The 115,343-nt window shown below is 53.1% G+C and carries 95 protein-coding genes and 5 pseudogenes (2 of these 100 only partly in view); 11 read left to right on the top strand and 89 right to left on the bottom strand.

The features are described from left to right. On the bottom strand, positions 1-22 hold the start of the coding sequence (locus P6M73_RS07715; RefSeq protein WP_277855528.1) for an IS1634 family transposase. Its footprint begins 593 nt before the window's first position; 22 of the gene's 615 nt are visible here — the first part of the coding sequence; its start codon is at positions 20-22; its stop codon lies beyond the left edge, outside the window. A 38-nt stretch (positions 23-60) separates the two neighbouring features. Here P6M73_RS07715 and P6M73_RS07710 point away from each other — a divergent pair, with 38 nt between their 5' ends. Both P6M73_RS07710 and P6M73_RS07705 read left to right on the top strand, forming a co-directional pair. After that, on the top strand, positions 61-627 hold the full coding sequence (locus P6M73_RS07710; protein ID WP_277855527.1) for a transposase: 567 nt from the start codon (positions 61-63) through the stop codon (positions 625-627). A 130-nt stretch (positions 628-757) separates the two neighbouring features. Beyond that, on the top strand, positions 758-1,492 hold the full coding sequence (locus tag P6M73_RS07705; RefSeq protein ID WP_277855526.1) for a transposase: 735 nt from the start codon (positions 758-760) through the stop codon (positions 1,490-1,492). A 24-nt stretch (positions 1,493-1,516) separates the two neighbouring features. On the opposite strand, the gene P6M73_RS07700 is transcribed toward P6M73_RS07705, so the two are convergent. Further along, positions 1,517-2,050, bottom strand: a complete 534-nt coding sequence (locus P6M73_RS07700) for a hypothetical protein (RefSeq protein ID WP_277855525.1) — start codon at positions 2,048-2,050, stop codon at positions 1,517-1,519. Beyond that, positions 2,034-2,513 (bottom strand): amidase domain-containing protein, encoded by a 480-nt coding sequence (locus P6M73_RS16975; RefSeq protein WP_489666498.1) that lies wholly within the window; start codon positions 2,511-2,513, stop codon positions 2,034-2,036. The genes P6M73_RS07700 and P6M73_RS16975 overlap by 17 nt, the downstream gene beginning before the upstream one ends. A gap of 133 nt (positions 2,514-2,646) precedes the next feature. On the opposite strand from P6M73_RS16975, the gene P6M73_RS07695 reads away from it, so the two are divergent. Further along, positions 2,647-3,186, top strand: a complete 540-nt coding sequence (locus P6M73_RS07695; protein ID WP_277854429.1) for a transposase — start codon at positions 2,647-2,649, stop codon at positions 3,184-3,186. A gap of 491 nt (positions 3,187-3,677) precedes the next feature. Further along, a complete protein-coding gene (locus P6M73_RS16970; protein WP_489666497.1) occupies positions 3,678-4,145 on the top strand; it encodes a transposase in 468 nt (155 codons plus the stop codon). A gap of 14 nt (positions 4,146-4,159) precedes the next feature. Here the strand turns inward: P6M73_RS16970 and P6M73_RS07685 are convergent, their stop codons facing one another. From P6M73_RS07685 to P6M73_RS07660, 6 genes are all read right to left on the bottom strand, one after another. Further along, on the bottom strand, positions 4,160-4,876 hold the full coding sequence (locus P6M73_RS07685) for a hypothetical protein (RefSeq protein WP_277855524.1): 717 nt from the start codon (positions 4,874-4,876) through the stop codon (positions 4,160-4,162). 450 nt (positions 4,877-5,326) lie between these two features. Further along, entirely contained in the window at positions 5,327-6,103 is a 777-nt protein-coding gene (locus P6M73_RS07680; protein ID WP_277855523.1) for a lysophospholipid acyltransferase family protein, read from the bottom strand. A gap of 137 nt (positions 6,104-6,240) precedes the next feature. Further along, complete coding sequence (locus tag P6M73_RS07675; RefSeq protein WP_277855522.1) at positions 6,241-6,495, bottom strand: GlsB/YeaQ/YmgE family stress response membrane protein; 255 nt, start codon at positions 6,493-6,495, stop codon at positions 6,241-6,243. A 510-nt stretch (positions 6,496-7,005) separates the two neighbouring features. Further along, on the bottom strand, positions 7,006-7,596 hold the full coding sequence (gene pgsA / locus P6M73_RS07670) for a CDP-diacylglycerol--glycerol-3-phosphate 3-phosphatidyltransferase (RefSeq protein WP_277855521.1): 591 nt from the start codon (positions 7,594-7,596) through the stop codon (positions 7,006-7,008). Beyond that, the gene (gene rimO / locus P6M73_RS07665; RefSeq protein WP_277855520.1) at positions 7,580-9,013 is read right to left on the bottom strand and encodes a 30S ribosomal protein S12 methylthiotransferase RimO; all 1,434 of its coding nucleotides are present in this window, start codon (positions 9,011-9,013) and stop codon (positions 7,580-7,582) included. The genes pgsA and rimO overlap by 17 nt, the downstream gene beginning before the upstream one ends. A gap of 44 nt (positions 9,014-9,057) precedes the next feature. Further along, entirely contained in the window at positions 9,058-11,844 is a 2,787-nt protein-coding gene (locus P6M73_RS07660; protein ID WP_277855519.1) for an FtsK/SpoIIIE family DNA translocase, read from the bottom strand. Between the two features lie 497 nt (positions 11,845-12,341). Between P6M73_RS07660 and P6M73_RS07655 the strand changes: the two genes are divergently transcribed. After that, positions 12,342-13,877: an FAD-dependent oxidoreductase gene (locus P6M73_RS07655; protein ID WP_277855518.1), complete on the top strand. Its 1,536-nt coding sequence runs from the start codon at positions 12,342-12,344 to the stop codon at positions 13,875-13,877. Between the two features lie 280 nt (positions 13,878-14,157). Here P6M73_RS07655 and P6M73_RS07650 read toward each other — a convergent pair whose 3' ends face one another. The 4 genes from P6M73_RS07650 to P6M73_RS07635 form a co-directional block, all read right to left on the bottom strand. After that, positions 14,158-15,372, bottom strand: a complete 1,215-nt coding sequence (locus tag P6M73_RS07650; protein ID WP_277855517.1) for an ABC transporter permease — start codon at positions 15,370-15,372, stop codon at positions 14,158-14,160. Then, on the bottom strand, positions 15,359-16,051 hold the full coding sequence (locus tag P6M73_RS07645) for an ABC transporter ATP-binding protein (protein ID WP_277855516.1): 693 nt from the start codon (positions 16,049-16,051) through the stop codon (positions 15,359-15,361). The genes P6M73_RS07650 and P6M73_RS07645 overlap by 14 nt, the downstream gene beginning before the upstream one ends. Further along, a complete protein-coding gene (locus tag P6M73_RS07640; protein ID WP_277855515.1) occupies positions 16,048-17,307 on the bottom strand; it encodes an efflux RND transporter periplasmic adaptor subunit in 1,260 nt (419 codons plus the stop codon). Before P6M73_RS07640 ends, P6M73_RS07645 begins: the two co-directional genes overlap by 4 nt. A gap of 285 nt (positions 17,308-17,592) precedes the next feature. After that, a complete protein-coding gene (locus P6M73_RS07635) occupies positions 17,593-19,743 on the bottom strand; it encodes a polyribonucleotide nucleotidyltransferase (RefSeq protein WP_277855514.1) in 2,151 nt (716 codons plus the stop codon). Between the two features lie 607 nt (positions 19,744-20,350). On the opposite strand from P6M73_RS07635, the gene P6M73_RS07630 reads away from it, so the two are divergent. The 3 genes from P6M73_RS07630 (at position 20,351) to P6M73_RS07620 (ending at position 23,978) form a co-directional block, all read left to right on the top strand. Beyond that, on the top strand, positions 20,351-21,625 hold the full coding sequence (locus tag P6M73_RS07630) for an FxLYD domain-containing protein (RefSeq protein WP_277855513.1): 1,275 nt from the start codon (positions 20,351-20,353) through the stop codon (positions 21,623-21,625). Between the two features lie 60 nt (positions 21,626-21,685). Beyond that, a complete protein-coding gene (locus P6M73_RS07625) occupies positions 21,686-22,282 on the top strand; it encodes a zinc ribbon domain-containing protein (protein ID WP_277855512.1) in 597 nt (198 codons plus the stop codon). 352 nt (positions 22,283-22,634) lie between these two features. Beyond that, complete coding sequence (locus tag P6M73_RS07620; RefSeq protein ID WP_277855511.1) at positions 22,635-23,978, top strand: polysaccharide deacetylase family protein; 1,344 nt, start codon at positions 22,635-22,637, stop codon at positions 23,976-23,978. Positions 23,979-24,221: 243 nt separating this feature from the next. Here the strand turns inward: P6M73_RS07620 and thiW are convergent, their stop codons facing one another. From thiW to rimP, 13 genes and pseudogenes are all read right to left on the bottom strand, one after another. Beyond that, entirely contained in the window at positions 24,222-24,743 is a 522-nt protein-coding gene (gene thiW, locus P6M73_RS07615; protein ID WP_277855510.1) for an energy coupling factor transporter S component ThiW, read from the bottom strand. Between the two features lie 322 nt (positions 24,744-25,065). Further along, on the bottom strand, positions 25,066-25,704 hold the full coding sequence (gene thiE, locus P6M73_RS07610) for a thiamine phosphate synthase (RefSeq protein WP_277855509.1): 639 nt from the start codon (positions 25,702-25,704) through the stop codon (positions 25,066-25,068). Continuing rightward, positions 25,691-26,512, bottom strand: coding sequence for a hydroxyethylthiazole kinase (gene thiM / locus P6M73_RS07605; protein WP_277855508.1), 822 nt, complete (start codon positions 26,510-26,512; stop codon positions 25,691-25,693). Before thiM ends, thiE begins: the two co-directional genes overlap by 14 nt. Positions 26,513-27,357: 845 nt before the next feature. Next, complete coding sequence (gene rpsO, locus P6M73_RS07600; RefSeq protein ID WP_277855507.1) at positions 27,358-27,624, bottom strand: 30S ribosomal protein S15; 267 nt, start codon at positions 27,622-27,624, stop codon at positions 27,358-27,360. Positions 27,625-27,917: 293 nt separating this feature from the next. Beyond that, entirely contained in the window at positions 27,918-28,859 is a 942-nt protein-coding gene (locus P6M73_RS07595; protein ID WP_277855506.1) for a bifunctional riboflavin kinase/FAD synthetase, read from the bottom strand. A gap of 9 nt (positions 28,860-28,868) precedes the next feature. Beyond that, positions 28,869-29,750 (bottom strand): tRNA pseudouridine(55) synthase TruB, encoded by an 882-nt coding sequence (truB, locus tag P6M73_RS07590; RefSeq protein WP_277855505.1) that lies wholly within the window; start codon positions 29,748-29,750, stop codon positions 28,869-28,871. Further along, a complete protein-coding gene (locus tag P6M73_RS07585; protein ID WP_277855504.1) occupies positions 29,750-30,706 on the bottom strand; it encodes a DHH family phosphoesterase in 957 nt (318 codons plus the stop codon). The genes truB and P6M73_RS07585 overlap by 1 nt, the downstream gene beginning before the upstream one ends. 157 nt (positions 30,707-30,863) lie before the next feature. Continuing rightward, positions 30,864-31,202, bottom strand: a pseudogene (gene rbfA / locus P6M73_RS07580) (30S ribosome-binding factor RbfA); the annotation flags it as partial. A 1-nt stretch (position 31,203) separates the two neighbouring features. Continuing rightward, positions 31,204-33,369 (bottom strand): translation initiation factor IF-2, encoded by a 2,166-nt coding sequence (gene infB, locus P6M73_RS07575; RefSeq protein WP_277855503.1) that lies wholly within the window; start codon positions 33,367-33,369, stop codon positions 31,204-31,206. Positions 33,370-33,384: 15 nt separating this feature from the next. Further along, positions 33,385-33,687, bottom strand: a complete 303-nt coding sequence (locus tag P6M73_RS07570) for a L7Ae/L30e/S12e/Gadd45 family ribosomal protein (protein ID WP_277855502.1) — start codon at positions 33,685-33,687, stop codon at positions 33,385-33,387. Further along, on the bottom strand, positions 33,680-33,946 hold the full coding sequence (rnpM, locus tag P6M73_RS07565) for an RNase P modulator RnpM (RefSeq protein WP_277855501.1): 267 nt from the start codon (positions 33,944-33,946) through the stop codon (positions 33,680-33,682). Before rnpM ends, P6M73_RS07570 begins: the two co-directional genes overlap by 8 nt. Before the next feature lie 32 nt (positions 33,947-33,978). Continuing rightward, positions 33,979-35,127 (bottom strand): transcription termination factor NusA, encoded by a 1,149-nt coding sequence (gene nusA, locus P6M73_RS07560; protein WP_277855500.1) that lies wholly within the window; start codon positions 35,125-35,127, stop codon positions 33,979-33,981. A 20-nt stretch (positions 35,128-35,147) separates the two neighbouring features. Then, entirely contained in the window at positions 35,148-35,609 is a 462-nt protein-coding gene (gene rimP, locus P6M73_RS07555) for a ribosome maturation factor RimP (protein ID WP_277855499.1), read from the bottom strand. 294 nt (positions 35,610-35,903) lie between these two features. On the opposite strand from rimP, the pseudogene P6M73_RS16965 reads away from it, so the two are divergent. Continuing rightward, positions 35,904-37,201, top strand: a pseudogene (locus tag P6M73_RS16965) (transposase). 343 nt (positions 37,202-37,544) lie between these two features. Here the strand turns inward: P6M73_RS16965 and P6M73_RS07540 are convergent. The 46 genes and pseudogenes from P6M73_RS07540 to P6M73_RS07315 form a co-directional block, all read right to left on the bottom strand. Beyond that, positions 37,545-41,795: a PolC-type DNA polymerase III gene (locus P6M73_RS07540; protein WP_277855496.1), complete on the bottom strand. Its 4,251-nt coding sequence runs from the start codon at positions 41,793-41,795 to the stop codon at positions 37,545-37,547. Between the two features lie 13 nt (positions 41,796-41,808). Further along, positions 41,809-42,861 carry a flavodoxin-dependent (E)-4-hydroxy-3-methylbut-2-enyl-diphosphate synthase gene (ispG, locus tag P6M73_RS07535; protein ID WP_277855495.1) on the bottom strand — a complete coding sequence of 351 codons (1,053 nt, stop codon included), beginning with the start codon at positions 42,859-42,861 and terminating at the stop codon, positions 41,809-41,811. A 32-nt stretch (positions 42,862-42,893) separates the two neighbouring features. Further along, positions 42,894-43,910 carry an RIP metalloprotease RseP gene (gene rseP, locus P6M73_RS07530; protein WP_277855494.1) on the bottom strand — a complete coding sequence of 339 codons (1,017 nt, stop codon included), beginning with the start codon at positions 43,908-43,910 and terminating at the stop codon, positions 42,894-42,896. 121 nt (positions 43,911-44,031) lie between these two features. Further along, on the bottom strand, positions 44,032-45,270 hold the full coding sequence (gene dxr, locus P6M73_RS07525) for a 1-deoxy-D-xylulose-5-phosphate reductoisomerase (RefSeq protein ID WP_277855493.1): 1,239 nt from the start codon (positions 45,268-45,270) through the stop codon (positions 44,032-44,034). Between the two features lie 295 nt (positions 45,271-45,565). Beyond that, the gene (locus P6M73_RS07520) at positions 45,566-49,264 is read right to left on the bottom strand and encodes an AAA domain-containing protein (protein ID WP_277855492.1); all 3,699 of its coding nucleotides are present in this window, start codon (positions 49,262-49,264) and stop codon (positions 45,566-45,568) included. 297 nt (positions 49,265-49,561) lie between these two features. Then, positions 49,562-50,401 carry a phosphatidate cytidylyltransferase gene (locus tag P6M73_RS07515; RefSeq protein WP_277855491.1) on the bottom strand — a complete coding sequence of 280 codons (840 nt, stop codon included), beginning with the start codon at positions 50,399-50,401 and terminating at the stop codon, positions 49,562-49,564. Continuing rightward, positions 50,391-51,143, bottom strand: a complete 753-nt coding sequence (gene uppS, locus P6M73_RS07510) for an undecaprenyl pyrophosphate synthase (RefSeq protein ID WP_277855490.1) — start codon at positions 51,141-51,143, stop codon at positions 50,391-50,393. The genes P6M73_RS07515 and uppS overlap by 11 nt, the downstream gene beginning before the upstream one ends. A gap of 9 nt (positions 51,144-51,152) precedes the next feature. After that, positions 51,153-51,707 (bottom strand): ribosome recycling factor, encoded by a 555-nt coding sequence (gene frr / locus P6M73_RS07505; RefSeq protein ID WP_277855489.1) that lies wholly within the window; start codon positions 51,705-51,707, stop codon positions 51,153-51,155. 16 nt (positions 51,708-51,723) lie between these two features. After that, positions 51,724-52,404: a UMP kinase gene (gene pyrH / locus P6M73_RS07500; protein ID WP_277855744.1), complete on the bottom strand. Its 681-nt coding sequence runs from the start codon at positions 52,402-52,404 to the stop codon at positions 51,724-51,726. Positions 52,405-52,704: 300 nt separating this feature from the next. Then, on the bottom strand, positions 52,705-53,616 hold the full coding sequence (gene tsf, locus P6M73_RS07495) for a translation elongation factor Ts (RefSeq protein WP_277855488.1): 912 nt from the start codon (positions 53,614-53,616) through the stop codon (positions 52,705-52,707). Between the two features lie 476 nt (positions 53,617-54,092). Continuing rightward, positions 54,093-54,851 carry a 30S ribosomal protein S2 gene (gene rpsB / locus P6M73_RS07490; RefSeq protein ID WP_277855487.1) on the bottom strand — a complete coding sequence of 253 codons (759 nt, stop codon included), beginning with the start codon at positions 54,849-54,851 and terminating at the stop codon, positions 54,093-54,095. A gap of 214 nt (positions 54,852-55,065) precedes the next feature. After that, positions 55,066-55,485 carry a hypothetical protein gene (locus P6M73_RS07485; protein WP_277855486.1) on the bottom strand — a complete coding sequence of 140 codons (420 nt, stop codon included), beginning with the start codon at positions 55,483-55,485 and terminating at the stop codon, positions 55,066-55,068. Positions 55,486-55,898: 413 nt separating this feature from the next. Then, positions 55,899-56,069, bottom strand: a pseudogene (locus P6M73_RS07480) (CC/Se motif family (seleno)protein); the annotation flags it as partial. A 168-nt stretch (positions 56,070-56,237) separates the two neighbouring features. Then, positions 56,238-57,617: an L-cystine transporter gene (locus P6M73_RS07475; RefSeq protein WP_277855484.1), complete on the bottom strand. Its 1,380-nt coding sequence runs from the start codon at positions 57,615-57,617 to the stop codon at positions 56,238-56,240. 151 nt (positions 57,618-57,768) lie between these two features. Beyond that, positions 57,769-58,542 carry a GTP-sensing pleiotropic transcriptional regulator CodY gene (gene codY / locus P6M73_RS07470; protein ID WP_277855483.1) on the bottom strand — a complete coding sequence of 258 codons (774 nt, stop codon included), beginning with the start codon at positions 58,540-58,542 and terminating at the stop codon, positions 57,769-57,771. Between the two features lie 156 nt (positions 58,543-58,698). Further along, positions 58,699-60,792, bottom strand: coding sequence for a type I DNA topoisomerase (topA, locus tag P6M73_RS07465; protein WP_277855482.1), 2,094 nt, complete (start codon positions 60,790-60,792; stop codon positions 58,699-58,701). A 173-nt stretch (positions 60,793-60,965) separates the two neighbouring features. Beyond that, positions 60,966-61,847: a DNA-processing protein DprA gene (dprA, locus tag P6M73_RS07460; protein WP_277855481.1), complete on the bottom strand. Its 882-nt coding sequence runs from the start codon at positions 61,845-61,847 to the stop codon at positions 60,966-60,968. Positions 61,848-62,099: 252 nt separating this feature from the next. After that, a complete protein-coding gene (gene rnhB / locus P6M73_RS07455; protein ID WP_347276330.1) occupies positions 62,100-62,903 on the bottom strand; it encodes a ribonuclease HII in 804 nt (267 codons plus the stop codon). A gap of 31 nt (positions 62,904-62,934) precedes the next feature. Beyond that, the gene (ylqF, locus tag P6M73_RS07450; RefSeq protein ID WP_277855479.1) at positions 62,935-63,822 is read right to left on the bottom strand and encodes a ribosome biogenesis GTPase YlqF; all 888 of its coding nucleotides are present in this window, start codon (positions 63,820-63,822) and stop codon (positions 62,935-62,937) included. A 163-nt stretch (positions 63,823-63,985) separates the two neighbouring features. After that, entirely contained in the window at positions 63,986-65,275 is a 1,290-nt protein-coding gene (locus P6M73_RS07445; RefSeq protein WP_347276320.1) for an ISLre2 family transposase, read from the bottom strand. 274 nt (positions 65,276-65,549) lie between these two features. Then, positions 65,550-65,897: a 50S ribosomal protein L19 gene (gene rplS, locus P6M73_RS07440; RefSeq protein WP_277855477.1), complete on the bottom strand. Its 348-nt coding sequence runs from the start codon at positions 65,895-65,897 to the stop codon at positions 65,550-65,552. A 439-nt stretch (positions 65,898-66,336) separates the two neighbouring features. Further along, complete coding sequence (gene ilvA, locus P6M73_RS07435) at positions 66,337-67,548, bottom strand: threonine ammonia-lyase (RefSeq protein WP_277855476.1); 1,212 nt, start codon at positions 67,546-67,548, stop codon at positions 66,337-66,339. Continuing rightward, positions 67,545-69,212: a biosynthetic-type acetolactate synthase large subunit gene (ilvB, locus tag P6M73_RS07430; protein WP_277855475.1), complete on the bottom strand. Its 1,668-nt coding sequence runs from the start codon at positions 69,210-69,212 to the stop codon at positions 67,545-67,547. The genes ilvA and ilvB overlap by 4 nt, the downstream gene beginning before the upstream one ends. A gap of 23 nt (positions 69,213-69,235) precedes the next feature. Further along, positions 69,236-70,897 (bottom strand): dihydroxy-acid dehydratase, encoded by a 1,662-nt coding sequence (gene ilvD / locus P6M73_RS07425; protein ID WP_277855474.1) that lies wholly within the window; start codon positions 70,895-70,897, stop codon positions 69,236-69,238. Next, positions 70,890-71,897 carry a ketol-acid reductoisomerase gene (ilvC, locus tag P6M73_RS07420; RefSeq protein ID WP_277855473.1) on the bottom strand — a complete coding sequence of 336 codons (1,008 nt, stop codon included), beginning with the start codon at positions 71,895-71,897 and terminating at the stop codon, positions 70,890-70,892. Before ilvC ends, ilvD begins: the two co-directional genes overlap by 8 nt. Positions 71,898-72,150: 253 nt before the next feature. Beyond that, positions 72,151-72,390, bottom strand: a complete 240-nt coding sequence (locus P6M73_RS07415) for an ACT domain-containing protein (protein WP_277855472.1) — start codon at positions 72,388-72,390, stop codon at positions 72,151-72,153. Between the two features lie 541 nt (positions 72,391-72,931). Then, positions 72,932-74,182, bottom strand: a complete 1,251-nt coding sequence (locus P6M73_RS07410) for a KamA family radical SAM protein (protein ID WP_277855471.1) — start codon at positions 74,180-74,182, stop codon at positions 72,932-72,934. A 365-nt stretch (positions 74,183-74,547) separates the two neighbouring features. After that, the gene (locus tag P6M73_RS07405) at positions 74,548-74,793 is read right to left on the bottom strand and encodes a hypothetical protein (RefSeq protein WP_277855470.1); all 246 of its coding nucleotides are present in this window, start codon (positions 74,791-74,793) and stop codon (positions 74,548-74,550) included. A gap of 387 nt (positions 74,794-75,180) precedes the next feature. Continuing rightward, positions 75,181-75,882, bottom strand: a pseudogene (gene trmD / locus P6M73_RS07400) (tRNA (guanosine(37)-N1)-methyltransferase TrmD); the annotation flags it as partial. Beyond that, positions 75,872-76,381, bottom strand: coding sequence for a ribosome maturation factor RimM (rimM, locus tag P6M73_RS07395; protein WP_277855469.1), 510 nt, complete (start codon positions 76,379-76,381; stop codon positions 75,872-75,874). The pseudogene trmD and the gene rimM, both read right to left, overlap by 11 nt. Before the next feature lie 109 nt (positions 76,382-76,490). Next, a complete protein-coding gene (locus P6M73_RS07390) occupies positions 76,491-76,718 on the bottom strand; it encodes a KH domain-containing protein (RefSeq protein ID WP_277855468.1) in 228 nt (75 codons plus the stop codon). Between the two features lie 158 nt (positions 76,719-76,876). Then, positions 76,877-77,131: pseudogene (gene rpsP, locus P6M73_RS07385) on the bottom strand (30S ribosomal protein S16); the annotation flags it as partial. Positions 77,132-77,165: 34 nt separating this feature from the next. Then, the gene (gene ffh / locus P6M73_RS07380; RefSeq protein ID WP_277855467.1) at positions 77,166-78,518 is read right to left on the bottom strand and encodes a signal recognition particle protein; all 1,353 of its coding nucleotides are present in this window, start codon (positions 78,516-78,518) and stop codon (positions 77,166-77,168) included. 21 nt (positions 78,519-78,539) lie between these two features. Beyond that, entirely contained in the window at positions 78,540-78,857 is a 318-nt protein-coding gene (locus tag P6M73_RS07375; protein ID WP_277855466.1) for a putative DNA-binding protein, read from the bottom strand. A gap of 98 nt (positions 78,858-78,955) precedes the next feature. Continuing rightward, entirely contained in the window at positions 78,956-79,951 is a 996-nt protein-coding gene (locus P6M73_RS07370; RefSeq protein ID WP_277855465.1) for a PD-(D/E)XK nuclease family protein, read from the bottom strand. A 439-nt stretch (positions 79,952-80,390) separates the two neighbouring features. Then, positions 80,391-82,988: a tetratricopeptide repeat protein gene (locus P6M73_RS07365; protein WP_277855464.1), complete on the bottom strand. Its 2,598-nt coding sequence runs from the start codon at positions 82,986-82,988 to the stop codon at positions 80,391-80,393. Positions 82,989-83,008: 20 nt separating this feature from the next. Next, positions 83,009-83,356 (bottom strand): hypothetical protein, encoded by a 348-nt coding sequence (locus tag P6M73_RS07360; RefSeq protein WP_277855463.1) that lies wholly within the window; start codon positions 83,354-83,356, stop codon positions 83,009-83,011. Positions 83,357-83,861: 505 nt separating this feature from the next. Then, a complete protein-coding gene (locus P6M73_RS07355; protein ID WP_277855462.1) occupies positions 83,862-84,671 on the bottom strand; it encodes a carbon-nitrogen hydrolase family protein in 810 nt (269 codons plus the stop codon). A gap of 251 nt (positions 84,672-84,922) precedes the next feature. After that, complete coding sequence (ftsY, locus tag P6M73_RS07350) at positions 84,923-85,876, bottom strand: signal recognition particle-docking protein FtsY (RefSeq protein WP_489666496.1); 954 nt, start codon at positions 85,874-85,876, stop codon at positions 84,923-84,925. Further along, the gene (gene smc / locus P6M73_RS07345; RefSeq protein WP_277855460.1) at positions 85,873-89,439 is read right to left on the bottom strand and encodes a chromosome segregation protein SMC; all 3,567 of its coding nucleotides are present in this window, start codon (positions 89,437-89,439) and stop codon (positions 85,873-85,875) included. Before smc ends, ftsY begins: the two co-directional genes overlap by 4 nt. Then, positions 89,430-90,464 carry an elongator complex protein 3 gene (locus P6M73_RS07340; RefSeq protein WP_277855459.1) on the bottom strand — a complete coding sequence of 345 codons (1,035 nt, stop codon included), beginning with the start codon at positions 90,462-90,464 and terminating at the stop codon, positions 89,430-89,432. The genes smc and P6M73_RS07340 overlap by 10 nt, the downstream gene beginning before the upstream one ends. Then, the gene (rnc, locus tag P6M73_RS07335; RefSeq protein WP_277855458.1) at positions 90,461-91,147 is read right to left on the bottom strand and encodes a ribonuclease III; all 687 of its coding nucleotides are present in this window, start codon (positions 91,145-91,147) and stop codon (positions 90,461-90,463) included. Before rnc ends, P6M73_RS07340 begins: the two co-directional genes overlap by 4 nt. Before the next feature lie 139 nt (positions 91,148-91,286). Then, entirely contained in the window at positions 91,287-91,520 is a 234-nt protein-coding gene (gene acpP / locus P6M73_RS07330; protein WP_277855457.1) for an acyl carrier protein, read from the bottom strand. A gap of 90 nt (positions 91,521-91,610) precedes the next feature. Further along, positions 91,611-92,615, bottom strand: a complete 1,005-nt coding sequence (gene plsX / locus P6M73_RS07325) for a phosphate acyltransferase PlsX (RefSeq protein WP_277855456.1) — start codon at positions 92,613-92,615, stop codon at positions 91,611-91,613. A 122-nt stretch (positions 92,616-92,737) separates the two neighbouring features. Further along, positions 92,738-92,926, bottom strand: coding sequence for a 50S ribosomal protein L32 (rpmF, locus tag P6M73_RS07320; protein WP_277855455.1), 189 nt, complete (start codon positions 92,924-92,926; stop codon positions 92,738-92,740). A 3-nt stretch (positions 92,927-92,929) separates the two neighbouring features. Continuing rightward, complete coding sequence (locus tag P6M73_RS07315; protein WP_277855454.1) at positions 92,930-93,433, bottom strand: YceD family protein; 504 nt, start codon at positions 93,431-93,433, stop codon at positions 92,930-92,932. Between the two features lie 500 nt (positions 93,434-93,933). Between P6M73_RS07315 and P6M73_RS07310 the strand changes: the two genes are divergently transcribed. Continuing rightward, complete coding sequence (locus P6M73_RS07310) at positions 93,934-94,191, top strand: hypothetical protein (protein WP_277855453.1); 258 nt, start codon at positions 93,934-93,936, stop codon at positions 94,189-94,191. Positions 94,192-94,549: 358 nt separating this feature from the next. Here P6M73_RS07310 and P6M73_RS07305 read toward each other — a convergent pair whose 3' ends face one another. The 9 genes from P6M73_RS07305 to pta all read right to left on the bottom strand — a co-directional run bounded on the left by P6M73_RS07305 (position 94,550) and on the right by pta (position 106,369). Then, the gene (locus P6M73_RS07305) at positions 94,550-95,347 is read right to left on the bottom strand and encodes a hypothetical protein (protein ID WP_277855452.1); all 798 of its coding nucleotides are present in this window, start codon (positions 95,345-95,347) and stop codon (positions 94,550-94,552) included. Further along, on the bottom strand, positions 95,344-96,033 hold the full coding sequence (locus P6M73_RS07300; protein ID WP_277855451.1) for an ABC transporter ATP-binding protein: 690 nt from the start codon (positions 96,031-96,033) through the stop codon (positions 95,344-95,346). Before P6M73_RS07300 ends, P6M73_RS07305 begins: the two co-directional genes overlap by 4 nt. Further along, positions 96,026-96,400, bottom strand: coding sequence for a GntR family transcriptional regulator (locus P6M73_RS07295; protein WP_277855450.1), 375 nt, complete (start codon positions 96,398-96,400; stop codon positions 96,026-96,028). The genes P6M73_RS07300 and P6M73_RS07295 overlap by 8 nt, the downstream gene beginning before the upstream one ends. 361 nt (positions 96,401-96,761) lie before the next feature. Next, complete coding sequence (locus P6M73_RS07290; RefSeq protein WP_277855449.1) at positions 96,762-98,039, bottom strand: Wadjet anti-phage system protein JetD domain-containing protein; 1,278 nt, start codon at positions 98,037-98,039, stop codon at positions 96,762-96,764. Then, positions 98,023-101,418 carry an ATP-binding protein gene (locus P6M73_RS07285; RefSeq protein WP_277855448.1) on the bottom strand — a complete coding sequence of 1,132 codons (3,396 nt, stop codon included), beginning with the start codon at positions 101,416-101,418 and terminating at the stop codon, positions 98,023-98,025. Before P6M73_RS07285 ends, P6M73_RS07290 begins: the two co-directional genes overlap by 17 nt. Then, positions 101,415-102,077 carry a DUF4194 domain-containing protein gene (locus P6M73_RS07280; protein WP_277855447.1) on the bottom strand — a complete coding sequence of 221 codons (663 nt, stop codon included), beginning with the start codon at positions 102,075-102,077 and terminating at the stop codon, positions 101,415-101,417. Before P6M73_RS07280 ends, P6M73_RS07285 begins: the two co-directional genes overlap by 4 nt. Then, positions 102,064-103,674 (bottom strand): Wadjet anti-phage system protein JetA family protein, encoded by a 1,611-nt coding sequence (locus P6M73_RS07275; RefSeq protein WP_277855446.1) that lies wholly within the window; start codon positions 103,672-103,674, stop codon positions 102,064-102,066. The genes P6M73_RS07280 and P6M73_RS07275 overlap by 14 nt, the downstream gene beginning before the upstream one ends. Before the next feature lie 341 nt (positions 103,675-104,015). Then, positions 104,016-105,221, bottom strand: a complete 1,206-nt coding sequence (locus P6M73_RS07270; protein WP_277855445.1) for an acetate/propionate family kinase — start codon at positions 105,219-105,221, stop codon at positions 104,016-104,018. A 152-nt stretch (positions 105,222-105,373) separates the two neighbouring features. After that, entirely contained in the window at positions 105,374-106,369 is a 996-nt protein-coding gene (gene pta, locus P6M73_RS07265; RefSeq protein ID WP_277855444.1) for a phosphate acetyltransferase, read from the bottom strand. A gap of 148 nt (positions 106,370-106,517) precedes the next feature. Between pta and P6M73_RS07260 the strand changes: the two genes are divergently transcribed. Then, positions 106,518-107,720 carry a tRNA(Met) cytidine acetate ligase gene (locus P6M73_RS07260; RefSeq protein ID WP_277855443.1) on the top strand — a complete coding sequence of 401 codons (1,203 nt, stop codon included), beginning with the start codon at positions 106,518-106,520 and terminating at the stop codon, positions 107,718-107,720. A gap of 121 nt (positions 107,721-107,841) precedes the next feature. Here the strand turns inward: P6M73_RS07260 and P6M73_RS07255 are convergent, their stop codons facing one another. The 8 genes from P6M73_RS07255 to P6M73_RS07220 all read right to left on the bottom strand — a co-directional run. After that, on the bottom strand, positions 107,842-108,507 hold the full coding sequence (locus P6M73_RS07255) for a YczE/YyaS/YitT family protein (RefSeq protein ID WP_277855442.1): 666 nt from the start codon (positions 108,505-108,507) through the stop codon (positions 107,842-107,844). 103 nt (positions 108,508-108,610) lie between these two features. Beyond that, positions 108,611-109,171, bottom strand: a complete 561-nt coding sequence (locus P6M73_RS07250; RefSeq protein ID WP_277855441.1) for an ATPase — start codon at positions 109,169-109,171, stop codon at positions 108,611-108,613. Positions 109,172-109,289: 118 nt separating this feature from the next. After that, complete coding sequence (coaD, locus tag P6M73_RS07245; RefSeq protein ID WP_277855440.1) at positions 109,290-109,772, bottom strand: pantetheine-phosphate adenylyltransferase; 483 nt, start codon at positions 109,770-109,772, stop codon at positions 109,290-109,292. Then, positions 109,772-110,365: a 16S rRNA (guanine(966)-N(2))-methyltransferase RsmD gene (gene rsmD / locus P6M73_RS07240; RefSeq protein ID WP_277855439.1), complete on the bottom strand. Its 594-nt coding sequence runs from the start codon at positions 110,363-110,365 to the stop codon at positions 109,772-109,774. The genes coaD and rsmD overlap by 1 nt, the downstream gene beginning before the upstream one ends. A 270-nt stretch (positions 110,366-110,635) precedes the next feature. Continuing rightward, a complete protein-coding gene (recG, locus tag P6M73_RS07235) occupies positions 110,636-112,720 on the bottom strand; it encodes an ATP-dependent DNA helicase RecG (RefSeq protein WP_277855743.1) in 2,085 nt (694 codons plus the stop codon). A gap of 137 nt (positions 112,721-112,857) precedes the next feature. Beyond that, positions 112,858-114,522 carry a DAK2 domain-containing protein gene (locus tag P6M73_RS07230; RefSeq protein ID WP_277855438.1) on the bottom strand — a complete coding sequence of 555 codons (1,665 nt, stop codon included), beginning with the start codon at positions 114,520-114,522 and terminating at the stop codon, positions 112,858-112,860. Between the two features lie 8 nt (positions 114,523-114,530). Continuing rightward, the gene (locus P6M73_RS07225; RefSeq protein ID WP_277855437.1) at positions 114,531-114,878 is read right to left on the bottom strand and encodes an Asp23/Gls24 family envelope stress response protein; all 348 of its coding nucleotides are present in this window, start codon (positions 114,876-114,878) and stop codon (positions 114,531-114,533) included. Between the two features lie 296 nt (positions 114,879-115,174). Further along, positions 115,175-115,343, bottom strand: the end of a protein-coding gene (locus tag P6M73_RS07220) for a YitT family protein (RefSeq protein WP_277855436.1). It continues 710 nt past the right edge of the window; only the last 169 of its 879 coding nucleotides appear in the window; its start codon lies beyond the right edge, outside the window — the gene reads right to left on this strand; the stop codon is at positions 115,175-115,177.

Genomic DNA, 115,343 nt, shown 5'->3' with positions numbered 1-115,343 from the left:
TCCGTCGGATCCCTTTGACCACTCCGCCTGCGGGGCTTGGTCTCGGAGTAAGCCCAATCCATGGTGAATGACTGCAATCGATGGGTGAAATTATCCCATCAAATGCCCTGGGATCTCATCGAAGAAATCTATGCCACTAAGTTCAATGGGCCTCGTGGCAACCGGGCATACTCATCCAGACTGGCCTTTGGCGCTCTTTTTCTCAAACAAGCCTTGAATGTCTCTGATGCGGATTTGATTGAGCTGGTTCGTGAAAATCCCTATCTTCAGTTTTTCCTTGGATTCGAAGAATTCTCAAGTGAATTGCCCTTTGATACCAGCTTGATGTCTTACTTCAGGCAACGCTTTACAGCCGCAGAAATTTGCCAAATCAATGAAGCCATTATTGCTCAGAATCCCTTAAAGAAACCATCGTCCAATGATGATAGTGATGATAATTCGAGCAGCGGCCATTCGGGGGAAAGCGATCCCCAAGGCTCTGAGTTAAGCACTTCTTCGGTCAATGACTTGGTACAGACAAGCAGCGGTACGTTGATCCTGGATGCTACCTGTGTTCCACAAGACATCCACTTCCCGACGGATATCCGCCTCCTGTATGAGGCGGTCTGTCAGCCATGCGTCATCTAGAAATAACACGAGGAAAACCCATTACCAAAACTCAGAAGTCATTGTTGAATCGTGCCAGACAGGCTTATTTGAGCATCTCCAAATCGAAAAAAATACTCCAGCCCAGTTCCGAGAAAAACAGGGTATTCTCTTGAAATTGCTGAAACGCTGCCTGGGATACTTTGACTCACCAGCCATGAACAAACCCATCAGCCCAAAGACGATCGATGCACTCAAGACACTGTCTTTGATTCATGATCAGCAGTTTGAGATGTGGAAGTTAAAAATTAACCGGATCGAACGTCGAATTGTCAGTGTGTCCCAGCCCTGGGTAAGGCCTATCAAGCAGGGCAAGTCATCCGTCAACACCGAGTTTGGTTCGAAAATTGCCCTCTCAACGGTAGAGGGGTATGTGCGAATGGAGTACTTTTCGTTTGAAAACTTCAATGAAGCCCTGACCTTGCAAGAGAGTGCTGAGCGTTACAAAGAAAGAACAGGATCATATGCTGAAAGGATCCTGGCAGATAAGATATATCGAAACAAAGCCAACCTGGCATTCTGCAAAAGCAAGAATATTCGAATGAACGGTCCGGCACTTGGCAGACCCCCAAAGGATCCTCAGGTGCGCCAGCAGCAGCGAGCAGCAGAGGTCCAGGAGGTTGGCGATCGCAATATGGTGGAAGCCAAAATCGGAGAAAGCAAACGGAAGTATGGTCTAGACAGAATTATGGAGAGAACACAGCAAGCCACTGAGGTGATGATCTGTGTTAGTTTTGTTGTGATGAATTCCTTCCGCAACCTGAGGAAGCAGCTTGCTTCTTTTTTTGACAAAAACCAAGTCTTCAATTTCTACATATCTTTCGAGGTTTATGCAATTGCTTCCTGAAAAGTAGCAATTATTCATAACCCTCTACTTAACTGGAATAAAAATTATTATTCCCTGGAATGTAAAGGGCATCATAGCAATAGTGCCATCCACGTTTATGATGGCTTTGTCTTTAGGTGAAGAAGAGCTTTCATTATAGTGTATAATCGGTAATTTCAGCACTTTCCATTCGTCGTTTTGCTTTATCAGATAGATTCCCTGACCATCATAATTTATATTGGAGGCTAGAGGAACCTTGGCTTTATTGTAGTCTTCTTTCGAAATATAGATGATCCCAGGTGAAATTTTGTCCCCTTTATTATAAACCTTAAATTGAACCAGGCCGGACTTTTGTCCATCTTTCATTTCTAGATCGGTTCTAAAGAGTTTTTTTGCGCCTTCTTCGAGGCTTAAATTATCAAAGCCATCCGGAAGGGCTAGTTCATCTGCATAGCTTAACGATTCTGGATCAAATTCAGGCTCTTTACTACAAGCACCGGCTATTGATAGAGTAAACAATAGTATTATCGTTAAAAAATTAATTCGTGCATTTCGAGTCATATTAATAGGTACCTTCAACCACTAGTACTCGTTTATTATCATAGTTGGAGTCTTCCACCTTAAAATTAAAGTTATATTGAGTTGGTGATGTGCGTCCTATTACCAAAGTTCCATATCGATAGGGGGAAGCCGGATTATAAACATAAAAACCCATTATAATTGTACTGTGCCCCCAGGCACTAGTATTACCAAATTGAACTATATCTCCCAATGAAAAAGGATATTCATACCTTTCATCAAAGATTTTATATTGTACTGAGGAAGCAACTGGACCTTTGGAATGGGTTGTAGTTAGAAATGAAAATAAATAGTTGACCGACGGCCAAGAATAGCTTCTGCTATTCAGCGAAGCATACCACCATCCTGTTGATGGATTTCCATTATTAAAAAGATTAGCCCCACCTGCTAATAATGCATGTAATACAAAGTTTGTGCAATCATAACTTCCTGAAATTTTACTAAAATCATAATATGGTACAATAGATGAACTACTTAGAGACTGCTGAATGGGTCCGGAACATAGTGTTCAAGCCACTTTTAACTGGTTTCTGGTATAATAAAGTTATAAGTTTTCATTAAATTTCAGCATTTTTGCTCGTATTCAGGAGATTTTTATGGGTTTTAAGAAGAGAAATCGTCAAATTTCGGTGTTTGAATACCCAAGTGGTTTCCATGGGGTCAGCATTGATCCCTCCAATCGATGGGTGAAATTATCCCATCAAATGCCCTGGGATCTCATCGAAGAAATCTATGCCACTAAGTTCAATGGGCCTCGTGGCAACCGGGCATACTCATCCAGACTGGCCTTTGGCGCTCTTTTTCTCAAACAAGCCTTGAATGTCTCTGATGCGGATTTGATTGAGCTGGTTCGTGAAAATCCATATCTTCAGTTTTTCCTTGGATTCGAAGAATTCTCAAGTGAATTGCCCTTTGATACCAGCTTGATGTCTTACTTCAGGCAACGCTTTACAGCTGCAGAAATTTGCCAAATCAATGAAGCTATTATTGCTCAGAATCCCTTAAAGAAACCATCGTCCAATGATGATAGTGATGATGATTCGAGCGGCGGCCATTCGGGGAAAGCGATCCCAAAGACTCTGAGTCGAGCACTTCTTCGGTCAATGACTTGGTACAGACAAACAGCGGTACGTTGATCCTGGATGCTACCTGTGTTCCACAAGACATCCACTTCCCGACGGATATCCGCCTCCTGTATGAGGCGGTCTGTTCAGCCATGCGTCATCTAGAAATAACACGAGGAAAACCCATTACCAAAACTCAGAAGTCATTGTTGAATCATGCCAGACAGGCTTATTTGAGCATCTCCAAATCGAAAAAAAATACTCCAGCCCAGTTCCGAGAAAAACAGGGTATTCTCTTGAGATTGCTGAAACGCTGCCTGGGATACTTTGACTCACCAGCCATGAACAAACCCATCAGCCCAAAGACGATGGATGCACTCAAGACACTGTCTTTGATTCATGATCAGCAGTTTGAGATGTGGAAGTTAAAAATTAACCGGATCGAACGTCGAATTGTCAGTGTGTCCCAGCCCTGGGTAAGGCCTATCAAGCGGGGCAAGGCATCCGTCAACACCGAGTTTGGTTCGAAAATTGCCCTCTCAACGGTGGATGGGTATGTGCGAATGGAGTATTTTTCGTTTGAAAACTTCAATGAAGCCCTGACCTTGCAAGAGAGTGCTGAGCGTTACAAAGAAAGAACAGGATCATATCCTGAAAGGATCCTGGCAGATAAGATATATCGAAACAAAGCCAACCTGGCATTCTGCAAAAGCAAGAATATCCGAATGAACGGTCCGGCACTTGGCAGACCCCCAAAGGATCCTCAGGTGCGCCAGCAGCAGCGAGCAGCAGAGGTCCAGGAGGCTGGCGATCGCAATATGGTGGAAGCCAAAATCGGAGAAAGCAAACGGAAGTATGGTCTAGACAGAATTATGGAGAGAACACAGCAAGCCACTGAGGTGATGATCTGTGTTAGTTTTGTTGTGATGAATTCCTTCCGCAACCTGAGGAAGCATCTTGCTTCTTTTTTTGACAAAAACCAAGTCTTCAATTTCTACATATCTTTCGAGGTTTATGCAATTGCTTCCTGAAAAGTAGCAATTATTCATAACCCTCTACTTAGGGGGGAATACTTGTTATAATTAGCTTTCGCCCAAGTTAGACTTTTGGAGGAACTTATGGGATCCAACGAAGTGCTGCCTTCAATCCCATATACATCTTTTTCAACCACTTGAGCCGCTTCAATGGATTTGAGAAGTCTTTCTTTATACTCCTTTGCTCGAAAATTGATCGAATCCACGTCTAATGAATCGAGTCTTTGACTTTTTGATAAGTTTATCTTTTCCGAAGTACCCCTTAACTCTTTTTCTATAGGATCATTTGGAAATAGTACATCGACGATTATATTTTTACTGCCAATCACCACAACTTCATCGGAAACTACGGTAGGACTATCAATACCTTCATAAGTGAAATCACGTCTAACTCCATAAGTAAGATAATCAAGAGAATCGCGATTCTCCTTATTTATCAAAGTAGCGGTAATTTTATAATCAAATTTGATGATATGAGCTGCTTTTTTAACAGAGCTTTCAATGTCAATACGATTGTTTATATAATTTTCGATGTTAACGTTCTCATACTTGGGAGAAATATAATTGGCATCGACATTATCTCTGGTTAAGAAATAAGTTTTAAGAAAATTAACGGATGTATTTTCAAAGTCATTCTGAACTTCAGCAGAAACCTGGGTTGGATTTATAAAAGTTGAAATAAAAATTAGGACCATTAGAAATACACTTATGTGGTTTAGTTTTTTCATAGCAAACTCCTTTTATTTATATTTTCAATAAATTTTTTTTAAGGTATTTAACTTCAAGATGTACAATGATATCTCCATCTGGTCGTAAAGCATCTTAAATTAACCCCTTATTACCCCTCCTTCATTTTATTTATTATCTGTTCAATATCACTATTAATTTTTATTTTCTACCGTTTGTTAAATGCTGTTATTTGGGATGTACTAAAAGCAATCTAAAAAATAAATTGAAGGTGTAGAAGCAGCCAAAACCGGCACCAGCTTAAGTTTCAAGTACAACTCCGGCGACCTGAGTACCAAGAAAAGTGTCAATGGGGTTTCGACCAAATACATCTAGCTGAGCGGAAAATTAGCCTTTAAGACCACCGGAATCACTTATGCAATCATTAAATTGTATCAATCTCTGAAAGATTATTTCGGTCTCATTTACTTTACTATCTCAGAAATTCCCTCTTAGACGATTTCCTGGCGATAGTCCTGGTACTTTTGAAAATCCTTTGTGGTCTCCAGCTCTTTCAGCCGCTCCTGTTCATTCTTGATCATCGTTTCAACCCGTACCGGCACTTGAGCCATTTCTTCCTTGGTAAGGCCCTTGGTCTCCACGACCGGAAGAAAAGACATCCAGACTCGGGGCCGTTTCGGCCGCGATAAGTCGAACAGCTGATGCGATCCTTCGATCACTACCGGAACAATGATCGCCTCTGGCTTTGTCGCCAGCTTGAACGCGCCCGGCTTGAACGGCAGCATATCCCCGCCGGAACTGGTCGTGCCTTCCGGATAGATCACCATGGTGTAACCCTGACGGACATTTTCAATGCCTTCCAGAATGGCTTCCATGGCCCGCCTGGGTGTGGACCGGTCAATGAAGGTGCAGTTGGCCATCTTCATCCAGTCCCGCAAAAAAGGATAACGCAGCAGCTCTTTCTTGGCAACAAACCCCAGCGGCTTATCAATCAGACCTAGCATCATGGCAAAGTCAAACTCGCTTTGATGGTTTCCAATGAATACGCAAGGCGTCGGCTCCGGTGGAATGTTCTCCTTCCCCAGGACATAGAAGTCAGCGCCGATGAGCTTCAGCTTGGGCTGAACCCAGCGGTGGGCTACTTTTGAAGCATAAAGAAACGAAGCCCGGGGATTGGTTTTCCGAAGATCCCTGGCGGTTTTCAGCTTCGGAGTCAAACCAATCAGAGAAAACGCCAGTTCAGCAAAGAACAGGATCGTACGCAGCAAAGGATCCACCTCCATGCGGCACCTGTGGCCGGTGCCCGTTTGACTAAATTATACCACGACACACAAAGCGCGAAGCTTGAAACCCAAGGTTTCAAGCTTCGCGCTGTTGGATTGAGTACCTATGATTGCGGGCGGCTTCAGCGTCGCTTAGTTCCGCGATTGACCAGCCATAGCACAATAATCGCACCTATAACACCAAGAACAATACTTCCCAGATTGAAGCCGTCTACCGTGCCCACTCCGAGAAAATCACCGATAAAGCCGCCGACAGCGGAACCTACAATACCGATGATGACACTCTGGAACGTTGACATGCTGCGGCTGGTCTTCGTGATCTTTCCTGCGATCCACCCAACCAAGGCTCCAAAGATGATCCAATAAATCCAGGTCATTTCTTCTTCCTCCCAATGAAAAATTTTCTGTCTATCAAAAGTCTATCAGCTTTCATTTTCATTGGCCCGAAATCCAAGACATTTAAATATTATTTTATAAAATATTCATCAAAGACATGAAACTTCTTTATCATGGAACATTATACCGGGACCACCCCTTTTCAAATGCTCCCGGCATGATGCATCATTTTCTCATTTGATCACCTGTCTGGATGGTGGCGGACGCCTTGGTACAAAAATGACCCAACTCTCAGGTGATGGCTGGATCATCTGCATGCTGGGTCATTCCCGTAACGGGTCATTCGCATAAAGGGTCATTCGGGTAACGAGACATTCGGGTAACGAGTCATTCGGGTAACGAGTCATTCGCTTGCTGGATATTGGAATACTTGGTTCATTGGTTTGATGGACTCTTTTTTGGCGGTGGATTATTTGCACCATGGATTATCTCATTCTTGGATCATCCGTCTCTTGGATCTTCCGTCTCATGAGTCACCAGGTGCAGCTGTATTACTTGCTGGGATCGATGCTGGACCAGCCCTTCATAAAGTAGTCAACCCCGGAGTAGATGGTCATGAAAGCGGCGGCATACATCACCACATCAGGCAGTAGCCACAGGATCTGAGCATTGGCTTCCAGCCAGTTTTTGACTGGTAAAAACCAGGCGTCGGTGTGGATGATGAGCTTGAGGAGCATCATGATCACCGCAACCATCTGCAGGGTCGTCTTGAGCTTGCCCAGGTTGGAGGCTGAGATGACGTTGCCCTCATTGGCGGCGATGGTGCGCAGGCCGGAGACGGCGAACTCGCGGGCGATGATGACAATGGCGATCCAGGCCGGAACCAGTTCCCGGGCTACCAGCATAATGATGGCAGATGTAACCAGGAGCTTGTCGGCAAAGGGATCCATGAAAATGCCGAAGTTGGTGATGAGATTGTGCTTGCGGGCAATGCGGCCGTCCAGGTGATCGGTAATAGATGCCACTGTGAAGACGATGAGGGACAGCATGGCCCAGTGCGGGATGAATTCAAAGGACATGAACAGGATGAACACGGGGATCAGCACGATCCGGAACAGTGTCAGCTTATTTGCCAGATTCATGATCAATCTCTCCTATCAAATCATACTCCAGGGCATCGGTAATGCGGACATTCACAAAGGTTCCGGCGATCAGTTCCTTGTCGGAGCGAATCAGCACTTCTCCGTCAATTTCAGGGGCCATTTCAAAGCAGCGCCCGGTAAAGCCGTCTTCGTTCCGGCCTTCAACCAGAACCTCATAGGTCCGGCCGATCTTCGCCTGATTCTTGGCCAGGGATACTTGCTGCTGAACCAGCATCAGCTCGCCCCGCCGCTTTTTCTTGACAGAATCCTTCAGCTGGCCCTTCATGTGCCAGGCCGGGGTGCCCTCTTCCTTGGAATAGGGGAACACACCGACTTTTTCCAGCTGCATCTGAGCCAGCCACGCTTTCATCTCCTCGAACTCCTCTTCGGTTTCCCCGGGGAATCCGGTAATCAGGGAAGTCCGGATCACCGCATCGCTCATCAGCTCACGGATGCGCCCGATGATGCCTTCAATGGCCGCCCGGCTGGTCCGCCGGCCCATGCGCCGCAGGACGGTATCAGAAATCTGCTGAATCGGCATATCGAAATAGTTCAGGATCCGGGGGGATCCGGCGATGGTCTGGAGCAGCTCCTCATAGATGCCTTCCGGATACATGTACATCAGGCGAATCCAGTGAATTCCCTCCACCCGGTCCATGGCCTGAAGCAGTTCATGGAGTGTCTGGCGGCCTTCGGTATCCCGTCCGTACATCGTGATGTCCTGAGCGATGACGATAATCTCCCGGACCCCCGCCTTCGCCAGTGTCTCCACTTCCCGGAGGATGTCCTCCCGGCTGCGCGAGCGGTAAGAGCCGCGGATCTTGGGAATGATGCAGTAGGTGCAGTTGTTGTCGCAGCCTTCGCCGATCCGGACATACGCCGTCGAGCCGAAATTGGTGGTCAGCAGACGCCGGCCGTCATTGACGCCCACGTCCGACCAGGCTGTGTCAATAATGCGCTGCCGGTCCACAATGAATCGTTCCACGTATTCATCGAGTTTGCCGTAGCTGTTGACACCCAGGATGACGTCCAGTTCCGGCATTTCGCCCAGAAGCTCCTCGCCGTAGCGCTGCGTCAGACAGCCTGTGGCCATCAGCAGCTTGCAGCTGCCTTCGGTTTTGAACCGCGCCATTTCCAGAATGGTATTGATGGATTCTTCCTTGGCCGCGTCGATGAAGCCGCAGGTATTGACAATGATGATGTCGGCTTCCATGGGTTCCTCGGTCATCTGATATTTCTGCCCCAGCGAACCCAGCATAATTTCAGAGTCCACCCGGTTCTTGTCGCAGCCCAGGCTGACCAGTGCCAGCTTGTAGCCCTGGCCGGGCGTAAATTCTTTCTCGTTTTTCTGACTGATTGAAAAGTCTGTTCGGATCATAGGATGGCTGATGCCCCGCTTTCTTTGAATAATTTTCACTTAGGTTGTCTTATGTTACACACCGCTGCCTGGCAGCAGTTCATTTACAGCATGTCGTCCGAAGTCCAAAGCACCCGGCGGGGCTTGGCTCCGTCCGGGCCGGAGATAACGCCGCGCTGCTCCAGATCATCCATGATCCGGGCGGCCCGGTTGTAGCCGATCCGCATGCGCCGCTGCAGGAACGATGTCGATGCCTGATTGTATTCCATGACGATACGCACGGCTTCCTCGAACAGATCATCCGATTCCTCATCCGCTCCATTTGTGCCGGAACCGCCCTTTTCAATGTGCTCGATAATCGATTCATCATAGCGGACTTCCGACTCCACGACCTTGATATGGGCCACGATGGCCTCCACTTCTTCTTCACTGATAAAGGCTCCCTGCACCCGCTTGGGTTTATGGGCGCCCATGGGCGAGTAGAGCATGTCGCCCTTGCCCAGAAGCTTTTCCGCGCCGCCCTGATCCAGGATCGTCTTGGAGTCCACATAGGAGGATACCGCAAAGGAAATGCGCGACGGAATGTTGGCCTTGATCACGCCGGTGATGACATCCACCGACGGCCGCTGCGTCGCGATGACCAGGTGCATGCCCGCTGCCCGGGCCATCTGCGCCAGTCGGGCGATGTAGCTTTCCACTTCGCCGGCGGCAACCATCATCAGGTCCGCCAGCTCATCGACAATAATGACGATGTAGGGCAGCTTCTCCTCGATTTTGCCCTTGGCCTTCAGATCATTATACCCTTCAATGTTGCGGACGGAATGTGTATTGAACAGGTCATAGCGCCGGGTCATTTCATTGACCGCCCAGTTCAGGGCGCCGGCCGCTTTTTTTGGATCCGTCACCACCGGGATCAAAAGATGCGGGATGCCGTTGTACACGGACAGCTCCACCATCTTGGGATCCACCATGATCAGGCGGACCTCCTCCGGGGTGTATTTATACAGCAGCGAAACAATCAGCGCATTGATGCAGACCGATTTGCCCGAGCCGGTGGCTCCGGCGATGAGCACATGGGGGAATTTGGCAATGTCTCCGATGATGATGTCCCCGGAAATATCCTTGCCCAGCCCCATGGCCAGTTTCTGCGTACTGCGGGTGAACTTTTCAGAATCGATGACCTCCCGCAGGAACACCGGCACAGTTTCCTTGTTCGGAATCTCAATGCCTACTGCCGCCTTGCCCGGGATCGGTGCTTCGATGCGCACGCCCGTAGCAGCCAGCCCCAGCGCGATGTCGTCCGACAGATTGGTCACTTTGCTGACCTTGATGCCGGCCTTAAGCTGCATTTCATAGCGCGTGACCGACGGCCCCTTGCTGACATCAATCACCCGGGCGTCCACGCCGAACGTCGCCAGAGTATCCTGCAGCTTGCGGGCATTTTCCAGGATTTCATGATGATCTTCTTCGTCCATCATGCCCCGCATGTTCTCCTTCAGCAGCGCGACGCCCGGATACTTGTAGACCGGTCGGGCCGCGCTCTTAGGTTCTTCCATGGCAATCTGCCGGCCCTTGTCGGACTTTGGCTTGTCCGTCGCCGACAGCTTTTTTCTGCGGTAATCGGAGAATTCCTGTTCCGTCAGAGGATCCGCCTGCGGTTCAGTCCCTGCACCATCTTCTGCTGCTGGGTCAGCATCAGCGTTGGCTGATGTTCCCGGTTTGGCACTCGCCTCAAATCCATCGCCAGCCGAATCCGAAGAGGCTGTCGGGCCGTTGCCGAACACCCGCTCGAAGGCTTCCTCCGATTCACCACCAATCGGCGTTCCCTTGGGATCGGTTGAGTCCGGCCGCGGATTCTTCTCATCGCGGACCTTATTCCAGCTCTCCAGGTACGGCACCGTAATCGGATTCTGGACAGCGGCCGCGCCGGCAGGGGGTGTCCCCGCTGCAACGGTGGTTTTTTTGCTGGGAGAAGCCGCTCTAGGCTGCACTTCGATGTTGAACCGGCTTCTGGACACTTTGGTGCCCTCCAGCCGATGGGCTGACCGGGGCTGTCCGTTCAGGAACGCCGGCAGGGACAGCTTGCCCTGAACTTCTTCCGCTGCCGGCCGTTCGACCGGCCCAGACTGCGGTTTTGCCTGAATCTGATTTTTAAAGCGCCGGGCGGAGGGAATGGATTCCTCCGGACGTACCGACCGGACCCCTTCCGCCGGTTTGACTTCCAGCGCCTTCAGTTCGTTGTTCTTCTCCCGGAAGCTTGAAATCTTCGTGGAAACCTGAGAGGAAACTTCGTGCCCTTTCCGAAGCGAGTCGTACAGGGTGGTGTTGAAGATCAGGACGCCGCCCAGAATGATTCCCAGTACGGAAAAAATGTAGGCTCCTACTTCCCCGAACAGCTTGACCAGAGGATAGCCCAGCAAATAGCCGAATACTCCGCCGTGGGTCTTGCCGCGCAGCCCTGAGATTTCCTGCAGAGCGTCGCTCAGGCTGTGGGAATCCAGCAGATACATATGCCCCACTGACAGAGCAATCAGAAGCGACAGCACAGCCAGGATGATCCCCAGGGTGCGCCGGTTCATCAAAAATTCTCGTTTTCGTAAAATAAAGGCAAATCCGAGGGCCAGAAACAGCACCGGAAATAAATACCCTAAACTGCCAAATGTGGCAATGGCCAGATCCTTCAGGAACTCCCCCACCCGTCCGGTCTGATCCGTAAAGATCCCCGCGGTGAGCAACAGGCCAAAACCGATCAGGATCACGCCTGTAATTTCATTGCCATACCCTTCAAAAAACCGGCTGGTTGGCTGACTGGCCTTTGTGGCGCGCCTGGTCACGGTTCGCTTCTTAGCCGGCCGCTTTACCGCCGGACGCTTTCGTTCCTTTTCCGCCATGGGCTGCCACCTCCTTCTTTCTTTTGATATCCATATATTACCAATATACATTTTAACACAACCAGTCGTTGAATAGTTGCACCCCGTTGCGCCATGTGCGCTCGCCCGCAATTTTTCTTTGATTAATCAATGGCTCAAGGGCTGAAAGCTCCCCTAAAAAATGATTGTATACGATTTCCGGAGCGTTATAATTTAATTATAAGTATGCGACTATAGTTAATTTATGCACATTCTATCCCCGTGGCCTGAACACTTTTTTCAGACGAGCCAGGCAGATCCGTTCTCACTCTGAAAACTTGTCTGAATGTTTATTCACCTTTGTCCGGGTCGCTCATTGGCCATCCTGTATCGTTTCTTCTGCCGTACTGACTGCCTTGGACCCATTGCCGGCACTGACCGTTCATAACCCTCACTCCGGCCCATCTGGAACTCCCTTCGACCCAACAGCTGTACTTGATGAATTCAATCTGTAAACTAGTGAAAGGGGAGAAATATCAATGAGACCACCAAGAAGAATCTCTTCACTGCTGATTAGTCTGCTGCTGATCAGCGGCCTGCTGGCCGGATGCACACCGACCACACCGACCACTACTGCCGGATCAACCCAGGCATCCACCACCACTCCCGCTACTCAGCCTCCGGCCACCACAGCGCCTGCCACGCAGCCGCTGGCCACGCAGCCGCCCGCTACCTCTGCACAAATCAAGACCTTTGACGTCGTAGTAGTTGGAGCCGGAGCAGCCGGACTGGCTGCCGCCATTGAAGCCAAAGCCGCCGGTGCCTCCGTAGCTCTGCTGGAGAAGCAGAGTATGACAGGCGGCAGCACGATCCTGTCCGGTGGCATCGTCTACGGCACAGGCTCCAAGATTCATCAGAAAGCCGGCGTCAAAGACTCCGTCGATGATCTGGTGGACTATTGGAGTGAACGCGCCCAGGGTAAGAACGACAAGGAATTCCTGCAGTTTGTTGCCGAAAATTCCGGCGGTACCATCGACTGGCTGGTCGATCAGGGGATCCAGCTGGGAGAGCCCTATCCCACCGGCACCAGTCCCGTTGCCCGCGCAGTATCCACCCCCAATCGCGGAGCCGGCATTATCCAGCCACTGGAAGCCAAAGCAAAATCCAGCGGCGTGGAATTCTTCCTGGAAACTCCGGCGACGGATCTGATTCAGACGGATGGAAAAATTACCGGAGTCAAGGCAAAAACCAAGACGGGCCAGGAATTGCAGTTTAACGCCAAGGCCGTGGTGCTCACCACCGGCGGATTCGATCACAATCCAGCCCTGATCAAAGAATACGCCAGCCGGGCCGAAGGGGACTTCAGCTTTGCCAGTGCCGGCAACACCGGCGATGGCCTGACCATGGCTAAGAAAGCAGGAGCCGACGTCATCGGCAACGGCAGCGTCATCGGATTCCGTCGAGTGATTGGCGAACCGGCCTACGTGACGGAAATCTGCCTGCTGATGTGGATGCCCTATCTGTATGTGAATAAAGACGGCAAGCGCTTCGTCAACGAAACCATTGACTACCCGATTTTCTATGAAGCCCTGATCCAGCAGCCCGATCAGATCAGTTATCTGATCTTTGACGGCAATACCTATGTCGAAACGCTGGACAAGGCCGTTGAAAAAGGCTCCGCCTTCAAGGCTGACACCCTCGAAGATCTGGCGAAAGCTGCCGGCATCGATCCCGCCGGCCTGAAAACCACGGTGGAAGCCTATAACAAGATGCTGGCCTCCGGCGAAGACAAAGAATTCGGCAAGGTCGTCAAGGACATGAAACCCATCGACAAACCAGCTTTTTATGCCCTGAAAGTCGAACCGACAATTCTCGGCACCATGTCCGGCATTCGGACCAATCTGGACTGCCAGGTTCTGACAGCCGACGGCAAACCCATCCCGGGACTCTATGCCGCCGGTGAAGTCGCCAACGGCAGCTTCTATAACCTGGAATATCCCGCCAGCGGCACCTCCATCCAGATGTCCCTGACCTTCGGCCGCGTAGCCGGCATGATCGCCGCCAAGAATAAGTGATGTCCCTGATGGGATCCCTGGATGAGATCACACCAGTATCTGCCCCAGACTGAGTTCTCTCGCCTGATCGATCAATTGAATCATTGACCGACTCCTTCATAAATCAGGATACTCTGGAATGAATATCGGCAAGAATGAGTATCCACTGGATCAGTTTTCAGATGGATCATCCCATGGTCAGGCGACCGATATGCAAAGAACGCTCCATTGTTGGAATATCCAGCAACGGAGCGTTCTTATACATTGTAAAACCTGTTTCCTGACGCTGATCACTACTTGATTATCTCAGAATATCGATCAGATCCTTCTGAGCGGCCGAGTTGGCCGGCATAACCGAGAAGAAGAGGCCGATGGAACTGGAGATGATTACTGTGAGCAGGACCGAGAAGGTATCGACCACAGCAGTAAAGGGCAGGAACTGGGAGGCAATGCGCGAGATCAGAATTCCGACCAGCAGGCCCATGGCTCCCCCGATCAGGGTGATGGTCAGGCCTTCCAGGAGGAACTGGTTGCGGACGGAGGATTTGGTCGCACCCAGCGCGCGTCGGATTCCGATTTCCTTGGTTCGTTCGGATACGGAAATATACATCATGTTCATGACGCCGACTCCCGCGATGAGCAGGGAGATTCCGGCGATGGCGGAGATGAAGTAAGTAATCATGGTGAGGATGTTGCCGATGCCTTCCATCATGAGCGCCATATCGAAGACCATGTAGGTGCCTTCTGATTTCATGGAGCCGCGCACTTCCAGCGCTTCCATAACCTGATCCGCCACATCCTTGGGCACATAGCCTTCCCGGATGGTCAGCATCAGATTGTTGCCGGAGTTCTTCGGGGCATAATACTGCTCATAAGTGGTTTTTGGCATGTAGATGTCAAACCGGTTGGCATTCAGATTCACCGCAGTTCTGGGCTGTCCTTCATAGACCCCGACGATGCGGTGCAGGATCCCCTGAATCTCCACGCTGCGGCCCAGATAGGATTCCACATCCCCGAACAGATCCTGACCCGTCGCTTTGGAAATCAGCACCACCCGGGATGTGGCGTCCACATCGGCCTGGTTCAGGGTCCGGCCGGTCAGGATCGTCTCTTTTGGGGCATCTGTATTCAGCATCAGCGCGATGCTCTTGTCTTTGAGTTCATTCTTATTGGTCGTGGCATTGATCGAGGTGAAGCCTCGCTCCAGTTCTCCGATCTCGGCCTTCTCCACGCCTTCAATGGCACGGGCCATTTCCAGGTCCGCCATGTCGTAAAACGAGCGGGAGGAATTGGACAGATCCCGGGTTCTGGGCTGGAAGAGAATATTGATGACCACATCGCTGGATTCGGACTGGGTCAGGTTCTGAACAACAGAATTCTGGAAGCCCTTGCCTAAGGCGATGATGGTGATGACCGAAGCGATGCCGATGATGATGCCCAGCATGGTCAGGATGGTCCGCCGCTTGTTCTTCACCAGTGCCTTCACGGAGGATTGCAGAATCTCAATGAATCTCATGTTGGTGTTCCTCCTCGGAGACAATGCGTCCGTCAAAAATGCGAATGATGCGATTGGCGTAATGAGCCATATTGTCATCATGAGTGACCAGGATAATCGTGACCTGTTCCTTCTGATTGACATCGCGGAACAGATTCATGATTTCAGTGGAGGTATGGAAATCTAGGGCGCCGGTGGGCTCATCCGCAATGATGAACTTGGGCTGGTTGATCAGCGCCCGGGCAATGGCCACGCGCTGCTGCTGGCCGCCGGACAGCTGTTTGGGCAGCTTGTCCCATTTCTCGGCAATGCCGACTTTTTCCAGGTACTCCATGACGATGGGCCGGGCCTGACGCTTGGACAGTCCCTTGTAGAGCAGCGGCAGTTCAACGTTTTCCAGGACTGTATCCGTCTCAATCAGCGAAAAGTTCTGAAACACGAAGCCTACCATCTCGTTGCGAACCTGGGAGAGCCGATTGTCGTTGCGGATATCCAGGACCTCTCCCTCATACAGATACTCCCCGGAATATTTGGAATCGATGAAGCCCAGCAGGTTGATCAGCGTTGATTTTCCGGACCCGGAGGGTCCCATGATGGCGACGAACTCTCCGGAGCCGATCTCCAGAGAGAAATCCTTCAGCACATGAAGGGTTTCCTCGCCCATGGTGTAGTATTTATTGATATTATTCAGCTTGATCATTTTGCTTCGACCTGTATCTGCAAGCCTTCCGTCAGGTCTGCGTTGGGATCCACTACGATCACGCTGTTTTTTGCAAGGCCTTCGCTCAGAACCCAGTAGTTGCCCCGCTGCTCCAGCTTGACGGGCTTTCGGGCGACTTTGCCCTCGGTTACCACCCAGAGGAATGACTGATCCTTGTCCTTCACAATGGCACTGGTGGGGACGACGATCTCATTGAGGGCCACTTCCACTTCCACGGAGTATCCGGGCTGGATTCTGCGCTCCGGAATCACGCCGAAGGCGTAGTTGACGCTGCTGTCCACCGCCCCGCTCAGCTTCAGGTTTTCCGGGATCGGGTTGAGTTCCACAATCTTGCCCGGGATCCGCTCATCCGTAGCAATTACGTGAACAAAGACGTCCTGGTTCAGCGCCAGCCGGAAGTAGTCATATTCGGTCACCATGGCATTGATTTTCGTCTGTTCCGACAAAATGTCCACTAAGGATCCCTGAGGATTGGTCTTGTTCTCTTCATGGACCAGAACCACTCCGTCAAAGGGTGCGGTTTCGCTGTTGGTCTGGTTGGACTCGGCCCGATCCAGCATGATTTTTGCATCATCCAGTGCAGTCTCTGTCTGCTTGACCGATTTCTCCAGGGCGGTGATCTGGCCGGGCCACGAATCCTTCTTGGCGGTCAGCCGAGAAACATCCTGGGAGTATTCCTGAACTTTTTCGTTCTGCTCGTAGATCGTATCATTGAGATCTTCGATCCGATCCTTGTCCCGATCGGCCTGAGCTTCTTCCAGATCCTTCTGGGCGTTTCTCAGCCGGCTCTTGGCTTTGTCCAGATTGGCCTCCGCTTTGATCAGGCTGGATTTATCAGCAGCCTGATCATCTTTGGCCTCGGCCAGATCAGCTTTGGCTGTCTTCAGTGCGTCCTCGGCCTTGTCCACTGCCCGCTGGGCGTCTTCCAGGCTGTTCTGAGCCATTTCGTTATCATAGGAGAACAATGGATCACCGGCTTTCACCCGCTGTCCGGAGGTCACGAGGAGGTCCTTCACTTCCCCTTTGGATGGGTCGATGAACACGGAGGTGGATTCGGTTACTTCCGCTGTCCCTTTGAGCATCAGGGGTTCCCGCTCGCTCAAGGTATAAGTCCGGTAGGTAATCTTATCCCGGGCGATCGCCGCCTGCTGATTCCAGTAGAAGAATCCGGCTCCTGCCAGAACCACTGCCAGAAGGCCCAGCAGCCATTTGTGTTTCAGTTTGCCTTGTTTCATGTTCGTTGCTCCTTCAATGTCACCCGCTTCATCGGGGTTGTATTTTTTGCTCTGCATTCGAATGAGGATTGTTCCTGTGTCTAATTTACAGGATGTACCCTTAAAGGAAAATTAAAAAAAACGCCAAAACAGGCCGTTTCCCGTGGCTGCCACAGTTTTGCCTGACATTTATGTCACAAAACGGGCACCACAGGGGTGCCCGTCTGTATTGTCAGTTCTGATTCCTTTATCGTAGCCGGAACATTTTATTTCATATTGTGATCAGAATGTCCGCCCAAGTTCGAATTAGGAATGGGCAGGTGCTGCCGCATCCGTTGCTTCGCCCTGTTCTTTCTTGTCGGCATCAAGGATGGCATCCTTGCGCGAGAGGTTGATCCGGCCCTGGGAATCGATCTCAAGCACCTTGACCAGAATCTCGTCGCCTACGCTGACCACGTCCTCCACTTTTTCCACGCGTTTTTTATCCAGCTTGGAGATGTGGACCAGACCTTCCTTGTTCGGGAGGATCTCGACGAAGGCACCGAAGTTCATCAGGCGGGTAACCTTGCCCAGATAGACTTCGCCCGGCTCAACATCGCGGGTAATGCCGTCGATGATGCTGTAGGCCTTGCGTGCCATTTCAATATCGGCACCGGCGATGAAGACGGATCCGTCATCATTGATATCGATCTTAACCCCGGTGTCGGCGATGATCTTATTGATGACCTTTCCGCCGGATCCGATGACATCGCGGATCTTGTCCGGATTGATCTTCATGGTGAGGATCTTCGGAGCGTACAGAGAAACATCCTTTCTGGATTCGGCGATGGCGCCCTTCATCACATCGAGGATCTTCATCCGGGCAGCCCGGGCATTTGTGATGGCCGTCTTGATGACATATTCGGACAGACCGGCAATCTTAGTGTCAACCTGGATGGAGGTAATTCCCTTTTCGGTTCCGGCTACCTTGAAGTCCATGTCGCCGAAGAAATCTTCAACGCCCTGGATGTCGGTAACTACTTCTTCCCGGGCCAGATCATCCGTGGTGAACAGACCCATGGCAATTCCCGCGCAGGGACGCTTCAGGGGAACACCGGCATCCATCAGAGCCAGAGTGGAAGCACAAACCGCTCCCTGGGAAGTGGAACCATTGCTGGAGAGAACTTCGGAAACCAGCCGGATGGTGTACGGGAATTCTTCCTCGGACGGAATCAGCGGCTCTAAGGCGCGCTCCGCCAGGGCTCCGTGACCAATCTCGCGGCGGCCCGGTCCACGCATGGGACGGGTTTCACCGACGGAATAGCTGGGGAAATTGTAGTGGTGGATGTAGCGCTTGAATTCCTCTTCGGAAATTCCGTCAAGCTTCTGGATTTCACCGATGGATCCTAACGTTGCCACAGTCATGACCTGAGTCTGGCCTCTGGAGAACAGACCTGATCCATGGGTACGGGGCAGAATGGCAACATCGGACTTCAGCTCGCGGATCTCATCAAAGGCGCGGCCGTCAACCCGGCGATGCTCATTGATGGCCAGATCCCGGACGAGTTCTTTCTGCATCTGGTAGACTACTTCGGCAATATCGCTCTTCTTGGAGGCGAAGTCATCGCCGAATACTTCCTTGAAGTGCTCCGCGATTTTTTCCTTGGCCAGATCCATTTCAGCGTTGCGCTCGGTCTTGATGGCCTTGGAATAGACCTGACGGATCAGATCACCGGCAAACTCACGCACCTGGCGCTCGGTCTCGGCATCGATCTTGTGCATTTCAACCACTTTCTTTTCCTTGCCATACAGACGGCGGGCCTCTTCCTGCATTTCCAGGATGGGCTGACACTTGTCAAAGCCATAGGCAATCCCGCGGATCATGGTGTCTTCGTCAATTTCCTGGGCTCCGGCCTCGATCATCATGACGCGCTTGTTCGTTGCGACAACGGTCAGATCCAGCGTGGAAACCTCGCGTTCCTTGGACGTCGGGTTGCAGACAAAGTTGCCTTCAATCAGGCCGACTGAAACTGCGGCCACCGGCGTAGTGAACGGAATCGAGGAAATATAAAGGGCAGTGGAAGCGGCGTTGATCGCCAGAATTTCCGGCAGGTTGTCCGGTTCAACGGATACTACCGTGTTGACGACCTGAACGTCATTGCGCAGACCCTTAGGGAACAAGGGGCGCAGCGGACGGTCCGTCGCACGGCCGGCCAGGATGGCATTTTCCGTGGGACGACCTTCCCGCTTGATAAATCCTCCGGGAATCTTGCCGACAGCATACAGACGTTCTTCATAGTCTACCGACAGCGGGAAGAAATCAATCCCGTCGCGCGGTGATTCACTCATGTTGACATTCGTCAGAATCACCGTTTCGCCATAGCTCATGAACAGCGCGCAATCCGATAAGAATCCGATATTGCCCAGTTCAATGCCCATGGAACGGCCGGCGACTTCAGTCTTTAAAATAGGTTTCATATATTCTCCTTTTCATTCCTGCCTCGCTAAAAGCCCGCTGCATACTTAATTATAGTTCAGGCGCCACCTCTGCCCGATCGGCGGGATGCCGTCTGAATTATAATTAGATACACAACCAGCTCCTCTCGGGCATAGTTTTGATTCTTACATTATATCAAATTCACCCCCGCTTTGTCCCGAATTTTTCACCCTGCAGGCCTGAATCAGAAGATAATTTCAATCCCCAACAGACCACACTCTCTTGTTAGATTCCCATACCGCAATTCATTCAGTATATTACAGTGAACCAATTTCCCCCACATTCTCCGCTTGAGAATCCTATGGTTCCTATCCCTATGGTTCCTATCCCTATGGTTCCTATCCCTATGGTTCCTATCCCTATGGTCAAAGATTCTATCAAAGCCGGTGCACTCATCGAAATAATTAAAATAATTGGAGATAAAAAAAATTGCGCAAAATCAGTAAATAATCGAAATTTACTCTGAAGCGTCTAAACATTATAGTATAATAATAACAAATTACAGCTTGGGGAGGTATCTATGAAAGAAGTCAGGAAACGTTCGACTTCAACGCCCACATTGGCAATCTGGAGGGCCCCGTTCAGGTCGTGAACGGCCAGCCTCAGGTGAGTGTCTCATTTACTAATTTGAATTATGGTACCATCACCGGACTCAAACTCAGAGCCAGGGCTTTCAACTCATTCGCAGAGCCGATTCAGTTCGGCGGCGGCCGGGAATCCTTCCAGATTCTGCTCCAGGACCTGAACGTTCCGCCGCAGACTCCCTACGTCGGCCGCCCCATCAATCTGCCCCATCCTGATATCCGAAAACTTGTTCTGGGCGAAGAAGCCGTCAGCCTCTCTGACGGCCAGATTCTCCCTTACCAGGGACCCTTTCTTCAGGAGGCCGCCGTTCCGGTTCTCGATCCCGTCAATCCAGCAGATTTGGAACTGTTGAATTACCTCCGGATCCAGCATCCGAAAGCTCATAACCTGCCTCTTGATCTGGGCGACGACTGGCTCTGCAGCTGCTCCCAGCTCAATCCCAAAGCTATGGATCAGTGCATGGCCTGCGGGTCCACCAGGGATCGACAGATGTTTCATTACTCGGAACCTCAGCTAACGCAGGGATTGGAAAAAATGCGGCAGGATCAGGTCCGCAAAGCCAATGAACAGGCAGAAGCAGAGCGACTCGCCTCAGCAAAAGCAAAAAAACGAAACCTTCTGATCGCTGCAACAGTGGTGGCATTTCTCATGGGAGCCTACTTCTTCAATCACTTCCAGGAAATGAAGGGCAGGCAAACTTTTACCACCGTGGAAGAAATGAAAACCTACCTCGAGGGTTTCTGGAGCTATAAGACGGAGTACGGATCTGTAGTCTCCATTGAGATTACATCCGATGACAAAGCGAAATGGAGCCTCGGAGTTGGTTTGCCCATCGACTACAACGTCACCTATAAACCGAAACAAGGGGAAGTGAAGAGGGGGGCTACCGAACTTGTACTGAAAGACAATCGTCTGATCGAAGGCAAAAATGAATATACCCGAGGCAAGCTCGCCTCCTATGAGCTGACCTCCCCGACTTCCAAGGACAGTGCTTATGAAAGTGCCTATACCGCTTTGAGCATTTACGGCTTCGTGACCCACAACACTGTGTTCACGCAATACCAAGGCACGATTAAGAACAATGGCTCCAAGACGTATTCATTTGTGGAGGTCAAAGCGTCCTTCCAGTCACTCACCGGGGATGTCCTGGATACCGACTGGACTTACGCTGTGGGCAGCGAGGGACTTGCTCCGGGAGAAACCAAGACCTTCACAATGTCGGTTCCCCTCAATAAACGCATCGACAAGGCTTCCGTTTCTATTCTGGATTATAATTAACCCTCAGAACATAACCAGACGCACTTTCAGCCTAAAAAATCAAACTGAAGGAGAAATATTATGAATTGTACCAAATGCGGCAGCACCATTCCTGAACAAAGCAATTTCTGTCCCACCTGCGGTCATAAAACCACCCCAGGTCAGGCTGAACCTCACGGCACGGTCATACAGGCATCGGATTCCCCCTTGGCCGGCGACAGACCTCTGGTGGTATCAAGCTCTGAGGCTCCCGGACCGATCCAGCCGGTTCAATCATGGTCCGCTGTCCCCTTTAAAAAATATCTTCCGGTGATTGGCGTCGTACTGGCACTGGTCGTTGGCTTTCTCCTCTGGCAGAACCAGGGAAAAGCCGAACTGAAAAAACTCCTGCTTAAAGACTGGAGCCGCATCGAGACAAGCGATACGACTACCTTCCAGCTGGAACTGGACTTCTCCGAGGACGAGATCGAATATAACTTCAATTCCTCTTACGCATTTCTAAATTCCAAGATCGCAACCTACGACTATGATGTAATCGGGAAAGATACCATAAAGGTTACCAGCAGTTCGGTCGAGCGACTCATCAAAATTGAATTCAATGACGACAAAGACATGATGACCATGACACCGGCACTGACCAGCACCGATGACAGTGAAAACTGGTTCTTCCACGATTAGCCCGTATTCTGATCAAATTGATCCGGAGGGATACCGCCCAGGCGCGATCCCTCCGGATCTTATTTTTTGGCTATGTTCTGAAACCCAAACCGAAAGACTGAATCCTGCCGGAAGAATGAATTCTGCCGGAAGACTGAATCCTGCCGGAGTGAATCAGTCACTCCGTTAAAAAAACTTGTCCGGGTTCTTCGCTTCATAAAAGCCGGTGGTGGCAACATCCCTCTCCATTTCAATCCCTCTTCCGATCGAATGATTGCTCAAAAAGCCGCAACCAGACACTGGTCATCTATTTACTCCAAACTGCATCGATGCTTAAATAGAAACAGGACAGTACGTTCACAGGAGGGAAAAAATGCGCAGATTACGATCCATATTTTTACTATTTCTCATATTCTGTCTGATTTCCTCCTGCGTCGTATCTGATGCCAGTTCGAAAATCCCGGCAAGCTTTCATTCCTCAGACATCGTAAAGAATGTCCCCTATCGCTACAATCTGCGGGTGAATCCGGACAATACGGCCCGAATGCTTCGGGAAACCCGGGAAGCTAAAGGTCAGCGAATTGGCGTCGGAGACAAGGCAGTCATCGCGCTGCGCTTTGATGACTGGCAGAACACGTTCCGAGCCCAGGTCTTCCCTGAATTGAAAAAACGGGAACTTCCCGCTTCCATGGCTCTGATTTCCGAATTTCAGAATATTCACTGGGGAGCACAATGCACCTGGTCTGACATCATACACTGGAATCGAGGCGGTCTGGAAATCTGGTCCCATGGTACAGATCACCGTGACTACAAAGACTTTAACCGACTCGTCGAAAATATAGTGGGATCAAAAAAAGAAATTGAAAGCCATGACATCAAAGTCCAGGGATTTATTCTGCCCGGCGTCACCAAGTATTACAACCAGCGGCCGTACGGACTGCTGGTCCGGCCAGAGGACTACAGTGAAATTCCCGGGCGGCTGATTCAGCAGACCTATGCCCTCAGCGAAGCCTATGCCTGGGGTTCGATCCGCCAGCTGCCCAGCACTCGCTATCACGGAGCCAACCATCTGACCATCAGCGACGGTTGGGTTCAATATGATGAAATCATCCGCTCCATTGACGAAGTGATTCAGGACAAAACCGGACTGGAACTGATGATTCACTGCGGCAATCTCGGGCTTCCCGGGAATCTGAGCCTGGAAGACTTTTTGAAGGTGCTGGATTATCTTCAGGCGAAACGCTCCGACGGTATCCTGGAAATTTTAACCCCCTCCGGTCTGATGTTCGCCGATCACTCCGAGCACCGCCTGCGGCTTCTTGATTTGGATCTGACCCTGCCCTATTCGGCCAAACCGTCCTTTACCCCGGACCGGTTCCAAAATGACGGCAGTCAGCTGGCCGCTTCGCTCCGACTGTCCGGAGACGGCACCTCCCAGCTCAAGCTGGAGATGGATCGCCTGATCCGAAAAAAAGCGGATGGCGAGAGCTATGAAGCCCTGGTTCAGACCGCCGGCTCCACTGGAAAACTCACCTTGAGGATCCATGACGGCCGCGGCAACCTGCTCAGCAAAACAACCACCTCCGACCTGGAGGACAATGGCCAGAAGCGGCTGGTGTTCATCATCCCTCCCGGCTGTGACAAGATCACGCTGACCATCACCGCAGAGAGCGCACAGCCGATGGATCTGCTCTGGACCAAGGTACAGAAAATATAATTGAAAGAGAGACTTCCAATGATAGATTTCAGGCGGATTTCTCCCCTTACTTCATCATTTAGTTTTCGCCAAGAACAAAAAAGCCCTTTCCGGTATCGCAGACGATGCCCGGAAAGGGCTTTTCTGAAGCATATGAACGCGGTCAAAGACACCGCTCAGTCCTCTGTATGCGGTGACTGAATCTTTTGCCAGGCAGTCAACGAGCATTTTTAACTGTAACAGCATAATAAAACGATCCGGATCTTAATGCCGGGCTTGAAGCCCCAGCTGACGGAGCACTCCGCTTCGGTTCAGGGAGAAAATCAAAGTGCCGGCCAGGAGGGACCCGGCGACCGTGGAAATAAGAAAGGGCAGGATGTAGACCGTTATAGCCAGGTGGGCGGATGATTTGCCCATCAGCAGAACTGCTGTGGGATATGCCAGAAGTCCGCCGAGAATTCCGGTTCCCAGGATCTCCCCCAGAAGCGTCAGCGGCAGACTTTTTGTTTTCTGATAAATCAGGCCGCAGACCAGGGCTCCGCACATGCTCCCAGGAAATGCCAGAAGACTGCCCAGGCCCAGCAGATTGCGCAGAAAGCTGGAGGTGAAGGCCACGGCGAAAGCCCCCCAGGGACCCAGCAACAGCGCGCTGAGGATATTGACCATATGCTGGATGGGCGCACACTTGCTGCCAAGAACCGGGAAGGAAATGAGGCTGCCTGAAACGGCTAAGGCACTGAACAGACCAGCCAGCGCTAATTTTTGAACGGATGCGTGTTGTTTCATATTCTGACTCCTTTATGATGAACTTTTCAGAAGGCGGACCTGCGATACCGCCGCCCTTTTTTCGGGCACAGCAAACTCACTGCTGTTCGGTCGAGACTCCCTGGTCTCCTCTCACGCCGGAACACGGCTTCCCATCGCTGTCATTGCACCGCCCTGGGGCGCTCCCCCCAGCGGCTCCGGCCTTCTGAACTCATAAGCCGGCTGCCCGTCCCGGAGTTCATGCACTCAATTGTTCCAGATCTGTCTTTTAATCAGCCAGTATGCATCTCCTGTCCTGCATATTAATCCCGGCAAGAGACGACTTGCCCTCTGACTTCCCGGATCATTTCACTATCTGCTCCACCAGGGCCTTCAGCCGCTGTGTGGCCAGGCGGATATCGGGCTGAGCAAAGAGGGCGCTGATGACCGCAACGCCATGAACGCCGCAGCCAGTCAGTTCCATGATGTTGTGTTCCTGAATCCCGCCGATGGCCACGACCGGAATCTCAACCGCCCGGGTGATTCCCGTCAGCGCATCGCGGGTGATCGAATCGGCATCCTGCTTGGACTGCGTCGGAAAGACGGCGCCCACACCCAGATAAGCTGCTCCTGCTGCCTGAGCTTTCAACGCCTGCTCCACAGTTTTGACCGATACTCCAATGATCTTATCCGGTCCCAGGATTCTTCGGGCCGCTTCTGCCTCCAGATCCGACTGACCCACATGGACCCCGTCGGCATCGAGTTCAGCCGCCAGCTCCACATTGTCGTTGATGACAAAGGGCACCCGCCAGGACCGGCACAGATCCCGGATTCGTCCGGCTTCCTCGCGATAGGATGATTCCGCCAGTTCCTTCTCCCGCAGCTGGACAAAGGTCGCTCCGCCCTTGAGCGCTGCTTCCACCTGATCATAGAGTGTCGCACCATTCAGCCAGCTGCGGTCAGTTACCGCGTACAGCAGCAAGTTCGTCTTATCGAAGTTCATAATTTGCTCCTTGTTCCAGGTCTTCCCCGGTCATTTGATCCACCGCATCGATAAGCCGGCTGCGGTAGGTAGCGTTGCCTTCACCGGCCAGCAGTCGCTTGTGCCCGATTTCCCCGGCCAGGCCCATGGTGCATACCGCCGCCGCGCAGGCTTCCAGCAGATGAGCCGGATTCGCCGCCGCAAAAGCAGTCATCAGTCCGGAGAGCATGCAGCCGCTTCCGGTAATCCGGCTCATCCGCGGATGTCCGTTGCGAATGACATAACAGCGCTCTCCGTCGCTGACCAGATCAATGGCTCCGGTGATGACGGCGATGCAGCCCCACTGTTTCGCGAAATCCCCGGCAAAGTGGATCATCTCCGGCAAATTGTCTTCGGTGATGACATCCCCGGGATCCGCGTCCACTCCGCGGGTTGTCCCTGATCCCTTCGCCAGTGTCTTGATTTCCGAAATGTTCCCCCGAATGATGTCAAAACCAATGGCATCCATCAGTTTGATCGCGGTCTGAGTCCGCAGGTCACTGGCCCCAGCCCCCACCGGATCCAGCAGCGTGACATGGCCCAGTTCTTTGGCTCGCAGACCGGCCGCCAGCATGCCCTCAATGGTCCGGGCATTGAGCGTTCCCAGGTTGATGTTCAGCCCGCTGCAGAGCGCTGTGATCTGCGCTGTCTCCTGCGGTTCATCCGCCATGATCGGACTCGCGCCGCCAGCCAACAGCATATTCGCCACATCATTGACCGTGACATAGTTGGTTATGTTATGAATCAGCGGACGAACCGCCCTTACCCGTTCCAGATAGCTTCCGAACATACAATCCCCCAAGACTTCTTAAATTCTTCTCGACAATGCAAAAACGAACAATGCGGACAGGCACGCCCTCGGCCCATTCACATTGTTCGCAAATTGTTCCTACGTTGGCATTACCCACTTCAGGTATAAGGGTCGAAGATCCCATCTTCCTCTCAGCCTGTCTACAAGCTCCCCGTTGAACATTATTCATTTTCAGCTGGAACCCTCAGCACAGCTGCGTTCCAGAACCTATTATACAGGAAGTTCTGCACTCCTGGCAAAACGACAGCTACTCTGAAATGCCCCCGCTTTCCTTCGGATTCCTGATAATACAAAATGATTTTCCTGAGATTATTTCCATAGTCGAATCAACTCCCCTGGTGAATCGACAGTTTCATATTCCTGACTTCGATTTATTCCATGGCTGGATCATTCGAACAGCTTCATAATCCAAACAGCTTCATAATCCAATTACCTACATGAGCCAAACAGCTACATGATCCAATTACCTTCATGATCCAAACAACTTCATGATCCAGTTACCTTCATGATCCAGTTACCTTCATGATCCAGTTACCTTCATGAGTCAACTATCTTTTTGATTATAAAATGATACAGGAACATAAGCAAAGGAAGGCTCTCTCTCCATGCATGATACCCTTCATGTTTGATTCATCCTGGAATCGGATGGATCGGTAATGATACGTTTTGCTACACCAGGCTTCACTTCAGACATCAAAGGATCAAGTTGAAGTGGTTCTCCGTGATGAAGGAGATTCCTTCATCAACAGAAGCCGAATCCGGCCTTATCGGGTCTTTGTTCAACATTAAAAAAACTGCCGGTTAAGGCAGTTTCTTTTTTAAAATTACTTTCTGATGTTCAGTTTAGCGATGATGTCGCGGTATCTCTGGATATCTTCCTTCATCAGGTAGTTGAGCAGTCCTCTTCTCTGACCGATCATCATGAACATACCTCTTCTGGAGTGGTGGTCTTTCTTGTGTTCTCTGAGGTGTTCGGTGAGGTCGTTGATCCGTTTGGTCAGGATCGCGATCTGCACTTCCGGTGATCCGGTGTCTCCCTCATGGCGGGCATGAGTTTCAATGATTTCCTGTTTGATTGCCTTGTCTAACATAGTAATTCCTCCTGGGATGTTTAATCGCCCAAATCCGAGAGCCGGGACGGCTTTCCCTTGTCACAGAACTGGGTTCCGTTCTCTATATTAACTGATTTGCTCCATCATTGCAAGAAAAGAGCGCCTCATTTGGTAAGTTTTTTTGGTGATTTCCGATGTTTTTCGGTTGTTTTGCCGGCTGATTTTCTGATGCCGGCAAAGCAGTCCAGCTTGAGCCTGTCGCCGGTTTATGCTCTGTGACAGGTCGTTTCCCGGATGCCGGCGCTGCCGGTGTCTGGGAAGCCTTTGGATGACTATTTTTCCTGTCTCAGGTTCGCCATATTCCGGGTGGCTGCGTAGTTGTTGTCGCGGCGCAGCTGCTCTTTCAGCTCTTCGATGGATTCGTACTTGACCATCTCGCGCATCCATTCCAGGAAATACAGCTTGACCGGTTCTCCGTAGATGTCGCGGTCGAAATCCAGGATATAGGTCTCAACGGTAACCGGGTTGTCTGCGGAAATCGTCGGGTTGTCGCCCACGGAGGTAATGCCGCGGTAGAGCTTGCCGTCTACTTCAATGTTGGTGTAGTAGACGCCTTCCCGGGGCAGAACGGACTTGGAATCAATGGTCATGTTGGCCGTGGGGAAACCCAGGGCTTTGCCCTTTTTCTTGCCGCCGACAATTACGCCGCGCATCATGAAGGGTTCAACCAGGAGGCGAGCTGCCTCACCGACCTTGCCTTCCAGAATCAGGTTGCGAATCCGAGTGGAGGAAATCAGTCCCTCTTCGTCGGTTTCCGGCTCGATGACAATGAGCTCAAAGTCATACTTCTGCGCCAGTTCCCGCAGGAATTTGACATCGCCCTTGTTCATGTGGCCGTACTTGTAGTTAAAGCCGACAATCAGCCCCTGGGCATTGTACTGATCCAGGAGAAGCTTGATGAAATCTTCCGCGCTGGTCTGCATGTACTCATAGGTAAAGTCAATGAGCGCGACCATATCGATGCCGGCTGTCCGGAAAATGTGCAGCTTCTGCTCATTGTCCATGATCAGACGGGGCATCCTCTCCGGTGCCGCCACCGACAGCGGATGATTGGCAAAGGTATACACCAGGCTCTTGCATCCGTTGAGCAGCGCTTCGTCCACGACCCGGTTGATCAGGGTCATGTGGCCTTTGTGCAGCCCGTCAAAGCTGCCCAGTGCAATATAGGTTTTTTCGGTCAGCTTTTTCGTGTTGTTGTTATCTAAAATAATCATTCTACCACCCTATGCCCGCCAGCTCAGAACCAGTTCTCGGTCCTTGTATTCTGCCAGTCCGATGAGTTCGCCTTCCGTTGATTTGATCCGATACAGCCCTTCTGTCAGGCCGGCGGTTGCGCCGGGATCCTTCAGGCGGACGCCGTTGGTGAGAAGTCGCAGGTATTCCTGCGCCAGCTGGTGTTCCGGATAATGCAATAATGGTTGTTCAACCTGTATTATTCTACCAATTATTCCTTCTCTGTCAAGGGCTTCCAGTTCATCGAGGCGGTGAGCCGCTTCGATGGGGAATCCCCCGGTCAGTGTCCGGCGCAGCGCCGTCATGGTCCCGGGGACGCCCAGTGCCCTGGCCAGATCCCGAACCAGGCTCCGGACATAGGTGCCCTTGGAGGTCACCGCCCGAAAACTGATGCTGGGAAAGGAATAGTCGGTAAGTTCCAGTTCATAGATTGTAACGGGCCGCTTCTCCAGCTCCAGGGTGACCCCTTGCCGGGCCAGATCATACAGCCGGACACCGTCTTTTTTCAATGCGGAATACATGGGCGGTTCCTGCAGAATGTCTCCGGTGAGATCCGCCAGGGCGGCTACCACCTGTTCCCGGCTGATCCGGTGACCGGACAGATCCGCTTCCTCCGTGACCTGCCCGGTGCGGTCGAGAGTATCGGTGCTCTGACCCAGGACCATGGTGGCCAGATATTCCTTTTTGGTGTCCATCAGGTAAGGCGACAGCTTGGTCGCGCTGCCCAGCAGCACCGGCAGAACGCCGGTGGCCATGGGATCCAGCGTTCCGGTGTGGCCGCACTTTTTCTCGCGCAGCAGCCGGCGTACTTTGGCCACCACATCAAAGGAAGTCAGCCCTTCGGCCTTGTCAATGACTAAGATCCCGTCCATCAGTACAGATACGCCTCCAGTTCCCGGAACAGCATTTCCCGCGCCTCCGCCATGGAGGGCGTCATCAGGGTGCAGCCAGCCGCACGGGCATGGCCGCCGCCCTGAAACACCTCGGCGAAGAGACCGGCATCGACTTTCCGCTTGGTCCGGATCGAAACCCGGATCTTGCCTTCATGCTCCTTCAGGATCATGGAGACCTCCGCTTCCTTGGGCGCCAGGCCGTAATTCACAATATCGCCGGTATCTTTGTCCGGCAGGTTCAGCTCCGTGAAGTCCTTGTCCCGCAGGCACATCAGGACCACCCGGCCGTCGAAATGCGATTCCATGGTCGCCAGGGCGCGCTCAATGAGCCGGATCCGGTTCATCGGCCGCTCATCAAACACCTTGCGGGCAATTTCCTGATGGGGGATTCCCACCGCCAGGAGCTTTGCCCCCACTTCCATGGTTCGCGGCGTCGTGCATTCAAACCGGAACGAGCCGGTGTCCGTAGTGATGGCCGTGTACAAGGCGATGGCGATGTCCCGGGTGATGGTTACGTTCATCTGACCGAGCAGATCAAAAATAATCTCTCCCGTGGCCGCCGCCTTCGGATCCACATGATTGTAGTCCCCGAACTGGTCGTTGGACTTGTGGTGATCGATGATCATCATCGGCGTCCGGCCCAGAGTCTTCTGATCGAAGCTTACCCGGTCGAAATTGCCGCAGTCCAGTACCATGACCAGGTCCGTACCGGGGCGGACCAGCGCGTCGGACGCGTTGGTCTCCTCGGTCAGGGGCAGAAAGTCCAGGGAATCGAGCACGACATCCTTGGTCAGAATGTAGGCCTCCCGCCCGATCTGGCGCAGGGCCAGAACCATGGCATGGACCGATCCCAGGGCGTCTCCGTCCGGGAAGGTGTGGCAGGCCACACCGATTTTATTGCTTTGCCGGATGATTTCCGGAAATCGATTCATCATGCTAGAGATCTTCTTCCGGATCCAGATCCTCGTCCGAGTCAGCCCCGGCGGAGTTATCCTCCTCCAGGTCCTCATCGTCCGCCTCAAAGTCCTCATTGTCCGCAGCATCCGTTGCCATCGGCGCCATCGCCGGAGCGGGCGCTGCCTTTTCCGGCAGAACCTTACGCAGGATGCTGTCGATGTGCATGCCGTAGTCAATGCTGGTATCTTCAATCAGCGTCAGCTCCGGCGTATTTCTTAAGTTCATGGTAGCGGACAGCTGACGGCGCATGAAGCCCTTGGCCCGGTTTAAGGCAGCCAGGGTTTCTTTCTCCTCTTCCTTCGTCTTGCCGAAAATCGAAAGGTAGATCTTGGCGTACTTCAGGTCCGAGGTCACATGGACGCCGGTCACCGACACCATGGCGCTGATCCGGGGATCCTTGATCTCGTTCCGGATGATGTCCGCCAGTTCCTTCTTCATTTCTTCATTGATTCGATCCATACGATGTTTTGCCATGTTAGAGTTCCTTCCGCTTGACTTCCTTCATTTCAAAGGCTTCGACAATGTCCCCTTCCTTGAGGTCATTGAACCGCTCGATGGAGAGTCCGCATTCGTAGCCCTGGGCTACTTCCTTGACGTCGTCCTTGAACCGTTTCAGGGAAGCCAGCTGACCTTCGAAAATGATGACGCCGTCCCGGATCAGACGGATCTGGGCATTGCGCACCATTTTGCCTGAAGTGACATAAGCGCCGGCAATGGTTCCGATGGCTGAGATCTTGTAGATCTGACGGCATTCGGCGGTACCAAGGATTACTTCCTTGATGTCCGGCTGGAGCATGCCGATCATCGCCGCCCGCACATCGTCGATGGCGTTGTAGATGACGCGGTAGCTCTTGATTTCGACCTTTTCTTTTTCGGCCAGTGCCTGGGCATTGTTGTCCGGACGGACATTGAAGCCCATAACGATGGCATTGGAAGCAGCCGCCAGGATGATGTCGGTTTCGTTGATGGCACCGGCTCCGCCGTGAATCACGCGAACCTTGACCTCATCGGTGGACAGCTTTTCCAGGGAGCCCCGGAGCGCTTCCACGGAACCCTGCACATCCGCCTTGACGATGATGGGCAGTTCCTTGACTACGCCTTCGGAAATCTGGGAATACAGTTCCTCCAGGCTCATGCGGCCGCTGCTCTGGCTGTGGGCCCGATCCTTCTGGACTCTGGCCTGAGCCATGCCCCGCGCCGTCTTTTCATCCTTGACTTCGCTGAACCGGTCACCGGCCTGCGGAACATCGGACAGACCGAGTACTTCCACCGGAATGGACGGACCGGCGGACTTGATCTTCTTGCCCTTGTCGTCAAACATGGCACGAACCCGGCCGTAGGTATTGCCGACGAGGATGGAATCCCCGACCGACAGCGTTCCGTTCTGAACCAGCAGCGTGGCCACCGGGCCTCTGCCCTTGTCCAGCTCCGCTTCCACCACTGTTCCCTTGGCGCGACGCTTGGGGTCGGCCTTGAGTTCCATGACTTCCGCCGTCAGAACGACCATTTCCAGCAGCTTGTCGATGTTCATCCGCTTCTTGGCTGAGACTTCCACCATGATGGTGTCGCCGCCCCAGTCTTCGGAAATCATGCCGAACTCCGTCAGCTCCTGCTTGACCCGGTCCGCGTTGGACTGCGGCTTGTCCATCTTGTTGATGGCAACCACCATGGGGACACCGGCTGCCTTGCAGTGGGAAATGGATTCCCGGGTCTGCGGCATGATGCCGTCATCGCCGGCTACTACCAGGATGACGATATCGGTGATCTGTGAACCGCGGGCCCGCATCTGAGTAAAGGCTTCATGGCCCGGGGTGTCGAGGAAGGTAATCTTCTCACCCTGGACGTTGACCGTATAGGCGCCGATATGCTGCGTAATGCCGCCGGCTTCCTGATCCGTCACATGGGCGGAGCGGATGGCGTCCAGTAGTGAGGTCTTGCCGTGGTCAACATGACCCATGACCGTCACGATGGGCGGACGCTTGACCAGGTTGGCATCGTCAGACACTTCCTCATCGAGGAGTTCATTGCCCAGAACCGGCTTTTCTTCCCGGTCGATCATGACATTGTACTTCTCAGCGACCTTGGAGGCGGTTTCATAATCAACTTCCTGATTGATGGCCGCCATGACGCCGTTCATGATCATGGTCTTGATGACCTCGTTGTAGGGCTTGCCCAGCTTGTCCGCCAGTTCCTTCACCATGATGGTTTCACCCATGGTGATGATGCCGACGGCCTTGTCTTCCATCTGCTGGTCATTCTTGCGGCCGCGCTTCTTCTTCTTGGCCTGGTTGTTGACCTGCTCCGCAATTTCTTCTTCGTAGACTTCGACAATGCTCTTGGCCTTATCCGCCTCGGCTTTTGCCTGTGCTTCGGCATTGGCATCAGCCTGGGCCTGTTCCTCTTTGCTCAGGGGCTTTTCGGGAACAGCCTGGGGAACAGCTGCTTCAGCTGACTCAGCCGCTGCCTCGCCTTTCTTGGCCTCGCCGCCCATCAGTTCCTTGATCAGGGCTGCGTCTTCATCTTCTACCACGCTCATGTGGTTTTTTACTACAATGTCAAATTCCTCAGCCAGGATGGCAATCAGTTCTTTGCTGGTAATATTCAGTTCCTTGGCTAATTCATATACTCTGAGTTTGGACATTCTTTCCTCCTTGACCTACATAGCGATCCACAGCTCCTTCAGTTTTTCGGACATCTTCAGATCGGTTACCCCGATCACGGAGATTTCTCCTTTTCCTATGGCGCTGCCCAGTTCGTCCATGGTCGAAGCTTCGATCAGTTCCACGCCGAAATGCGCGGTCATGTCCTGAAACTTCTTCCTGGTTCCGTCACTGGCATCCAGGGCCAGGATCACCAGACGCACACGGCCGTGTTTCACGGCCGCTTCGGTCAGGTTGCCCCCGGCGGTCAGATTCCCTGATTTTCTGGTTAATCCCAGGAAATTCAAAAATCTATTCATGCTCGATGATCTCTCGCATGGACTGGTATATTTCTTCGCTGATATTGGTTTCCAAATTTTTATTTAATCGTTTGGTCTTGAACGCCTTCTCCAGACAAGCGATGTTCTTGTCGATGTAAGCGCCGCGGCCCGGCTTCTTTCCCACCAGGTCCAGGGAGACCTCCCCGTCTTTGTTCTTGACAACCCGAATCAGTTCTTTCTTGGGCTTCATTTCCATGCAGCCCAGACACTGTCTCATTGGTATTTTTTTCGGTTTCATGGAACCTCCTGCTTGAGCACCCATGGCCGGATCTAACTCTCTTCCGAAGGAACTGGTGCCGCTGCGCGCGGTGCGTCCCCCGGATGATACGTCGTCTCGGCATGCTGCTCAAATCCGGCCATGGCCAGCGGATCGCGGCTGGACTTGATGTCAATCTTCCAGCCCGTGAGCTTGGCTGCCAGGCGCACGTTCTGCCCTTCCTTGCCGATGGCCAGGGAGAGCTGGGAGTCATCGACAATGACCCGCGCGGTATTGTCGTTGGAGTTCACCGTCACGGATTCCACCTTGGCCGGAGACAGGGCATTGGCGATATAGCGCGCCGGATCCTTGTCCCATTCCACGATGTCGATCTTCTCGTTGCCCAGCTCGGATACAACCGTCTGGACCCGGGCGCCGCGGTTGCCGACACAGGCTCCGGTGGCGTCCACGTTGGAATCATTAGAGAATACCGCGATCTTTGTCCGGGATCCCGGTTCGCGCGATGTGCTCTTGATCTCCACGATGCCGCTGTAGATCTCGGGTACTTCCCGCTCAAACAGACGCCGCACCAGTCCCGGATGGGTCCGGGAAACGGTGATCAGAGGGCCCTTGGTATTCTGGCGCACTTCCACGATGTACAGGTCAATGCGCTGGTTGAAGTCATAGGACTCCCCGGGAATCTGCTCGCTGGGTCCCAGCACGGCCTCGATCTTGCCCAGGTCCACATAAACGTTGCCCTTATCCTTACGCTGAATGACGCCGGAAATCAGGTCGAATTCCTTCTCCGAGAATTCATTGTAGATAATGGAGCGTTCCGCTTCCTTGATGCGCTGGGTTACGATCTGCTTGGCATTCTGAGCCGCTACCCGCATGAAGTTCTCCGGTGTCACGTCTTCCTCGATGACATCGCCCACTTCGCAGGACGGCTTGATTTTGCGGGCATCCGCCACCAGGATCTGAGCGGTCTCATCGGTGATCTCATCGACCACCTGTCGCAGGTTCACAATCCGGATTTCACCGGATTCGCGATTGACGCTGCTCTTGATCTCCTGACTGGAGGTGTCGTTGTAGTTTTTGCGGTAAGCCGCCGTCAGGGCGTCTTCCAGAGCGGTGAAGAGAAGATCCTCATCTATCCCCTTCAGTCTGGATATGTCTTTCATCGCCTGGATGATTTCATCCTTGTTTTTCTTACTCTGCTTCAATTTGTTTTTTTCTATCCTCCTTATACCTCGGGTTCCAGATGGATCAGCCGGACCCCGTTCCAATCAATGCGTTCCTGCTTTCCCTCGACTTCCAGCACCAGCTGGTCCCCTTCCAGGGCAGTCAGGATTCCCAGAAAATTCTTCTTGCCTTTCTCACTGTCCGCCAGGCGGACCCGAACCCGTTCTCCCACCGCTTTCGCCGCATGCTCCAGGGTATAGAGCTGCCGGAACAGACCCGGGGAAGAGACCTCCAGAAAATAAGCGCTTTCAATGGGATCCTTCTCATCAATCAGAACGGAGACGCGCCGTGATACCTTTTCACAGTCATCCAGCGTAATCGGCTCCCCGGACGGATTCTCAATGAAGAAGCGCAGATAGTTCTCGCCCTCTTCCGTTGCGAATTCCAGATGATACAGCCAGTAGCCCAGCTCCCTGATGCTTTGTTCGGTCATTTCCTGAATCACGTTGAGCTTTTCTTCCATGACGACCTCCTTTGATCAATAAAAATTTCCTGTTTCAACAAATAGGAGCGGGTCCCTTGACCCACTCCTAAGTACCTTATTCTCAGTACGAATACTATACCACAAATCAGATGTAATATCAATGAATCCGACTGCTTCCCCCAAAGTTCACACCCGAGCCTTAATTGAAAAAGTAAATTCCATGGCTCACTGTCCGTTGTATAGAAGTTACTTGTGCAAAAGTCGAGATGGAACTTACTTATTCAAAGATTTAGGATGAAGTTGATGGTGCCTCCTCTTTTGGAGGTAAGAAAAATGGCTAAGTACACTCATCTGATTTTTGATGAACGGTTGAAGATCCAAGCCCTATTGTTAGAATCGATATCCTTCCGTCAGATTGCTCGCGAACTTCACAAGGATCCTTCCACAATCTCCAAGGAGATCAGGAATCACCTGCGCTTTGTCAAGATTGGTAGCCACGGCAAAGTGTTCAACGACTGCCTCTACGCCAAAGAATGCGCTGCTCAGCATCTATGTCAGGATAAAAATGTCGAGCGTACTGCAAATACTGCAATGTCCACAAATGTCGGATTAAATGCCCTGACTACAAGGGATACATTTGCGCCAAACTGTCAAACCCGCCTTATGTCTGCAACGGGTGTAAAACAAAGACCAAATGCACATTGGAAAAGCGCCTCTACGATGCCAAATCAGCCCAGGCCGAATACGAAACTGTCCTCTCTCAATCGCGTAAGGGTATCCAACTGACTGAACAAGAAGCACTTCGGCTGGATGCCATTATCAGTCCCCTTCTGCGAAAAGGTCAATCGTTACACCATATCTGTATCCATAACCGGGACACGATTATGCAGAATGAGCGAACCCTCTACACCTGGATGGATTTAGGCATCTTCAGCGCACGTAATATTGATATGCCACGAAAAGTTCGAATGGGGTTTCGCAAACCCTTGAAACAGGGATACCTGGTCGACCTCAAATGTCGGGAAGCTCGTACCTATGACGATTATCTGGTCTTCCTTGCGGAAAATCCGGACATCCTCATCAGTGAAATGGACTCGGTGGAAGGCACCAAAGGGGGCAAAGTATTACTGACGATCCACTTTGAAACACCCAAGTTAATGCTGGCATTTATTCGTGATGCCAATACCTCCCAGTCCGTGATCGATATCTTCGATTACTTGGAGAAAATCTGGGGCCTGGAGGCGTTTCAGCGAATGTTCCCCGTGCTGCTCTCTGACAACGGCAGTGAGTTCAGTAATCCTTACCGCATCGAAACAAATGCGCAAGGGTTGTCTCGAACCCGAGTGTTTTACTGCAAACCAAGAGCTCCTTACCAAAGGGGACCTGGAGAGAATAACCATGCGTTCTTGCGGCGAATCATCCCCAAAGGAACGTCTATGGATGGTCTGACTCAGGCTGATATTGACTTGATGATGAGTCATATCAATTCCTATAGCCGCAAGGATCTGGGGAACAAGTCGCCTTATGAAGTCTTTGCAGCACTGTATGGGGAGGAACTCCTAACAGCGTTGGGTGCAAAGAAGATACCACCAGCTGATATCACGTTGCGCCCAACACTGCTTAAGAAATAGTCTGACCGGAGGCACCATCGCTTCGGGAAATATCGACGGCGCGAGGGGTCGAATTTACTCCTGCAAAAAATCGGACAAATTTGACCCTCGGATTGCCATTGCCAAAAATGAAACGAAATGGGTACCGATCACCATAATTGTACAGCTTTGGTGAACAAAGTTCATTCTGAACTTCATTTTTAAAAGACAAGACCAGGAGAGAATCAGTTTGATTCTGAAAATCTGGAAATAACTTCTGCAAACTGGAAGTTAGTTTTTCAACTGGCCGTTCACACCCGAGGGCGGATGGTCCCTCTCCGCCAGAAATGCCGCCGCCTGGGCCGGAGTCTGTCCGGTCCGGGTTTTAGCCGAAAAATGAAATCTGGTTGGTATCTCCCAGTTCGTTCAGACAGCCCAGGCGTTCCAGGGCTTCCATGACGGTGCGGGTGGAACGGGTCCGGTTCTTGAAGTCCTCCTTGGAGAAGAACTCCCCCTTCTGAGCTTCCTCATAGATGGCCAGACCGGCGTTTTCGCCGATGCCGTTGACCGCCGAGAACGGCGGGATCAGGCGGTTGTCCGCCACGATGAATTTCGAGCCGTGGCTCTTGTAAATGTCCACCGGCGCAAAATCATAGCCGCGCAGGAACATTTCGTAGACCAGCTCCAGGGTGGCCGCCAGATTCTGATCCTTGGGCGTCGCCTCGTTGCCCATGGCGGCGATCTCATCGAGCTTCGTCTTGACGGAGGCCTGGCCCTTGAGCACGACTTCCGCGTCAAAGTCCTTGGCCCGCACCGAGAAGAACGTGGCGTAGTAATGGAGCGGATAGTAGACCTTGTACCAGGCGATTCGCACCGCCATGGTGACATAGGCCACGGCATGCCCCTTGGGGAACATGTACTTGATCTTCTTGCAGGACTCGATGTACCACTCCGGCACCTTGTACTGCCGCATCTGAGCTTCCTCTTCGGGTTTGAGGCCCTTGCCCTTGCGCACGCGTTCGGTGATGAAGAAGGCATCCTTTGAGGGCAGGCCGCACTGGATCAGGTAGAGCATAATGTTGTCGCGCAGCGAAATGCAGCCTTCCAGGTCGGTATCGCCGTTTTTGATGTAGTACTGGGCGTTGTTCAGCCAGACATCGGTACCGTGGGACAGACCTGAGACCCGGACCAGGTCGGCAAAGGACTTGGGCTTGGTGTCCATCAGCATCTGCCGGACAAAGCGGGTGCCAAACTCAGGCACGCCGATGGTGCCCACCGGAGAACCCAGCGCTTCCGGATCCACGCCCAGCGTTTCCGTGGAGCGAAACAGGCCCAGCACTTTGGGATCCGTCAGCGGCAGGCTCTTGGGGTCAATCCCCGTGATGTCCTGCAGCATGCGCAGCACCGTCGGGTCGTCATGGCCCAGGATGTCGAGCTTGAGCAGCCGGCCCGAGATCGAGTGATAGTCAAAGTGGGTGGTAATGATGTCGGTGCTGGTGTCATCGGCCGGACGCTGCACCGGACAGAAATTATGAATGTCGTTGTCAGCCGGTACGACCATGATGCCGCCGGGATGCTGGCCGGTGGAGCGCTTGATGCCCGTGCAGCCCGCGGCCAGGCGTTCCATTTCCGCTCGGGTCATGGACAGGTTCTTCTCTTCCAGGAATTTTCGGACGTAGCCCATGGCAGTCTTTTCCGCCACCGTCGTAATGGTGCCGGCCCGGAAGGTAAAGCCCTCGCCGAACAGCACTTCGCAGTATTTATGAATGGAGGCCTGGTTGTCGCCGGAGAAGTTCAGATCGATGTCCGGCTCCTTGTCTCCCTCAAAGCCGAGGAAGGTCTCAAAGGGAATGTCATGACCTTCCCGGATGTATTCGGTATGGCAGGCCGGACAGCGCTTGGCCGGCAGATCGACGCCGGAAGACACCGAACCGTCGGTAAAGAACTCCGAATGTTTGCAGTGCGGGCAGACATAGTGCGGTGGCAGACCGTTCACCTCGGTGATGTCCATCAGGGTCGCTACCAGAGACGAGCCGACCGAACCGCGCGAGCCGACCAGATAGCCGTCGCTGAGGCTCTTTTTGACCAGCTTGTGTGCGACCAGATAGAGCACGGCATAGCCGTTGCCGATGATGGATTTCAGCTCGCGGTCCACCCGCGCCTGAACGATGTCCGGCAGCGGATTGCCGTAAATGGCATACGCCTTATCCAGCGTCATGCTGCGCACATCTTCCTCGGCCCCTTCCATCTTGGGCGGGAAGGTTTCCTTGGGAATGGGCAGGATCGGCTCCACCATGGCCGCGATCCGCCGGGTATTGTCGATGACCACTTCCCGGGCCAGCGCGCCGCCCAGGTAATCAAACTCACGCAGCATCTCGTCCGTGGTCCGGAACGGCATGGGCGTCGAATTCTCCCCGGCACCGGCAAAGCCCTGGCAGTACGTCAGAACGTGGCGGAACACCGCATCCTCCGGCCGCATCATATGGACGTCGCCGGTGGCCACCACCGGCTTGCCCAGGGCTTTGCCCAGCTTGACGATCCGCCGGTTGATGTCCTTGAGCTGCTCGACATGGCAGCGGTCCTCGACCAGCAGATGGGCGTGATTGCTCACCGGCTGAATCTCCAGATAATCGTAGAAATCAGCCAGCGAGGTGATGATATCCGGCCGCCGGCCGCCCAGGATGGCCCGGTACAGCTCGGAGTTGGTACAGGCTGAGCCAAGGATCAGATTTTCACGGCTGGCAGCCAGCAGGCTCTTGGGCAGCCTGGGATTGCGCTGAAAGTGCTCCAGATGCGACTTTGAGACCAGTTCATACAGGGTCTTGAGGCCCTTCTGATTTTTGGCCAGAATGATGACATGATCCGGCATCTGCTTGGTAATATCCACCCGCGACAGATAGTCGGCGTTGAGACCGGCTGTATCCGTGATGCCGTTCTTTGTCAGGTTCTCGAAGGAACGAAGCAGAATGTTGGCGGTGGTTTCGGCATCATCGACGGCCCGGTGGTGGCTGCCCATGAAGATGTTGAGGTATTTGGCAATGGTATCGAGCCGATGGCGCTTCAGTTCCGGATAGAGATAGCGCGCCAGGGTGACGGTATCGAGCTGGGCATTGTCAAAGGGCAGTCCCAGATCCTTCGCGTTCTTGCGGATAAAGCCCATGTCAAAGTTCGCATTGTGAGCGACCAGGACGGAGCTGCCGCAGAACGCCAGAAATTCCGGCAGTACCTGATCAATGGTTTTCTGTCCCCGCGCCATGGAATCCGTGATGCCGGTCAGCTCAATGATCTTGGCCGGCAGCGGTCGCTGCGGATCGACAAAGGCGGAGAAACGCTCGACCACGCGGCCCTCGCGGACCTTGGCCGCGCCGATTTCGATGATCCGGTCGTTGACATGGGAAAAACCGGTGGTTTCAATGTCAAAGACGACGTACTCCCCATCAAAGGGCACATTGACCTGTGAGGTGCAGATCCCCGTCAGGTCATCCACCACATAGGCTTCCATACCGTACAGCACTTTGATTTTGCTGCCGGCCGCTTCCATGGCTTCGGGGAAGGCCTGCACCACGCCATGGTCTGTTATGGCGATGGCCTCATGGCCCCACTGGATGGCCTGGCGCACCAGATCACCGGCGGACACCATGCCGTCCATGGTGCTCATGGTGGTATGGGCATGCAGTTCCACCCGGCGCACCGGGGCGTCATCGATAATAACGGGCGCTTCCAGGCGCAGGCAATGCGCCACCCGCACCGTCATTTCCTTCATGTACAGATCCACTTCGGTCTTGCCTTTGATCATGACATGCATCCCGGCCTTGATCGGCGGGACTTCATCCTTGTCCTTGGCGAACAGCTTGCAGATGATACTGGAGGTCGAGTCCGTCAGATAAATCGTCAGGAGAATCTTGCCGGTACGCAGCTCCTTCTCCTCCAGCTTGAATATCTGTCCGGCCACAGTCACGCTGTACATGCCCTCCGCCACGTCGGCGATGGGAATCGGTTCATCCCGAAACAGCTTGCCGTAAAGAACGGGATCATCCCCGGCCGGTTTCGGCGGCGGAGCGGGCTTGGGCGGAGCAGGTTTTGGCACAGAGGATTCCGGCGCAAACACCGCCGGCGCGGGTCCCGGCTGCGGGATCTCTTCCAGCGCAATCTGAGCCGGAATCGCCTGGGCATCGTAGACCAGCCGGATCTGGCAGGTCATATCGTAGATTTCCCGCAGGAACTCCTCAATCAGTTCCACGGTGCCCTTGCGCTGGAGATGATTGACCAGAACCGGGTTGGAGTGGGCAAAGCTGAGCTCATTCTCACTGCGCTCGAGGCGGGCATCCCGGAAAAAATTCATGGCAATGGGATCTTTGCGGAAAATTTCCGCCAGAAATCCCCGGATCGCTTCCTCGGTATCGAGCACATCTCCGTTGCGGCGCATGACGGATATGTCCTTAATGACCTGACCGCCCAGAATCTCATCGGTGACATGGCCGATGCATTCCTCATCTTCGATGCACAGCGGTCCGTCGGCCACGCAGAAAATGCGGAGCCGACAGTGTTTTTTCAGGTATTCCACTTTCAGCACCCTCAGGTGTTCTTCCCTGAGCCGACCCTGGAGCTTATGCTCCAGTACTTTTCGAAATTCCATAACCTGCTCCCGCTTACATGTTCTCGATTTCGGCCATCAGGGCCTCCACCAGCTCTTCTTCCTTCACCCGGCGGACAATCAGTCCCTTCTTGAAGATCATGCCGACCCCTTTGCCGCCGGCAATACCGATGTCGGCATCCCGGGCCTCGCCCGGTCCGTTGACAACACAGCCCATGACGGCCACCTTAATTTCCTTATCCAAGCCTTCCAGGCGCTTTTCCACTTCATTGGCAATGCCGATGAGGTCAATTTCGGTGCGGCCGCAGGTCGGACAGGACACAAACTCGATACCTTCCTTCAGATGACCCAGGGACTTCAGGATCTCCCGCCCCACCTTGATTTCTTCCACCGGATCTCCGGTCAGTGACACCCGCAGCGTGTCGCCGATGCCCTCGGCCAGCAGCGTGCCAATGCCGACGGCGCTTTTAATGGTGCCTCGCCACAGGGTGCCGGCCTCGGTCACGCCGATGTGCAGCGGCAGGTCGGTCTTCTGCGCCAGCAGCCGGTAGGCTTCAATCGTGCGCAGGACATTGGAGGACTTGATGGAAATGATGACATCATGGAAATTGACTTCATCCAGAATGGCCGCGTGGCGCAGGGCGGATGCGACCAGAGCCTCCGGTACGGGACCGCCGTACGTCTCCAGCAGATCCTTCTCCAAAGAGCCCGAGTTGACGCCGATCCGGATCGGAATGCCCCGGTCCTGGCAGGCGCGCGCCACCAGCTCCACTTTGTCGCGGGAGCCGATGTTACCGGGATTGATGCGCAGCTTGGCAATGCCGTTTTCAATGGCGCGCAGAGCCAGGCGGTAATCGAAGTGGATGTCCGCCACCATGGGCATGTCCACGCCGGCTGTGATTTCTTTCAGCGCGTCAGCCGCCGCCAGATCCGGCACGGCCAGCCGGACGATGTCGCAGCCGGCGGTGCGCAGGGCGCGAATCTGGGCCAGCGACGCCTCCACGTTCCGGGGATCGGTGTTGCACATGGATTGAACAGCAATGGGGGCATTGCCCCCAATTGAAATATTGCCGATTTTCACTTGTCTGGTTTTATTTCGTGTAATCATAGATTTCCTCGTTTGTCTTCCGTGATCCCCTCTTAATAGGCGATGGGGAAGAATATATCCTTGAATGTAATAAACAGCATGAACAGCATGAGAATGGTGAAACCCGCCATATTCCAGCCGGTCATGAATTTTTCCGGAATTTTGCGCCGGGTGATCAGTTCAACGAACAGAATCACCAGCCAGCCGCCATCCAGTGCCGGGAACGGCAGCAGGTTGAAGATGGCCAGGTTGATGGACAAAAAGCCCAGAAAGCGCAGGAAGCTCAGGAAATTGACCTTGGCCACCTCGGATGCCATGCCCAGGATCGCCACCGGTCCGCCCATCTGATCCACGCCGACCTGGCCGGTGAAGAGCAGCTTCAGGGAAAAGTAGGTCTGACGGATCATGGCCGAAGCCTCCACCAGTCCCTGGCGGAAGGACTGACCCAGATTCGGCTGCGTTTCGACCTGCGACTGGAAGCCAATGAGATACTGGCCGGTTTCCGTCTGTTTCGGGACAATATCATATTCAGACACCACATTGTCGCGGCTGACCTTGATTTTGGTCGGAGCCCCTTCCGCGACGGCCATATAGGTAATGACATCATTGAACGTCGTCACCTTGTTGCCGTTGACTTCGACAATGGCATCGCCGGGCTGAAGGCCGATGGCGGCAGCGGGTGAATCCGGGAGAACTTTTTCTACCACGTTAGTCTGGAAGCCCAGGCTCTGGGCCAGAATGGTAAAGAACAGGAAGCCGGTGATCAGGTTCATGAGCGGTCCGGCAAAAATAATGCTCATGCGCCGCAGCGGGTGCTTGGACTGGAAGGAATCGGAGGAGCCGTCTTCTTCTCCGGTGTCTTCCCCTTTCATCTGGCACATGCCGCCAATGGGCAGCGCTTTGATGGACCAGACGGTGCCGTTTTTTCCCTTGCGGGAAATCAGGGACGGCCCCATGCCGATGGCGAACTCCTCCACGGTGACCCCGTTCAGGCGGGCGACGATAAAATGGCCGAATTCATGGACCAGGACTAAAAAACCGAAGCCCAGGATCGCGAGGATAATACTCATATAATTTGTTTCTCCTAATGTTGTAGATTCGGACGGTTCGTCAGGCGAACCGGATCCGGATGGTCTTATTCACCCTATATTATGACACATCAGGTTAAAATGAAGTGAAAAACGGACCGAATTATCGATTTCGATACATTTGGGCCAGATCACGGCGCAACATCGCATCCAGCTCCACCACGCCGTCCAGAGTCAGTTCCCCGGACCGGCCGAAGCGCTCCATGGCGAACTCAATGAGTTCGGCGATTTCCAGGAATCCGATGTCTCCGGTCAGGAAGAGTTCCACCGCCACTTCATCGGCGGTATTGACAATCAGCGGATAGTATCCGTCCAGTTTCAGCGCGCGATAGGCCAGCTCCAGGCAGCGGAAGGTCTGGCGGTCCGGCTTTTCAAAGGTCAGTCGTCCCACGGCGAACAGATCCAGCGGCGGGGTTACTGCCTCCCGCCGTTCCGGATAATTCAGGGCATACTGGATCGGCAGCCGCATATCCGGGTTGCCCAGCTGGGCTATGACGGAGTGGTCTTTGAACTCCACCCCGGAATGCAGGATACTTTCGGGGTGAACATGGACGATGATCTGCTCCGGAGCCACATCGAACAGCCAGCGGGCTTCGATGACCTCCAGCCCCTTGTTCATCAGCGTGGCGGAATCCACGGTAATTTTACGGCCCATGCTCCAGTTGGGATGCTTCAGGGCGTCTTCCACAGTCACAGCCTCCAGGTCCTGGCGGCTTTTTCCGCGGAACGGCCCGCCGGAGGCGGTCAGAATGATGCGGTTGATGTCGCTGGTCTGATAGCCCTGCAGACTCTGGAAAATGGCGGAGTGCTCCGAATCCACCGGATAGATCCGGACGCCATGGCGGCGCGCCAGATCCATAACGAGAGATCCTGCCCCCACCAGCGTCTCCTTATTGGCCAGGGCAATATCATGTCCTGTCTCAATGGCCGCCACCGTGGCCTTCAGCCCCGCCAGCCCTACCACCGACGTCAGAACGATGTCGCAGTCCTGCCGGGCCAGTTCCTCCATGCCCGGGGCGCCGACCAGCACCCTGACCCCTTCCCGGGAAAAGCCCCGGGCGGCCGTCTCATCCGTAATGCAAACCAAAGTCAGGTCAAATTCTTCAATCAGCTGGGCCAGGCTGGCCACATTCGAATGAACCGAAGCACCCACCAGTTGCAGGTGAGGACTCTGCCGGATAACATCCAGGGTCTGGCGGCCGATGGATCCCGTCGCTCCCAGCAGGATGATCCGCTTTCTGATCGAAGGTGCCGCACTCGTCCGGTTTTCGGCCAAGGCTGAATCGGTTGAGTCAGCCTTACCCCCCGCTGTATTTTGATTTTTATTAACACTAAGTTCCATTTTAATATCCTTCTTCAGCCTGATATTTCCTGAATCCGGCATAGCTCCAGATTCGGTTCAGTGGCGCAATGCTTCGCCGCCGGATGATGAAAAGGCAGTACCTTACGAATCTCAGCAGCAGCATACTTCATTATAACAAAGTTTATTGATTGAACGCACAGTTTCATCGGTTAACCGCCTAAAGAGAAGCCTGACATCGCAGTAGTCACATAGCTAGATCTCATCCTGGCTCCGAGGTTGGAAAGACAAAAAGACATCTCAACACAATGACAGCTGAAATGTCTTTCGATGATACTTAGGTCATTCCTTTTACGACGTTCATAATTTTTTGGACTTCTCGATTCGGATCCTTCCACCAGTTGGAACTCCAAATTCGATGGATCCTCCAGCCTCTGGACTCAAGATACTTCTGGCGATGATAATCCCTTTCACGAGCCGTCTTTGAGCTATGATACAGCCGCCCATCACACTCGATCCCCAACACATATTCGCCCCCTTGCTTGATCGCCAGATCGATCCGATAGCCTCCAATTCCTACTTGAGTGGCTACTTCAAGTCCCTGTGAGGTCAAGGCATCGTATACCAGATTCTCAAAGTGGCTGTCAAACGACTGGGTTTCAGCCGCCGCCTGATCGCCAAGCGATTGCAAAATCATTTTAGCACCGTTGCTGTCGCCGCTGCTTACAGCATATGCATACTCCAAATATTTTTTTAATAAACGCGGTCCATCGTTTTTAGCATCCTCTACCTGAAGTTCTTTGGGATGGAATGATGTAACGATATGAATCTTTTCTCTGGCTCGGCTGATCGCAACATTCAAGCGGTTTTCCCCGCCTTTCTGATTCAGCCAGCCAAAATTTCGGACTAGCCGGCCATTTTCATTCTTGGCATACCCAACCGAGAAGATAATGACATCGCGTTCATCGCCTTGAACACTTTCAATATTTTTAACAAATAATCCGATATCCTCTCCATTCTTTTTTCGAGACTGCTCAACCAAAACCGCAGCTGAGAATGATGGATTCACGGCACACGCTTCATCAATCAAGTCTTCTATCAAATCTCGCTGACTGCTGTTGAATGTAATTATCCCCACCGTTTCCTCTCCGGCTCTTTCTTCGAAAAATTGCTTAAGCAATTTCACGACATATAGACCTTCCGCCCGATTCGTCCGGTTGATCCACATTGCCTCTTCCATCTGATGAACCTCGATTGGCGGCTTATCTGCCACGCTGAAGTTGGGGGATACATACAGTCGCCCTTTATAAAATGCATAATTGGAAAAAGCAATCAATTCTTCATATTTCGAACGGTAATGGAAGTTCAGCATGATATCGTCATATTTGAATCTGGCCAAATCCAGCAAACTCTCTTCTTCCAGGGCAGCAGGGAGTTCCTCAGCTTCTTCGAGATCGTCCTCATCAGTGGAGATCCTTCCGCTACCCAGACTGGATGGTCGTAATTGCTTGTGATCTCCCGCAATGACTACTTTTTTTGCCCGATGAATCGCCGGTATTCCTTTTTCAACATACATTTGAGAGGCTTCATCGAAGATCACCAGATCAAATATTCCGGATTGCATCGGAATTATTTCAGAGACGGCTTCCGGCGTCATAAGCCAAATTTTCACACTGTTAAACAGTTCAAAATCAAATTTGTGAATGAATTTATTAACACTCCATTTGCGCCGGCTATCAAGAACTCGCTGTATTTCGCCCCGGCGCTTGGTAGTATTCAGCGAGTAAGCTCCCTTTGCCAGGCGATTGCTCAGAAGTCTCCGCGTGTACTCCTTCTTTTGATTGATCAACTGGCTGATCTTTCTAAATATTGACTCGAAATCAGATATTTCCTGAAAGATGTTTCGATGATTCTGTTCAAAATAGCTTATGTGTTTATAAAGCAAATGATTATACAGGACATCGTTCGCCTTGATCAGAGACCCATCAGAGTATTCCTTCGCTTTTATCAAACTGTCCAAGTAAACCCGTTCATCGGGTGTCAGCTTATCATATAATGTCTTTAATTCCTGATATGATACATAATTCGAAAAGCCTTCAATGATATCATCGATCTCTTGAATTATCAGATCACGAACTAATTTGGGTTCCATATTGAAGCAGTCAATAAAGGATTTGCCAATCAGCGAGTTTTTCGTGAGAAACTTGGAAATAAAATTCCTGTTTTGCCACTCTTGAATATCCATCTTTAGCTTTTTCAAATCCTCAAGAAATCGTCGAGCTTCGTAATCACTCAAATTTGACTTTGTCTTTTCTAACCAAGGAAAAGTTTTTTCAATGTTACGATATCGATCAAGTTGAGTTGAGAAATGCTGGTTCTGAAAATCCTCATGAAGTTTTGAAAGTGGTTGATATTTTATGCCCAGCAGATCGGGACAAATGCATTCTTCGAATTTGGTCAGCTGCTCCACTTTGCCTTGATCAGATAAATCGATTCGTTGGTTGCGCTGATATAGTTTATATGGCGCGACGCCAAAATCACCGACCGTGTACATCGCTTGAGTAATGGCTTCAAGTCTTGCAATAAGTGAGTCTATCTCAGCTGCGAGCAGTTCCATCTCATACTCATCTGGCTGCGTTGGTTTACTGGCCGAGATCAAACTGGACAGCTGGTTATAGAATCCCTCTTTATCGCCTACATCATCAATTAACAAAGCAAATTGAGATAAATGACCCAGTCGAGAATATACTACATCCAAAGCGGTCCGCTTTTCAGAAACCATCAGAACATTCTGATCACGGCTGACGAAATCTGCAATCAGGCTGCTTATGGTCTGCGATTTTCCCGTCCCCGGAGGGCCTTGAACAACTAGTTTATCCAGTTTGTCAATCGCCGCCAACACATTCTCTTGGGAACTGTCCAGATCATTGATATAGTTTATTTTTTTCTCAGAAATGACCAGTGGTCTATCTTTTATAAGTACTTCGGATTCTCCGACGTATTTATCTGAGTAGAAATCGGTATTTTGGGAGGGATTTAACAGATCCGTCAGGAGAGCGTTCATTTTTTTCTCTTCCAAAAGTTTTTCAAAATCGATTTGAATTGAATTGGAGCATACAGAAAATTTCCCAAGAATAATAACAGGCTCAACAAATAGTTCACCACAAAGATAACTGGGGAACTCCTCGGCTTTATATTCCTTAAACCCCCCGATTGTTTCGCCCCTGTTTTGGATCTTCAAATCATTTTCTTCATAAAATGACAGAACTGACTCGAGAAATGACTGTTCCAAGAACTGATCCAAGGAATCTGTAGGGAGCGGTCTGCTCAGACCGCTGAACTTTTGATTCGCCAAAATCAGGGTGTTATTATAAAGGACATCCCTGGATTCATCCAATGAAATTCTTACATTAGTCGAAGTTCTCTCTTCTGATACGGGGAATAAAACCAGCGGCGCTCTGACATCGAAGTTCTCTCCAGCCAGCCGACCAATCACAAACGGATATCCGATATAGAGATCGTTCTGCCCTTTATCCCGCATATCTTTATTCGTTTCCCGAAGAAGATGTATGATCCGTTTATGTTTCACAGTATCAATATCGATAAATTTATCATTCCCAAATATTAAGCTGATTGCCCTGGAGCCAGTTGATTCAAAAAGGTCAAATGCATATTTATTTGTCAGTTTGGGAAGGTACAGCAACCGATTTCTCCGGTTAAGACTGACCAATTTCTTCTCCAGTTCTCTTAGCGTTTCCTCAACCTGAGGCTCCATAGTGATGTTTAAATCAGCTGAACTTTCATCATAGTAGGAGATCACCTTCAAAAATTCCTCGCCATATTTTTCAATAAAAGTTGGACCCACTCCTGGGACCCCTTTAAAATCACTCAATTTCTTAGGTTTCAATTCAATGATCTGCTGTAGTGCTTCATCACTGCAAATAATTTGCCTTCGGCCTTGTTCATTTTTAGACTCAGATTTTAATCTTACCCGTAAAGCTTCTAATTCCTTAATCATCATTTTATTGGAAGCCAATGACCATCCCCCCTAAAAAACCTCATAAGGTAAACGTCAGTTAATTCTATCATTTATATAAGTCAAACTCCGCGTTAAATTATTCGCTTATAACTTTGAATAACAGTCATATATTACTATGAATAATTTCAGCATATTAGTCAAGAAGAGGTAAAGCAATTCAAGATTATTAGATGATAGTTTTAAGTTCTGCTTATCATGATGTAAACTTCCCAGGCCATTACTGATAAAAAAATAGGAGCTCCTCCGGAACGGAAGAGCTCTTTCCTGCTTTACGCCTTAGTCAGGCTTTGGATTCTAATGGCCAAAGATGATGGTCAGATACAGGAAGACCGAAACAGCTGCCAGAAGGACGGAATCGAACCGGTCCAATATGCCGCCGTGTCCCGGGATCAGCTTGGGATAATCCTTGACCCCGCAGTCCCGCTTGATGGAGGACGCGATCAGGTCGCCGATCTGGGAGAAGAAGGATCCGATGAAGCCCATCACCAGAAAATGGAGCGGATTCATCACAGGCTGGCCGGTTAGAAGAACGATCCAGCCATAGATCATGGTACCCAGTGCACCGCCTGCCAGTCCGCCCAGCGCACCCTCCACCGTCTTTTTCGGGGAGACTTCCGGAATCAGCTTCCGCTTGCCGAAGAAGCGGCCGGTGAAGTAGGCTGCCGTATCGCAAACCCAGGCGATGGTAAAGATGGCGAAGACATAGTGCCTGCCTCCGGGCATCTCGTAGATCAGCAGGATCAGCGAGAAAAAGGCAATGGTATAAATAAAGCCCATGACGGTGACGGCTGCATCCATGAAGTTGCAGTCCTTGCGGAACACCGAGATGATCAGGGCGGCCACCGTCAGAAACAGGATAATGACGGAAAGCACCTTCAGCTCGGTGCGGCCGAAAAAGAACAGGGCAAACTGGATCAGGGCAAAGCTGTAGCCGGCAACCTGAATCGGCCGGAGGCCTTTCTGCTTGACTACTTCATAGAATTCATACAGGGCGCGCAGTCCCATCAGGACAACAACAACCTTGAGCCAGATCCCTCCCACAATGAAGGCGATCAGGATCGGCAGGAGCAGCAGAGCGCCAAAATACCGGTTATCCTGCAATGGCTGGCGAACATCATCAAATTTATCCTTCACTGTTCACCCCTCCAAAGCGCCGATCGCGCTTCTGACAATCCGCGATGGCCTGACGCAGGTCAGCCGGTGTAAAATCAGGCCAGTTAATCTGTGAAAACCAGAATTCGGAATAAGCTGACTGGTAGAGCATGAAATTGGACAGCCGCAGCTCGCCGGAGGGGCGGATGATCAGATCCGGTTCCGGGATTGCCCCGGCATACAGATACCGGGAGAAAGTCGATTCGGTCAGGTCTTCCGGCTTCAGTATTCCGGCCTGGACATCAGCCATGGCTTTCTGGACGGCTTTGACGATTTCACGCTGTCCGCCGTAATTCAAAGCCAGGTACATGTGGACTCCGGTGTTAGAGCGAGTCCGCTCATAGGCGGATTCGAGCTCCTGCCGGCATTTGGCCGGCAGGGCCTCGATGTCGCCGATGGAGTCAATGATGACGTTGTTTTCATGCAGTTCCTGGAACTCACTGCGCAGATAGCGCACCAACAGATCCATGAGAAAACCGACCTCGGCCTCAGGCCGCTTCCAGTTTTCGGTGGAAAAGGCATACAGGGTCAGATATTTCACGCCCAGGCGATTGCACTCTCTGACGATGCTGCGGATCGTTTCAACGCCGGCCTTATGACCCATGGAGCGAGGCAGATTCCGGGCTTTGGCCCAACGGCCGTTCCCATCCATAATGATCCCGATGTGCGCGGGAATTCGGGATAAATCCAGTTCCTGCCCGGCATTGGCTGCTTCTGACACCATGTTTTCCTCCTAGATGGTCATTACTTCTTTTTCTTTCGTTTCAAGGGCCTTATCGACTTTGACGATGAACTGGTCTGTCAGCTTCTGCATGTCTTCTTCGCCCTTTTTGATCTCATCTTCCGGAACGTCCTCTTTCTTGAGGTTCTTGATCTTGTCATTGGCGTCACGGCGGATGGAGCGGATCGCTACCTTGCTTTCCTCGCCGTACTTCTTGACCTGCTTGACCAGATTCTTTCTGGTTTCTTCCGTCAGTTCCGGCACGACCAGCCGGATCATGGTTCCGTCATTGACCGGATTGATGCCGAGCTCGGATTTCTGGATTGCCTTTTCGATGACTTTCAGCATCGGTTTCTCCCAGGGAGTAATGCACAGCATTCTCGGCTCCGGGACCGTGATGTTTCCGACCTGATTGATCGGCATCATGGAGCCATAGTAATCCACTTCGACCCGATCCAGCATGTGAGGATTGGCACGGCCCGCTTTCAGCGTGTCCAGCTCCGCCTCCAGGTTATGCAGGGTCTTGTTCATTTTCTCTTCCGCTTTTTTGTAAATGTCCTTGATCATGAGTAGAAAATACCTCCTATGAAATAATGGTTCCGATGTTTTCGCCGGCTATGGCGCGTTTGATATTGCCTGGTTCATCCAGTGAAAATACGATGATGGGAATATTGTTGTCCTTGCACAGAGCCATGGCCGGTGAATCCATGGCCTTCAAGCCCTGTTCCAGCACTTGCTGATAGGTCAGGGTGTTGTATTTGACTGCGTCGGCATACAGATTGGGATCCTTGTCATAGACTCCATCGACTTTCTTGGCAAACAGAATCGCTTCGGCTTCAATTTCCGCCGCGCGCAGAGCCGCCGCTGTATCGGTGGAGAAATACGGATTGCCTGAACCGGCCGCGAAGATCACGACCCGGCCCTTTTCCAGATGCCGCATCGCCCGCCGGCGGATGTAGGGTTCGCAGATCTCCCGCATTTCAATGGCAGACTGAACCCGGGTCTCGACTCCGATGTCCTCCAGGGAATTCTGCAGCGCCAGGGCATTGATGCAGGTGGCCAGCATGCCCATGTAGTCCGCTGTGGTCCGATCCATGCCGCCGCCCTGACGTCCCCGCCAGATGTTGCCGGCTCCGATGACGGCGCCGACTTCCACGCCCATGTCCACCAGTTCCTTAATTTCCCGGGAAATCCGTAAAGCGACCTCAAAGTCGATGCCGTACCCATTCGTTCCGGCCAGAGCTTCTCCGGACAGTTTCAGCATGACGCGCTTATATTTGCGATTCGTATTTTCTTCCAATTGTTTGTTTCCTCCGCAATGTCATAGACTGTATTCATTTTACCACACTCTCCGTTTAGACTCGAAGCTTTTAACTGTTTTTCTCGCCGCTGAACCGGAGAGCGCCGCTGTCGCTGGTGCCGTTCCATAAAAATGGTGCAAAGACCGCTCCGGTCGTTGCACCATTTTGCTTATATCGATCAGCCCTTATGAGCTTTCTCATCATTGGTTTTCGGTTTCCTAGACTAAACCTTGTCCCTTAAGCCAGGCTAAGGGGTCGGCGCATCATTTGCCCTGGTTCATCTGGGCTGCAACTTCTGCAGCGAAGTCTTCTTCCTTCTTTTCAATGCCTTCGCCCTTTTCAAAGCGGACATAGCGAACGACTTCCATGGAACCGAGGTTCTTGGCTTCGCCTTCAACGAACTTGGAAACAGACAGATCGGGATTCTTAACAAAGGGCTGCTCCAGAAGAACGGCTTCCTTGTAGTATTTGGAAATACGGCCCATGACCATCTTTTCTACGATATTTTCCGGTTTGCCTTCGTTTCTGGCCTGAACCCGGTAGATTTCCTTTTCTTTTTCCAGGGATTCCTGGTCAACCAGGTCCTTGGACAGGAACGCCGGATTGGTGGCAGCTACGTGCATGGCAACGTCCTTGGCCACTTTCTGAACCTCTTCGTTGGCATTTTCGGATTTCAGCTGAACGAGAACACCGATTTTGCCGCCCATGTGGATGTAGCTGGCAATCGCGCCGTCCTGAGCGTCGAATTTCACGAATCTTCTCAGGTCCATGTTTTCGCCGATCTTGGCAATCAGAGCTGTGATGGCTTCGCCAACGGTGGATCCATTGTAAGCTTCCGCCTTGAATTCTTCCACAGTCTTCGCGTTGGTCGTGGAAGCGATCTTGGCGAAATCATTGGCTAATGTCTTAAATTCTTCATTCAGGGAAACGAAGTCTGTTTCGCAGTTGAACTCAATCATGCCGCCCTGTTTCATGTCTTCAGAAACATAGGTTGCAACGACTCCGTCAGCAGCGATCCGGCCGGCTTTCTTGGCAGCAGAAGCCAGTCCCTTTTCTCTCAATATTTCAATGGCGCGCTCCATGTTTCCTTCGGCCTGTGTCAGAGCCTTCTTGGAATCCATCATGCCGGCACCGGTCTTGTCTCTTAATTCTTTTACCATCTGAGCAGTAATCATTATTTTTCCTCCTGATATAGTTGGATTTGCCTTTAAGGCTGTTCACCTTTCGGATCAGCGGATCCGAAACGAATGATCATTTCATATTTAAGCCCGAACAGGGCTTCCCCTGCCGGATTATGTTAAATCTTCCAGATTTAAGTCATCTCCAAACATGAACTGTTCTCCCTTGTTGACAACAACAAAAGGAATTCCAATGCCTCCGGCATCACGCACCCGGTCGAACATATCCAGACTTTCCCGATACTTCAGGAATGCTTTCAGGTTCCCCAGATTATTCGTGATGGACGCATAGGTGAAGCGGATTCCCGCTTCTTCCAGCTTATGCTTTAAGACTTCGCAGCCGGGTCAAAGATCCGATCCGAATATTGTAATCTGTTTGTGTGCAGTCATCTTCCACTCCTTGTCAATGATGGGAATGTGAAAGTTTCAAAAGAAAAGGGCAATGGGAAACCCATCGACCCTTTCTACGTTTCCTACGCTTCGGTCTCTTCGACAGCAACTTCTTCCGCCGCAACAGCCTTTTCGACTGCAGCTGCTTCCAGCTGCTCTCCCTGTCTGCCTTCGATGACAGCGTCGCTGAGCTTGGCAGCAATCAGCTTAACCGCACGGATGGCGTCATCATTTCCAGGAATGACATAGTCGATTTCATCCGGATCACAGTTGGTGTCCACGATGGCTACGACCGGAATTCCCAGTGTGTGGGCTTCGGCAATGGCGATGCGTTCCTTTCTGGGGTCAACAACAAACATTGCGCCAACATTGTTGATGTCCAGGTTGCGGATTCCGCCGAGATTCTTTTCCAGTTTGTCCATTTCATTCAAGAGGGCTGCTACTTCCTTCTTGGGCAGAACATCCATGGTTCCGTCTTCTTCCATGACATGAAGTTCTTCCAGTCTCTTGATTCTGGATTTGATCGTCTGGAAGTTGGTGAGCATTCCACCCAACCAGCGGTTGTTGACAAAGTGCATGCCAACGCGTTCTGCTTCTTCCTGGATCGCTTCCTGAGCCTGCTTCTTGGTTCCGACAAAGAGAATGTCCTTGCCTTCAGCCGCGGTGTCACGAACGAAGTTATAAGCTTCCTCGACTTTCTTTACGGTCTTCTGGAGATCAATGATGTAGATTCCGTTCCGCTCGGTAAAGATGTAAGGAGCCATTTTGGGGTTCCATCTTCTGGTCTGATGTCCGAAGTGGACACCTGCTTCTAAGAGCTGTTTCATTGAAATAACTGACATGTTGTTTCCTCCTGGTTTTTTCCTCCATCCACCGAATCTATCAATCGAACATTTCTGCACCAGAATTCAAAATAGGCGGATGTGTGTATTTTGTACCATACGATTATATCACGGACCATCAAACTTGCCAACAGCATTTTTTTTGCGGAACATGTGATATTTCGCAGCGATATTTTGACTTTCCGGATTCTCCGGCGGCGATTTGCCCGACATGCTACATGGCGCGCTTAATTTCTCCCAGACGCCGGCGCAAAGCCCGGACATCGGCTTCCAGATCCGTCAGCTCTGCCCGGACTTCATGAATCCGGCTCTGTGTGATCAGATCTGAGAATATGTTGTCAAAAGCTATGTCAAACAGCATGTTCATGCCGTTGGGATTGACGGACAGCTCGATCGCTCCCGACACATCCCGCAGCTCTTTCTGGAGCGTGCGCAGATTATACTGCACTTCCATCAGACTCTGCTGGGCGCGGCTCAACCGTCCGTGCTTGACCAGACTCACGATGAAGCCTCCGCCCAGCAAATCAAAAATACCCCAGTTCTGAGCGCCTTTCAGATCATGCATCGCCGCCTCAATTCCGTCCAGTACCTGATCGCAGGCTGCGATTGCCTCAGTGATTTCCCCTTCGCGCATGTTCATCTCTCCTCTTAATCCGGATCAATCGACGGGAATATTTCTGCTTCATTCCCTCCAATGGATTGATTTCCCAGACTACATTTGGTTCATCATGGATGTTTCTTAAACAATACGGTTCTACCAATAAAGCAGACTTAAAATCATGTTAACAGTTTGTTAATTTAACGGCAATCTCATGGCTTAATCTTGGCAGCGATCTTTTTCTTCCGCCTGGCGAATATACTTGCTTCCGCCTGGCGGGAATCTGGCTGCTTCCGATTGGCCGGAATCTGGCTGCTTTCTCCTGGCAGTCAGCTCTTTCATCGGGATCATCTGCGATGGTCCATTCGAAGCGAAAAGACTGTCCCGATGACAGTCTTTTCAAATCTGCGTTGGTCTGATGAAACGACGGCGTACAGAATGCCGGTCTCCTAGTAGACGATTCCTTCGACAATCAGGCTTTCCTTGAACAGGAACTTGGAATGTTTGATTCGGATTCCATCGTCTCCGGCCTGTACGTCGACCCGAACATAGACATTGATGCCGCTGGTCGGGTATACGTCGTAGTCTTCAATATCTTCTCCGGGTTTTCCCATTAAAACTAATGGTTGCGGTTCCCCGGTGCCTCAGGCTGAGCAGCCTTTGACATAAACGGTCAGGTCCTCAAATCCGGCTTTCTGGATATAGCGGACCGCTTTTTCATCTAATGTGATCTTCATGATGATCCTCCTGGTTAATTATTTAAATCCCGGCTCATGCCGGTGGAATGCTTATTCTTCGACCGTCGGCTGATTGTACTGCTCCAGATTCAGTTCGTTCATGGATTTGGCGGAAATGACGCCGGCCAGCAGGGAGTCGGATACGTTCAGCGCAGTCCGTGCCATATCGATGAGGGGCTCAATCGCGATGAGCAGCCCGGCCAGCCCAACCGGAAAGCCGAGGGCCGACAGAACAACCAGCGCGGCAAAGGTCGCCCCGCCGCCGACACCGGCAATGCCGAAGGAAGCAAACGTAGTGATGACGATGAGGCGGATCAGGAACACCGGATCCAGGGGGTTGATTCCCAGGGTCGGCGCGATCATGACCGCCAGCATAGCGGGATAAATCCCGGCGCAGCCGTTCTGGCCAATGGAAGTTCCCAGGCTGCCGGCCAAATTGGCGGTGCCTTCCGGTACGCCCATGCGCTCTTTCTGAGCACTGATGGTCATGGGCAGTGTTCCGGCGGAAGAACGGGAGGTAAAGGCAAAAATCAGGGCATCCATGGATTTCTTGACAAAAGTCATTGGATTCAGCCCAAACATTGCCAGAATCAGCAGGTGAATACCGAACATGATGGCAATGGCCAGATAGGATGCCAGGATGAACTGAAGCAGGCGCAGGATGTCCGATACGTTGGAGGTGGCAGCCACCCGTGTCATCAGAGCCAGAATTCCGTAGGGGGTAAAGCGCATAACCAGATTGACCAGACGCATGGTGACATCATGGAGCGATACGACCATCGTTTCAAAGAACTGCGCGGATTCAGGCTTGAATTTTCGAATCTGAATGGCAGCGATGGCCAGGATGGTCGCAAAGAAGACGACGGACAGCGTGGCGTTGGATCCCTGACCGGTCAGGGCCGCGAAGGGATTGGTGGGAATGATTTCCATGATCTGCTGCTGGATCGGGGTCTTGGCAAAATTAGCCAGAGTCTCTTCCAGACCCGTCCCCCGGGCCGCCTCAGCCTGACCCACCTGGAGACCCTGAGCCGACAGCCCGAACGCCGCGGTGGTCAACGCTCCGACCAGGGCCGAAATAGCGACGGTGATCAGCAGAACGCCTAGAACGCGAACGGTCATCTTGCCCAGGTTTTTCGAGCGCTGGGTAACAAAGGCATACAGGATGGAAATAAAGATCAGCGGCATGACAATCATGCGCAGCAGCCGGACATAGCCGGAACCGACTACCGAGATCCAGTCCATGGCGGATTTGAGTATCGCGCTGTTGTAACCCAGCACGATCTGGAGCAGCGCTCCGAAGACCAGACCCAGAATCAGGGCAGCCACCACCCGGAAGGTGAAGGATTTGTTCTGTTTCTTGAGCATGGTAAGACCGCCGATGAGGGCGGCAAAGACAACAAGGATCACCAGCGTGATTAAAAGTTCTGTCATAATAGATACCTCCGTACGTAATAATAATTCCAGCCACTTTTTGTTATTAAAAGTAACTACTATTTATTTTATCACATTCGGAGAAGAAAAAAAACGAGTGTTGCCACTCGTTTTTTTAACATTTCATGTCGCCGTTCACGGCTGATTCATATTAGAAGCGCCGCTTCATTTCTTCCAGCAGCTTGTCATTGAGCACCGTGATGTGCGTGCCCTTCATGCCCAGGGACCGGGATTTGATGACTCCGGCGGACTCAAATTTGCGCAGTGCGTTAACGATGACCGAGCGGGTAATGCCTGCCTGATCCGCGATCTTTGACGCTACCAGCCGGCCTTCATTGCCGTCCAGTTCATTGAAGATGTGCTTGACGGCTTCGGCTTCGGAATAGGACAGCGTATTGAGCGCCAGTTCCACCACCTGACGTTCCCGGGTATCGACTTCAAGTTCCGCCTGTTTCTGCCGGTTGATCTCAATGCCCATGATGGTGGCAGAGTATTCCAGAAGAACGAGGTCCTCGTCCGTGGCCTGACGGTCAAACAGGTTGATCACCAGGGTGCCCAGACGCTCGCGGTTGCCGATGACCGGAATGATGGTGGTCATCTTGTTGCGCAGATCCAGACCCTTTTCCATATTCAGAACCAGCTCATGGGTCGAATCCAGATTAGTCAGGGTTTCATTGACCGACAGCAGCTTTTCATTATAATCCTCCGGTACCTGGAGCTCCCGCAGCAGGTTCTTGTAGGATTCCACCGGAGTGAAGGCCAACGCATGGTCGTGCCCCAGAATCTTGCCCTTGCGGGAAATCACATACACGTTGCAGTCCAGTTCCTCGGACAGGATCTTGCAGACCTCGTCAAACTGGATCTGTTCGTAGCCGCTGCGCTGCTGAATTTTATTCAATCTTCTCGTTTTCTGTAGTAATGACATCTTGTTTACACCTCGAATTACGAATTGGCTGTTTGAATTTTCATACATTTACCTTCCCAATATTAGCATAATTCGCAGTGCTTTTCCATTCCAATTCCACAAAGTTTAAATTTCACAACGTGAAATATTGTGAATTTTTGTTAATATTTAGAATGTTTATTCAGCGTCGTCTTCGGTTTTCTCAATGACCCGCGTCGCTTTGCAGGCATCATTGGAGCAGGCCAGGTAAGTCCCCTTCGCCTTGGAATAGCGCTTATGCATCATGGAGCCGCATTTCTGACAGATTTCCGTGGTCGGTTCATACCAGGACACGTAATCACACTCCGGATATCGGGAACAGCCGAAGAATTTATTGCCCTTGCGGCTCTTCTTGGCAACCACGTCGCCTTCGGAACATTTCGGGCACTTGACGTCCAGCTTTTCGACGATGGGCTGAGTATGCTTGCATTCCGGGTAGTCCGGGCAGGCCAGGAACTTGCCATAGCGTCCCCGCTTCACGACCAGGTTCTTGCCGCAGTTAGGACAAAGCTCTTCCGAGATTTCGTCCTCGATGGTCACTTTTTCCACATCCTGCTCCGCGAACTCAATGTCTTTCTTCAGCGGCTCATAGTAATCCCGTACGACCTTACGCCAGGGTTCGCTGCCTTCTTCGATGGAGTCCAGCCGTTCTTCCATGTTGGCCGTGAATTCCACGTTGACGATGTTCTTGAAGTACTCCTTCATGATCTGATTCACGATTTTGCCCAGATCCGTCGGCAGAAGATTCTTCTTTTCCCGCTCGATGTAATCCCGGGCCAGAAGCGTCGAGATGGTCGGAGCATAGGTTGACGGACGGCCGATTCCCAGTTCTTCCAGAGTCTTGACGAAGGAAGCTTCGGTGAACCGGGCGGGAGGCTGGGTGAAGTGCTGATCGGCCCGGACTCCGCCGTTTTTCAGTGTCTCCCCTTCATTCAGTTCCGGAATGGAGGTATTTTCTTCCTTGTCGTCCTTGTATTCATACAGCTTCATGAAGCCGTCGAACTTCATCTTGGAGCCGGTGGCCCGCAGGGTATACTTGCCGTTTTCGAAAATTGCCGTAATGGTGTCGAAAACTGCGGATTCCATCTGGCTGGCCAGGAAGCGCTGCCAGATCAGCTTATAGAGCTTGTACTGTTCCGGCTTCAGGGAATCCTTGATGGATTCGGGATCCAGGTGGACGTTGGATGGGCGGATGGCTTCATGGGCATCCTGGATGTTCTTCTTGCCTTTATAGATTCTGGGCTGCGCCGGGCAATACCGATCGCCGAACTCTTCCTTGATATATTTCAGGGCTTCTGCCTGGGCTTCGGGAGAAACCCGGACCGAGTCCGTTCTCATATAGGTAATCAAACCGATGGAGCCCATCTTCTTGATATCGACGCCTTCATAAAGCTGCTGCGCGACGCTCATGGTCCGTCTGGTCTGGAAATTCAGCTTTTTCGAAGCATCCTGCTGCAGCGTGGAAGTGGTAAAGGGCGGCAGCGGGTTCCGCTTCTTCTCGCTCTTGACGACTTTGCTTACATGGAACTTGCCCGCATCCAGATCAGCCTTGATGGCCAGCGCGGTGGTCTCATCCTCGATCCTGGCCTTCTTGCCGCCGATCAGGGTCAGCCGGGCGGTCACCTTGGTTTTGTCCTTGAGCAGGTCCGCGTCAATGGTCCAGTATTCTTCCGGCTTAAAGTTTTTGATTTCCTCTTCCCGATCACAGATCAGTTTTAAAGCAGCGGACTGCACGCGGCCGGCCGACAGGCCCCACTTGACGTTGCGCCACAGGATCGGGCTGATTTCATAACCCACCAGCCGGTCCAGGATACGTCTGGCCTGCTGGGCATCGATGAGGTCCAGCTTGAGCGGGCGGGCTGCTTTCAATGAATTTTTCACCGCGTCTTTGGTGATTTCATTGAACTCAATCCGGATCTTGTCATTCCCGTCCAGCTTCAGAATATTCGCCAGATGCCAGGATATGGCCTCCCCTTCGCGGTCAGGGTCAGTTGCCAGATAAACTTTGTCGGCTTTTTTCGCTTCCCGACGCAGCTTGTTGAGCAGTTCGCCCTTCCCCCGAATCGAAATATATTTCGGTTCAAAGTCCTTTTCCACATCGACGCCGAGCTGACTCTTGGGCAGATCCCGGACATGTCCCATGGAGGCTTCCACGGTGTAATGACTTCCCAGGTATTTGCCGATGGTCTTTGCTTTTGCCGGGGACTCCACAATGACCAGATATTTTGCCATGAACAGTTCTCCTCGCTTTAATAATTGCTTTGTTGCTATGAGTCCATGACTGCCGCTTCCTCCGGGACTTGGTTTTTCTTCCTCCGCTTCATCAGAAAACGGAATAAAACGACCCATCCGCCGAGTCCGTCTGGTCAGACCATGTGACAATTACAAATCTTATATGGAAAGTTTCACCTTGTCAATGAATCTTCGTTCGAACTGCTCCATCGGAGAAAAGAATCCGGCAGGTCATCGCGGACACAGGTCTCCAAATCCGCCGGATCCGTCAGGAGGCGGGCTCCGCCTCCGGCCAGGAACAGACAGCCCTGACCCATCGGATCATCCAGTTCATAGGGAACCGTAGCAATGATATGATCATAATCCATGGCGCATTCCGCTGTGATTAAAGCGCCGGAACGGCGGGCGGCACTGGTGACAGCCACCGTCCGGGAAAGCTGGGCAATGATCCGGTTGCGCTCCGGAAAAAAATATTTTTGCGGACCGGTCTGGGGCGGATACTCCGACAGCAGCAGATGATCCCGACCTATCCGATGAAACAGTTCCCGATTTTCCGCCGGATAGGCCCGGGCAATGCCGCACCCCAGTACACAGACCGTGGGCAGGCCGCAGGCTATGGCGGTGGTGTGGGCCACTGTATCGACCCCTCTGGCCCCTCCGGACACAATTGTGACCGGCAGGGTCCGGAGCGATTCCACCAGGCGAGCCGTCACCCGCCGGCCATAGGCAGTCAGGCGCCTGGAACCGACAATAGCCACGCCATAAGCTTCCAGCAGCGTCGGATCCCCCTTCATATATAATATGAAAGGCGTTGGCGCGCCAATTCCAGCCAATTCAGAAAATACCCGATGATACCGCTCATCCGTGGGCAGAAGCACCTGAATGCCCTGATTTCGACATTGCTCCATCAGCTCCTTTACCTGCCCCAGGGATGTCCCACCCGGCTCCGCCGCATACTGCCGCTCAATCCTGACCACATCCCCCTGCAGCTGCCTCCGAAGCTGCGGCTTCAACTTCGCCAGACTCAGCCACACCTGAAGCAATCGCTCTTCCATTTAAACCCCTCCTGCCCGGTCACCTGTGTGACCTACCGTGATGGTGGCGAGAAAGCAGTCAAATTATACAAAAAGTCCCGGTTTCCCGGGACTTGCTGATGGATTCGATTTTTCTGATGGCTGCACTTTTTCTGATGGCTTCGACTTTTCTGATGGAATCATATTTAATAATGAATTATCCTAGCTGATCAGATCATGTGAAGCCGATGAGCTCAACTGATCCGGATGTGTACAACCGATCCAGCCAGCCCATTATTCCAGGGACAGAGTCAGCTGCTCCGGTTCCTCTTCCAGGATTCGGGTGAGGAAGGAACGGCGATGAATCGCACAGGGTCCCTGAGCGCGAAGGGATTCGATGTGTTCCCTGGAGGCATAGCCCACATTGCCGCAGAAGCCGTAGCCGGGATACTTCTTATCCAGACTGATCATCAGCTCATCCCGGTAGACTTTCGCCAGAATCGAGGCACAGGCGATGGCCGCGGATTTGGAATCCCCCTTGATGACCTTCTCATTCCGGAGGTTGATATGGCGAATCGGATAGCCGTCGGACAGGACGATCTGGGGCTGGACACATAGCTTGCGCACCGCCTGAACAAAGATGTTGTTGTTGCAAAAGGACAGCCCCAGCTCATCGATCTCCTGGCTGGAGTGTTCAAATAAGGCCCAGGCCACTGCCTGTTCCTTGATCAGCGGTACCAGCTCCTGTCGCTGTTTCGCACTGAGTTTTTTCGAATCGTTGATGCCAAGGATCAGCTCATCCGACAGGCAGTCGCCCGGCAGGATCACTGCTGCGCCGACAATCGGCCCGGCCAGGGGGCCCCGGCCCACTTCATCGACTCCTGCCACCAGCGTGCCGTAGTGGCGGTCAAAATCATACATGGCGCGAACTCTGGCCACTTCAGCCTGGTGGCGTTCTTCGAGGCGCTGGAAGTGCTCACACAGCTCCTGCACGGATTTGCGCCGGTCACTCCGACACAGGCTCAGAACTTCTTCCCGTCGGGCTAATAACCCCTTCAGCTCGCGCTTCAGATAGGACTTCACATCCTGAGGCTTCATGGCCGTGAAATCCGGCAGCTCGAGCATGGGACTATTCTGCTGACTCATGATCCACCGGTTCTTCCACCGCGCGGCCCGGCCATTCCAGGGAGATGCGGCCCAGCTTCCCGCCCCGGAACTCGTCCAGCAGCATGACGGCAGTTCTGGTCCAGTCCACTTCCTGGCCCTTCTGAAGGTAGCCTCGTTTGCTGGCAATGGCCTCCATGGTAGCCAGACCATCTTCAGCCACTTCCACCTGGTAGCGGTCCGCCAGGCGATTGGCGTAATGGCGGCTCAGCCGCTCGATCAGCCGCAGGGCCAGTGTTTCGATATCCATAATGGTATCCTTGATGGCGCCGGTGAAGGCCAGGTTCAACGCGACCTGGTCGTCCTCAAATTTCGGCCACAGGATTCCAGGGGTATCCAGGAGTTCAATGCCCTGACCCGTCTTAATCCATTGCTTGTTCTTGGTGACGCCGGGGCGGTCTCCGACCTTGGCAATGGAGTTTTTCGCCATGCGGTTAATAAAGGAAGACTTTCCGACGTTGGGAATGCCTACTACCATTACCCGCATATAATATTGCTTCAATCCCTTATTGGCCATGCGTTCCAGTTTTTCCGCCAACAGGCCCTCCAGGGCAGGCTTGATCTTATTCAGCCCTTCTCCCGTCAGGCTGTTGACCTCGAGAATAACCGTGGTCGCATTGGACAGTTCCTGCTTCCAGAGCCGGGTTACCCGATCCTCTGCCAGATCTGCCTTGTTTAACAGGATGATCCGGGGCTTGGTCCCGACAATGCGGTCCACTTCGGGATTGGCGGATGATTTGACGATCCGGGCATCCCGGATCTCTATGACGGCATCGCACAGTTTCAGATTTTCTGTGATTTCCCGCCGGGTCCTAACCATATGCCCAGGAAACCAGTTGATCTTATCTGCCATGACAGCCACCTCCTTGTGGTTCGATTTTATGATGAGTACTTCTCTAATTATATCCGGATTGAACGGCCGCCGTGAACCCTCGCCGGAACAGCGGATAGTGTCAACTTACTTTCGGTTCAAAAATTGAATAGGCCTGCCGTGCGGATTCCAGGTAGCCCGGGTTTTACGATTTATACCACCCAAAATGAGGCGTTGCATAGCTGATTGAACCTTGTTTTACTGGGTAGACCCGGCTCTTCTTCACGATCCGTTTTTCCAGCCTCAAAAGTCGGGCTTCCTTCTTCTTTTCTTTCTCTTTGGCAGCGAAGTAGCCCATGAGATCCCCGCCATTGAGCACGAAAACTCGCATGCGCGCTATATTCTCAGCACCTACTGTGCTCCACCCCATCGGGCGTGAAGATAACCGTGAGGAAAGCACATGACTGACATGCCCTTCCGCACTGCAGCCCTGATAGCCCGACTTGGCCGCGTTCTGGATCGATTCCCAGTTGGACACAAGATAGGTTTGCATCTCGCCTAACTTCTTTTCCTGGGTCTTTTTAAGCGGCAATCCCGCCGCTGATTCGAAGAATGTGTTGATGTCCTCAAGGGAGTCCATGCTGATGGCGTCTTTGAGGTACCAGTAATATTCATCCTTTGTCCCTTTGTAGGAATCAATCGGCGTTGCCGCCTGGCGCAGGGCCTTTTCCAGGTGGAACTTATCCAGATAGAGCTTGCATCGAGGCAGAATCTGGGCACCCATCTTGATCCAGGTCGCCCCATCCCCTGATAAGGAGATTTCCTCGATCTTATCCACTTCATAAGCCGAGTTCAGGTAATCGAACACTTCGTACCACAGTTCATCCGAGTTGCCCTTGTAAAAGCCTGCAAATCGACGTACACCCATCAAGGCCTTGCGTCTCTTCCCGACACTCTGCTGCCCCTCATGGACGTAGATCAGCCGCATCTGCTGATTGGAACCGTCCTGCATAGCTACATGATCCTCATCGGCCTCAATATAGATCCGAGATACCACTTTTTTCTGAGGCAGGGGTCCCTCAGAAGACTCAATGTTCCCCAGTCGATGGACCAGATTCATTACCGTAGTGCGGCTGGTAATTCCGCTACTTGCATAGCGCTCCACCGTCCCCTGGTAAGAAATATCTTTAGCACTGGAGAGAAGACACGAGGCTAGTTCCCGGCTGATTCTCTGATGGGGCTCAAGGCCCAGAAGACGATCCACCAGACACACATGGTGATTAGTCTTTTTATCCCGAAAGTACGTCCGGTCAAAGACCACAGGTCCGGCTGTAGTAGCGATGGTTTTTGTTTGATTACGCCGTTCGATGGAGTAATCCTTTTTCCGTAACTGTGAGTTCCTCAGGCGCTCATCGAGTACCTGAACATAATCCTGGATCTGCTCACGGGCAATCCGATCCGTCAGCTCGTGAGTCTCCTGTACCACTTGATCCATGGTGAGAGTACCGCTTGCCATTCTTGAATCAAAACCTTGTCTGAGAGAGGTGAACATTGAGTTGAAATCTGTTAAGATAGGCATGAGAATAAGTCCTTTCGTGTAGTTTGTTTGTTGTTGTTACTAACATTCTAGCACTTGGGCTTATTCTCTTTCATTTTCGACCTACAGTAACTTTACACTAACGGAACAGCGAATCGTTCCTCCGTTTTGTCAGACCGTCCCGGAAAGAAAAAAAGTAAAAAGGGATCATGCAGCATGATCCCTCGATACACTAAATTCTTTCTTTGACCTTGGCAGCCTTACCCACACGGTCTCTGAGGTAGTAGAGCTTCGCTCTTCTGACCTTACCCTTGCGGATAACTTCCACTTTATCAACCGTCGGTGAATTGAAGGGGAAAGTTCTTTCCACTCCGGTTCCCATGGCGACTCTGCGAACTGTGAAGGTTTTTCTGGCTCCACCATTCTGAATCTTGATCACGGTTCCTTCGAAGATCTGAATTCTTTCTCTCTTTTCTTCCTTGATTCTAACGTGGACCTTAATGGTATCTCCCACATTGAAATCAGCCAGCGGCTCTTTCCGAAGTGTTTCGGTTTCGATCAGTCTGATCAGTTCATTCATTGTGCATTCCCTCCCTAATTTTTATTTGACGTTCATAGCCATCTTCTGCCAGCGGAGCGCCAGGTGTACTAGCACAAAATTTAGTATAGAGGATTCCCAGGGTCATTGCAAGAAATTTTTTTCCGCCTGTCAACCGGGTTTATCGCAAGATCCGCCCGATGATCAACCGCTGGATGGAGCACTCACGCTCAGGGCGTATCCAATGGTATTCAGCCGCATCCAGTAAGGCAACGGCCACTTCATCCGGCACAGCCTCTGCCTTGTCAGCAAGGAGTCCGGTCGAAGTCTCTTCTTATATTATACGCTGAAATTAACCTGCCGGCTCACCGGCTTTTTTATCCGCTTCCAACCACCGTTCTTGAGACGGTTCCTGCCAGTCTGCCCCCATTCAGCCGCTAGTGCGACTTCCTTCGGTGTTCGCTCCGGTTTTTTAGTAATCTTAATAAACCTGGCGGATCTGATAGCCGGCAGCATTCAGGTCCTGGACAATGCCGCGGATGTGTTCGTGACCGTTGGTTTCAACGGTGACCTGAAGCTGAACATGGCTGAACCGGTCAAAGTTCATGAACTGGTCGTGATCCAGCTTGATCACGTTGGCCATCTGCCGGGCCAGGATGCTGGAGATGTTCACCAGCTGTCCGGGAGTATCCGGCAGATCAACGGAGAAGCAGAAGATCCGGCCGCGCCGGGTGAGCCCCTTGTTGATCATGGCGGACACCGTTACCACATCGATGTTTCCGCCGGAGAGAACGCTGACCACCTTCAGGTTTTTCCCCTGAATCTTCTTCAGGGCAGCCAATCCCAGTGCTCCGGCGTTCTCGGCCACAATCTTGTGCTTTTCCAGAAGCATCAGAAAGGTATCCATGATGTCGTAGTCACTGACCGGGATGATCTCATCCACGACCTGGCGGCAAAATTCAAAGGTCTGGTCTCCGACTCGCTTGACTGCTACCCCGTCAGCCACCGTATGAACCGCGGGCAGGCTGACCACGCGGCCTTCCCGGAGGGCCGTATGCATTGACAGCGCTCCTTCCGGCTCGACTCCGATCACGCGGCACTTCGGCGCCACGGTTTTGACATAAGCGCCAATTCCGCTGATCAGGCCGCCGCCGCCCACCGGCACCAGAATGACGTCGGCATCCGGCAGTTCACTCAGAATTTCCAGCCCGATGGTGCCCTGTCCGGCCATAACGTGCACATCATCGAAGGGATGGATCATGACCTGGCCGCCGCTTTTTTGCAGTTCCAGTGCATGGTGCCAGGCATCGTCATAGGTATCTCCGTGCAGCACGACGTTGGCGCCGTACTGCCGGGTGGCATTGACTTTGATCAGTGGTGTCTGGGAGGGCATCACAATGGTTGCCTCAATCCCCAGCAGGCTGGCGCCGTAGGCGACTCCCTGGGCATGATTTCCGGCGGAGGCCGCGATGACCCCGGCCTTTCGCTCCGTCTCATTGAGCTGAGCTACTTTGTTGTAGGCGCCGCGCAGCTTGAACGCTCCCGTCTTCTGAAGATTCTCCGGCTTGATGTAGACATCGTGGCCTGATTCCTGACTGAAGAAATCGCTGTGGATCAGCTTAGTCCGGCTCAAGACCGGTTCCAGCCGCTGTCTGGCTGCCAGAACCGACTGATAGAGATGATTTACGTTCATGCCAGTTCCCCCTTCCCAGTCTCCTGTCCGGTGATCATGTCCGTGATGGCTTTTCCCGGAGGCACGATGGGATACACATTTTCATCCCGTGACATCAGGCAGTCCACCACCACGGGTTCTTCCAAAGCCCTGATTTCATTCAGCACGGCCTCCAGTTCGGCAAAGGTCGCGACCCGGTATCCCCGGATGCCGTAGGCCTGGGCCAGTTTCACGAAGTCAACGGAATCATCGCCGTCGGTTTCGCTGAAGCGGCCGTCGCAGAACAGTCGCTGCCACTGCCTGACCATTCCCAGCGCCTGATTGTTGAAAACAAAAGTCTTGAGCGGTACCCGGTATTTGCTGACGGTGCCCAGCTCGTTGCAGTTCATTTTGAAGCTGCCGTCGCCGGCAATGTGCAGCACCTGCCGGTCCGGATTGCCAATCTGAGCCCCGATGGCCGCCCCCAGACCGAAGCCCATGGTGCCCAGTCCGCCGGAGGTTATGAACCGCCGGGGCCGGTCAAAGCCAAAGTGCTGCGCCGTCCACATTTGGTGCTGGCCCACTTCGGTGGCGACAATGGTTTCATCGCCAAAGGCACGGTGGATTGCCTCCAGGAGCGGTTGAGCCGTGAGTTCCCCTTCCCCCGATGCCGACATTGGCCGCGGAGCGGGTTCTGCCATTGGCTGGCGACCGTTCCCCAGCTCCTCCCGAAGCACCTGGAGCACCGCCTTGAGATCTCCCTGAACCGGGAAATGGGTGTCCGTATTCTTCCCCAGTTCATTGACATCGATGTCGACCTGAATGATCCGGGCCTGCCGGCAGAACTGATCCGGAGCCCCGATGACCCGGTCGCTGAACCGGGCGCCCAGCGCCAGAACGAGATCTGCTTCCGACAAAGCCCGATTGGCCTCTTGCGAGCCATGCATGCCCACCAGGCCAAGGGCAAGCGGGTGACTCTGCGGAAACGTTCCGGTTCCCATCAGTGTGTTGGCCACCGGGATGCCATAGGCCATGGCAAATTCGGTCAGTTCTTCACTGGCATTGGCCAATACCACTCCGCCGCCGGCGAGGATCACCGGACGCTGGGCCTCACGCAGGGCCGGCAGCGCCTGCTCCAGCTGGCTCCGGTCAAAGACCGGCGCTTCCGGAACGGTCAGATCAAGACCAAGATATTCGGTCTCCTGCAGCATCAGATCCTTGGGCAGATCAACCAGAACCGGCCCCGGCCGGCCGGAAGATGCGATGGCAAACGCCCGCAGGATCGTCTTCTCAATGTCCTCCACCCGCCGGATCATCTCGCAATGCTTCGTGATGGTCAGCGTCATGGCCGTGATATCCACTTCCTGGAAGGAATCCCGGCCAATCAGCGGCCGCCCGACCTGTCCGGTGATGACCACCAGAGGAACCGAATCCAGAAACGCCGTGGCAATCCCCGTGATCGTATTGGTGGCTCCCGGGCCGGAAGTAACCAGACATACCCCCGGTTTGCCGGTGGTCCGGGCATATCCGTCGGCCGCGTGGACGGCTCCCTGCTCATGGCAGGTGCGATAGTGCCGGATGGGATGTCCGGTGTCATACAGCGCGTCATACAGCGGAATGACAGCACCGCCGGGGAAGCCGAAAATCGAATCGACCCCCACTTTATTTAAACAATCCAATACGATTTGAGCTCCGCTTCGTTTCATAGATCTTCCCCCCATTTTTTAATTCAGCGAAATACAGCTCCCTGTGAAGCTGATGTGGTCAGTCTGGCATAGCGTGCCAGATATCCTTTTACGTTCAGTTCCCTGGCACGGAATTCCCCCCGGCGCCGCGCCAGTTCGGTCTCGTCCAGGTCATGGTCAATGGTGCCGGCATGAATGTCAAGCCGGATCCGGTCGCCGTCGCGCAGCAGACCGATGGGTCCGCCTTCCTGGGCCTCCGGTGAAATGTGTCCCACCGCGGCCCCCCGAGTTGCTCCGGAAAAGCGTCCGTCTGTGAGCAGCGCTACGGATTCGTCCAGCCCCATCCCCGACAGGGCGGAGGTCGGAGTCAGCATTTCCGGCATGCCAGGACCGCCCTTGGGTCCTTCAAACCGGATTACGACGACATCGCCCGGCTGGATGGCACCACCAAGAATGGCCTGAACAGCCGCTTCTTCCCCGTCAAATACCCGGGCCGGGCCTTCATGCACCATCATGGCAGGAGCCACCGCTGATCGCTTGACGACGGCACCATCCGGCGCGATCGAGCCCCGCAGCACCTGGATTCCGCCCGTCGGGCTGAAGGGATCACTGGCCGGGCGCACAACGGTGCCGTCTGCCTGAGGCTGGCGATGCCGCAGCAGCCCTTGCGCCTGAGTCAGTCCCTGCACCGTAGCTGCCTCCCCCCGGAAACAGCCTGCCTGCTGCAGTTCACACAGGACCGTCTGAATTCCTCCGACCCGGTACAGATCCTCAATGTGATGCGGTCCGGCGGGACTCAGCCGACACAGGTTCGGCGTCGCCTGGCTGATCCGATTGACCAGTTCCAGATCCAGATCCACGCCCGCCTCATGGGCAATGGCCTTCAGGTGGAGCACCGTGTTGGTGGAGCAGCCCAGTGCCATATCCAGATGGAGCGCGTTGACAAAGGCATCTTCTGTCAGGATCCGGGAACTCTTGAAATCTTCCCGCACCAGCTCCACGATGCGCAGGCCGGTTTCCTTGGCCAGGCGGATTCGTTGGGAGTAGACGGCCGGAACGGTGCCGTTGCCGGGCAGAGCGATGCCCAGGGCTTCAGTAATGCAGTTCATGGAGTTGGCGGTATACATCCCCGAGCATGAGCCGCAGGTCGGACAGGCCGACTCTTCGTAGTCCTGCAGCGTTTCCAGCGTCATCAGTCCGGCTTTCACCGCTCCGACCGCCTCAAACACTGCGCTCAGGTCAACGGTTTTGCCGTTGGTTTCCCCCGCCAGCATCGGTCCGCCGCTGACCAGGATCACCGGCAGATCCAGCCGGGCAGCCGCCATCAGCATGCCGGGCACGATCTTGTCGCAGTTGGGCACCAGCACCAGCCCGTCCAGACTGTGCGCTCGGGCCATGACTTCCACCGAATCGGCGATCAGTTCGCGGCTGGCCAGCGAGTAGCGCATCCCTTCATGGTTCATAGCCAAACCGTCACAGACGCCGATGGCCGGAAATTCCAGTGGCGTACCGCCGCCCAGACGGATTCCAGTCTTGACAGCGTCCGTCACGTTTTTCAGGTGCGCATGACCAGGCACCACTTCACTGAAGGCGCTGACCACTCCGATCAGCGGCTGCTTCATTTCCCGGTCGGTGAGACCCAGCGCCCGCAGCAGAGAGCGATGCGGCGCCCGCTCGACTCCCTGTGTCAGCTGATGGCTACGCATGATCTTCCACCTTGGGCAGCCAGGACATCATGGACCGCAGCTTCTTGCCCACTGCCACAATCGGGTGTTCCTTCTCCTGGCGGCGGCGGGCCGTGAACATCGGCCGATTGGCCTGATTCTCGAGAATCCAGGACCGGGCAAAGTCACCGCTCTGGATCTGGCTGAGGACCCGCTTCATTTCCTCCCGGGTTGCTTCATTGACGATCCGGCGGCCTACCATGTAGTCTCCGTATTCCGCCGTATCGCTGACGGAGAAGCGCATCCGCTCCATGCCGCCTTCGTAGAGCAGATCCACGATGAGCTTCATTTCATGGAGGCACTCAAAATAAGCGACTTCCTCCTGATAACCGGCCTGCGTCAGTGTGTCGAAACCCGCTTTGATCAGCTCGCTGACACCGCCGCACAGGACGGCCTGTTCACCGAACAGATCCGTTTCGGTTTCTTCGCGGAAGGTCGTTTCAATGACACCGGCCCTGGCACAGCCGATCCCAGCCGCGTAAGCCATCGCCAGGTCCCGGGCATGGCCGGTTGCATCCTGGAATACTGCAAAAAGTGCCGGAACGCCGTTTCCTTCCTGATACACCCGCCGCACCAGATGACCCGGGCTTTTCGGGGCAACCATGAACACGTCCACCTGAGCGGAGGGCACAATCTGATTGAAGTGGACGTTGAAGCCATGGGCAAAGGCCAGGGCCGTGCCGGGGCGCAGGTTGGGCCGAACCGCTGTCTCATAGACTTTGGCCTGTTTTTCGTCCGGCAGCAGCATCATCACCACGTCCGCCCGTCGGACGGCTTCCTCGCACACCAGCACTTCCAGGCCGGCTGCCTCGGCTGCCGCCCAGCTGCGCGATCCCTCGTACAATCCGACCACGACCTGAACGCCGCTTTCCTTCAGGTTCAGCGCATGGGCATGTCCCTGACTGCCATAGCCCAGTACCGCCACGGTTTTCCCAGTCAGTACGCCCACTTTGCATGAATCCACGTAATACATCTTCGCCATTTTCATATCCCCCTGTTTATTACACTAAGTATTTTCCTGTTTTCCCGATCTGCCGCACACTTGCTGCTGACGGGATCTGATATTTTGTTTCATTTCCCGGAGGCAGCGCAGCTTGTTCAGCACCGATCCGATGCCAGCTGATTCTTTTCTGCCGCTCCTTCTCATCCAACTCCTGACCAGCCCTTGGCTCAGCTCAGGCTCTCTCCGCTATTCCAGCGAGTGGCCGAAAATCCATTGCCTGTTTTTGCCTGAATCAGGGCTTCAGTACTTCCTCCACGGTCCGGACATCCACCACTTTACCCACCGTATTGAGTGCACCGCTGAAACGCGGTCCATCCGGATTGAAGGTGATTTGGAGCCACGCTCCCATTCCCAGTTCTGCCTCCTCCATGAGGATCTTGCGCATCTGATAGCCTTTCCGCTTCAGCAGTGCCGTCACCCGCATCATGACTTCCGGTTCGTTTGGGATCAGTGCTCGTAATGTTCGTTCCATTGTCTTCTCCTCCTTGACTGTTCAGATTATCAAACGCGCAAAAAGCCCCTCAACAGGAAACATCCTGTCGAGGGGCGTGTAAACATACCGCGGTACCACCCTGCATTTTCGCCTTTCGGCTCTCCAGATCGAACGACGCCTTGGCTGTCGTTGAATCCTGACTTGGTAACGTAAGTCAATCCGGCGCAGTTTACTGGGAAATCCGTTCAACCTTGCTGCTCTTGAGTGATTATTGAATATCCGGTTCAGTCTGCTTCTCACCATCCAGCAGCTCTCTGTTCTGTTCCTTGGACATGTTTGTCTCAGTCGGCGCATTTGCTTGAAATCTGTTAGTCATGATATTACGCCAGTCCCGATTCAATGTCAATCCCGTTCTTTAAAAAAACTGTTATTCATATCCACTCATCACTGCAATACCGCTAATTTATCCCAGTCCTTTTATCGATATCTTTACAGAATTTCAGATTTCATTATTAGTTTAATGTTCATCGAATGTTTATTTGATGATTATCTAAAGTTTAAAATTCTGATGCGTTTGTCCTTACTCGATGCTTTCCAGGTCCCGGATCGACCCCTCAAAATCCTTGTTTGGATACTCAAAGATCCGGCCTTCCCAGGTACGCAGGGTCAGCTTGTCTCGTCCCCGGGATACCGTATATTCCGGCAGCATCGGCGTCTTGCCGTACCCGTCGGGCGCATTCACGATGAACGTGGGACGGGCCATGCCGGAGGTGTAGCCCACCAGATACTCCATGATCTCGATACCCCGGTCCACACTGGTGCGGAAATGCTCCGTCCCGATGACTTCCTTGGCATGGAAAATATAGTAAGGCTTGACCCGGCAGCGCAGCAGATCCTGATTCAGCTTCTTCATGATATGCGGATCGTCATTGATGCCTTTCAGCAGAACCGCCTGATTGCCCAGCGGGATCCCCGCATCGGACAGCCTGCCCAGAGCTTCTTTCACATCCTGAGTCAGCTCCAGTGGATGATTGCACTGAATGTTGATGAACAGCGGATGGTGCCGGCGCAGCATGCTGGTAAGTTCCGGGGTGACCCGCTGCGGAATGGTGATGGGCATCCTGGTGCCGATTCGCTTGATTTCAACATGGTCAATGGCATCCAGCTCAGACAGGAGCCAGTCCAGCCGCTCATCGCTCAAGGTCAGAGGATCTCCGCCGGTAATCAGAACATCGCGGATTTCAGGGTTGTTCCGGATATATTCCAGAGCCTGCTCCAGCGCCTCCTGCGAGGAGGGCCGGTCAAATTCGCCGATATTGCGCCTTCTCTGACAGTGACGGCAATACATGCCGCACTGATTGGTGGCGTAGATGATCAGCCGATCCGCATAGCGCCGCGTGATGCACTCCGCCGGATTGGTATACTCTTCTCCCATGGGATCCGCCTTGCCATGGCTGTCGGTCAGCTCCAGTCCGATGGGGATGGATTGGAGGAACACCGGATTCTCATAGTGAGCCAGCGGATCCTCATCTCCGATCAGTGACAGGAAATGCGGCGAGATGGCCCAGCGGAATTTCTTCCCCACCCGGTCAATCTCTTCCTTCTGTTTTGGCATCAGCGGGATGATTTTCTCCAGTGTTTGAGAATCACGCACCCGGGCACTGACCTGCCAGTGCCAGTCATTCCAGTTTGCTTCCTCCGCGCCCAGCGCATCCATAATCCGACGTTTTCGCTCCGCAATCAGCGGTTCTCTGGTAAGTCCCGATGGAATCGTATCTTTAATATCCAGATAATCCTGAATCTTCGACTTCAAAACATCCGCTCGTTCCAATGAAATATCTCTTGCAGTTTTGTCCAAAATGAGGTGCCCCCTTGCAGATTATTTGCCGGAATCAGTCCCTGGCCATTGCCAGCAACTTCGTCTCGACCGGTTGACCAACCTTTACAATCTGATTTTACATTAAAGCAACCTATTAATCAATGATTAAGTTGTCACTTCTTAAAAGACGCACAGGTCAATGACAAAACGGTAACAAAACAAAAACTCCGCATCGCAAATTATCCCCGCTCTCTCCAAACCCCTCTGCAATTCCGGCAGCCCCAGCCTCAAAAACCAGCCTGCATTCAAATTGTAAGCAAATCCCCTTATGAATTATTTCCTGCAATTTCCTCCGGCTCAGCCTCTCGTTTCAACATTCAGCTGCCAGTCCCATCCCCAATTTTCTTCTGTATAAACTCAACATTTTCTTCCCTCATCAGATTTCTAATACATCCTCTGCTCTCTCTCCATCCGCTGCCTTCTTCCATACTCTGTCTTCTTCTATAATCTGCCCTTTTCCACACTCTGCCCTCTTCCACACTCTGCCCTCTTCCACACTCTGCCCTCTTCCACACTCTGACCTCTTCCACACTCTGACCTCTTCCACACTGTACCTTTTCCATACACTCTGCTCTTTAAAGAAAAAACTCCGGAAAGTATAAAACTCCGGAAAGTATATGCTCCGGAAAGTATATGCTCCGGAAAGTATATGCTCCGGAAGAAAAACAGTGAACGATCCACGGAACTACTCATTTAAAGAGGAGCCATATATAGAAAAACAGATCCCCGGTTCTGCCTATGCCGGGAATCTGTCCATCGATGAAACCTATTCAGTTCAGCCGCTTTGGCCGGATTATCTTTTATTGGGACTCACTCGGAGAAGAATCACTCGGAGAAGAATCACTCGGAGAAGAATCACTTGATGGTTTCTTTCCCTGATTCAGGCCCGGACGGACGGACGAAGCGGCATCATGCTCTTGCGCGGCTGCCTGTTTTTCCCGCAGGATGGCTTTGAAAATTTTCTGATCATCCCTGGTCAGGGTCAGCCGGGCATAGAGATCGGGGCGCTGCTCCCGGGTGAGCTCCAGAGACATGTAGCGCCGCCATTGCCGGATTTTTTCATGATGACCGGACAGCAGCACCTCCGGTACTTTCATGCCCTGATATTCCGCGGGCTTGGTATATTGCGGATATTCCAGCGTGTCCTCGGAAAAGGACTCTTCCAGCGTGGACTCATGGGATCCCAGAACTCCGGGAATGAGCCGGACCACTGCGTCAATGAGGGGCAGGGCTGCCATTTCACCACCAGTCAGGATGAAATCCCCCAGCGAAATTTCTTCATCAATGACCGAGTAGATGCGCTCATCAATTCCTTCGTAGTGACCGCACAGGAGCGTAAAACCCTCCAGCTGGGCCAATTGCCTGGCTTTTTCCTGAGTAAACGGCTTGCCGCGGGGTCCCAGAAAGATCACCGGCCCTGGATTTTCTTCCTTCACTGCCTTGATGCCATCCATGATCGGCTGGCAGGCCAGCACCATGCCAAAGCCACCGCCGTAGGGAGAGTCATCCACTCGGCGATGCCGGTCGGTGCTGTAGTCCCGGATGTTGTGCGGGTGCAGGGAGTAAAGGCCGGCTGCTCCGGCCCGGCCCAGAATGCTGTGCTCCAGCACCTGAAACATTTCCGGGAACAGGGTCAGGACATCAATCCTCATAGTTCCATTCCCTGGCCGGACGAATCACCATCTCACCGGCTTCCGGATCCACGCTGGTGACAATGGTCTTCATGGCCGGAATGAGCAGCTGCTTCGGTTCCTTGATCCAGTAGACATCATTGGCACCGGTCTGAATGACGTCATAAATGCGGCCCAGATCATTGCCTTCGGTGTCCTTGACGGCCATGCCGCGCAGCTCATCGATAAAGTACTCGTCTTTTTTCTTCTTGACCGCGTCTTCCTGTCGAACCTGAACATACTCATCCTTGAGCTGTTCCAGAGGCTCGGGCGTATCGATGCCCTCCAGCTTCAAAATGGCCCGGTCAGCCTGGAGCTTGACGAATTCGACTTTATACTCCACTCCGTTAATGACGACATAGGTCAGTCGCCGGAACCGGCGGATATCATCCGTCAGCGGGATGACCTTGACTTCGCCTTTAAAGCCATGCGGCTTACCCACCTGGCCGATGGCAATATGTCCTTCCTGTACTTGTTTCAATGTGCTTTCTCCTTTCCCTCGAGGTTCGAAACCGGATCAAAAACATCAGTCATTGACCCGAATAAAGAAAAACCGGTACAACGTACCGGCTTGCTTTGCCTTGTTCTGATTAAACGATCTCCACGTTGACCCGTCTGGAGTCCTTGGTGGAGGCTGCCCGTACCAGCGTCCGGATTGCTTTGGCAATCTTACCCTGCTTGCCGATTACTTTGCCCATATCATCGGGAGCCACCTTCAGTTCGAAGATGGTGGTATCTCCTTCTGTACGCTCTGTAACCATCACGGCTTCCGGATGATTGACCAGGGATTTAGCCAGAAATTCTATGAGCTCTTTCATAATTACGCCTGAGTTTCTTCAGCAGCTTCTTCAGCAGCTTCTTCAGCGACCGCTTCTTCAGCCGGTGCTTCAGCAGCGCGTCTTGCAGCAGCCTTTGCCTTTCTCTCTTCGATCATGGCGTTCTTGGCTGCATCAGCCTTTGCCTTCTTTTCCCAGTTCTTTTCGGTCTTTTCAATGATGCCCTGTGCCTCAAGCAGTCTTACGACGCCTTCGGTCGGCTGTGCACCCTTGGCGATCCAGGCCTTGGCCTTTTCTCCGTCAATCTTGACAACTTTGGGCTCAGAGACCGGATTGTAGTAGCCGATTTCTTCGATGAACCGTCCATCTCTGGGGGCTCTGGAATCTGCCACGATCAGTCTATAAAAAGGTGCCTTCTTTGAACCCATTCTTCTTAATCTGATTTTTACTGCCATTGTATTTATACCTCCAATTTATATCGAATCCTGCCTAGAATGGCAGGTTTCCGCCAAATAATCCGCCGCCCTTGCCGGAAGGCAACTTCCCGCCCAGGCGTTTCATCAGTTTCTTTGATTCTTCCATTCCTTTAATCAGCCGGTTGACGTCCGCAATGGTGACGCCGGCTCCTTTTGCGATCCGCTTTTTGCGGGAGGAATCGATGAGTTTCGGATTCCGCCGCTCTTTGGGGGTCATGGAGAAAATGATCGCCTCATTCATCTTCATGCTTCGTTCCCCTTCTTCCATATCGACGCCCTTGAGCTGCGCCTTGTTCATCCCCGGGATCATATCCATGATCTTGGTCAGGGGTCCCAGCCGCTTCATCTGACGCATCAGCGACAGATAATCCTCAAAGTTGAAATCCTTGGTGAGCATCTTTTCGCCGAGTTTCTGAGCTTCTTCTTCGTCCAGCTCGGTCTGAGCCTTTTCGATCAGCGACATGACATCGCCCATGCCCAGAATCCGCGAAGCCATCCGGTCCGGATGGAACGTCTCCAGATCATTCATTTTTTCACCGACACCGGCCAGCTTGATCGGCTTTCCGGTAATCTCCCGGATCGACAATGCGGCTCCGCCTCGGGTGTCGCCGTCCAGCTTGGTCAGAACGACACCGGAAATGTCCAGCGTCTGATCGAATGTTTCCGCCACGTTGACCGCATCCTGACCCGTCATCGCATCCACCACCAGCAGCGTTTCCTGCGGATTCACCTCAGCCTTGATCAGCTTGAGCTCCTCCATCAGGGCTTCGTCAATGTGCAGACGCCCGGCGGTATCAATAATGACCAGATTCGAACCGGCTTCTTTGGCTGCCAGGATTCCCTGACGGGCAATTTCGACCGGAGAGACCTGATCGCCCATGGAGAACACAGGAACATCAATCTGCTTGCCGACGATTTCCAGCTGCTTGATGGCGGCCGGACGGTATACGTCACAGGCAATCAGCATCGGTTTGCGATTCTTGGTTTTGCGCATATGTAGCGCCAGCTTGCCGGCCATGGTCGTCTTACCGGCACCCTGCAGGCCGCAGAGCATGTAGACGGTCATGCCTGAATCCCTCAGCTTAAGCGGGGATTCTTCATCTCCCATGAGGTGGGTCAGTTCGTCATGAACAATCTTGACCACCATTTGTCCCGGGGTCAGGGATCTCATGACATCCTCGCCAATTGCCTTGGCGCTGACGACACGGACAAAGTTTTTTACGACTTTGAAATTGACGTCCGCTTCCAATAAGGCCAGCTTGACCTCTCTCATGGCTTCCCGGATGTCCGCTTCGTTAATGGAGCCTTTGCCCCGAAGCTTCTTTAAACTTTCCTGGAGGCGATCTCCAAGACTTTCAAAAGCCATGCACCCTCCTGTTCCTGGATGTTAGAGACTCTCGATCAGACGGATTACCGCCTCATCGGACCAGCCCCCGGCTTCCAGTTCCTGAATGATTCGTTTCTTCTTTTCTTCGGTTTGTTCACTCAGCCGTTTCATGCCGAGTTTTTCCTCGTACTTCAGGAGCTGTCCATGCGTCCGCTTGATCAGATCATGGATCGCCTGCCTTGAAGTTTCGTTGAGCTCGGCAATCTCAGATAAGGAGAAATCTTCATCGAAATACAGATCCATGATCTTCTGCTGCTTATCCGTCAGCAGTGAACCGTAGTAATCCATCAAGAGCGAGATTTCCACTCGGTTTTCCATCTGCCTCACCTACCCACTGGATTATGATACCAGTCACAAAAAGACCTGTCAAGTATTTTTACTTAACAGGACTGCTCTCGGTGAAAAAACTGCGGCGATTATTCCGGATTGAACCAATATTCCCTCCTCACAATCGATTCCATCATCCCCTGCATCATCGCGATCTTTTCACGATAGTCTGTTTCGTTATATTCAACGTATCCGACGGTCATCGAATTTCCCGGACGAAATGTCTTTTTCTGAAAGCCTGGCACCTTACCCTTGATGTAGTCAAATAAGCTCCATCGAACCTGTGTGGAGCGTTCCCTCTTGCCGCTCAGTTTGACGGCAATCACCTGGTCTTCAATCTGCAGGTATAGATCTTCGACATATTCCTTCAGTAAGTTGCATCCATTCAATTCGTCATTGCTTAAAAAGTACCACCATAAAGCCCGGAATCCGCCGGATGGATTTGCAACATAACTCCAATCATACGTCCGCCGGATATCAATTACTCCGTCTTGAATCAGGTGCGAAAAGAATCCTTTGTATGCATGATCGTTGCCATCCGTCCACTTTTCAATGGGATCCGTCGCATATCGCTTCACCTGGCAGTCGATGGCACGGAGATACTCATAGTAATCCTGAAAAATGTGGTTTTTCGTTTTCTCTTTATATTTTCCGAATAGTTCCAGCAGATCCTGCCGGGTAATGTTGACGACATCCTTCTCAGGAAACGCCTGTTCCATGATTTTGTAATAAACACATATTATTTTATAATTGTCACTTTCCGCTTCCAGCTCCTCTTTATATTTTTTGATCTGTCCCCCATGCTGACTGGTAAAAGTTTTATCTTCCACAATGATCCGGTACTTGTGACTCACATCAAGCAGAACATCAATATTCTTATACTGTCTTGAGATTTTGGTAATGACAAACGCTTCCTCGCTGCCGATCATTATTGCAAGCAGTTCCCTGGCACAGTCTGTCAGATGAGGATCTACGCTCAGATACTCCTCGTGAGCGAAACTCATCAGCCAGCAGATGAACGCATCCTGGGACAGTTCACTGGTTGCGTACGTGAACAGATTGTTCTTCATTAAGTTTTTCTTCAACCTCCCATTTCCTCAATTCCTTCCTCGTTCCGGTCTTCTCATCGGATAGGATAATTTCGCACTGCAGTTCAAATTCCTTTGAATAAGGAATACTCATTTCTGCCTTTCAGGAATGGTCCAACGCCTGATCAGCTCCGTTCATGCTGAAACCCTTTATCTTACCGTCCAATGGAAGCTCCCGCTGCCGCTTTGTCTGATGCTTCGCAGCATCCCTGGGATGATCAACCCAGGCAATGGTTTATATTATGGCTTCATCAGGCTGTTATCAAGGGCCAGCTTTCTGTCCCTGACAAGAGGACCCGAATGGTTAAAAGATCCGGCTCAGTTCATTGAATGAGCCGGATCGTGTCCGGAATTACTGACTATGACTGGATCTGCTGCAGATTACTGGCTGGGACGATATTTACTCAGACGGACAAAAGAAGGGGCGACGGAAGCGCTAATCCCGGTACAAGGTATAGGTTTTATCCGCTTTGTAGGAATAGACCTTGAGCGTGTTCTCTCCGACCAGAGTCATGCGATAGACATTTTTCCAGCCGGCGCTGTCACTGCCAAATTTCATCACATCACCCAGAATCTTGAAATATTTGCCGGTATAAAAGGGCAGGTTGTAGGTAATTCTCGGATCGCCGTCTTTTTCAAAGTACAGTTTAAAATAATTGGATCCGGAACTCCACCGCCCCACAATCCGACTCCAGGTGAAAAAGTCATCCTCCAGAAACTTTGCCATGTCCTTAAAGTCAGCATGCTCTTCTACATGCTGCAGCAGGTAATACATGGACTCATCATAGAACGTGAAATAATCGGTCTGCTCTGGCGGCAGTTTATATTCCTCGGACTTCATTTCCGCGGCACAGTAGACAAAGTACGAAATCGCATCCCGGAAAGGAACCAAATCCTTATAGCTGTAAGTTTTATCATAACCCACCACTTCGTATAACAAATCATAGCAGTCCTCTTTGTTCCCGGCCTGGAAGGCTTTGATCGCGTCACCGTATTTTCTGATCTTGCGAGCCAGATCAGCTTCGCCTCCCAGGGAATAGTATTGGGACGCCTTCGCGTAATCCTCTTTCTCATCGAAGTCCCTGGCAATCTTCAAATATAAGGTATTCGCTTTCTCCTTGGCCTCTGGATTGCCGGTACCGGCGTTCCAGTAGTACTCGGCGGCTTTCACGAGATCTCCAGTGGCTTCATATTGCTTTGCCAGCGTAAACGACAGATTCTGATACTTGGCAGCACTGTCCTTATAGGCGGAGCGGAACCGATACTCTGCCAGGGCACCCTCCAAATCGCCGCTCTGTTCCAATGACTGAGCCAGGGCATAGGTCAGTTCGTTGACTTTTGCCGGGCTGTCCTGGAATGTCCCGGCCAGCAGGTATTCGTCCCGGGCTTCCTTGATTTTTCCGGCAGTTTCCAGCTCCCCGCCCAGCCGGTAGGCCGTCTCCGTTTGCAGTGCTTGAACAGCCGGCGAGATCGTTTTTAGTTTATTCAGACTTTCCCTGGCAACGGCAAGTTTCCCCTCTTTCAGCAGCCCCTGGACATACGGTACCAGTGCCTCTTCCAATTTTTGCTGGGATCTCGGGTATCCCGTAATGGAGCCCAGCACAGCAACCGCTTCCGGATACTTTTTCTCCCCCAGCAGGATCACTCCGGCCTCATAGCGAGCAATCCGGGATTTATTCGACGAATCCTTGTGGCCGCCCAGTTTGTCGTACAACGGATAGGCATTCAGATAATCGCCGGACGTAAACAATTCCTCGGCTCGCAGATATCTGACTTCCACCGTTTTTGCCGGACTGTCTTTGTAATTGCCCAGCTGTTCAAACTGATCGGCGGCTGCCTGATATTTCCGCTCATTCAGCAGGGCCGCTGCCTGCAGGTAGTTGGTTTCCTGGACATTCACCGCACTGTCCTTATAGGTTTCAAGCTCCTTGAACAGTTTGGCTGCCTCTTCATAGGCCCCTTCCCCGCGCAGCTGCAATGCGTGACGATAGCTGGCTTCCTGTGCCAAATTCCTGCTGTCAAGAAAATCATTCAGCGCCCGGAACCGCACGGCTGCCTCTCCGTTGTTTCCGGCATCGAGTTGACGGACCGCTTCATTATACCGGTATACCGGAATCCAGCGCGTCAGTGCCAGGAATCCGACGACCGCAATGGTGATCGCCAAGGCACTCAGAATCCCGTATTTTTTCACCGCCTGAAGCCTTCGAGTCCGAAGAGCCAGCCGCTCCGCCTGTTCCCTGGCTTCACGTTCCCTGAGTTCCGCTTCTTCCTGAAGCCGCTTCTGCCGCTCGGCAGCTTCCCGCTGTTTCCGTTCCTCCGTCAGTCGGGTCTGCTCTGTCTGATGGGCCTGCTGCTTTTCCGTCAGCCGAGCCGGATCAGCTGTCTGAAACAGCCAGTCGCGCTGCAGGCCGCACCGTCCGCAGCTGTCCCATGAACCGGGATTGGGGAAGGCGCAGGCACAAACCCAGTAAGCAGCCTCCATCACCGGCAGGTACTTGTGGCTGGCAGCATTCTGAAAGTGAGGTTTATCCGTGATTTCCCGGTCAAACTGCTCCAGCGCTTCCTTGGGCCAAAGCTCAGCCAGCAGCGGCGTTCCGGGACTTACCTCGGACGAATCCTCCGATTCCCATCTCGAGCCATCCCCGAATACCGCCTTCTGGACTCGTACTTTGACCTGCCTGGTTGGTGCTGTTCCCAAAAGAATCGGCTTGCCATCTCCAAACAGCGAACCCGGTTCCGAGTTCAAATCCTGATACATCATCGCCTGATCCGCCTGATCTGCTATCGAGTTGCCTTGTGCGTCAAGCCGCGCGATCGCGATTTGAGCGGCCCGGATGGTTCGACGGGAGACATTGCGCAGCCTCAGCTGCAGAATCATCTGGCGGCTCAGCGTGTCATACAGCAACGCCCCCTTTTCGATCTCCAGCGGAGCCCCCAGAATCCACTCGTCCTGCTTCAGTTCCCCTATTCTCTGGTAACGTTCATTCCCCATCGGTTTGTCCTCCTGCCCGGTCTCATCTTCTGTTGCACTCAAGTTGTTTTCCTGCCTGTACACTAAAGACCAGGCAGATCATCAAATACAATCTGGTCAGGCTTTGCCGCCGTATGAACCGAACCGGAACTCAGATTTTTCTCCATCATATTTTTAAGCTGAACGGAATTCAGGAAATTTCGTTCCAGCAGTTCAATGACTTCCGCGGCTCCCATCAGCAGCAGACAGGTAATAAATCCCGCCAGCCAGAAATAAAGCATGACCGGGAACGCCGAACCGCTCCCCCCCAGTGCATCCATTATATCAGCCACATCCAGTCCAATGAGCGCTCCCCCGATTAAAAACACGACGCCCGCTCCAAAAGCGGTATACTGGAAAATTTTCGCGATCTGGTTCTTGTACTCTCTCATTCCTTCTCCTCCTAATGAAAAATTGCCGTTTGCGGCTGTCAGTCTGTCCCAGGGAACTTTTCTTCAGCTTCTCCCAGAATCCTCACTGACACACCGAGTCATAGTTCCGGATGACTTTAAGAATATCCTGAGAATACTCAGAAACTTAGTTCTATTTTAATCGGTTACGCCGTCATAGTAAACGTTTTTTGATTGTATCATCGCGATATATGCGCAATAATTCTACTAATTCGACATTGGCCGGTTCAATCATTCGAAAACTTTTAATTGCTGATCTTTTATATAACTTGAGATAATTCTAATCACGGCCTGTTGCTAAACAATTGGATGAGGGTCGAGCAGGTTTCTGAAAACAATATCGCTGGCAGTAAGAGGATATGAAATTAGGGTGCGCGTCAAAGAACGCCAAAAAGAGAGACAGGCACAATTATACCCATCTCTCTGGTTCAACCAGTTAAGAGCAACGAACCGAATTAATTGATCTATGAGCTTTCGGCGACTAATCCTATCGATACAGTTCCGGACGCCGGGAACGAAGCAGCGGCAGTCCCTGCCGAATGGCTTCACAGTCATCCAGATCAATGGCCGCGGACAGCATGCCCTCCGTTTCGTCCAGCTGGGCGCGGATATCGCCCCAGGGGCCGGTGATCAGGGAATGGCCGTAGGCATGGTAGGATGCGGTCAGATCGCGGGCCGGTGAACAGCCTGCCAGGAACAGCTGATTGTCCAGCGCCCTGGCCCGGAAGGACAGATCCCAGTGGGCCGGACCCGTCGTCAGGTTGAAGGCGGCCGGAACCAGGACCAGCCGGGCTCCCCGCTCCGCCATGATCCGGGTCTGTTCCGGAAAGCGAATGTCAAAGCAGATCATCAGGCCGATCTTGCCAAATTCCGAATCAAAAACGGTGATTTCATCCCCCGGGGTCAGGGTGTCCGATTCCCGGAAGCAGATCCCCCCCGGGACATTGACGTCAAACAGGTGAACCTTTCGGTGGCGGGCTACTTCCCGGCCGCTCCGGTCAAACACATAGGAGGTGTTGTACACTTTTCCCCCGTCCAGTTCCGGGACAGAGCCGGCACACAGCCAGATCCCATGCTGCCTGGCCAGGTCGGACAGCCTCTGCCAGACGGCTTCCCCCCGCGTTTGGGCATATCGGGGAAAATTCGGTGTTTCATAAGGACAGACAAACATCTCCGGCAACACCACCAGATCCGTACCCTGGGGCAGCTGGCCCAGACGTTCTGCCAGTTTTGTCAGATTCGCTTCCACATCAGATTCCACTTTCATTTGCAATAAAGCCAGGTTTACTCGATTCATCGGTTTCCCCTTTCCCTCTTCAGCGTGATCAATAATACTGTTGTTATCTGCTCGTCTCTTGATCCGTTGCTGTTCATCCATGGATGCTGTTCATCCACGGTTGCTGTTCATTCATTCGGTTCAGCATTTGATGCTGTTCCGAAGTTGCTGCTGTTCAGCCTTTGCTGCTGTTCAGTCTTGCTGCTGATCAGCACACGGTAGCGTTCAGCCACGGTTCAGTCTGTTCCGATTCCTACTTCGTTCCTGCCGGATTACTCGGGTTTGACTTCATGCTCGAACTGTTCCAGATCCAGATCGCTGTCTAACAGCAGAGTGGCAAACTGAGCGGCGTCAAATTCCTGGACGTCGTCAATGCCTTCACCGACGCCGATGTAGCGAACCGGCACGCCCAGGGTCTGGCTGATGGAGAGGACGACGCCGCCTTTGGCTGTACCATCAAGCTTGGTCAGGATGATGCCGTCAATATTGACGACGCTCTGGAATTCCTGAGCCTGATTGATGGCATTCTGGCCGGTGGTGGCGTCCAGTACCAGGAGCGACTGCTTGTGGGCCGATGGATATTCCCGGTCGATGATCCTGTTGATTTTCTCCAGCTCTTTCATCAGATTCTTCTTGTTGTGCAGCCGTCCGGCCGTGTCAATCAGTAGAACGTCAGCCTGGCGGGCCCGGGCGGCGATGAGCGAGTCATATACGGTGGCCGCCGGATCAGAGCCCTCCTGGTGACGGATGATGTCAACGCCGGCGCGGTTCGCCCAGATTTCCAGCTGGTCGATGGCGGCAGCCCGGAAGGTATCTCCGGCGGCAACGAGGACTTTTTTCCCCTCTTCCTTGAAGCGGTAGGCCAATTTGCCGATGGAGGTCGTCTTGCCGACGCCGTTCACTCCGATGATGAGCATTACCAGCGGGAAGTCAAGCGGAGCGGGTTCCTGCTGATTCAGCGTTTCCGCGATGACTTCCGCCAGAGCGGGCTTCACGTCCTTGACCCGGCTGATCTTCTGCGTCCGGATCTTCTCCCGGAGCCGTTCGATGATTTCATCGGCGGTGCGCGCTCCCACATCGGATGTGATCAGCGCCTCCTCCAGTTCATCATACATGTCGTCGTCGATGTAGACCGCGACCTGGAACACTTCATTGATCCGGTCGGTAAAGCTGTTGCGGGTCTTTTCCAGCCCCTTCTTCAGTTTTTCAAAAAATCCGGCCATTATACTGCCTCCTCCTGTGCTGGTTCCAGATCGACCGAGACGATCTTGGAAATTCCTTTTTCTTCCATGGTAACACCGTAGAGGATGTCAGCTGCTTCCATCGTCCCCTTGCGGTGCGTAATCAGTATGAATTGAGTCTCCCGGGCGAATTCCTTGATGAAATTGGCATAGCGGTAGACATTGGCATCGTCCAGCGCGGCCTCGATTTCATCGAGGAAGCAGAACGGTGAAGGCTTCATGCGCAAAATCGCGAAGGTCAGCGCAATGGCCGACAAGACCTTCTCCCCGCCGGAGAGCAGATTGATGTTTTGGAGTTTCTTGCCCGGGGGCTGCACGTTGATGTCGATGCTGCCCGTCAGGACATCGCCTTCGGACAGAATCAGCTCGGCTGTGCCGCCGTTGAAGAGCTGATGGAACGTATCCTTGAAATTACGGGATAAAATAACGAAGTTTTCCTTGAACAGCGCCCGCATTTTTCCCGTCATGTCCTGAATCAGCTTTTCCAGCTCGGCTTTGGACCGGAGCAGGTCATTGCGCTGGGAACTGAGGAACTCATAATGCTGCGAGATCTTCTCGTATTCTTCGATGGCGGCCAGGTTGACATTGCCCAGAGCGGTGATTTTGCCTTTGATTTCGCTGATGCGCTTTTTAGCTTTGGCCTTGGACTCCAGCGGTTTGGCCAGATCCCTGGCCTGGGCCAGCGTCAGGTCCAGGTCTTCATTGAGCCGGGTAAGCAGTTCTTCTTTGTCCGATTCATATTTTTCCAGGTTCAGGCTGGCTTTGAGCAGTTCCTTTTCCAGGCGGTAATACTCGTCCCGGACGGTGTCCGCCAGACGCGAGGCTTCCTTGATCTGCGACCGGATCTGAACCTCTTTTTGGTCCAGTTCATCCATGGTCTGATCCAGCGCCTGCATCCGCGTCTGATGGGCGTCCCGCTCCGTCCGGATCTGGGTGGTTTCCTCTTCCAGACTCAGGGTCAGTGCTTCCTGGGTTTCCCGGTCTGCGATCAGGCCGCTGAGGCGCTCCTCATACGAGCGAAGCTGTTCCTTCAGGCGGCCAATTCCCTGGCGCTGACTGGTCAGGTCCGTTTCCCAGCGGGTCACCCGGATCCGGTGATCGGCCAGTTCCTCCTTGCGGCGGTCATTAATCCGGAACAGTTCCCGGCGCCGTTCGCGCAGTTCGGTTTCTTCCAGCAGAGCGTGCTCCATGGCAGACTGATTCGCTTCGATTTCCTGACTGGTGGCGGTCAGCTTCTCCCGGGCCAGATCCAGTTCTGATTCCAGAGAACCGCCCGCCGCGGTCTGCTCGGTCATCAGCGTCTGAATCCGGCTGATTTCCCGGACAAATCCTTCGATTCGTTCGGCCAGACGCGTTTCTTCCAGCTCCAGCTGGCGCAGCTGGTCATCCGACCGGGCCAGCTCCTGCTTTTTGGCATCGAGCTGTCCGCTCAGGGCTTCCAGCTCGAGCTTCTTTTGGCCGAACTCCTGCCGGCCCTGGGCGATGGTCTGCCCCAGAGTCTCCAGCTCCGCCTTGCGCGACATGACTCCGGAGGACTGCCCTTTCTGGCTGCCGCCGGACATGGCGCCGCCGCCCAGAATCATATCCCCCTCAAGGGTCACGATCTTGATCTTGTAGCCCGTCTCGCGGGCGGCCAGCACGGCATCATCCATGTTCCGGGTGATCAGGGTCCGTGCCAGCACGCTGTCCGCGATTTCCCGATAGGCATCGTCGGTTTCGATCAGGTCCGAGGCAAAGCCCAGAACCTCGGCATTCTTGAACTTGGGCATGGCAATCCGCGAAGCGCGGATGACATTGCGCGGCAGGAAGGTCGCCCGGCCCAGCTTCTGCTTTTTGAGAATCTCAATCAGGGCTTTGGCCTGGTCATCGGTAGCCGTGATGATATTGCCGATGTAGCCGCCCAGGGCCGCTTCAATGGCTACGGCATATTCCGGCCTGGTCTGAATGACATCACCCAGTACCACGGCCTGATCCAGGTGCGGCGATTTGCTGCGCTTCAGATACCCGAACAGATCCCGCACGCTGCGGGCATAGCCCTCGTGGGTTTCCTCCAGATTCCTGAGCATGGCTTCGCGGCCTTCGGCGTCACGTACCTTGCGCCGGATGATCTCCAGCTCATTGGTCAGCTCTGCCGCCGCGCGCTGCAGGCGGGTTCCTTCCTCCCGCAGCGTGCCGTGTCCGGTCTGACGATCCGCCTTCTGATCCAGCACAGCGGTCAGTTCGGCTTTGAGCTGATCCCGGCCCCGGGTATTCAGGGCCAGAGACGCTTCGTAGTTGCCGCATAAGTCTTTTAGGCTGTCCTGCCGGGACTGCAGCACCTTTTCCCGGACCTGCTCCTGCGAAAGGCGCTCATCCAGCAGCCGGCGCTCTTTGCGCAGGTTCTCCTGCCGTTCCTTCAGCCGTGTGCTGTCCTGTTCACTGCGCCCGATCCGGGCCTCCAGCTCGCCCATGGCCGCTTCATGCGCCCTCTGGTCTGCAATGGCACTCTGATGGCCCAGACTCAGTTCCTGTTCCCGGGCCTGAGCCTGAGTCAGCTCATCCCGGGCTTCCTCGATCTGAGTCGTCAGAGCAGCAGCTCCGGCTCTTGCCTGGGCTGCGCGTTCCTGGCAGGACCGGGTCCGCTCCGCCAGCAGAGCGATCTGTGAGGTGCCCTCGTCGAAGCGCCCCTTGCGTTCATAGTATTCTTCGCGGGTCCTGGCCTTTTCCTCCGCCAGATCATCCAGCGCCTGGGACAGATCCTCCTGGGACTGTTCCGCCGCGGCCTTGGCTTCCCCGGACTGAGCAAAGGCTTCAGAAAGTTCCTGATGCCGGGTGATGGAGCCGGCGTTGCGCTCCTCCAGTTCCTCCAGCTCCTGCAGAATCACAGCGATCTGCAGGTCCTTCAGTTCGCCGGACAGCGCCAGGAAGACTTCAGCTTTTTCCTTGTCTTCCTTCAGAGGCCCGATCCGTTCCTCATAGGTGCTCAGGATATCCTCCACCCGCACCAGGTTGTCATCGGCCGCCTTCAGCTTCTTTTCGCCTTCTTCCTTGCGGGCCTTGAACTTGGTAATGCCGGCAGCTTCTTCCACCAGGCCGCGCCGCTCTTCCGGCTTGCCCGAGAGAATCGCGTCAATCTTGCCCTGGCCGATCATGGAATAGCCTTCCCGGCCGATGCCGGTGTCCATGAACAGCTCATGGATGTCGCGCAGACGCACGACGTTGTTGTTGATGAGATATTCCGATTCCCCGGAGCGATACAGCCGCCGGGTCACCGTCACTTCGTTGTAGGGAACGGACAGCGTATGGCAGGAATTGTCCAGAGTCAGCGAAACGCTGGCCTGGCCCAGCGGCTTGCGAAACTGAGTGCCGGCAAAGATGACATCTTCCATCTTGCCGCCCCGCAGCTGCTTGACGCTCTGTTCGCCCAGAACCCAGCGCACGGCATCGGAAATATTTGATTTGCCGGATCCGTTGGGCCCCACCACCGCGGTGATGCCCGAACGGAATTCCAGATCGGTTTTATCGGCAAAGGACTTGAAGCCCCGAATGGTCAAATTTTTTAAATACATAGGCTGATGTCGAGGGTTCCCTCTCTCCTTAGGATAACTTGTCCGCGCCGGATCTGGTCCGTGGCGGTTACCCGGCTGATCCTGGCCTGATTGCGGCGGTAATAGCGCCGGCCGGCGGCATAGAGCACTGACTGGTCTTTGGGATGGAGCAGCAGCTCCCAGGATCCGGGGGCATCGGACAGTGACCCGGCGATGCGCTCATGCAGGCGCCGGGACAAGACCAGCTCCCGGAATGCCGGATGGTGCGGCCCGGCGATCAGATCGGCGCCCGCGGTCAGTTCCTGATTGGCCTGCAGACCAACCCGCAGCACCTGAATGCCGGCTGCCTCATACAGGGTCAGCAGCTCGGCGCACCGGGCGACGGCGTCTTCCAGCTCCAGAGGAAGATAGCGCCCGGCGGCATAAAGTTCGGCCAGGGGTGTGCCCCGCACCACCAGTGTCGGATAGATTCTTACCTGGTCCGGCTTCATGGCAATACTGGCTCTGGCGGTGGCCAGATCAGATGCCGAATCAGCCCCCGGCAGCCCCGGCATGATCTGATGGCCCAGGGTGATCCCCCGGGACCGGATGAGCCGCGAGGCCTGTTCCACATCTTCTGCGGTATGACCGCGGCCGCTCTGAACCAGCACCAGGTCATCCAGGCTCTGAACCCCCAGTTCGATGATGTCCATACCAAAGGATGCGCAGCGCTCCAGGACTTCATCATCGATGAAGTCAGGCCGGGTCGAGCAGCGGATATGGGAAATGGCGCCGGCCTGGCGCAGGTCCCGGGCTGCCCCCAAAAGTTCCAGCTGCTGGTGGACAGGGATCCCGGTAAAGCTGCCGCCGAAAAACGACAGTTCCACCGTCTTCTCCCCCGGTGGGAGCGTGGCCAGATGGCGTGCGGCAATCGCCTGGACGTCCGCTGCGCCAAGACTCTGGGGATCTGCCGCCTGACAGCCGCTGATGCGGGACTGATTGCAGAAGACGCAGGTATGCGGACAGCCCAGATGGGGAATGAAGACCGGAATGATATAGTGCCTCAAAGGGTTTCCTCCCGGTGCAGGGCCAGCTTGCTCAGCGCGTCCCGGGCCGCTTCCTGCTCGGATTCCTTCTTGCTCATGCCTTCGCCCCGGCCCATGGTTATTTCATCCACGGCGACCCGGGAAAAGAACTTGCGCCGGTGCGCCGGACCCTCGAATTTGACCAGATCATAGTGGATATTGACCTCGCCGGACTCCTGGAGGAGTTCCTGGAGCCGGGTCTTGTAGTCCAGAACGATTTCATGATTCAGGGCGCGCCGGATGATGTCCTCGAAATGTTCCAGGATCAGCCGGTCCGCCGCTTCCGTGCCCTGGTCCAGATACAGCGCCGCGATGACCGCTTCCACCGCATCCGCCAGCAGCGACTGGCGCTTGCGGCCGCCGGTGGCTTCCTCGCCGTGGGACAGCAGAATATAGCGCCCCAGGTTCCACTTCTGGGCCACCTCATACAGGGAAGGCTCGCAGACGATGAGGGCGCGGATTTTGGTCAGCTCGCCTTCACTGCGGCTGCCGCCCCGCTCATACAGCGCCCGGGTGATGCACAGCTGCAGAATCGCATCGCCCAGAAATTCAAGTTTTTCGTTGCTTTCCATGCCCTGCTGCTGGTTGGCATAGGAAGAATGGGTCAGGGCCTGTGTCAGCAGCTTCTCATTGGAAAAGCGGATTCCCAGTTCGTTCAGTTTCATGATTTGACTCCTTTGTCAGCTTGAGTCCATTCCTCAGCCAAACGTAAGCCTGGCTCAGGAATATACTCGCATTGTCCAACTGTTATTATACCAAAAAAGCTGCACCCTTATCGGATGCAGCATCAATCCATACTTAATCTTATTCTTCGCCAACCAGTGTATTGATGTAGTTGACTACATCGCCTACCGACTGAGCTCTTTCAGCTTCCTCGTCGGATACCTGGATATCATATTCCTCTTCAATGGCCATAATCAGTTCGACGATGTCGAGGGAATCTGCCCCTAAATCTTCAAAGGTCGTCTCCATTTTGATCTCGCCCTCGCTGATTCCCAGCTTATCGGCGATGATGTGTTTTACTTTGTCAAATACCATATAAAAAACCTCCACGTCTTTTGTTTCTACGTATTCATTCAATGATTGGTTCTGTCACGCTGATATCACTTGTATCATAATATGGCATCATCAACTCTGCAACTGGTTTTTTTCGATTTCCGCCCGGAAATGGTCAATGAAGCCGGCTTCCTTCACCCGGGCCGCCTGGCGGATCGCGTTTTTGAAAGCCATGGCATCGGATGAGCCGTGCGCCTTGACGACGATGCCATTCAGACCCAGGAAGGCCGACCCTCCGGTCTCGCGGTAATCGTACTGCTTCATCATTTCCTTGAGCGAGGATTTGATCAGGAGTCCACCCAGTTTGCCTCTGGCTGACTTCATAAGCGACGCCTTAATCAGTTCCAGCATGGTCTTAACCGTTCCCTCGAAGGTCTTCAGGATGGTATTGCCGACAAACCCGTCGCAGACCAGCACCTGGACATCGCCGGTGATGCAGTCCCGCGGCTCCACATTGCCCACAAAGTTCAGAGCCGGGTCACCGGCCAGGAGCTCATAGGCTGCTTTGGTCAGCTCGTTGCCTTTTTCCGCTTCGGCCCCAATGTTGACCAGCCCGATCCGGGGCTTGACATAGCCCAGGATGCTCTCAAAATAGACTTTTCCCATATGGGCGAACTGATGCAGGTTCACCGGCTTGCAGTCCGTATTGGCTCCCACATCGATGACCATGAACCGGCCATTCTTGCCCGGAATCAGCGGCGCCAGCGCCGGCCGGTCGATTCCTTTGATCCGGCCGATGATGAAGAGCCCTCCGGCCAGGAGCGCGCCGGTGGAACCGGCGGAGACCACGCCATCGCAGTCGCCGTCCCGAACCAGTTCAATGGCGCGGCGCAGGGACGAGTCTTTCTTGCGGCGAATGGCCAGAACCGGGCCTTCATCGGTGCCAACCACTTCCGTTGTATGCAGAACGCTGATCTTTGACCGATCCACGTCGTATTTTGCCAGTTCGGCTTCAATGCGGTCGGACGGGCCCGTGATCGTAATGTCCACGCCCAGCTCCTTGACTGCCTCGACACAGCCTTTGACTACTTCAGCGGGCGCATGGTCGCCCCCCATTCCATCTACAGCAAATCTCATGTTCGATTCCTCCTTGCCTTCCAATGTCACTATTCTATCACAGCCAGCGGCTTCTTAACTTTGGTTCATAAAAAAGAAAAAGAACACATGCAAACATGTGCTCTGATCTTTTCCATTCGGAATTAGTTGACATCAACCTTAGCGATGATCTCTTTGCCGTCGTAGTGTCCGCAGTTCTTGCAGACTCTGTGGGAGAGCATCATATCGTGGCAGTTCGGGCATTCGATGATGCTGGGTGCACTGGCTTTGAAAGTCTGAGCTCTTCTTCTGGCTGTTCTTCCTTTAGAGAATCTTCTTGCTGGATTTCCCATTACTTACACCTCCTTGAATAAATCCTTTAATGCGGCGAATCGTTCATTCACCTGTTCCTTATCACAGTCACAGGTTTCTCGATTGAGATTAGCCCCGCATTCCTGACACAGTCCCTTGCAGTCTTCGCTGCAGAGCGGCTGGATCGGCAGACTGGATATTATATCTTGTACGAGGAGGTCCGTCAGATCAACGGTGTCCCCTTCAGATAACGGCATTGTGTCCAGATCGTCATCCGAAACTTGCTGGGCCCAGGTTTCATCGATGGAGAGATCAATCTCCTGCTCGAATTCATCCAGGCAGCGGCTGCAGACCTGCCGGACCTTTGAATGGACATCTACATCCAGTTCAATTTGTCCAGGCTGGATTGTAACAGTGCCTTTGACTTGGACCGGTTCAGCGAACGCAGTCCCTTCTTTTTCCAACGACTCAAGGGAAGGAGCATCAAATGAAAAATCCAGTTCTTTGATCACGGCCTTTTTCATTGAGTCGGCAATTGAAATGATCATCTCAATCCCCTTTCCATTTTACGCATAAAAAAGAGTTCCTTTGACGAACAACATTAATAATACCAATAAAGGATAAGAGTGTCAACAATCTGACCCGGCATTTCAGTTGAAATTGACGGAAAAATAACCAGAAATTACCACATGGAATCCGAACGACCCCTGCCCAATTAGCCTGAGTCCACGATCCCCGTCGCTGCATGAACCACGTCAGGGATACTCCAGCTGGATCAGAGGATCGCGCGCGGGAACCCGGCAGCCCCCGTCGGGTTCAGCTTTTTCACCCGCCGGCCCCCTTCCACCTTGCCCTCCGTCCGACCGGGCCACCGAATACTGCCAGATCCTTTACCCGAACAATCCAGCCGCGCCAATGCCCGGGCAAAGAATAGCTTGCAGAAAGAGCCTCGGCCTTGATAAAATGATATCAAGAGAAATCCAACCCATTCAGACAGCGAGAACTGCAGCAATCGCTCTCCCTCCAGGCTTCCTGGAGACCCTGCTGAATGGAGTCAACCCTCACTGCCATCCAGGCCCATGAAGGAGATCCCATGAAACCATCCCACCTGATCCCCGGATTCCTTGTGCTTTCCGGTGCCATCTTTTCCATCGCCGATTATCTGGACCGACTGGGTCACCCCGAATGGAGCGCGTCGCGCAGCGTCGCGCTGCTCTACCTTGGTCTGTCCGTTCTGGTTGCCCTGTTCTATTATATCGTGATCCGCCAGTGGGAGCATCACACGCATCACGATTCCCCGCTTTAGCGGCGACACCCAGGTGACTCCCGCCAGGCCCGGCTTAAGACCGGCCCACGGAGCATCCCATTCCTTCTAAATCAACAGACTCCACCGCCCAGTCAGACAGGACCAGGCAGCGGAGTCTGTTTTTCGTTGATTGCTATCCATGAACCGAACTAGAGCCTACCCAGCAGTGTCGTGAAACTGAACTGATCTTTGTCTTGGGCGAGGCTCCCGCACTCGCTTTGACATTGGGTTTGTATTGGCTGGCATTGGCTTTGGATTGGCTGGCACTGTCTGGTACTAGATAGCACTGGCTTTTTTTCACTGGAACTGTTCCTGACCATCCGCTTGCCGAACCTGTATGAATCCGCTGGATGCTTCGTTATTTTAATTCGGTCTTGTGCTGCAGGAACCAGCTCATGATCAAGAGCGCAGTCAGAGAGACCAGCAGGCTGAACCAGTGCTGGAGGGAAATACCCATCAGGTTGCCCTGGAACAGAGTGATCCGTTCAAACAGCTGCTCTTCCAGGAATCCCAGACCGATGCCTGCCGCTGCGGCAGCCAGGAACGTGATCGGGGTAGCGCCTTTGATGCGGTGGCGCAGGACAGACTGCAGGGTAATGAAAAAGGTAAAGAAGACAGAGCTTATGGTCATTCCCAGGGCAGATCCGATCAGATACCGGCCAAACTCAAGCACCGCGGTGAAGGAGTTGTGGTTCTGCTGACGCAGGGTTTCCAGAATGGTATTGTCGATTTCAAACCGGATCTGTTCCGGAGCCCCCTGCTTAATCACAAGGAATGTGCCCAGGGCAATCAGGCCGGAAATTATGATTCCAGCCAGAATCAGCAGGAAATAGCTCACATACTTGGCTGTGAGGCGTTTCAGGCCGGACTCAGGAATGTAGGCCTCAAATACGGCGTGAGGGGCATTGAGATCCTTGTGGTAGGATACGATAGAGATCACAAAGGGCGCAAAGAACAGAACCAGCATCAGCATGCCCAGTCCCATGAAACTCACCATGGCGAGGATCTGGGACGGCAGGCTGTCGTCCCAGACCAGGCGCTGACTGCCAAAGTAGCCGCTGATCAGGAAGAAGACGCTCAGCACGGCAATTGCTACCAAAGCCCACTTGGTATTCTTCAGAAGTTTCTTCATTTCATAATTCATTAAACTCATCATTTCCGATAAACCTCCCGGTACAGCTCATCCAGGGAAACCTGACGGTCTGCCCGAATGGCTTCCACATCCCCCATAGCCCGAACTTGTCCATCCCGGATAAAATACACTTCGTCCAGCAGCCGCTCCAGTTCATGGATCAGATGACTGGTGACCAGGATCGTAGACTCCGGCGAGAAGCCGGCGGCAATCAGATCCAGGATCTCTTCCCGGGCCACCGGATCCACGCCTTCCAGCGGTTCATCCAGCACAATCAGCCGGGCGCGGCGTGACACAGCCAGAGCCAGGGCAAACTTGCTCTTCATCCCTTTGCTCAGCCGTTCAATCCGAAGCGTTGGCTTTAAATCCAGTTCCTGAATCAGCCGCAGGAATTTTTCTTCATCAAAATCCTGGAACATGGAGCGGTAGGTTTCTGACGCCTGAGCGATGGTCATACCCTCCGGCATGAAATCCGTCCGGGTCAGTGCCGATATTCTGGCCTTGCTTTGATGCGACAGCGGCTGGCCATCCAGTTCAATGGTTCCGCCGTCCGCCCGCAGTTCTCCGGTCAAAATGCGCAGCAGTGTCGTTTTGCCCGATCCATTGGGACCGAGCAGGCCGATGACTTTGCCCGGCGCCAGTGTCAGCGTTGCGTCCACCAGGGCCGGCGTCCTCTGGTAGCGTTTTGTCACATTCGAAATGTTAATCATTTTTTTCTCCCCCAATCCATTCTTGCTTAATATCCCGGATGACCTCATCCAGGCCCAGACCAAGCTTTTTCGCCTCGGTGATGAACCTGGCGCGAAGCTTGACGGCTTCTTCCTGCTTCAACCGATCCACCATGAAAGAATCCTCTCGGAGAAACGTTCCGACTCCCCGTTCGGTGTAAGTCAGACCCTCCTTTTCCAGCTCCATGTAAACCCGCTGGACTGTATTGGGATTGACCTTGAATTCTTCCGCGATTTCTCGAACTGACGGCAGTTTGGCGCCCGGAACGAGCTGACCGCAAATCAGACGTCGCTTCAATTCACCAGCGATCTGCTGGTAAATGGGAATTCCATCTAGAAATTGAAACATGGACATGATCCCTTCCTCTCGTCATAGTGTACTATCATAGTAATACACTATGACACTAATTGCAACCCCGCTTTCGAAATATCAGAAAATATTCCCCGCCTCTGAGGATCGTTAGAATCAGGACCACTCAAAGATGGCTCCCCGCCCAATTTTTGACTTGAGGCAGCTTATGAGAAAAAGATTCCCTGAAGTCTGTACTGTGGAGAAGCTGTTCCAGAGAGAATCGACGGGAGAGAATTGAACGGGAGAAAACTGAACGGGAGAATTCGAGGGGAAGAAAGCAGCGGCAGATTCAGGCAGAGAATTCCGAAGTGATCGAAAAAGCACTCCCCGAGACGATCAGAAAGTGCTTTACGAGAAATTATTCCATTGGATCCATGAGCTGATTTTCCTGTTCCAGACGAATTCTGTGCGCCGCCAGGTATTCAATGCAGTCCTTGCAATCGGTCAACTCTGGTCGCTCCCGCAATGATTGCAGTTTTGCGGCATATTCTTTGGTGGTTGTCTGAACCAGCGTCTCGAATCGCTGCAGCTCTTCCAGACTCATGCGATACGGCTGAATTCCGGGGTTGATTTCCCGGCGCAGTCGAGCCAGCATGGTAAAACCGCCATAATCAATGTCTCCCCAGTGCAGCCACTCAACCTGAGCTGAGTCCGGGTGATTCTTTGACATGGCCTGGCAAACTGCCTGGAAAAACAGCTTTCGCGCCGGACTGTAGACGCCGCCATGGTAAATGACCAGTTCCTCCGGTCTCTTGGAGTCCCGGAGATAGCTGAAGTAATTGGCCCGATTCTCGATGCTGAGGATCCGACGGATCTGAGGCTGAAGTTCCAAAGAACCTGTTTTTAGATCTTCCGCGGACAAACTGGTACCTGCCTTGAGCCCACCAAAGTCCACCCGCTGCGAGCCGCTGATCCATGTCAGTCCGCCGCAGAACTCAAACTGCTCCGGGTAGCGGACAAGCCCCACCTGCCGCAGCAGATCCTCCTCCCGGGCGTCCTCGTCATGCTCCAGATATTGCCGCAGCACCCGAACCAGACGGGATCGGACATTCGTTTCAAACCGCTTGGAGTCCCCCAGAATTTTGACAGAGAAAACCCGCTGTGTCATTTCATCGGCCCCCAGGCCTGCCAGGCCTTTGATAACGGCAAACAGATCCTGCCGATCCTGAGCGTCCTCCGGCACAATTTGCGGCACGCGGCCTTTCTGTTCGATAACCGTCAGGGACTCCTGGCAGTATTCCCGAGCCCAGTCTGATGAGGTGGAAACCTGCTCCAGTTCAAGCAAATCCAGGGACACCTGGAGTAAGATATCTTTTTTGGGCGTGCGTCGGCACAAAGCATAGGCTTCATCCAGCCGTTCCGGCTCCAGCCAGACCTTTGCCAGAATATGGTTCTCCTCTCCCCTCATCCAGCTGAAATGGATCAACCCCTGTCTGGCCAGTGCAGTCACCGCCCGATTGATCTGAATCCGGACCTCGGTCTGCTCGATGTCATACTCCGGAAAGTCGGTGATTCCGCCGTCATAAAATTTCAGGAGAATCCTTCGACTGGATGTCGTTCCGCTTCGATAGGCACTGCTTTTCTCCAGCCGGTCGAGGAGACCGTTTACGATTCGCTGCTCAATCGAGCTCTTCATATACTACCTCCATATGACGGGGATCAAAGGACTGAACGGTGGTGCCATGCCCTCTGCGATACACGCACAGGTTGCGGTCAACCAGTGTGGCAATGTCCGCCACTTTGTCCGGCGGGGCGGACAGGATCACCTGGAAATTGAACCGGCGCAGCAGCTGAATGCTCTGGATAATTCGTTCACCGTCCATTTTGGAGAACGCTTCGTCAAACATGATGAGCCGGATGGTGGAATTTGTTTTTTCCCGACCGGATCGATACAGCTGAGCAAAGGATGCCAGCACGGCAATATAGAACGGCGTCTGAGTCTCACCGCCGGACTTTTTCCCCAAGGTTCGCGACAGGCGCTGAATTGTTCCGTCCTTGCCCTCAACCTCCAGGTCAAAGGTCAGGTAAGTTCGATAATCCGTGAATTCGTGAACCTTCTTTTCGTAATCCTGGCCGGACAGGCCGTGCTCGCCGGTGTCCATCACGATGGCAAACAGGTCGTTGATTTCATCCTTGTACTTGTCATTGAAACTTTGTGACAGCAGACTGTAGCCCCGGCTGAGCATATCGTCCATAATCATATCATAGTACCGCTTGTACTCCGGTCGGGCCACCATGCGGAACCGATAGGCATCTTCCCCGAAGGTCGCCCCTTTGATGGCGTAATTCAGTTCCTCGATCTGATGTCTGGCACTGGTGATGTTATTTTGCAGGCGGCTTAAAAAATCCTCCTGGAATTGCTCAAAAGCCTTGGTTTTGGCATCCTGAATCCGCTCTTTGAACTCGGGCAGCTTGTTCTCGCTCAGTTCCAGCCACGCATCTTCAAAACTGGTGTTGTCCGGGGATTGAACATCAAAACCCATTTTATACTGATCGTTGTAGCGCCGACGCCGCTCCGTCAGATCATTCCAGGACCCCTCTTTCAGATTTCTGGCTTTGGACAACTCCCGGGGAAAAGCGTTGGCGACTTGGCGCGGGGTACCGCGCTGACTGAGTTCCCGCACATAACGGGGCGCTCCGGTTTGCTCCATCCATTCCGCATCGAAATCTGCCTGCAGCGTCCGGAACTTATGATCCACGGCATCCCTCAGGCCCGGGATGATCAGTTCGCCCGCAGTTGCCGCCGCCTGCTTCAGCCCGCCGATCTGACGCGATAACTCTCTGATCTCCTCGTCCCGAACCTTGATGTCCTGCTCCAGAGAGCGAATCTGAGACTGAATCCGTTCCAGGCTCGATACATCAATCGCGTTTCGTTGTGCCATCAGTTCGTTTCGCCGTTCCAGAGTCTTCGGGAGGTCCCTCATCGCCTGAGCCGATTCGGCAAAACGTTCTACCTCCAACGGTTCCATCCCCTGCAGATGGGCAGGCTCCTCCAACAAGCCCAGAATTCCGTGACAAAGGGCTCGCTCGGCTTTGAGTTCTGACAGTTCCTGGCGCAGGGTCTCCAGCCGATGCAGGATGGCAGCGCGGCCGATGGCCGGCTTGCGCCAGCGCTCGGGCGACAGTGCGCGGACGACGTAGCCGGAATAGAGCATGCATTGCGGTGTAATGGCGGTAGCGTGCTGGCGCAGCTCTTCGACCTGTTCGCTTTTATGAACCCTTCCCAGCACATGGTTCAGGAATGCCCTGGCCTGCTCGTCCTCCGTAATGATTTCTTCAGCCAGGGAGCCCGTTTCGGGCGGAGTCGACTGACGCATCAGTTTCGCCGAATCAATGATCCCGGCGCCGTATAATTTCTGCTGATCTCTGACCTGATCATACACTCGAGCGGCTTCCTGGAAATGATCCGGGGGAACCAGCAGGTAATATTTCTGACTGTGCAGAAACCCTTCCACGGCATTGCGCCACTTTTCATCTTTTAAATCAGCCACCTCCGCCAGGATCCGAACATTCGGCTCGGTTCGGGTGACGACCCGCAAGCGGGAGGCGATGGCTTCCTTCAAATCCAGCGTTTCTTTCGGGAAAGGAAAAATACCGCTCTGCAGCGACTTTAGTTCAGCATCCATTTGAGCCAACTGTTGATCCTGCTCATCCAAAAGATCCTTCAGACGATCCTGCAGACTGCGAATCTGCTGCTGAATTGAGGTGATGGCTTCTGCCAGTTCCGTCAGATGATGCCGCTCCATTTGTCGGAACTCTTCCGGCAGGAGCTGCCGGATCGGCCGAACCTGCTCCGTCAGCTGCTGAGCCAGTCCGGCGGTATCCGTCAGGCGCTGAGCGATCAGCGGCGGGAATGAACTAAAATCCATCTCCCTGAGAGCCAGGGCAATCCGATGGGACGCATTGCCCCATAACTCGGCCAGGCGGCGCAGATTGTTGACCGATTGCTCACCTCGAAGCCTGATGGTACGAATCTCCTCTTCGACCTGAGCAATCTGGCCATCCAGCCGCTCCAGCAGCTGGGTAACCCGATCTGATACTTGCCGTGCGACCAGCTCATCCCGATCCAGACGCAGCTGCTGTATTTCCTGGTTGAGTAGTTCTTCCCGGATCAGACATTCAGCCAGGGTCTGTCGGGTCTGAGCGAGGCGGGTTTCCTCCTGAGTCAGGGATTCCATGCTGCACTCCAGCTCTCCGCGCTGAATCAGATAAGAATACATCTGTTCGCTTTCCCGATATTTCTCAAAATCCTGATGGGCGGTGACAACCGCTTCCAAGTGCTGTGTCTTCTCCGTCAGAATCAGAGATTCTTCTTCCAGCTGCCGATAGCTCCGAATGTTTTCCTGCATATGGCTGATATCCACCGGCAGCTGATCATCGCAAACAAACTCGGTGATGAATTTCTGCAGATCGACGTCGGGATTGAAAGACACCGCCTTTTTCAGCAACGCGCCAAACCGGCCCTTCAAACCGCCCAGTCTTCCGTAGAGCTTTTCTCGAAAGGTCTTGCCGGTGTCGGTGGTATCAAAGTTCCCGTCATACTCCTGACGAAGGAATCCCCGCAGACGGGTGATATCCATGGGAACCTGATCCCTTAAAAATCCGCCTTCATCCAGGGGACCCTCGTAGGAAAAGAACATTTTCTGGATATCCGACTCTGCATAAACATCAAAAACGGCGCCCGCGGTAAAGTCCCGATCTTTCTCTTCATCATGAAATTCCAGGACGATGTAACTGGTAAACCGGCCATCGCGCAGATACCGAAAGCCGGACTGTTCGTCATCGCCCAGCTCTCCCATCAAATAACCTTTTAAATTCCGGTTGGTGCGGCCGCCCGCTGATTTATTAAAGAACGATCCGGAAAAATCACCCAGCAGCACCAGCTGGAGGGCATCAATCAGCGTGGATTTTCCGGAAGCGTTCTGACCGGTCAAAAAATTGAGCTGATCAAATTCCACCAGCTGGTAATCAAAATAATGCCAGTGGATGAGCAGGAGTTTTTTCAGCTGTTTCATTCCTCTTCTCCTTGTGCCGGATCCATCGCGGCCTCTGTGCCGGTTTGAACTTCCTGTCTTAACTCTTCCAGTTCCCGAACGATGTTGTTGATTTCATGATTGGGTAGAATCACCAGAATGGACGGCAGAATCAGGATGCTGTTCCCCTCCGCCGACCAGGCGGTTGCTTCGAGTTTCTGAATGATATTAAAATGGGACAGCGTACGCTGCGCCTCCATTCTCTCCTTCTGGGTGGATCGTCCTTTGGACAGAAGGCCCAGACTCCTCATCTTCTCCACCACCGTCCCGGTATCCGTTCGGACATGATTCAGCTGGTCCCCCAGTTCCCGGCCTTCTTCGAACATCAGGCGGCAGGTATACAGAAAAAGCGTAGTGAACCGGTCCAGGCGCAGGCGATTCTGATCAAATTCGCTGGTCAGGGAGACAATGCCGTAGGTATCGTCTTTGTCCAGACGCCAGCCGGCCACCGCGAAATATTCCTGAAACAGTTCAAAGTGACGACTTACCAGCCGATAATCATTGCCCGGTTCCAGCCATTGCTTGTCCGGCCGGTATACATCCCGAACCAGATAGGTGTGAGAAAACAGGTAATTGACCAGTCGCCGAAACTCGGCTTTATCCGTGCTGTTTAAATTGTCATAGCGTTCATTCCACTTCATGGTCAGACTCCTTGTTCATGGCTTCGATCAGATCAAAACCGCTGATCTGGTCACTGCTTCGATTGACGGCCTTGGATTGAGACTGTCCGGTGCCGGATTTCGTCCTTTGACTGCGGATCCCGGATTTTTTTCTCTGGCTGGCATTGGAACGCCCATCCCTCCAGGGATCACTAACTTCCAGTTCGCTCTGCGGCAGTCTGATTTTTGGATCCTGAGTTTTCTGCTGAATCGTCAGATCCGGAATCCAGTAGCCGTTGCGCAAGATCCGCCCCTCTCCGGGAACGATGGTGTAGGGCATCCGGGGGTCCTGATGTCGGATCACCGCCAGAATCAGCAGAATGAATTCTTCATCAGACTCCAGCGGCAGATCCGCCGCGCGAATCATCGGACCGGCTTTTTCAAACAGATCTTCCACAAACCGGCGGATTCTTGCGACAGGGTACGAGGTTTTCATCTGGTCGAGCAGAAAAGCTTGAGCCATGCCAGAGAGCGGATCTTCCGTGTCAACCGGCAAAGCCGGACGAACAACTCGCCGCGCCCGGATCGTTTTATGATAGATCGAGCTGGCATCCAGCGATTCCTGCCGCGAAGCCTGAATCCCTCGCTCCAGCCGATCCAGAACCCGATCCTGCTCCGAGCCGTCTGCAGCAGCCACTGTCTTTAAAATTTGAGCCAGTTTTCCCCGAATGGACTGATCGGCAGTCATCAGATAGCGGATCTTTTCCACGGAACTTTTGGTATAGCTGCTGTTCTTTCGGTCGATCTCATTGATGAGCCGGTCCATGCCGGAGTAGGATCCGGCCACATAGTCCAGAGCCGTCAGAACTTCCTGGCGGGCCGCCTCTTCTGAGTCGAGCTGACGCAGAGACATCGCCCGGGCAACCATAGCCTCGACGAACTGCTCTTCCCGGCTGATGGAAGCAATCAGTTCCTGAATCGGACCCATATAGCGATACACTGAGTCCAGCGTCTTGATCGGATGGTAGTATCGATCCGATAACCGGCGAAATTCCATGAAGTGCTCTGTCAGTAATGCGTTGACATCCTGAACCTGTACAATGCCGCGCAGAAAACGCCGGATTCCATGATAAAGCTTGCGCATAGAATGCTGCAGCCGCTCCGTGTTGGCTCTGGCCGACTGCACTGCCTCATACAGGTGTTCCTGATCCACTTCCATGGCCTGTTTTAACCCCGAGAAGGTGGCAAACACCATGGAGGAATACTCTTCCGATTCTTCCGATCCCAGTTCGCTTAACAGCTTGATAACTGGAACGGCATAAGGTTGGAGCGAAATAATTTCGATGAAGGAGTTCTCAATAAATTCTCGCTCTATCCAGCCCGTCCGGGTCAGCCGTTCCATAATCAGGCGAGCCTTCCCGCTGACCGATAAAGCGCCCTGCGGTTCATCATCGGACTCCAACTCAAATTGGCGGTCTTCCAGCAGAAAAATGAGGGACGACAAATAATCCTCCACTTTGATGTTCAACTTTTCCTTGAACTCCTCATGCAGGATCATCAGTGCGTCAACATAGATCTCCCGATTGGGCGAGACCAGAATCGAAAAAAAATTAGCAGGGACAATCTCAAAAAGCTTCATAAAATTTATCTCCGGATTCCATCGAGCCAAGTCATGGAAATCTGTAAATTAGTTCTTCTATCATCTTATCAAATCCAGCAGACAATCACCATTCAGAATCGGGCCAGGAGGATCTGCCATGAACGGCTTTAATCCGTTTTAAATCCGCCTTGATCCGCTTTAATTGGCTTGATCAGATTGATCTGATTGATCCGGTTTATTCAGCTGACCCGGGTGAGCCGGGTGAACTGCGAAATCGGTTATTTGCTGAACATGATGAATCGGCACTTCGATTCTGAAAACTGGAAAAGCGGATCGATCCGCAGTGGATCGACCCGCTTATTCCTGAATGACGGATAGTCTTAGTGTTTGGCTTCCTGCACCAGAACTTTGGTGTCGCGGGCAATCATGAGCTCTTCATTGGTCGGGATGACCATGAGCTTCACTCTGGAATTGTCCGAGGAGAAGATGACTTCCTTGCCGCGGACATTGTCCTTGGCCAGATCCACTTCAAAGCCGAGGAATTCGAGTCCCTTGAGGATCTCTTCCCGGGCCATCGGGGAATTTTCTCCCAGTCCGGCCGTAAAGACGATGGCGTCAATTCCGCCCATGGCTGCTGCATAAGAGCCGATGTACTTTCTGACCCGGTAGTGGAACATATCCAGAGCCAGCTGAGCGCGCTTGTTGCCTTCGGCAGCGGCTTTTTCCAGGTCACGGAAGTCGGAGGAAACACCGGAAACACCAAGGACTCCGGACTTTTTGTTCATCAGGTTGTCAACTGCTTTCGCGTCCCAGCCTTTTTCAGACATCAGGTAGGTAACGATGGCCGGATCCATATCTCCGGTACGGGTTCCCATAACCAGACCTGCCAGAGGGGTAAAGCCCATGGAGGTGTCAATGGCCTTGCCGTGCTTGACCGCGGTGACGGAGGATCCGTTGCCCAGGTGGCAGGTAACGATCTTCATGTCTTCAATGTTGCGGTTGAGCATTTCAGCAGCCCGGTTGGCCACATACTTGTGGGATGTGCCGTGGAAGCCGTAACGGCGGATCTTGTCCGATTCATACAGTTCGTAGGGAATGGCATACATGTAAGCTACCGGATCCATGGTCTGATGGAAGGAGGTGTCAAACACGGCGGTCATCGGTGTGTGCGGCATCAGTTCGCGGCAGGCGCGGATACCGATCAGAGCCGGCGGGTTGTGCAGCGGAGCCAGCTTGGAAACTTCCTTGAGCTCTTCCATCAGCTGATCATCGAGCAGTACGGAGCTGGAGTATTTCTCTCCGCCGTGTACGATCCGGTGTCCGACTGCGGTGATTTCATCGACGTTCTTGATCACGCCGACCACTGGATCGACCAGCGCATCCAGCACCAGCTGAATTGCGATCTTGTGATCGGGCATTTCTGTCTCGATCACATGTTTGTCTTTGCCTTCCGGCCGATGGGTCAGAAGCGATCCCTCGATGCCAATGCGCTCTACCAGGCCTTTGGCCAGAACGGCTTCGTTGGACATGTCATAAAGCTGATACTTTAATGAGGAGGATCCGGCGTTGATAACTAAAACTTTCATATTTACTACCCCTGTTCTCTATAATATTTTTTTGAAGTTAATCTTTTGTTTGAGTTGTTTCCCGATGGTCGAGATGTGTCCCGCTCACACGCTGCAATATCTGCGATATCAGCTATTCTTGCGACGGTGTAATATCTGGTTTGTTTGCGTGATTATCTGGTCTGAGCCTGTACCGCGGTTACTGCCACAACATTGACGATGTCTTCGGCGCTGCAGCCTCTGGAGAGGTCATTGATCGGACGGGCAAAGCCCTGACAGATCGGGCCGATGGCTTCGGCACCGGCAAACCGCTGTACCAGCTTGTAGCCGATATTGCCGGACTGAAGATCCGGGAATACCAGGACGTTGGCTGCACCGGCCACTTCCGAGCCGGGTGCTTTCTGAGCGGCTACCTTGGCAACCAGGGCGGCATCCGCCTGAAGTTCCCCGTCGATTATCAGATCCGGGCGCTGCTCATTGGCTTTTTTCACAGCGTTCTGCACCTTGGTTACTACTTCATGTTCAGCTGAACCCTTCGTGGAGAATGACAGCATGGCTACTTTCGGATCAAAGCCCATCAGATGTCTGGCGGTATCCGCTGTCGAGATGGCGATGGAAGCCAGCTGGTCCTCATCGGGCATCGGGTTGACCGCGCAGTCGGCAAACAGCAGCGTGCCGTTGTCGCCAAATGCTGAATTGGTTTCCATGATGAAGAAGGAGGAAACCACGGATACGCCCGGGGCAGTCTTAACGATCTGCAGACCCGGCCGCAGAAGGTCGCCTGTGGTGTGAATGGCTCCGGAGACCATGCCGTCCGCGTCATTGCGCTTGACCATCATGGTTCCGTAGTACATCGGATCCTTCATGATTTCGGCAGCCTGTTCCGGCGTGACCCCTTTCTTCTTGCGCAGTTCGTAAAACTCATTGGCGTATTCTTCGAAATTCTCGGCCGTCAGAGGATCGATGATCCGGCATCCGGAGAGGTCCAGAGAAAGGTCAGACGCTTTGGCCCGTACCTTCGCTTCATTGCCCAACAGGACAATATGCGCAATGCCGTCCCGAGTAATTTCAGCTGCCGCCGTCAGATTCCGTTCTTCCTCGCCTTCCGGCAGGACGATGGTTCTGACATCGGCTTTGGCCTGGTTTTTCATCTTTGTCATGAAATCCATGGTAGTATTCTCCTTTTTTTACGACTTGGCTGAACCAGTCGCCGCATACTATTTCTATCTTATATATTAACGTATTTGATTGCATATTATCAAGGTTTGCTGTAACTTAAAATAACAGAAGAAACGAAAGAATAGAACAGGTGAAGCCATGAAGACTGTTTTCATCATCAGCGAATACAATCCCTTTCACAAAGGACACAGCTACCAAATCCGCCGGATTCGGGAAGAACTGGCTCCGGATACCGTCGTCAGCATCATGAGCGGGCATTTTGTCCAGCGCGGCGCACCGGCTATCCTGGACAAGTTCAATCGGGCCCGGCTGGCTCTCGCGGGAGGCTGTGACCTGGTCGTGGAACTGCCGGCGGTCTATGCCACATCCTCTGCGGAATTTTTCGCCCGGGGCGGCGTTGCCATTGCCCAGGGGCTGGATCCTGCCGGCACCCTGAGTTTTGGGTCGGAGTCCGGCAATCTGACACAAATTGAGACAGTTGCCCGTCTGCTCACAGAAAATAAAGAATCCATGGAAGTCCATCTGAAAGAGCTGCTGGCTCAGGGTTTGACTTATCCCAGGGCCAGAGCCCTGGCATTGAGTCAGCTCAGCGGATCACCCGGTCTGGAGAGCGCCATGGAATCCCCCAATGATATTCTGGCCGTAGAATACGTCCGGGCCGCACAGGAGATGGGCTCCAGCCTGAATTTCCATACAATCCGCCGTCAGGGTCTGGGCTATCACGCCACCAGCCTGGAAACAGGACAGTTCCCATCAGCCACCGCACTGCGCCAGGCTCTGCTGGCCGGTAACACCGGCCAGACACTGGCCGGACTACCCGCAGAGGTCGCCGCCCTCTTTGCCGGACTCAGCGACGAGCTCCTTTTGGACGAAGACCGCTTGAAACTGATTCTGCGCTATCGACTCAGCCTGTTTCCCCAGGCCATTGAGTCGCTCCCGGAAGCCCGAAACGGGGTTGGGGAGCGCATCGCCAATCAGGCTCCGCTTCTGAACGACCAGTCCATTCAGGACTTTGCCCTGGCCATGAAAACCCGGCGCCTCACCTACACCCGAATTCGCCGGCTGCTGCTCCACCTTGCCCTTGGCTTTGACAGCCTGAATTACGACCAGCGGCGCAGGCAGCTGCCAAGCTACACCCGAATTCTGGCGCTGAACCGCCAGGGTGCCCGGTTTCTGGCACAGACCCGCAAGACCCGCACCATCCAGGCAATTCAAAGTGCCACGGAAGTATCAGAAGCCGACTTCCTCCCGGATCTCATGGCTGCCCGCCTCTACAGCCTGCTTTCCCCCACCCTGGCTCCGAATTCTGATTATACTCATCCCCTGCGGATCCAGGATTAAGGATTAAGGATTAAGGATCAGAAAAAAGCGAATCAACATAAAAAGAAGACATCCCGCCCTCTGCCGGTTCAAGTTGTTCCGGCGAAGTGGCAGGGTGTCTTTTTTGCGCTTGGTCCAGGCTCTATTTCGCGGACTGACGCGCCAGGTAGTCTTTGACTAAGGACAGCCCGAGGTACTGGTGGGTGATCCGGGAGGGATCAAAACCAGTGACAGAAAAGGCCAGCTTAACAAAAAAGCCCATGGAAAGGGCGGTAATTACGGTACCAAGCCCCACTGGGCCGCCCAGAATGAATCCCAGAAGCGTGACGATGATCTCGATGGCATTGCGGATGAGGGCCACATCTTTCCCCGTGACTTTCGTCAGGGCCAGCATCATGCCGTCGCGGGGACCTGCTCCCAGGCCCACCGAAATATAGATTGCCGTGGCAAAGCCGATGATGGCAAGACCCGCCAGCATCATGGGAATTCCGGTGAGATAGCTCTGACTTTTCGGGATCAGCGGCAGCACTACATCGAGAATGATGCCGATCATGACGGCATTGGCGATGGTGGCAAAGCCGATGCGTTCCTTCCACAAACTGTTGAATAAAAGGATGACAATGCCTACCAGCGTGGACACGGTGCCAAAGGACAAACCGGTGTGGTTTGAGATTCCCTGATGCAGGACATCCCAGGGGGAGAAGCCAATACTGGCGCGAACCGTGACAGAAATTCCCACCGCGTAGAGGGTCAGGCCCACTGCCAGTACCAGGAGCCGGAGCGGAAGAGCGCGTTTGCTAAAGTCCATTTGGATCATCCTTTATCGTTGGATTTGGTCATAATGCAGAGGAAACCCGCGGTTCGGCGGGTTTGAACTGATCAATGGGGATCATTCGGCTTTGTCGGCCGTATTATTTCATGGTGGACAGTTCCTGGATATTCTCCCGGACCGTCTGGGTCGTTGAATCAATGGACTGGCGATAACCGGTCACAAAATCCTCCATATCTTTCTTAAAGGCTACCATGGCGTCATTGGACCGCAGCTGGAGCTCCTTTTCCAAATCAGACAGGAGGCTGTATGCGTAATCCCGGGCAGCCAGGCGCATGTTCTTGGCTTCGGTCTGGGCCTTGGAGACGATCTCGCGCGCCTTATCCTCCGCTGCCCGGACAATGGTGTGCTCATTGACCTGGCTGCGCATGATTTCCTCCGCTTCCATTTTGATGCGGTTGTACTCGTTGTTGGCATCATCCAGAATCCGGTCCTTTTCGGCAATGACATACTGAGCCGTGTTGAAGTCCGCCGGCACGCTCTGGATGATCTCGTTGATAATGTCTGTCACAATCTCCTGGTTAACCATGACTTTGCTCGAGAACGGGACCTTGGATGAGCGATCGATTTCATCCTGGAGAATCTCCACCAGCCGGATCAGTTCGATCTTATGTTTTCCCATATCATTTCTTTCAAATTCCATGTCATTCCACCTTATCCTGGCCCGACGGGCTCATCATCCGCCGCGGGCTGATTATTTGATTCTTGCCGGCCCGCCGCTTCGACGAACCGTAATTGATTGCTCTCTTTCCTATTGTACGCTATTTATAATAATTTTGCTTGAGCCGCTCGATAATTGGTCCGGGAACAAATCCTTCCAAGTTGCCGCCAAAGTGCATGACCTGACGTACCAGAGAGGATGACAGATAGGAATAATTCGGACTGGTCATCATCATCAGGGTTTCAATCTGAGGTTCCATGGCCCGATTGGCATTCGCCATCTGCAGTTCGAAGTCAAAATCCGATACGACGCGAAGTCCCCTAACTATAACCCGAGCCCCCGCTTCTTTCAAGAAATTGACTGTGAGGCCAGAGAATCCTCTGACTTCAACGTTGGGCAGATGACTGGTCACCAGCTGGATCATCTCGATCCGTTCCTCAATCGGGAAGAACCCTTTCTTATCGGTATTGATGAGGACCGCCACAATGACTTTGTCAAAAATCGAGGAAGCCCGCTCGATGATATCCAGATGTCCTAGACTGATCGGATCGAAGGATCCGGGATATACTGCTGTTTGAACCATTATTCTTCCTTTTCTTCGTATTGATAGAATACCAGCGTCGTATTGCCATAGGTTCTCTCCAGAACAATGGACAGGTGCGCGCAGCCGGGGTCAATATCCTCCCGCGTGTCAATCTTGGTCACGATCAGCCCGTCTTTGGTCAGAAGCCCGGATTTGTGGATCTGCTCCACCGCTACGGGGATCATTTCGTTCAGATACGGCGGATCAATGAAGATCAGGTCAAAGGGCTTGCCCTCTGCGCCAAGACGCTTCAGCGCTTCGCGATAGTCTATGTGAAAGGATTTACACTCTTCATTAAACCCCAAGTTTCTTATATTTTCAACCAATAAATCATAGGTTTCGCGGAAGGCATCCACCAGAATGACCTGGCCGGCACCGCGTGATGCCGCTTCCAGTCCCAGAGAGCCCGTCCCCGCGAACAGATCCAGAACCCTGGCCCCTTCGATTTTATACTGAATAATGTTGAACATGGCTTCCTTGACCCGGTCCAGTGTCGGTCGGGTCGCCCGGACTTCCCCGGTTTTGGTGTCACGCCCTTCATTCTGCGGTCCCAGGATCTTGCGACCCCTGGCTTTGCCTGCAATGATTCTCATCGTTATTCCTCCTGGCATTCTATATATGATCCGTCACTTCCTCTGACTGCTTTCGATCCCTCGGCCGATCCCTCGTCCGATCCCTCTGCTGATCCCTTTGCTGATCCTTTTGCTGATTCGTCAGACTGTGATCCCTCTGCTGATCTGGCTGACTTTGATCCCTCTCCTGATCCGACGGGTTTCGAACCGTCGATTGGTTCGCCAACCTTCGATCTGTCGGTTAATCCGGGTTCCTGTCAATTGCCTTTCGGTCCGGCGACCGGCAGTGGATTAATTCAAGCAGATCAGGTGGATGTTCTCATCCAGTCGGGAGAGGATCTCCTCTTTGATCCGGCGGTGAGCCGGTTCCTCGGAGCGGAAGATACGGGCTGCCCACTTGCTGGCTTCTAGGAACAGATGATAGTCCTGAATGAAGCTGGCCAGGGTCAGTCCGGAGTCCCCGCTCTGGTTGGTGCCGAAAATCGCACCGGTGCCCCGCATCTTCAGGTCCGCCTCGGCGATTTTGAAGCCGTCGTTGGTGGATGTCATAATTTCCAGGCGCTGCCGGGTGTTGTCCGCGTTGGACGCGGCCAGCAGCAGACAGTAAGACTGATAGCTGCCCCGGCCAACCCGGCCGCGCAGCTGATGCAGCTGCGACAATCCGAAGCGCTCGGCATTCTGTACAATCATGACGGAGGCATTGGGCACATTGACCCCCACCTCAATGACGGTGGTGGATACCAGCACGTCAATGTTTCCCGTCTTGAAGGAGTCCATGACGGCTTCTTTTTCTTTGGGTTTCATCCGGCCGTGGATCATGGCCACGGTGTAATCCCGGAACGGACCGGCGGAGAGCTCCTGCGTCAGCTTGCCTACGGAAGTCAGATTCGGTTTGTCATTATCCTCAATCAGCGGACAGACCACGTAGACCTGCCGTCCCTTTTCGATCTCTTTCAAGGCCAGGGCATAGGCCTTTTCCTGGCCGGGACCGGTAAAGCTGCGGGTCAGCACCGGTTCGCGCCCCGGCGGCAGTTCGTCGATGACCGATAAATCCAGGTCCGAATACAGGTGCAGGGCCAACGTCCGCGGAATCGGCGTAGCGCTCATGACCAGGACGTCCACATGGCGGTTTTTGCCGATGAATTTCAGGCGCTGGTTGACGCCGAACCGGTGCTGTTCATCGGTGACCACCAGTCCCAGATTGGGAAAGGCCACATCCTCTTCCAGAATCGCGTGAGTTCCGATGACCACCATGGGGCGGCCGGACGCGATGGCTTCCTTGACCTTCTGCTTTTCCCTGGCTTTGAGCGATCCGACCAGGTAGCGCACCTCAATGCCGAAGGGTTCCAGCATGGTCAGGAAGTCCGCGTAGTGCTGGGCCGCCAGTATTTCAGTAGGTACCATCAGTGCGCCCTGATAGCCGTTTTCCACCACATTGAACAGCCCGGTCAGTGCCACAATGGTCTTGCCCGAGCCGACATCGCCCTGAAGCAGCCGGTTCATGGGCAGATCCTTCTTCTGATCCAGCAGGATCTCCCGGATCGAACGGGACTGGGCCTGGGTCAGTTCGTAGGACAGGGCTTCCTTGAATTCCCGGAGCCGGGGACTCATGGAAAACACGATGCCTGAATGATCCTTGGCCCGGAGTTCCCGGGCGGCCTGGATTTTCATGGAATAGGCAAACAGTTCCTGGAACTTGAGCCGTTCCAGCGCTTTGTCAAACCGGTCTGATTCCGGATTATGGATCGTCCGGATTGCTTCGTCCAAAGCCGGATAGGCGTAGGCGGCAAGCACTTCCGTCGGGAGATTCTCCGCGATGCGGATATTCGCCAGAACCTGATTCACGAGCTTGCGCAGTAGGTTGTCCGTCAGATCTTCCTTGAGCGGATAGCGGGCAATGATTTTGCCGCCCTCCGGTCCGCCGGTTTCCTCCTCCTTCATCACTTTGGGATTCGTGATGGACAGACCCGAACCCACCCGCTTGAATTTCCCGTAGAGGTTCACCGTCTGGCCGGCCGTGAAGCTTTTGGCTGCATAAGGCATGTTGAAATACATGGCTTTGACCGGCCCGTAAGCTGAGTCAAAGGTCAGCGTCGTCATGGTCTTGCCGGTGCGGGTGCGCACGGGACGCGATGCGCTGAGGTACTGTGCCCGCACCAGGAACTTTTCTTCCGTGTCAAAGGCATGGGGATCCATCTCGCTGATCCGTTCATAGTCTCTGGGAAAATACAGAATCAGATCCATCAGAGATTCAATGCCTGCCCGGTGGAGAAGCTGCGCCGTCTTCTCTCCTACGCCCTTCAGGCTTTTGATGTCGTCATCCAGCTGCATGTTTGCCTCCTTCCATTGGCGCCGGCCGAGCGGCGAATGGGTGATGCCCGCGCTCCCCTGGGATCGTCCGGGCTCTGGTTTCTCCTGGAAGCCGGGAACGGCCTCCGGTTGAATATCGGAAAAACCGGGAACAGTCGATTCCCGGTTTTTCTGTGTGTTCGCTTGCCGGTGAAGTCGCCGGTTTATTCGACAGACATGATGAGATAGTACAGCGGCTGCATGCCTGCGTAGCTGATGATCTCAAAGTCCGGATAGGTTTCTTCCAGTCGCGCAACGAACTCCGCCACTTCCTCTTCCCTGGTGTCCTTGCCGTAGTAGACCGAAATGATGGAGGAGTCTTCCGAAATCATCATTTCAATGAGCTTTTCGGCCATGGGATATATTTCGCGTTCCACCAGCTTGATCTTGTTTTCCAGCAGTCCCAGGTAGTCCCCGGCTGAAACCTTCTTGCCTTCGATTTCCGTGTCCCGGACCGCGTAGGTAATCTGCGCCGACTTCACGGAATTCAGGGCATCCTCCATCAACGTCAGATTACGCTCCAGGTTCACTTCCGGATTGAAGGCCGCCAGACAGCCGATCCCCATGGGGATGGTCTTGGTGGGAATGACATGAACGCTCTTTTCGGTCAGATCCAGGCACTGGTTGGCACTTAAAATAATGTTCTTGTTGTTGGGCAGAATGAAGATCTCCTCGGCGTTGAGCTTCTCAACGGCATTGAGGATGTCCTGAGTGGACGGATTCATGGTCTGTCCGCCTTCAATGACATAGTCGCAGCCCAGATCCTCGAAGATCTGCCGCAGGCCCTCCCCGGCAGCTACGGAAATGAACGCGTAAGGTTTTCTCTCCCCGGCTTCTGCAGCCTCAGCTTCTGCCGCGGTCTCCTCGATGAGATTTTTCTTCACGAACTCCGATTCTTCATGCTGATGCAGCGTGCGATTCTGCTCCCGCATGTTCTCGATCTTGATTTTCAGAAGTTCTCCGTGCTTCTGGGCTTCCTGCATGACTTCGCCCGGATTCTCCGTATGAATGTGGATTTTGGTCACATCATCCATGGTGACGAAGACGATGGAGTCGCCGCGCGCCTCCAGATAGCTCTGGAAGTTGGGATCCCGGACTGCCCCGGCTACGATGAATTCCGTACAGTAGCCGAAGGTAATGTCGGTGGGAGCGGCGATGGCGCCGCGGCCTTCGACGGCTCCCGACGGAGTGAGTTCGGAGCGCAGGACTTCCTTGCGGTCGCTGAGCAGAGCTTCGAGCATGCTGCGCAGAATGATGACCAGACCCATGCCGCCTGAATCCACGACCTTGGCTTCCTTCAGCTGCGGCAGCAGATCCGGCGTCTTGTCCAGTGTGTCAGAGGCGACCTGATTGACATAGTCAAGGAGTTCGACGATCGAGTCGGTATCATGCTCCACCGCCTTTTCACCGACCACGCGAATGACCGTCAGAATGGTTCCTTCGGTGGGACGCATGACCGCGCGGTAGGCGGAATTGGCGCCCTCCTTCAGAGCTTCTGCCAGCTGCGGAGCCGTAGCTTCGTCCTTGTGCTCAAAGCCCTTGGCAATGCCCCGGAAGATCTGAGACAGAATGACCCCGGAGTTTCCCCGGGCGCCCATCAGAGCTCCCTTGGCGAAATCGCGGGACATTTTGCCCAGAGACGTTTCGGTGGACGACTTGATGGAATCCACCGCCGAGCGCAGCGTCATGCTCATGTTCGTTCCGGTATCCCCATCCGGGACCGGAAAGACATTCAAAGAGTCCACATAGGCTTTGTTCTCTTCCAGCATGTTGCTGGCATGAACCAGCATATTTAGAAAATGTTGTCCGTCAATTACCGTGTTCTTCATACAGCCTCCTAGAACCTTACGCCTTCGATGTTCACGGTAATGCCGGTCACCTTCAGACCTGTGAAATTTTCTACGTTATATTTGACTTTCTGGATAATGTTATTGGCGATGACGGAAATCTTGGTTCCGTATTCCACCACCACAAACACTTCAATGGTCAGTTCGCCGCCCTTTTGAAGGACTTTGACGCCTTTATTCAAATGCTCGATCTTGATCAGTTCCCAGAGTTCATCACTCGTGTTCTTTGCAGCCATTCCTACAACGCCATAGCATTCCATGGTCGCCATGCCAATGATGTTGGCAATGACATCATCTGAGTAATTGACTTTGCCAATTTCAGTTGTGTATCCGATCATGTTGTTCCCTCCGGATTCATTTATTGCATCTTTTTGCTTCAGACGGTTTGGAGCATCGGGATCAACGGATCCCTGCCGGCTTCTTTTCATGGTATCTACCTTTTCCTGTGCGATTTTGCGATTAAATACGGTCCTTCATCAGGGGTGGACCCGCCTGAAATCGGGACCAGGAGCTCATGATAAAAACCTATGTATCTTAATAATATTATTATAAAATCGTCGAATTATCAATGAGTCCGCTCAAAGAGGCATCCGGCCGGATCCGCTTTGCGGATGACTGATTCGGGGAACCCGGATTAAAACAGATGCTTGTCGAAGGTTCCCGTCACATCGACCCGTTCCGAGTCAATCATGAATACCTGGGGATCCAGCTCTACCAGCTCTTTCTTCAGATTCCGGAACTCGTATTTGTCCACAATGGTCAGAATCACGTTCTTCCTGGAGCTGGAATAGATGCCGGTGGCT

Origin of the sequence: Anaerococcoides asporogena, from assembly GCF_029590275.1 — a bacterium.
In the GTDB taxonomy this organism is placed as follows: Bacteria; Bacillota; Clostridia; order Clostridiales; family Clostridiaceae; genus JG1575.
This window is presented reverse-complemented; position numbering and strand designations above follow the sequence as displayed.

Excerpts from the sequence above, each read along its gene's own strand:
- P6M73_RS07710 (WP_277855527.1), top strand. The coding sequence starts at position 61 with ATGGTGAATGACTGCAATCGATGGGTGAAATTATCCCATCAAATGCCC.
- P6M73_RS07695 (WP_277854429.1), top strand. The coding sequence starts at position 2,647 with ATGGGTTTTAAGAAGAGAAATCGTCAAATTTCGGTGTTTGAATACCCA.
- P6M73_RS16970 (WP_489666497.1), top strand. The coding sequence starts at position 3,678 with ATGGAGTATTTTTCGTTTGAAAACTTCAATGAAGCCCTGACCTTGCAA.
- P6M73_RS07685 (WP_277855524.1), bottom strand. The coding sequence starts at position 4,876 with ATGAAAAAACTAAACCACATAAGTGTATTTCTAATGGTCCTAATTTTT.
- P6M73_RS07675 (WP_277855522.1), bottom strand. The coding sequence starts at position 6,495 with ATGACCTGGATTTATTGGATCATCTTTGGAGCCTTGGTTGGGTGGATC.
- pgsA (WP_277855521.1), bottom strand. The coding sequence starts at position 7,596 with ATGAATCTGGCAAATAAGCTGACACTGTTCCGGATCGTGCTGATCCCC.
- P6M73_RS07660 (WP_277855519.1), bottom strand. The coding sequence starts at position 11,844 with ATGGCGGAAAAGGAACGAAAGCGTCCGGCGGTAAAGCGGCCGGCTAAG.
- P6M73_RS07655 (WP_277855518.1), top strand. The coding sequence starts at position 12,342 with ATGAGACCACCAAGAAGAATCTCTTCACTGCTGATTAGTCTGCTGCTG.
- P6M73_RS07650 (WP_277855517.1), bottom strand. The coding sequence starts at position 15,372 with ATGAGATTCATTGAGATTCTGCAATCCTCCGTGAAGGCACTGGTGAAG.
- P6M73_RS07645 (WP_277855516.1), bottom strand. The coding sequence starts at position 16,051 with ATGATCAAGCTGAATAATATCAATAAATACTACACCATGGGCGAGGAA.
- P6M73_RS07640 (WP_277855515.1), bottom strand. The coding sequence starts at position 17,307 with ATGAAACAAGGCAAACTGAAACACAAATGGCTGCTGGGCCTTCTGGCA.
- P6M73_RS07635 (WP_277855514.1), bottom strand. The coding sequence starts at position 19,743 with ATGAAACCTATTTTAAAGACTGAAGTCGCCGGCCGTTCCATGGGCATT.
- P6M73_RS07625 (WP_277855512.1), top strand. The coding sequence starts at position 21,686 with ATGAATTGTACCAAATGCGGCAGCACCATTCCTGAACAAAGCAATTTC.
- P6M73_RS07620 (WP_277855511.1), top strand. The coding sequence starts at position 22,635 with ATGCGCAGATTACGATCCATATTTTTACTATTTCTCATATTCTGTCTG.
- thiW (WP_277855510.1), bottom strand. The coding sequence starts at position 24,743 with ATGAAACAACACGCATCCGTTCAAAAATTAGCGCTGGCTGGTCTGTTC.
- thiE (WP_277855509.1), bottom strand. The coding sequence starts at position 25,704 with ATGAACTTCGATAAGACGAACTTGCTGCTGTACGCGGTAACTGACCGC.
- thiM (WP_277855508.1), bottom strand. The coding sequence starts at position 26,512 with ATGTTCGGAAGCTATCTGGAACGGGTAAGGGCGGTTCGTCCGCTGATT.
- rpsO (WP_277855507.1), bottom strand. The coding sequence starts at position 27,624 with ATGTTAGACAAGGCAATCAAACAGGAAATCATTGAAACTCATGCCCGC.
- P6M73_RS07595 (WP_277855506.1), bottom strand. The coding sequence starts at position 28,859 with ATGATTATTTTAGATAACAACAACACGAAAAAGCTGACCGAAAAAACC.
- truB (WP_277855505.1), bottom strand. The coding sequence starts at position 29,750 with ATGGACGGGATCTTAGTCATTGACAAGGCCGAAGGGCTGACTTCCTTT.
- P6M73_RS07585 (WP_277855504.1), bottom strand. The coding sequence starts at position 30,706 with ATGATGAATCGATTTCCGGAAATCATCCGGCAAAGCAATAAAATCGGT.
- infB (WP_277855503.1), bottom strand. The coding sequence starts at position 33,369 with ATGTCCAAACTCAGAGTATATGAATTAGCCAAGGAACTGAATATTACC.
- P6M73_RS07570 (WP_277855502.1), bottom strand. The coding sequence starts at position 33,687 with ATGAATAGATTTTTGAATTTCCTGGGATTAACCAGAAAATCAGGGAAT.
- rnpM (WP_277855501.1), bottom strand. The coding sequence starts at position 33,946 with ATGAAACCGAAAAAAATACCAATGAGACAGTGTCTGGGCTGCATGGAA.
- rimP (WP_277855499.1), bottom strand. The coding sequence starts at position 35,609 with ATGGAAGAAAAGCTCAACGTGATTCAGGAAATGACCGAACAAAGCATC.
- P6M73_RS07540 (WP_277855496.1), bottom strand. The coding sequence starts at position 41,795 with ATGGAATTTCGAAAAGTACTGGAGCATAAGCTCCAGGGTCGGCTCAGG.
- ispG (WP_277855495.1), bottom strand. The coding sequence starts at position 42,861 with ATGATTACACGAAATAAAACCAGACAAGTGAAAATCGGCAATATTTCA.
- rseP (WP_277855494.1), bottom strand. The coding sequence starts at position 43,910 with ATGAGTATTATCCTCGCGATCCTGGGCTTCGGTTTTTTAGTCCTGGTC.
- dxr (WP_277855493.1), bottom strand. The coding sequence starts at position 45,270 with ATGGAACTTAGTGTTAATAAAAATCAAAATACAGCGGGGGGTAAGGCT.
- uppS (WP_277855490.1), bottom strand. The coding sequence starts at position 51,143 with ATGGTGTCAGAAGCAGCCAATGCCGGGCAGGAACTGGATTTATCCCGA.
- frr (WP_277855489.1), bottom strand. The coding sequence starts at position 51,707 with ATGATCAAGGACATTTACAAAAAAGCGGAAGAGAAAATGAACAAGACC.
- pyrH (WP_277855744.1), bottom strand. The coding sequence starts at position 52,404 with ATGCTGAAACTGTCCGGAGAAGCTCTGGCCGGAACGAATGGGTACGGC.
- tsf (WP_277855488.1), bottom strand. The coding sequence starts at position 53,616 with ATGATTACTGCTCAGATGGTAAAAGAATTAAGAGACAAGACCGGTGCC.
- rpsB (WP_277855487.1), bottom strand. The coding sequence starts at position 54,851 with ATGTCAGTTATTTCAATGAAACAGCTCTTAGAAGCAGGTGTCCACTTC.
- P6M73_RS07485 (WP_277855486.1), bottom strand. The coding sequence starts at position 55,485 with ATGCGCGAAGGGGAAATCACTGAGGCAATCGCAGCCTGCGATCAGGTA.
- P6M73_RS07475 (WP_277855484.1), bottom strand. The coding sequence starts at position 57,617 with ATGACAGAACTTTTAATCACGCTGGTGATCCTTGTTGTCTTTGCCGCC.
- codY (WP_277855483.1), bottom strand. The coding sequence starts at position 58,542 with ATGTCATTACTACAGAAAACGAGAAGATTGAATAAAATTCAGCAGCGC.
- topA (WP_277855482.1), bottom strand. The coding sequence starts at position 60,792 with ATGGCAAAATATCTGGTCATTGTGGAGTCCCCGGCAAAAGCAAAGACC.
- dprA (WP_277855481.1), bottom strand. The coding sequence starts at position 61,847 with ATGGAAGAGCGATTGCTTCAGGTGTGGCTGAGTCTGGCGAAGTTGAAG.
- rnhB (WP_347276330.1), bottom strand. The coding sequence starts at position 62,903 with ATGAAGCCTCAGGATGTGAAGTCCTATCTGAAGCGCGAGCTGAAGGGG.
- ylqF (WP_277855479.1), bottom strand. The coding sequence starts at position 63,822 with ATGGCAGATAAGATCAACTGGTTTCCTGGGCATATGGTTAGGACCCGG.
- P6M73_RS07445 (WP_347276320.1), bottom strand. The coding sequence starts at position 65,275 with ATGGATCAAGTGGTACAGGAGACTCACGAGCTGACGGATCGGATTGCC.
- rplS (WP_277855477.1), bottom strand. The coding sequence starts at position 65,897 with ATGAATGAACTGATCAGACTGATCGAAACCGAAACACTTCGGAAAGAG.
- ilvA (WP_277855476.1), bottom strand. The coding sequence starts at position 67,548 with ATGAACGTAAATCATCTCTATCAGTCGGTTCTGGCAGCCAGACAGCGG.
- ilvB (WP_277855475.1), bottom strand. The coding sequence starts at position 69,212 with ATGAAACGAAGCGGAGCTCAAATCGTATTGGATTGTTTAAATAAAGTG.
- ilvD (WP_277855474.1), bottom strand. The coding sequence starts at position 70,897 with ATGCGTAGCCATCAGCTGACACAGGGAGTCGAGCGGGCGCCGCATCGC.
- ilvC (WP_277855473.1), bottom strand. The coding sequence starts at position 71,897 with ATGGCGAAGATGTATTACGTGGATTCATGCAAAGTGGGCGTACTGACT.
- P6M73_RS07415 (WP_277855472.1), bottom strand. The coding sequence starts at position 72,390 with ATGGAACGAACATTACGAGCACTGATCCCAAACGAACCGGAAGTCATG.
- P6M73_RS07405 (WP_277855470.1), bottom strand. The coding sequence starts at position 74,793 with ATGGAAAAGGTACAGTGTGGAAGAGGTCAGAGTGTGGAAGAGGTCAGA.
- P6M73_RS07390 (WP_277855468.1), bottom strand. The coding sequence starts at position 76,718 with ATGAAAGAGCTCATAGAATTTCTGGCTAAATCCCTGGTCAATCATCCG.
- ffh (WP_277855467.1), bottom strand. The coding sequence starts at position 78,518 with ATGGCTTTTGAAAGTCTTGGAGATCGCCTCCAGGAAAGTTTAAAGAAG.
- P6M73_RS07375 (WP_277855466.1), bottom strand. The coding sequence starts at position 78,857 with ATGGAAAACCGAGTGGAAATCTCGCTCTTGATGGATTACTACGGTTCA.
- P6M73_RS07360 (WP_277855463.1), bottom strand. The coding sequence starts at position 83,356 with ATGAGAGAGTACAAGAACCAGATCGCGAAAATTTTCCAGTATACCGCT.
- P6M73_RS07355 (WP_277855462.1), bottom strand. The coding sequence starts at position 84,671 with ATGAATCGAGTAAACCTGGCTTTATTGCAAATGAAAGTGGAATCTGAT.
- smc (WP_277855460.1), bottom strand. The coding sequence starts at position 89,439 with ATGTATTTAAAAAATTTGACCATTCGGGGCTTCAAGTCCTTTGCCGAT.
- rnc (WP_277855458.1), bottom strand. The coding sequence starts at position 91,147 with ATGAAACTGAACGAACTGGGAATCCGCTTTTCCAATGAGAAGCTGCTG.
- acpP (WP_277855457.1), bottom strand. The coding sequence starts at position 91,520 with ATGGTATTTGACAAAGTAAAACACATCATCGCCGATAAGCTGGGAATC.
- plsX (WP_277855456.1), bottom strand. The coding sequence starts at position 92,615 with ATGAGATTTGCTGTAGATGGAATGGGGGGCGACCATGCGCCCGCTGAA.
- rpmF (WP_277855455.1), bottom strand. The coding sequence starts at position 92,926 with ATGGGAAATCCAGCAAGAAGATTCTCTAAAGGAAGAACAGCCAGAAGA.
- P6M73_RS07315 (WP_277855454.1), bottom strand. The coding sequence starts at position 93,433 with ATGATCATTTCAATTGCCGACTCAATGAAAAAGGCCGTGATCAAAGAA.
- P6M73_RS07310 (WP_277855453.1), top strand. The coding sequence starts at position 93,934 with ATGGAGTCAACCCTCACTGCCATCCAGGCCCATGAAGGAGATCCCATG.
- P6M73_RS07305 (WP_277855452.1), bottom strand. The coding sequence starts at position 95,347 with ATGATGAGTTTAATGAATTATGAAATGAAGAAACTTCTGAAGAATACC.
- P6M73_RS07300 (WP_277855451.1), bottom strand. The coding sequence starts at position 96,033 with ATGATTAACATTTCGAATGTGACAAAACGCTACCAGAGGACGCCGGCC.
- P6M73_RS07295 (WP_277855450.1), bottom strand. The coding sequence starts at position 96,400 with ATGTTTCAATTTCTAGATGGAATTCCCATTTACCAGCAGATCGCTGGT.
- P6M73_RS07290 (WP_277855449.1), bottom strand. The coding sequence starts at position 98,039 with ATGAAGAGCTCGATTGAGCAGCGAATCGTAAACGGTCTCCTCGACCGG.
- P6M73_RS07285 (WP_277855448.1), bottom strand. The coding sequence starts at position 101,418 with ATGAAACAGCTGAAAAAACTCCTGCTCATCCACTGGCATTATTTTGAT.
- P6M73_RS07280 (WP_277855447.1), bottom strand. The coding sequence starts at position 102,077 with ATGAAGTGGAATGAACGCTATGACAATTTAAACAGCACGGATAAAGCC.
- P6M73_RS07275 (WP_277855446.1), bottom strand. The coding sequence starts at position 103,674 with ATGAAGCTTTTTGAGATTGTCCCTGCTAATTTTTTTTCGATTCTGGTC.
- P6M73_RS07270 (WP_277855445.1), bottom strand. The coding sequence starts at position 105,221 with ATGAAAGTTTTAGTTATCAACGCCGGATCCTCCTCATTAAAGTATCAG.
- pta (WP_277855444.1), bottom strand. The coding sequence starts at position 106,369 with ATGGATTTCATGACAAAGATGAAAAACCAGGCCAAAGCCGATGTCAGA.
- P6M73_RS07260 (WP_277855443.1), top strand. The coding sequence starts at position 106,518 with ATGAAGACTGTTTTCATCATCAGCGAATACAATCCCTTTCACAAAGGA.
- P6M73_RS07255 (WP_277855442.1), bottom strand. The coding sequence starts at position 108,507 with ATGGACTTTAGCAAACGCGCTCTTCCGCTCCGGCTCCTGGTACTGGCA.
- P6M73_RS07250 (WP_277855441.1), bottom strand. The coding sequence starts at position 109,171 with ATGGAATTTGAAAGAAATGATATGGGAAAACATAAGATCGAACTGATC.
- coaD (WP_277855440.1), bottom strand. The coding sequence starts at position 109,772 with ATGGTTCAAACAGCAGTATATCCCGGATCCTTCGATCCGATCAGTCTA.
- rsmD (WP_277855439.1), bottom strand. The coding sequence starts at position 110,365 with ATGAGAATCATTGCAGGCAAAGCCAGGGGTCGCAAGATCCTGGGACCG.
- P6M73_RS07230 (WP_277855438.1), bottom strand. The coding sequence starts at position 114,522 with ATGAAGAACACGGTAATTGACGGACAACATTTTCTAAATATGCTGGTT.
- P6M73_RS07225 (WP_277855437.1), bottom strand. The coding sequence starts at position 114,878 with ATGATCGGATACACAACTGAAATTGGCAAAGTCAATTACTCAGATGAT.